Source organism: Pseudomonas sp. GW101-3H06 (genome assembly GCF_059424605.1).
The window spans coordinates 110844-225582 of record NZ_JBWKZO010000001.1 but is presented as its reverse complement, the minus strand read 5'-3'; the positions used below and the strand labels follow the sequence as shown (position 1 = coordinate 225582).

The following is a 114739-nucleotide window of genomic DNA, read 5'->3' as shown; positions in this document are numbered from 1 at the left end:
GCGATACGCAGGGCTTCGGCGCTCGGGTAGACCGGAACGAATTGCGAGAGAAACGCTACGGTTTCCGCCGGAACGCTCTCGAATTCGAAAGTCACCAGATCGACTTCATCGGCCAGCTGACGCAGGTGATCCTGATCGCCGTAATCGGCGCGCAAGTGCTCACCCAATGCAGCGGCGCAAGCGTCTGGCGCCGGGTCCAGGAAAGCGAAATTCATGCCCAGCGGAGTGCCCGCCAGCGCCAACATGCGACCCAACTGGCCGCCACCGATTACACCGATCTTCATCGTCAACAACCTCAGGCGATGCGTGGGTCTGGATTTTCCAGGACGCTGTCTGTCTGTTCAGCACGGAAGGTTTTCAGCACCTTGTGGAACTGCGGGTGCTTGGCGCCAAGGATACTCGCCGACAGCAGCGCTGCGTTGATCGCACCGGCCTTGCCGATGGCCAGGGTGGCGACCGGAATGCCGGCCGGCATCTGCACGATGGAGAGCAGCGAATCGACGCCCGAGAGCATCGCCGACTGTACCGGTACGCCCAGTACCGGCAGATGGGTCTTGGCCGCACACATGCCCGGCAAGTGGGCCGCGCCACCGGCACCGGCGATGATCACCTCGATGCCACGCGCCTCGGCTTCTTCAGCGTACTGGAACAGCAGGTCCGGGGTGCGGTGGGCAGAGACCACTTTCACCTCGTAAGGGATGCCGAGCTTTTCCAGCATATCGGCGGTGTGGCTAAGGGTGGACCAATCGGACTTGGAGCCCATGATCACGCCAACCAGTGCACTCATCGTCGTGCCTCTTCTCTCTGGGCGCCCGCGGGCGCGTCAAAAAACAACAAGCCACGCAATGTGCGTGGCTTGAATGTACGAATTATGGCCGGTCGTAACCGGCCGAAGGCCGCGCAGTATACCGCAATACGGCAGATAAACAGCCCCCGTCGCGACCATCTGTCATACGGCGCAAAGCACCGGTTTTATTGACCTGAAGGTCAATCAGATACACCGCAAAAACCCTGTGGGAGCGGGCTTGCTCGCGAATGCGGTCTGTCAGTGGGTAATTATGCTGGCTGACCTAACGCATTCGCGAGCAAACCCGCTCCCACATTTGATTTTTATTGGCCTCAGGAACCGGTTGTACCTTGAGCTGCCCCACCCTCAAGCTTGCGCCACAACAACCGCACGTTGGCTTTACGCACCAACGCGCAGCGGTACAGACGAATCTCCAGCGGCACATGCCATTGCGGACCGCCGCATACCACCAGTTCACCGCGAGCCAGTTCGGCGCGCACGCTGAGCTGCGGCACCCAGGCAATGCCCAGCCCTTCCAGCGCCATACTCTTGAGGCTATCAGCCATGGCGGTTTCGTAGATGGTGGTGAAGCGTAGCGCCCGTTGGCGCAGCAGCACATTGACCGAGCGCCCGAGAAACGCGCCAGCGCTGTAGGCCAGCAACGGCACGCTGGCCTCGCCCTCCAGATCGAACAGCGGCTTGCCGTTGGCGTCCGCGGCGCACACTGGCAGCATTTCGGTCTGGCCAAGGTGCAATGACGGGAAGATTTCCGGGTCCATCTGCATCGCCGCATCGGGGTCGTAGAACGCCAGCATCAGGTCACAACCTCCTTCACGCAGTGCATGCACCGCGTCGCCGACGTTGGTCGCCACCAACCGCGTGGCGATGTTCAAACCTTCGTTGCGCAGTTGGGCGATCCAGCGGGGGAAAAAGCCCAAGGCCAACGAGTGCGCGGCGGCGACTTGCATCACTTCGCCCTGCCCCCCTTCCAGATGATGAAGATGTCGCAGCACTTCGCCCAGCTGTTCGACCACAGTGCGTGCGGTGACCAGAAACAACTGCCCTGCGGCCGTCAGCTCGACGGGCGTTCGCGAGCGATTGACCAGTGTCAGACCCAGCGCGGCTTCGAGGCTGCGGATGCGCCGACTGAAGGCCGGCTGGGTCACGAAGCGCCGTTCCGCCGCTTGGGAGAAGCTGCGGGTGGCGGCCAGGGCACTGAAGTCCTCCAGCCATTTACTTTCCAGATTCATCACGTCCTCCCGGACACGCACCAATTTAGGTCGCACGCTCGTCGCGAACACGGCGTCACATATGCATTATGCCGAATATGCATAGGGCAGTGTTTAACAGCATTGGCCCAAAATTCTCTACAAGCCTAGCATTTGCAGTGTTCCGGCACAGACCGGGTCCATATCGAGATGATTTCTATCATGTCCTCCGCTGCATCATTCCGCACAGAAAAAGACCTGCTTGGCGTACTCGAAGTACCGGCTCAAGCGTATTACGGCATCCAGACCCTGCGAGCGGTGAATAACTTCCGTCTCTCCGGCGTTCCGATTTCGCATTACCCGAAGCTGGTAGTCGGCCTGGCGATGGTCAAACAAGCCGCCGCTGACGCCAACCGCGAGCTGGGTCACCTGAGTGAAGCCAAGCACGCTGCCATCAGCGAAGCCTGTGCCCGTCTGATCCGCGGCGATTACCACGAAGAGTTCGTGGTGGACATGATTCAAGGCGGCGCTGGCACTTCGACCAACATGAATGCCAACGAAGTCATCGCCAACATCGCGCTGGAGGCCATGGGTCACCAGAAGGGCGAATACCAGTACCTGCACCCGAACAACGACGTGAACATGGCGCAGTCGACCAACGACGCCTACCCGACGGCGATCCGCCTGGGTCTGCTGCTGGGTCACGACGCGCTGCTGGCCAGCCTCGACAGCCTGATCCAGTCGTTCGCCGCCAAAGGTGAAGAATTCAGCCACGTCCTGAAGATGGGTCGTACCCAGCTGCAAGACGCTGTGCCGATGACCCTGGGCCAGGAATTCCGCGCTTTCGCCACCACCCTGGGCGAAGACCTGGCACGCCTGAAGACATTGGCGCCAGAACTGCTGACCGAAGTGAACCTGGGCGGCACCGCGATCGGTACCGGCATCAACGCCGATCCGCGTTACCAGCACCTGGCCGTTCAGCGCCTGGCGACCATCAGCGGTCATCCGCTGGTACCGGCAGCCGACCTGATCGAAGCCACTTCCGACATGGGCGCCTTCGTGCTGTTCTCCGGCATGCTCAAACGCACGGCGGTCAAGCTGTCGAAGATCTGCAACGACCTGCGCCTGCTGTCCAGCGGCCCGCGCACCGGCATCAATGAAATCAACCTGCCGGCGCGTCAGCCGGGCAGCTCGATCATGCCCGGCAAGGTCAACCCGGTTATTCCGGAAGCCGTGAACCAGGTGGCGTTCCAGATCATCGGCAACGACCTGGCCCTGACCATCGCGGCCGAAGGCGGCCAGCTGCAACTGAACGTGATGGAGCCGCTGATCGCCTTCAAGATCTTCGACTCGATCCGCCTGCTGCAACGCGCCATGGACATGCTGCGCGAGCACTGCATCACCGGCATCACCGCCAACGAAGAACGTTGCCGTGAACTGGTCGAGCACTCGATCGGCCTGGTCACCGCGCTGAACCCGTACATCGGCTATGAAAACGCCACCCGCATTGCCCGTATCGCCCTCGAAAGCGGCCGCGGCGTGCTGGAACTGGTGCGAGAAGAAGGCCTGCTCGACGACGCCATGCTCGCCGACATCCTGCGCCCGGAAAACATGATTGCTCCGCGTCTGGTTCCGCTTAAAGCTTGAGCCGACGCGTTACCTGTAGCACCGCTCACCAGGTCGAGGGACTAGACACCTCTCACCTTTTGAGGGCTTGGAGATCACTCTCCAGGCCCTTTTTTTTAACCTTTTACAGGTAAACACAGACCCTGTGGGAGCAAGCCCGCTCCCACATAAAACCAGCCTCGTTTCACAGCACGCACCACAACCGTGCAGACGGACGGCACTGTCATCGGTATAGTGCCGCCCCTCTTCGCGTGAGCGGTCGTCGGTAGCGAGGCCACAACCCATGCGAAACCCGAACTAATAACAAACCCGCGATATGAAACCGGGACGAACATCGACCCGCCCGTTGTGCCGAGTGCCAACGGATGTAACTCGATGTGTCTATCCGGCCAGCATTTGCCTATACAAAAAACAGCGAGGAATAATCCATGCTCGAAGTCATTAACGACTTCCTCTCAGGGAAAGTACTGTTCGTGCTCATTGTCGGGCTCGGTAGCTACTTCACGATCCGCTCGCGTTTCGTTCAATTGCGCCACTTCTTCCACATGTTCGCGGTGTTCCGCGACAGTCTGCGCAGCAGCGCCGGTCAACTCAGTTCGTTCCAGGCCCTGATGCTCAGCCTCGCCGGCCGTGTCGGCGCGGGCAACATCGCCGGTGTCGGCATCGCTGTAACCCTTGGCGGGCCCGGCGCGGTGTTCTGGATGTGGGTGACCGCATTGGTCGGCATGTCCAGCAGCTTCTTCGAATGCTCCCTCGGCCAGCTCTACAAACGCGCTGACGCCGACGGTACCTATCGTGGCGGCCCGTCCTACTACATCCAGCACGGTCTGCAAAAACGCTGGCTGGGGATGATCATGGCGTTCCTGCTGTTGATCACCTTCGGCTTCGCCTTCAACGGCCTGCAATCCCATGCCGTGACCCACTCGCTGAACAACGCCTTCGGTCTCGACACGACTTACACCGGTATCGCTCTGGCGGTACTGCTGGGCCTGGTGTTCATCGGCGGGATCAAACGCATCGCCAAGGTCGCCGACCTGCTGGTGCCGGTGAAAACCCTGGCGTACATCGGCGTGACCCTCTACGTGATCGTGCTGCAGTTTGATCAGGTGCCGGGTATGTTAATGACCATCGTCAAAAGCGCCTTCGGTCTGGACCAGGCCTTCGGCGGGTTGATCGGCAGTGCAATAATCATGGGCGTCAAGCGTGGCGTGTTCGCCAACGAAGCGGGCTTGGGCAGTGCGCCGAACGTGGCCGCCGTTGCGTCGGTCGAGCATCCGGTGGCGCAAGGCGTTGTCCAGGCGTTCAGTGTGTTTCTGGACACCTTCGTGATCTGCACCTGCACCGCGCTGCTGATCCTGCTTTCGGGCTTCTACACCCCGGGTTTCGAAGGCGACGGCATTGCCCTGACCCAGAACTCCCTGGCCGCTGTGGTCGGTGACTGGGGCCGGATGTTCATCTCCGTGGCCCTGGCGTTGTTCGTCTTCACCTCGATCCTCTACAACTACTACCTGGGCGAGAGCAACCTGCGCTTTTTGATCGGTGAAAACCGCAAGGCGCTGATCGGCTACCGCGCGCTGGTATTGCTGCTGATTTTCTGGGGTGCCATTGAAAACCTCGGCACCGTGTTCGCTTTCGCCGACATCACCATGACCCTGCTCGCGCTCGTCAACCTGATCGCGCTGTTCCTGCTGTTCAAGGTCGGCATGCGCATCCTGCGTGACTACGATGACCAGCGCGCTGCCGGCATCGAGACACCCGTCTTTGATTCGAGCAAGTTCCCGGATCTGGACCTGGACCTCAAAGCCTGGCCGGCCAACCCACCGCCAGCCACCAAGGCTCAAGCTCAGCCGCAAGGCGTACCCGCGGCGCAACGCTGATTGGTAAACAACGGGCGCATCCCCTGCGCCCGTCAGTTAAAGTGCACACATTGTGGGAGCGAGCCTGCTCGCGAAAGGGCCATCACATTCAACATCTTCGTTGACTGAGACACCGCTTTCGCGAGCAGGCTCGTTCCCACAGTTATCTCTTGCGGAGACCTGCTCATGATTTCCAATACCTACCCTGCCGCGCAAAACGTCATGGTGCTCTACACCGGCGGCACCATTGGCATGCAGGCCAGCGCCAATGGCCTGGCCCCGGCGTCCGGCTTCGAAGCGCGGATGCGCGACTACCTGCACAGCCAGCCTGAACTTGTGGTGCCACAGTGGCGTTTCCGCGAAATGGCGCCGCTGATCGACAGCGCCAACATGACCCCATCGTACTGGCAGCAACTGCGTGAAGCGGTAGTCGATGCGGTTGATGTTCAGGGCTGCGACAGTGTGCTGATCCTGCACGGCACCGACACCCTGGCCTACAGCGCAGCAGCCATGAGTTTCCAACTGCTGGGCCTGCATGCCCGTGTGTGCTTTACCGGCTCGATGCTGCCGGCCGGCGTGACCGACAGCGATGCCTGGGAAAACCTCGGCGGTGCGCTGGTTGCCCTTGGCCAAGGCCTGGCGCCGGGCGTGCATTTGTATTTCCACGGTGAAGTGCTGGACCCGACCCGTTGCGCGAAGGTGCGCAGTTTCGGTCGCCATCCTTTCAAGCGCCTGGAACGTCAGGGCGGCGGTGTGAAGGCCGCTTCACTGCCCGCCGCGTTGAACTACAACCAGCGTAAACAACTGGCGAATATCGCGGTGCTGCCGCTGTTTCCCGGTATCCGCGCCGAGATCCTGGATGGCCTGCTGGATAGCGGCATTCAAGGTCTGGTGCTGGAGTGTTACGGCAGCGGCACCGGGCCGAGCGACAACCCTGAATTTCTCGCCAGCCTGGAACGGGCGCGGGACAAGGGCGTGGTGGTGGTTGCCGTTACCCAATGTCATGAAGGCGGGGTCGAGCTGGATGTGTACGAAGCCGGTAGCCGCTTGCGTGGCGTCGGTGTGCTGTCTGGCGGCGGGATGACCCGTGAGGCCGCGTTCGGGAAGTTGCATGGATTGATCGGTGCCGGACTTGAAACCAATCAAGTTCGGCGACTCGTCGAGCTCGACCTCTGCGGCGAACTCAGCTAACCCCTGTTCGTCGTGCGAGCGCTCATAACTCCGTAGGAGCCGACTTGCCGGAGATCAAGTCAACGCAGTGTATTAGTTACACTGCGTTATCGAACTTCGCCAGCAAACCGGCTCCTGGAATCGCCCATCCTGCCAGAACGGTTGGATTTAAGTTTTCACAGGAGATATGCAGAATTTTCCGTTCTCTAGCTTGGAGACCGGCGCTCCATTTCGTACCTTAACATTAAATTCCCCGGTGACCGGGGACGCATCAAAATAGACCGTAAGTGTCCCGCTTTCCGGACCATAGGCTTGAGAGTTGTGAATGCAGTTAACCAACGCGTATGGGTCTGGTAATATAATTTCCTTTCCGAGATCTTTCTCGAGAATTCTTATGAAGAGTCCCTCTGTTACCGGGTGCCCACCGGGATAACCAAAGAACATTAAAAAAGCACCATTGTTCCAATCTAAATACTGCGCGGGATAGATTTTACTCACGCCATCTACGTCTACCGTAGCCTCTCCAACTTCTTTTGGTGCATTTGCGGGTTTATTGTCCAGCCAGTCTTGAATATCCTTCATCTTCATTTCGTTCACCTTTTAAATTTAATGAACAGCATGATCTGTAACGATCGAAAACCTAGCTCACAGTTAATGCAGGGTCAAATTTAAATCCGCCAACAAACTATTATTTAACAACTTTACAAAAATCCGACGAAATACTAATTCCGCCCATCTAAACTGATATTAATGACAGTGGGCAAACTCGCTAAACATCTATAAATTTAAATGGCGAGCAGCCACATCTTTAATACTGTGCTACTTCAACCCGGCACAAAACTTGCCTTTCGTTACCTATATTCAGTAACCGGATGCTTGCATGCTCCACTCCCACCTCACCACCCTCAACGCCGTCTCCCTGATCCTCAGCACCTTCAAGGCAGAGGGCCTGTCGAGCGAAGCGCTGCTGGCCGGCAGTGGCATCAGTGCGGCAGACCTCAGCCGGGCCGACACGCGCATCACGACCAATCAGGAGATGCAGGTCTGCGCCAATGCCGTTGCCCTCAAACGTGACATCGGCCTGGAGCTGGGGCGGCGCATGCACGTTTCGTCCTACGGCATGCTCGGTTACGCATTACTCACCAGTGCCACCTTCGGTGACGCATTACGTTTGGCGATGCGTTATCCGGCACTCCTGGGAACACTGTTCGAACTGAGTCTGGAAGACGACGGCGAGCGCGTCTGGTTCGTCGCCGCCGATTACCGGGAGAACCCGGCGCTGGCGGTGTTCAATGCCGAGTTCTGCCTGGTCTCGCTGAAAGTCATCTGCGACGACTTGCTCGGTCACCCGCTGCCGCTGCTGGCCGCACGCTTTGAACATGCCGCACCCGATTATGAATCGACTTACGCCGAGCACTTTGATTGCCCGCTGCACTTCGGTGCGCGGGACAACGCCTTTGCCTTCGACCAACAGTGGCTGGACCAACCCTTGCCACTGGCGGATGTCATCACCCATCAAGCCATGGCTGAACGCTGCCGCAAGCAGAACACCGAGTTCACCGGGCGCCAGGCGTGGCTGGGGCGGATTCGCCAGCTGCTCAGTGCGCAATTGAATGCGGCACCGGGGCTCGAAGGCCTGGCCGAACAGATGAACTGTTCCGCGCGAACCTTACGCCGACATCTCAAGGACATGGGGTGCAGCTATCAGGAATTGCTCGACGAACTGCGTTTCGAACAGGCCAAGCAAATGCTTTGCGAAGATCAACTGCCGATCTACCGGATTGCCGAAGCACTGGGCTTCAGCGAAACCGCGAGTTTCCGTCATGCGTTTGTGCGCTGGAGCGGCGTGGCGCCCAGCCAGTTCCGCCCGCACTGATCTTCATGTGGGAGCGAGCCCGTTCGCGAAGGCGTCGATGGTTCCACCATAAATGCGACTGATACACCGCTTTCGCGAGCAGGCTCGCTCCCACAGGTTTTGCATTCCATACCCGGTTCGGGTGTTCAGCCGTGCCAACAAGGGGCGAATTTCGGTCAGATGTTTTGGCCACATTAATCCCCTTTTGGCCTTTCCTGCCGTTCTCCAAAACCGTCTGCACCGCAAGACTGTGTTCAACCGAATCAGCCTGCGGAGAACAAGAAATGCTGACGATCTACTCGGACGATCACCACCTGCACCACGGCCGTTGTGAATTGATCGACGGGCAACTCAAGCCCTGCTTCGAGATGCCTTCACGTGCCGACCATGTATTGGCACGGGTGCAAAACCAGAACCTCGGTCCGGTAGAAGGACCGAAGGATTTTGGCCTCGAACCGATCGCGCGCATCCACAGCCGCGACTACCTCGACTTCTTCAAAGGCGCCTGGGCCCGTTGGACCGAGTTCAACACCGACGGCGACCTGCTGCCCTATACCTGGCCGGCCCGCACCTTGCGCCGTATCAAGCCCGCCAGCCTGCACGGCGAACTCGGTTACTACAGCTTCGACGGCGGCGCCCCTATCACCGCCGGTACCTGGCAAGCAGCGTACAGCGCAGCGCAAGTAGCGCTCACCGCTCAAGCGCAAATCCAGCGCGGCGCCCACAGCGCCTTCGCCCTGTGCCGTCCGCCGGGACACCACGCCGCTGGCGATTTGATGGGAGGCTATTGCTACCTCAACAACGCCGCCATCGCGGCCCAGGCGTTCCTCGATCAGGGCCACAAGAAGGTCGCGATCCTCGACGTCGACTACCACCATGGCAACGGTACCCAATCGATTTTCTATGAGCGCAACGACGTGCTGTTCACCTCGATCCACGGCCACCCGGAAGCCGAATTTCCATTCTTCCTCGGCTATGAAGATGAGTTGGGCGAAGGTCCCGGCGAGGGTTTCAACTTCAACTACCCGCTGGCCGCAGGTTCGGGCTGGGACATCTGGAGCGCGGCGCTGGAACAGGCCTGCAAAGAGATCGAAAACTACGGTGCCGATATCATCGTCGTGTCCCTGGGCGTCGACACCTTCAAGGATGATCCGATCTCGCAATTCAAGCTCGATAGCCCGGATTACCTGGCCATGGGCAAGCGCATTGCCGGACTTGGCAAACCAACGCTGTTCGTGATGGAGGGTGGCTACGCCGTTGAGGAAATCGGCATCAATGCCGTGAACGTTCTCGAAGGTTTTGAAAGCGCCCAGGGGAAATAACGACAATGAACAGACTCAAGCGTTTTATCGCGCCAGCGTTATGCGCCACGGTACTCAGCGGCGCTGTGCATGCCCAAGAGCGAACGTTGCGCGTCTACAACTGGTTCGACTACATCACCCCCAAGGCCCTGGAAGATTTCAAGGCGCAGAACACCCAGACCAAACTGGTCTACGACATCTTCGATACCAACGAAGCCCTCGAAGCCAAGCTGCTGACCGGTAACTCCGGCTACGACGTGGTGGTGCCATCCAACGTGTTCCTCGCCAAGCAAATTGAAGCCGGTGTGTTCCAACCGCTGGATCGCAGCAAGTTGCCGAACTGGAACCACCTCGATCCCAAGCTGATGAAGCTGATCGAGGCCAATGATCCTGGCAACCAATTCGCCGTGCCTTACATGTACGGGACCATCCTGATCGGCTTCAATCCGGACAAGGTCAAGGCTGCGTTGGGTGCCGATGCTCCGGTGGACAGCTGGGATCTGATTTTCAAGGAAGAGAACATCAGCAAGCTCAAACAGTGCGGCGTCGCCCTGCTCGACTCGCCATCGGAGATCCTGCCCCTGGCCCTGCAACACCTGGGCCTGGACCCCAACAGCAAGAAACCTGCGGACTACGACAAGGCTGAAGCGCTGTTGATGAAAATCCGCCCGTACGTCACCTACTTCCACTCGTCCAAGTACATGGCCGATATCGCCAATGGCGACATCTGCGTCGCGGTCGGCTATTCCGGCAGCTTCTCCCAGGCCGCCAACCGCGCCAAGGAAGCCAAAAACGGCGTGACCGTCGACATGCGCCTGCCCAAGGAAGGCGCACCGATCTGGTTCGACATGCTGGCCATTCCGAAGGGCGCGAAGAACCCGGAGGACGCCTACACCTTCATCAACTATTTGCTGCAACCTCAGGTGATCGCCCCAGTCAGCGACTTTGTCGGCTACCCGAACCCGAACAAGGACGCCACCGAGCTGGTCGACCCGGCGATCCGCAACAACCCGAACCTGTACCCCACCGAAACGGCGATGAGTACGCTCTACACCTTGCAACCGCTGCCGCGCGATGCCGAACGTGCACGCACCCGGGCCTGGACCAAGATCAAATCAGGGACTTGATAACAAGCACTGTTGCACTGACGATCACCCCTTGTGGGAGCGAGCCTGCTCGCGAAAGGGTCGGTACATCCGCCAGATCCGCTGTGGTTGGAATACCGTCTTCGCGAGCAGGCTCGCCCCCCTCAGGAGTTACGCTTTAGTGAGCCCACGCCGAACGCAACCGCACCAATGCCGCCTGAATGTCGGCTTCCGGCACAGCCGCGAACCCCAACACCAGACCGGCACGCTCATCTGCTGGCCGGATCGAATCCGGTAGCCAATAGGTGCTCAACGCATTGATCTCAACCCCCACCGTCTCGGCTTGCGCCACCAACTCACGTTCGCGAGCCACGCTCTCGACCGAAACCGTCATATGCAGCCCGGCTGCCACACTGGGCAGACTGCCCACGCCGGGGATATCTTTTGGCCAATTCGCCAGAAGGGTATTGCGACGACTCAGAGCAGCCCGACGCATGCGGCGGATGTGCCGCTGAAAATGCCCTGAAGCCATGAACTCGGCCATCACCGCTTGCGTGCTGACTTCCGAGTGCCGGACCTCCACCGCGCGGCGTTGCGAAAACGCATCCACCAGTGGCGGCGGCAGCACCAGATAACCCAGGCGCAACGCTGGAAAAGCGACCTTGCCGAATGTCCCGACGTACAAAACCCGCCCCTGTCGATCGAGTGCCGCTAACGGCGCCAATGGCGCGCCGCTGTAGCGATACTCGCCATCGTAATCGTCCTCGACGATCCAACCTTGGGTGCGCTCGGCCCAGGCGAGCAATTCAAGGCGGCGCGCCAGGCTCATGACCACACCGGTTGGGTACTGGTGCGAAGGTGTGACATAAACCAGACGACAGTCATTGAGCGCTGACAATTCGGCGCAATCGATACCCTCGCTGTCCACCGACACGCCGTGCAGGTGCGCCCCGGCCACGGCGAAGGCATGACCGGCGGCTCGATACCCCGGATTTTCAATGGCCACCCCGTCGCCGGGCTCCACCAGCAACTGTGCACAAAGGCTGATTCCCTGTTGCGCGCCACTGGTGATCACAATTTGCTCAGCTGTGCACTGCATGCCGCGGGAACTGCGCAAGTAGGCCGCAATCATGCCCCGCAACCGCGCATCGCCGGCCGGGTCGCCATAACATAGCTGTTGTAAATCCGGTTTGCGCCAGAAAGCCGCGTTCAGCTTGGCCCACACCTCAAAAGGAAACAGATCGAACGCTGGAACACCTACCCGAAATGCGCGAGGCGGACCGCTCGGTGGCACTGGTAAGTGGTTCTTTTCAACACGTCGTAAAGCACCGCTGTGGATAACTTTACTGGATGAAACCACAGGCATATCCAGCCAATTTGTGGATAAGGTTGTGGGTAAGCCTGTTAACAACCCTGTGGATAGTTTTGTGGATAATTTTCCCCCGGGTATCGCGCTTTGCGGTAACTGCGCGACATAAGTCCCGTCACCCACCCGCCCCTCGATAAAGCCTTCGGCATACAGCTGATCGTAGGCGCGCACCACGCTATTACGCGAAATGGACAGTGCTGCCGCGAGATCCCGGCTGGCCGGCAAACGCGTGCCGCTGGCCAGTCGCCCGTCGAGCACGCGTAAACGCAATGCCTGATAGAGCTGACGGCTCAGGCCCTGGCGGCGATCAAGCTCGATGCCGGCCGGGTTGAACGACAGGGACAGCGGCTCGCTATTCATGTTAATGGACCTATGAAATTGGTCATTAATGGCTCTTACAACAGACCAATAGCGTGCCTAGGATGCAGGCATTCGCCAAGGAAAATTTCACCATGTACACGCCCCGCGCTTTTGCCATCGATGAGTTGTCCCAGCTGCACGAACTGATCCTGGCCACCCGCCTCGCCATATTGGTGACCCACGGCGAACACGGTTTGCAGGCCAGTCACGTGCCCGTGCTACTCCATCGTGAACAGGGCCCGAACGGCACGCTGTACGGGCATCTGGCCAAGGCCAATCCGCAGTGGAAAGACCTGCGCGACGGCGCCGAAGCCCTGCTGATTTTTCCCGGTGCCGATGCCTACGTCAGCCCGGGCTTTTATCCGAGCAAGGCCGAACACGGCAAAGTCGTCCCGACCTGGAACTACGTCGCCGTACACGCCTATGGCCGCGCCGAAACATTCAGCGATGGCGGACGGCTGCTCGACATCGTCAGCACCCTGACCGATCGCCATGAGATCGCCCGTGCCCAGCCCTGGAAAGTCGCCGATGCGCCCGCCGATTACATCGACGGCATGCTCAAGGCCATCGTCGGTTTCGCCGTGCCGATCGAACGCCTGGAGGGCAAGCGCAAGCTCAGTCAGAACCGTAGCACCGCAGACATCGCCGGTGTGCGCGAAGGGTTGGCCGCCAGCCCTGACGTGCACGATCAGGCCCTCGCCCACTTGATGCGTTAAGGAATGAACATGAGTCAGATCGAGATTCGCCCGGTCAGCGCCGACGACCACGGCGCCTGGCTGCCGCTGTGGCAAGCCTACCTGCGCTTTTACAACACCGAACTGCCCGAAGCCGTTACCCAAAGCACCTGGCAGCGCCTGCTCGACCCGAGCGAACCGACCCACGCCGCCCTCGCCTGGGCTGACGGCAAAGCGGTGGGCATGGTGCATTTCATCTACCATCGTTCGAACTGGAGCATCGAAAATTCCTGCTACCTGCAAGACCTGCTGGTAGAACCGCAAACCCGTGGCACCGGCGTTGGTCGCCTGCTGATCGAACACGTCTACGCTACCGCCAAGGCCGACGGTTGCTGCAAAGTGCATTGGCTGACTCACGAAACCAACGCCACGGCGATCCAGCTCTACGAGCGCATCGCCGAACGTCCAGGTTTCATTCAGTTTCGCAAAGCCATCTGAGGCTCAAGGAGAACAACATGTCGACTTCACTCGCCGATTGGAAAGGCGTTCCGGCACCTTCGGTGCAAACCATCGAAGGGCGCTTTATCCGCTTGGAAAAACTCGACCCGGCGCGCCACGGCGACGATTTGTTCAAAGCCCTGCAAGGCCCCGGTGCCGACCCCAAGCTCTGGGACTACTTGCCGTACGGTCCATTCCCGGAACGCAGCGCCTTCAATGACTGGCTGAACAACCACGCCGCCAACAGCGACCCGTATTTCTTCAGCGTGATCGACCGCGCCAGCGGCGAGGTGCAAGGCATCCTCAGCCTGATGTCCATCGTCCCGGCCCAGGGCCGCATCGAAATCGGCCACGTCACCTTCGGCGCCCCGATGCAGCGCTCGCCGAAAAGCACTGAGGCAGTGTATCTGCTGGCCAAGGAGTCCTTCGCCCTCGGCTACCGTCGCCTGGAATGGAAGTGCAACAACGGCAACACCCGATCCAAATACGCGGCTGAGCGTCTGGGCTTCAGTTTCGAAGGCGTGTTCCGCCAACATATGGTGGTCAAGGGTCAGAACCGGGATACGGCGTGGTATTCGATTCTGGACTCGGAATGGCCGGCGATTGCCGCGGGATTCGAACAGTGGTTGAGCGATGAAAACCAGACGGGTTCAGGGCAACTGAAAACGCTGACTGAGTGCCGTGGATAATCTTCAGCGCCTGGATGCAAGGCTTCACGGGCGGCGTTCCGACTTGCCCGCGAAGCTCTTAACACAGCCCGACATCAATCTGTAAAAACCATCCGCTATACAGGACGCCCCGCTTATAACGAAACGGACGTCCAAAATGCCCTTCTCGCCCCAGCGCCTGGCGCTCGTCATCGCTCTGTCGATCAGTACCGGCACCCTCGCGGCACCGTATAAAACCGTGCAGATCGATACCGCCACCACCACTGCGCAAACCCTGGGTGGCGCTGACACGTTGACGATTTCGGCGCCGGGCAGCATTACCAATGCCGGCAAAGCCGTCAGCCTCAAGGACGGTACTGCCGGCGCCGGGGTGGTGATTGATAACGCGGGGCAGATTGTTTCTACCGGTGGCCGGGCGATTGACAGCAGTGGCGACCTGACCCAGGCGCGCAACTACAGCATTTACAACCGCGCGGGCGGGCAGATTCTGGGGTTCAACGATGCGCTGCGTATCGACAGCAATTTCGTCAGCGGCAGTCTGTTGATCGATAACAGCGGCGTCATCCGCTCCACCACCGGCCAGGGCCTGGACCTGGATGCACTGCGCAGTGACGGGGTCACGACCACGATCATCAACCGCGCGGGCGGACTGATTCGCGGCGATGCCAGCGACGGCATGAAGACCGGTGCCAACGCGACGATCACCAACTACGGAGAGATCTCCACCGGCGATTCACACAATGCCGACGAGAAGTTCGACGGTGTCGATATCGACTCGGCAACCGGCGTGACAGTAATCAACTACGGCAACATTTCCGGTGGGCGCCACGGCATCACCACTGATCTGGGGGCGACCCTGACCAACTTTGGACACATCACCGGGCGCAACGGCTCCGGTTTCGGCTCCGATGGCGACGGCACGGTGATCAACCACGGCATCATTACCGGCGCCTATTCAGGATTGCAGCCAAATGGCGACGGCGATGGCGTAGACATCGACAAAATCGCCCATATCGAAAACTACGGCACCATTCAGGGCGTCGGTGCCGGTGGCGTGGACAAAGCTGGCTTCGCCAACGGCAGCGAAGGCATCGCACTCGGCGGCGGCTATATTCTCAACGCCAGCGGCGCGCTGATCAGCGGCGCCGACAGCGCGATTCTGGTGGATGACGGCAGCGGCGGCTCAGGGTTGGCGGCGACCACCCTGGAAAACGTCGGCACCATCCAGGGCCTCAATGGCTTCGGTGTGAAATTCGTCGGCGAGTTCGCTGACAGCGTGACCAACGGCGGCACCATCAGCGGTAGCAACGGCCTGGCGCTGGACCTCGGCGGCGGCAACGACAGCCTGACCCTGCGCAACGGCAGCCGCTTCATCGGCGCAGTGGATGGCGGCAGCGGTTACGACCGCGTGGTGATGGACGACGCGGCGGGAGGCAGTTTCGGCGGCAGCCGTAATTTCGAATGGCTGGAGGTCAAGCAAGGCGCCTGGACACTCACCGGCAAGGGCGACTTCAGCGACGGCGGTGCTGTGCGTAACGGGGCAACGCTGATCAACCAAGGCGCAATTGCCGGTAGTCTGACGGTGGATGCCGGCGGTGTGTATGCCGGGGGAGGTTCGGTGGGTAACCTCGACGTCAATGGCACCTTGCGAACCAACACCAGCCTTGGTACGGCGACCATCGTGCACGACCTGAGCATGGGCCGCGCATCGACCCTCGCCTATGGCGTCAATGCCGACGGCAGCAGCGCCCCGGTGCAGGTCGGCGGCACGGCCAACCTCAATGGCGCGACCCTGGCGGTCAATCCCGGCAGCGGTACCTATCCGTGGCAAAGCCACTACACCGTGCTGCAAGCCGCACGCATCAACGGCACGTTCGGCACGGTCACCAGTGACTACGCATTCCTCACACCAACGCTTGCCTACACGTCAACCCAGGTCGATCTGACCTATACCCGTAACGACGTGGCCTTCAATGAATTCGCCGTCACCGGCAACGGCAGCAACGCCGCCAACAGCCTGGCTTCACTGGGCAAGAACAACGCGCTGTATAACGCCTTGTTGAACACCACCAACGCTACGGCCGGCGCGGCGATTGAACAACTGAGCGGCGCCAGCAATGCCAATCTGACCAGTGCGACACTCGGCGCCAGCAGTCAGGTCGGCGCCAGCATGCTGTCGGCGATGCAGCAAATGGGCGGCAACCCAAGCTTGATGGTCGGCCTCGATCAACGCGACACGCCAGTCCTCGCCGCCAGTGGCGTACCGACCGAAGCCCGCCATTTGAACGACCCGAACGCTCGCGGCCGTCTCTGGCTGCAGGCCATTGGCGGCTACGGAAAACTCGACGATGAGCACGGCAGCGGCGGTCTGGAGCAACGCACCAAAGGCAGCGTGCTGGGTGCAGACTGGTCACTGAATCCACAATGGCGCCTGGGCGTGCTCGGCGGTTATTCGAAGACCGATCTGGATGCCACGGGCGTCGATGGCAACGTCGAGAGCTGGCACGCCGGTGTGTACGCGCAACATCAAAATGGCCCGTTGGCCCTGCGCTTCGGCGCGGCTTACAGCGGCCATCAGGGCGAGAGCAAACGCACCATCGCGTTCAACGGTTTCAGCGACCGCCCCAAAGGCGACTACGACGCTGACAGTCAGCAGGCTTTCGCTGAAATCGGTTACGCCATGGGCAATGGCCGTCTGAGCGCCGAGCCGTTTGCCAACCTGGGCTACCAGCGCTATCACCGCGACAGTTATCAGGAAAAAGGTGGGACCGCCGCCCTGCAAGTCGAGGGACAAACCCAGGACAACTTCAGCACCACCGTCGGTCTGCGCCTGGCCCACCTGAGCAGCCTGGAAAACGGCATGAGCCTGACCCCACGCATGACCGCCGGTTGGAAACACACCTACGGCGATGTCGGCAACTCGACGCGGCAGGCATTTGTGACGGGTGGCACGGCGTTCAGTGTCGATGGCGTTTCGCTGGATCGGGACAGCCTGGTGCTGGAGGCAGGGCTGGATGTGGGCATTTCGGCTCGTCATTCGCTGGGCATCGGATACAGCGGGGAAATCGGCAACAACAGCCGCAATCACGGTTTGATCGGGCAGTGGCAAATGAGTTTCTGATCAACCAGCCCGCTCCCACAATGGTATGCGGCGTTTTTGAGGACGGATTTGCAAGCAAAAAAAAGGGGAGCACATGCCCCCCCGAGGTTTAAAGCGTTGTACCGAGGTTGTTAATTCAACCTTCGATCTCGATCAGGATTTCGCCAGGGTTGACCCGATCGCCCTTGGCCACGTGAATGGCGGTGACTTTACCGGCGATGGCGGCCTGGACTTCGGTTTCCATCTTCATCGCTTCGGTGATCAGCACCGCTTGGCCCGCCTTGACGGTGTCGCCTTCCTTGACCAGCACATCGACGATGTTGCCGGGCATGGTGGTGCTGACGTGGCCCGGTGCAGTGGCTTGCTTGCGCTTGCTGCTGCCACCGCTGACGAATTCGTTGAGCGGTTCGAACACCACTTCTTCCGGCATGCCATCGATGGACAGGTAGAAGTGACGCTTGCCTTCAGCCTTGACGCCGACACCGGTGATGTCGACGCGATAGGTTTCACCATGAACGTCGATAACGAACTCGGTCGGAACGCCTTCACCGCCGGCCGAAGCGACGCCACCAGCTTCAGGAATTGGCAACAATACTTCCGGTGTCAGGGTGCCGGCGGCACGCTCTTCGAGGAACTTGCGGCCAATGTCCGGGAACATGGCAAAGGTCAGCACGTCTTCTTCAGACTTGGCCAATGCACCGATATCAGCACGCAGTTTGGCCATTTCCGGTTTGAGCAGATCAGCTGGGCGAACGTCGATCACCTCTTCGCTGCCGATGGCCTGACGACGCAGTTTCTCGTTCACGGCGCCCGGCGCCTTGCCGTAGCCGCCTTGCAAATACAGCTTCACTTCGTTGGTGATGGTCTTGTAGCGCTCGCCGGCCAGTACGTTGAAGAACGCCTGGGTGCCAACGATCTGCGAAGTCGGGGTCACCAGTGGCGGGAAGCCGAGGTCTTCACGAACACGCGGGATCTCTGCCAACACTTCGCTCATGCGATTAAGGGCGCCCTGCTCTTTGAGCTGGTTGGCCAGGTTGGAGATCATGCCGCCCGGAACCTGGTTGACCTGTACGCGGGTATCGACGGCGGTGAATTCGCTTTCGAACTGGTGGTACTTCTTGCGTACGGCGTAGAAATACAGGCCGATTTCCTGAATCAGTTCGAGATTCAGGCCGGTGTCGTACTCGGTGCCTTTGAGGGCGGCGACCATCGACTCGGTGCCTGGGTGGCTGGTGCCCGAAGCGAAGCTGGAGATCGCTGTGTCGATGTGGTCGGCACCGTTTTCGATGGCCTTGAGCTGGCACATCGTGGCCAGCCCAGCTGTGTCATGGGAGTGGATGAACACGGGCAGCGACTGCTCGGCTTTCAACGCCCTGACCAGTTCGCCAGTGGCGTATGGCGTCAGCAAACCGGCCATGTCCTTGATCGCCACCGAGTCGCAACCCATCGCTTCCATTTGCTTGGCTTGTGCCACAAATGCGTCGATGGTGTGCACCGGACTGGTGGTGTAGGCGATGGTGCCCTGGGCATGTTTGCCCGCCGCTTTCACCGCTTCGATGGCCACGCGCAGATTACGCACGTCGTTCATGGCGTCGAAGATACGGAATACGTCGATGCCGTTGACCGCAGCCTTGGCGACGAAGGCCTTGACCACGTCATCGCTGTAGTGGCGGTAGCCCAATAGGTTCTGGCCACGCAGGAGCATTTGCAAACGGGTATTAGGCAACGCCGCGCGCAGTTGACGCAGACGCTCCCACGGATCTTCTTTCAGGAAGCGAACGCAGGCGTCGAACGTCGCACCGCCCCAGCACTCCAGCGACCAGTAGCCGACTTTGTCGAGCTTGTCGCAGATCGGCAGCATGTCTTCAGTGCGCATGCGGGTCGCGAGCAGCGATTGGTGGGCGTCGCGCAGGATGGTGTCGGTTACATGAATCTTCTTGCTCATTGTTCTATTCCTCACAGGCCTGCGTGGGCAGCGATGGCGGCAGCGATGGCCAGGGCCAGCTCTTCGGGTTTGCGCTTGATCGAGTAGTTAGTCAATTCAGGGTGGCTTTCAACGAAGCTGGTGTTGAACTGGCCGCTGCGGAATTCCGGATTGCGCAGGATTTCCTGGTAGTAGGCGGCGGTGGTTTTGACCCCTTGCACACGCATGTCGTCGAGAGCTCGCAAGCCACGGTCCATTGCCTCTTCCCAGGTCAACGCCCACACCACCAGTTTGAGGCACATCGAATCGTAGAACGGCGGAATGGTGTAACCGGTGTAGATCGCCGTGTCGGTACGTACACCGGGACCGCCGGGTGCGTAGTAACGGGTGATCTTGCCGAAGCTCGGCAGGAAGTTGTTTTTCGGGTCTTCGGCATTGATCCGGAATTGCAGGGCGAATCCACGGTGATGAATGTCTTCCTGTTTCACCGAAAGCGGCAGCCCGGAAGCAATGCGGATCTGCTCGCGGACAATGTCGATACCCGTGATTTCTTCGGTGATGGTGTGTTCAACCTGCACCCGGGTGTTCATCTCCATGAAGTACACCTCGCCCTCGGCGAGCAGGAACTCCACGGTGCCGGCATTTTCGTAACCCACGGCTTTGGCCGCACGTACCGACAGGTCGCCAATGTAGGCGCGTTGCTCAGGGGTCAGTTGCGGGCTCGGAGCAATCTCGATCAGCTTCTGGTTGCGGCGCTGGATCGAGCAGTCACGCTCGAACAGATGCACCACGTTGCCAAAGCTGTCACCAAGGATCTGTGCTTCGATGTGTTTGGGGTTGACGATGCATTTTTCCAGGAACACTTCCGCGGAACCGAAGGCCTTGGTGGCTTCGGAGATGACCCGCGGGAAAGCCTGTTCGAGTTCTTCGCGGCTGTTGCAGCGACGGATACCGCGACCACCACCACCGGAAGTGGCCTTGAGCATCACCGGATAACCAATGCGATCGCCTTCGCTCAGGGCTTCTTCGATGCCCGAGACGTTGCCTTCGGTGCCTGGAGTGACCGGCACGCCCGCCTTGATCATGCTACGGCGAGCTTCGGTCTTGTCGCCCATGCGGCGAATGACTTCAGCCGATGGACCGATGAATTTGATACCGCGTTCGGCGCAGATATCCGCCAGCTCCGCGTTTTCCGAAAGGAAACCGTAGCCGGGGTGTAATGCATCACAACCGGTTTCCACAGCCAGGTTCACCAGCTTGCGCGGGTTGAGGTAACCCGCCAGAGGCTCGGCGCCAATGCTATGGGCCTCGTCTGCACGCTTCACATGCAGGGCATGGCGGTCGGCATCGGAATAGATCGCGACCGAGCGAATGCCCATTTCGGCGCAAGCACGCACAATTCGTACGGCAATCTCACCACGGTTGGCGATCAGGATCTTTGTTATCACTTGGAAATTCCCTTGAGCCGGTGGCACCCACGACCCGCTAGACCAGGTCGACGCGTGACCAAATGTTTCAATTTGGTCGCAGGCCCACACTAGCGCTCACAAGGGATTAACAAAAATGAATAATAATTGGGTCACGCATAAGTAAAGACTTATAGTTAGCTCATCAGCCTGCGGCGAGAAAATAAAAAATGCGTAAGTCCTTGATGCGTATGACGTTGCGTCAATTGCAGATCTTCAACGAAGTCTGTGACCTGAGGTCCTACAGCCGCGCAGCCGACGAAATGTCGCTCACACAACCGGCCGTCAGCCTACAGATTCGGCAACTCGAGGAGCTGATTGGCCAACCTTTGTTCGATTACGTCGGCAAAAAACTCTACATGACGGAAGCGGCCGAAGCGCTGCAACGCGCCAGCCGGGACATTTTCGGGCGTCTTGAAAACCTGGACATGCAGCTTTCCGACATGCAGGGCTCGTTACAGGGACAGCTGAAACTGGCGGTGGAGTCCAGTGCCAAATACTTCGTCCCCCACCTGTTTGCTGCGTTCAAGCGCCAGCATCCGGAAGTGAACCTGCAACTGACAGTGGTCAACCGCGGCCAGGTCATTCGACGCCTCTCCGATAACCGGGATGACCTGGTGATCATGTCCATGGTGCCGCAAGACATGGGCCTGGAGTTCCTGCCGTTCCTTAACAACCCCATCGTCGCTGTCGCACCGCCTGATCACCCGCTGTGCCACATGGGACCCTTGCGCCTGCAAGATCTTGAACCTTACACCCTGCTCCTGCGCGAAACCGGCTCCGGTACGCGTCTGGCTTGCGAAGAGTATTTCAAGGAAAAGCGCGTGCACTTCAACCAGACTCAGGAAGTCTCGTCAGCCGAAGCCCAGCGTGAATGTGTGTTGGCGGGATTGGGCGTTGCGCTGTTGACGCGCCACGCCCTGAACCTGGAGCTGGCGACCGGGGGTTTGATCGAGTTACCGGTCGAAGAACTGCCACTGTACCGAAGTTGGTGCCTGGTGCAGGCCAAGGCGAAGCGGCTGTCACCGGTGGCTCACGCATTCCTTGCGTTTGTGCGCAGCGAACGGGTGCAGATCAGCGGCCTGGTTGAGCGTTTCGACGGGAAGCTGTCGAGGCCGCCTGCCAGTAATTGAGTTCGAACTCTTCAGGAAAATCGCCAATTTCGGCGAGAAGCTGACGGCGTTCGCAACGATCCTCGATGGCGCGGCGAAACTCCATGCGGCGCTGGTCTTCCTGCTGACGACGGGTTTTGACGGCGCTGTTGCGTTCTTCGTAGGGCAAGGCCATTTTCAAGACTCCCAAGGCGAATACGGGAGTTTCAAGATAGGCACGGGGGATGACGGTTTGGCGGCTTGGGGGTTACAGGCTGATGAATGTTGTGGTGAATTCAATAACGCCTTTGCAATCAGGCTCGCCCCCACAGGTTATGTGGCGTGGGCAGATTCTATGCAGCACTGAAGATCCCCCGTGGAGCGAGCCTGCACGCGATATGAAGGCCGGAACGACCTTCCGCTTTTTTTGATGTTCAATCGTCCAGCGCCTTCACCGACTTCGGCGACAACCGCAGACTGCGAAGACTGCGCTTCACGCTCTTGAGGTGGTTGACCAGGCTCGGTCCACGCGCCATGGCCACGCCCATCGCCAGCACATCGATCACCACCAGGTGGGCGATTCGCGAGGTCAGCGGCGTATAGATTTCGGTGTCCTCATGCACGTCGATCGCCAGGTTGACGGTCGACAACTCGGCCAACGGTGTCTGGCTCGGGCACAGGGTGATCAACGAGGCCCCGCTTTCACGCACCAGGTTGGCGGTGATCAGCAGGTCCTTGGAACGCCCGGACTGGGAAATACAGATCGCCACATCGGTCGGTTTCAGGGTCACCGCCGACATCGCTTGCATGTGCGGGTCGGAATACGCTGCCGCTGTGAGCAGCAAACGGAAAAACTTGTGCTGCGCATCTGCCGCTACCGCACCCGAAGCACCGAAGCCGTAGAACTCCACGCGCTGAGCCTGGGACATCAGCGTCACCGCACGCTGCAACTCCACCGGATCGAGCTTCTCACGAACCTCCATCAGGGTATGCAGCGTGGTGTCGAAGATTTTCAGGCTGTAGTCGGCGACCGAATCATCTTCATGGATTGCAAACTGCCCGAAACTTGCGCCTGCCGCCAGGCTCTGGGCCAGCTTCAACTTCAGGTCCTGAAACCCGGAGCAGCCGATGGCGCGGCAAAAACGCACGATGGTCGGTTCGCTGATGCCAACACTATGGGCCAGGTCGGCCATCGAGCTGTGCATCACGGCCGCAGGGTCAAGCAGCACATGATCGGCGACCTTGAGCTCCGATTTGCGTAACAGGTGGCGAGACTGGGCGATGTGTTGCAGCAGATTCAAAGGGCTGGACTCTTTGTTATTGGCAGGTGCCGGGGATGTAGCACGCTTGTAGTTATACTACATGAATCAGCTTTTTGCCTGCTCAATGAGTAACCAGATCCCTCGATTTCAGGTGCTCGCGCCTCATGTAGCCATCGCGCGGGATGCTCAAGCACGTCACCACTGCACGACTTCAAAAGGCACTACGCCCATTTATCGTTCATATGAATTCAACGCCTGATTAATTTCCGACAACTTACCAAAACATACACGTTTACAAACCCAACCCTCAATTACTTCGCACACTCCATTTTGGATGGATATATTGACCCGGCAGGAAGCAACACAAATTAATTACAGGAGTTATTAAGCATGAGCATTAAAACCAATAACTGGACCGCACAAATCGACCGGATGCCCGGCAGCCCGTCCTTCCGCGTCTATGGCACGGTAACCGTGCCCCACAGCGGTGCCACACCCACATTGGAATACATGAAAGTACAGGACAAGTCATTCAATGTGCGCTTGGAACTAAAACTGGAAACATCCGATGAACCATCGCTGCAAGTTGAAACCGAAAAGTTTGTTGAATACAAAGTAATGGGCAACTCGAATGTCCCCAGCGTTAGCATCTTCTATAAAGGCGAGTTACTGCATCATATCGACAAAGTTCTGATCACCCACTAAGAAACACCTGCCTCAGGCAGCCCGTCGACCTTCGAAAAGCGGTCGACGGGATTGCCCCTTCAATCCATGCCCTGTTCACGTAGTAGCGCCGCCAATCCGTCCGCCTCTATCGGCCGGCTGATGAGATACCCCTGCACCTCATCACAGTGCTCGGTTTTGAGGAAATCCAACTGCTCCCGCCGCTCCACGCCTTCGGCCACTACCTTTAATGACAGCCCATGGGCCATGGCAATGATTGCCCGGGTGATCGCTGCATCCTCTGTACCCTCTCCCAACCCGCGAATAAACGCCTGATCGATCTTCACGTAATCCACTGGAATGCGCTTGAGGTAGCTCAAGGATGAATAACCGGTGCCGAAATCGTCGATCGCCAGCTTTACGCCCAGATCACGCAGCTGCTGGAAGGTCGCAATGATGTGCTCGACACTGTCCAGCAATTGGCTTTCAGTGAGTTCCAGTTCCAGGTAATGCGGTGCCAGTCCGGTCTCCTCCAGCACCTGCCGCACGAGGCTGACCAGTTTGCCCTGGCGCAACTGGTGCACCGACAAATTGACCGATACCCGAATCGGTTCAAGCCCCAACCGCTGCCACTCACAGGCTTGCCAGCACGCCTGGCGCAACACGAATTCGCCAATCGGGCCGATCAGCCCGGTTTCCTCGGCCAGGCCGATGAAGTCTCCCGGTGGCACGCGCCCCATGGTTGGATGATCCCAACGCACCAGCGCCTCGGCGGCATTCAGTTTGCCCGTAGCGAGGCACAGTTTCGGCTGGTAAAAAACCTTCAACTGCTTCTCTTCGACGGCTTTTCGCAACTGGTTTTCCAGCTGCAAGCGTTCCAGCGTGCTCGCTTGCAGGCTGTCAGTGTAAAACTGGAAGTTGTTGCCTCCCAAATGCTTGGCATGTTGCATGGCCATGTTCGACTGGCTGACCAACGCGGAAATTTCCCGGGCATTGTCCGGCAACAGACTGATGCCCATTGACGCGCTGACCACCAGTTCATGCCCCTCGACCGTCACCGGCAAACGCAACTTGTTCGCCAAACGTGTAGCCACCCGCGCCAGGCTCGACAGGTTCCCATAGGAGTTGAACAGCACCGCAAACTCATCGCCGGACAAACGCGCGATGGTGTCCGCCTCGGGCAGCGCATTGACCAGTCGCCGGGCCATTTTCTGCAACAACTGGTCGGCGACCTCATGACCCAAGCTGTCGTTGAGTTGTTTGAAGCGGTCCAGATTGATGTGTAGCAGCGCCAGGCTGCGATAGCCGCCCTGACGCACACGCTGATACGCCTCGCTGAGCCGCTCGCGGAACATCGAACGGTTGGCCAGGCCGGTGAGTTCGTCGTAATGGGTCAGGTAGCGCATCCGCTCTTCGGATTCTCGGCGAGCGGAGAGATCTGCGAAGAAGCCGACGATATGGCTAACCTTTCCCCGGTTATCGCGCACAGTATTCAACTGCAGCCATTGCGGATACATCTCGCCATTCTTGCGGGTTTCCACCAGTTCGCCCTGCCAGCTGCCGTGCTGATCCAGTGCCTGATGAATCGCTGCGTAATGACGGCGAGCGTCGCGGCTGCAGGGCAATTCGACGACATTGCGCCCAAGCATGTCTTCGATCTTATAACCGGTAACGCGGCTGAAGGCCTGATTGACGGCGATCAGGGCGTAGTTGGGGTCGAAAATCACAATGCCTTCGCTGGCTGCCTCGAAAACCGTCGCCGCCAATTGCTGCTGCTCTTCAAGTGCCTTGCTGACGCTGATGTCACGGCGAGTGCCCACCATGCGGACCACCCGGCCGTTTTCGGCCCGCTCGACCGCCCGCCCTCGATCTTCGATCCAGACCCAGTGACCGTCGCCATGACGCACGCGGTATTCGATCTGATAATCCTCGGTTCGGCCCTTCAAATGCTCGACCAACGCCTTTCTCAGTGTCGGAAGATCCTCGGGATGCAAACGGGGCTTGAGGTGGCGCAACATCGCCCTCACGTATTCCGGCTCCAGGCCGAACAATTCCTGAATGTGCGTGTGATGGACTTCGTCGGTCTGCAGGTTCCAGTCCCACAGTCCCAGCTCACTGGCCTTCAATGCCAGCGCCAGACGCGCTTCACTCTTGCTCAATGCCTGGTTGGCGGCGTCCAGTTCCAGGCTGCGCTGGGCCACGCGGGTTTCCAGGTCGACCTGGATTTCACGCAACTCGTCTTCGGCACGCCGACGTTGGTCGACTTCCCTGGCCAGCTCTTTGTTGAGCTGATCGCTGCAATTTTGCGCCCGCTGCAGATGCTCGATCAGCGCCTGATTCTGGAAGCGCCGCAACATGCCGCTATCGATCAGCCGATTGACCTGCCAGGCGACCACGCTCAATGCGCCGAGCAATATCAGTCCAAACCAGCCCCAGCCCTGCTCCTGCCCCCAAAACATGTAGGCGATGGCGGGCAATAAACAGGGCAAGGTGAACGACAGAAACGCTGGCAGGCTGACGGCGTAGGCAACGCTGGCTGAAAGGGCCGCCGCGCCAATCAGGCCGAAAACCCAGGCTTGCTGGATGAAATTGTCGGCGGGAACCAGGGCGATGCCCGCACCAGCCAGCGTCAGGCCGGTGAGCCCCGAACCCAGTAAAAACATGCGTCGCCAGATCGGATGGGCCTGGCGGTTGGGAATCGCCGAATCGAAGGCGGCCACCTGAATCACCCGCAACGCCACCAATGACAGCAACCACACCAGCCAGACCGAGACCAGGAAGTAGCGCTGCGGGCTCCAGAGCAAACCGGCGCAGACCAGACCATTAGTCAACATGAACAAAGTGGGCAGCAAAGAACCCTGATACAGCAGGCGCGTGCGCTCAACCGCCATTTCCATGGCGTATTGCTTTCGGATAACCCGGGGCTCCACAGAGGGGCCCGACAGATCGGAGCTGAGGGTCATAGGCAATGTTCTTGTTCTTATAATGATGAGCATGAGCCCGAAACATCGACGGAGCATACACAAGGCAGTGCCCGTACCAAACTGCTACAGATCAAAAAACAGACAAAAGCACCGACCGCCCGACACGCCCTCCAAGCCGCCAGCGTAGAGCGGCCAACGCTTGCAGGCGATGACTGACCGGTCGTCCCGCGCGCATCTTTTATCGGCTAAAGCAAAGCGGGGTTTGCCCGGTGTGTCGCCGCCCCCTAGAATGCCCCGATGCGCGATGATCTCTCCCTTCTGCTGAATTCCCTCAACGATGCCCAACGCCAGGCCGTAGCGGCCCCCGTGGGTCGTCAGTTGGTCCTGGCCGGTGCTGGTTCCGGTAAAACCCGAGTGCTGGTGCACCGTATCGCCTGGTTGATCCAGGTCGAAAACGCGTCGCCCCACTCCATCCTGTCGGTGACGTTCACCAACAAGGCTGCTGCCGAGATGCGCCAACGCATCGAGCAGCTGATGGGCATCAACCCGGCCGGCATGTGGGTCGGTACCTTTCACGGCCTTGCGCACCGGTTGCTGCGGGCGCACTGGCAGGAAGCCGGGCTGAGCCAGACCTTCCAGATTCTCGACAGCGACGACCAGCAACGGCTGGTCAAGCGGGTGATTCGCGAGCTCGGTCTGGATGAGCAACGCTGGCCGGCCCGCCAGGCCCAATGGTTCATCAACGGGCAGAAAGACGAAGGTCTGCGCCCGCAACACATTCAAGCCAGCGGCGACTTGTTCCTGGCGACCATGCGCAGCATCTACGAGGCCTATGAGGCCGCGTGCCTGCGCGCCGGTGTCATCGACTTCTCCGAACTGCTGCTGCGTGCCCTCGACCTGTGGCGCGATCACCCGGGGCTGCTGGCGCATTATCAGAAGCGTTTCCGGCACATTCTGGTGGACGAGTTCCAGGACACCAACGCCGTGCAATACGCGTGGTTGCGCCTACTGGCCAAGGGTGGCGACAGCCTGATGGTGGTTGGCGACGACGATCAGTCGATTTACGGCTGGCGCGGGGCAAAAATCGAGAACATCTACCAGTATTCCGAAGACTTCCCCGACGCCGTAACCATTCGACTGGAGCAGAACTATCGCTCCACCGCCGGCATCCTGAAAGCTGCCAATGCCCTGATCGCCAACAACACCGGTCGTCTGGGCAAGGAGCTATGGACCGATGGCGGCGAAGGCGAAGCGATCAACCTGTACGCCGCGTTCAACGAGCATGACGAAGCCCGCTACGTTGTCGAAACCATTGAAAGTGCGCTGAAAACCGGCCTGGCGCGTAGCGATATCGCGATTTTGTACCGCTCCAACGCCCAATCGCGCGTTTTGGAAGAAGCTTTATTGCGTGAGCGTATTCCGTATCGTATCTATGGCGGTCAGCGCTTCTTTGAGCGGGCTGAAATCAAGAACGCCATGGCTTATCTGCGCTTGCTCGAAGGCCGAGGCAACGATGCCGCGCTGGAGCGGGTGATCAACGTGCCGGCCCGTGGCATCGGCGAAAAAACCGTCGAAGCGATTCGCGACCATGCGCGCCACAGCGATGTGTCGATGTGGGAAGCGATGCGCCAACTGGTGGCCAACAAGGGCCTTACCGGTCGCGCCGCCAGCGCACTGGGTGCGTTTATCGAGCTGATCGAAAACCTCGCTGCCAAGTGCATGGACATGCCGCTGCACCTGATGACCCAGACCGTCATCGAGCAGTCGGGGCTTATCGCTTACCACGAAGCGGAAAAAGGTGAGAAAGGCCAGGCTCGAGTAGAAAACCTTGAGGAACTGGTCAGCGCCGCGCGCAACTTCGAAAACAGTGAAGAAGACGAGGATCTGACGCCACTGGCCGCGTTCCTCGGTCACGCTTCGCTGGAGGCCGGGGATACCCAGGCCGACGAGCACGAAGACAGCATTCAGCTGATGACCCTGCACAGCGCCAAGGGCCTGGAATTCCCCTATGTGTTCCTGGTGGGCATGGAAGAAGGGCTTTTCCCGCACAAGATGAGCCTGGAAGAACCCGGTCGCCTGGAGGAAGAACGTCGCCTGGCTTATGTCGGTGTCACCCGCGCCATGCATAACCTGGTGATGACCTATGCTGAAACGCGACGCCTGTATGGCAGCGAAACCTACAACAAGGTCTCGCGTTTCGTACGCGAAGTGCCGAAAGGTCTGATCCAGGAAGTACGGCTTTCCAACAGCGTCAGCCGTCCATTCGGCAGTGGTCAGCAGCAAAGTACCAGCAGTCTGTTCGGCGGCAGCGAAATCCCGCAGACCGGTTTCAGTCTCGGCCAGGCGGTACGACACTCGGTGTTCGGCGACGGTGTGATCCTGAACTTCGAAGGCGCCGGCGCACAGGCGCGGGTTCAGGTGAATTTCAGTGAAGGCAGCAAGTGGCTGATGCTGGGGTATGCCAAGCTGGAGGCGATCTAAAGATCGCTGAAGGACCAATGAGGGGCGGGCTTGCTCGCGAATGCGGTGGATCAGGCACCATCAATGTCGACTAGCCTGACGCTTTCGCGAGCAAGCCCGCTCCCACAGGGTTATGCATTGGCTGAACTGAAAGGAAAAGTCATGGGCTCAGGCTTCTTTTCTTCCTGGACATTCTGGGCCTTGTTATCGGCCGTCTTTGCGGCGTTGACCGCCATTTTCGCGAAGATCGGTGTCGAAAACGTCAACTCTGACTTCGCCACATTGTTGCGAACGGTCGTGGTCCTGGTCAGCCTGGCCTTGATTTTGTACGCCACGGGCCAATATCAAGCATTAGGATCGATATCTTCCAAAAGCTACCTGTTCCTGCTGTTGTCTGGCCTGGCTACCGGCGCATCGTGGATTTGCTACTTCCGCGCATTAAACGTCGGTCCTGTGTCCCTGGTCGCTCCAGTGGACAAACTCAGTGTGGTTCTGGTGGCCGTGCTCGGCGTGATCCTGCTGGGTGAAAAACTCGATCTGCGCCAATGGGGCGGAATCGGACTGATCACGGCAGGTGTTGTGATGTTGACGCTGCGACGCTAGGCATCTGTCCTACAGAACTTATCCACTCATCTTACAGACCAAAGTTAACAAGCTTATTGCGCTGACTGAAGCTGAACCGAACCTGTCAGGCAAAAGCCCGAAACACTCTGCCGCTAGCCAGTAACACTTCAGCTGTGCAACATGGCGCGCGTGCCTTCCACAAATGGGAATTCCCTTTATGAAACGTTTTCTTAGCATCGCCATGGCGTTGTGCATCGGCCTGACGATGAGTCTCGACGTCAATGCCGCCAAGCGCTTCGGTGGTGGCAAAAGCGCAGGCGCTGCGCCGACTCACCAGACCAGCCAAATGGCTCCTTCTTCTCCTGGCATGGGCGGCGCCGCGGCGACCGCTGGTGCTGCCGGTGCCGCTGGCGCTGCTGCCAAGGCCGGCGGCGCCTCGCGCTGGCTCGGTCCTCTGGCCGGCATCGCCGCCGGTGGCCTGTTGGCGTCCATGTTCATGGGCGACGGCTTCCAGGGCATGCAGATCCTCGACATCCTGATCATGGCGGTCATCGCGTTCCTGGTCTTCCGTTTCATCGCCGCCCGTCGCCGCAAGCAGCAGGAGCAGTTCGCTCCGGCTGGTCACGCGCCGATGCAGCGTGAAGCGTTCGAACAGAAGCCTGCTGGCGGTTCGATCTTCGGCGGCTCGGCTGCACCGGTTGCCGCACGTCCGGTCATCAATGCACCGGCCTGGTTCAATGAGAGGAGTTTCATTGAAGCAGCCCGCAACCACTTCCAGTCCCTGCAACAGCACTGGGATGCCAATGAAATGGACAAGATCGCCGAGTTCGTGACCCCGCAGATGCTGGAGTTCCTCAAGCGCGAACGTGCCGATCTGGGCGACGGCTTCCAGTCCACCTACATTGATAACCTCAATGTGCAACTGGACGGTGTGGATGACCGCGCCGACAAGACCATCGCCACCCTGACCTTCAGCGGCGTTTCGAAAACCTCGCGTTTCGACCAGGGCGAAGTGTTTAGCGAAAGCTGGAACATGGAACGCGCCCAGGGCGAAAACCAGCCTTGGCTGGTGGCAGGTATCCGCCAGAACGGCTGATCACCCTCCGCGCTTGATACGCTGTAATAAAAACCCCGGCTTGCCGGGGTTTTTCTATTTCGCGATTGCATCTATAGCGAGCTACTGTATAAACCGCCCCATATAAACCGCGCCATACAAGCAAGAGGATCCCGGACGTGGAAGAAATCATCGAACAACTGCGTGAAGCCAACGAACCGGTACCGGTCCCCTTGGAGTTGCCCGACGAAGATCTGCTGGTCGAAATCGAAGAACAACTGTTCATCGACATTCCATTTGTCTTCAGAGAGTTTTTGCTGACTGTCAGCGACGTGGTCTACGGCAGCCTGGAACCGGTCACCGTCACCGACCCGCAATCCCACACCTACCTGCCGGACGTTGCTGCCAACGCCTGGGATGCGGGCGTCGATCGCAGCCTGATCCCGATCTGCCAGGATGGCGATAACTACTACTGTGTCGAAGAAGACGGCACCGTGGTGTTGTGGCTGGGCGACGAAGAGCTGATCGCCGAAGAAACCTGGGAGTCGGTGTGGCACTGGGCGCGGGACGTCTGGCTGGAAAGCTGACTCAGCTGACGCCCCACCGGGTCAGTGCCCTGGCGAATCCTTGTGATTGTCCAGGGTTTCCAGCAAGGCCACTTGCATACGCGTGTGAACGCGGATGAACCAGCGCCACAGCAGCGCAGCCACGGCGGCGGCTACGATGGCGATCAGCACCAGCAACTTGTTGGTCGGCAGAATACTGGCCGACAAGGCTGCCAATAGCAGAAAAATCACCAACAGCGAAAGAATCGGGATCACTTCGGAGATCACCCGACGCACTCGTTGCGTGTGACGTCCGGCCATCTCCGGTTTCACACCCATTTCCGCCAGTAACATCGATAGCGCCTTGAGCTTGCGATACGCGGCAATCAGGAAGGGCAGCGAAAGCAGCAGCGCCCCACCCCAGATCAGCGCTTTCTGCCAGCTTGGGTCGCTGATCCAGTCTTGCAGGTAAGTAGACATTCGCTCAGCGAAGTAAGCGCCCGCGAAGAAGATTGCAATCACCAACGCCAGATTGACCCCCACCTGCAGCAGGATCCGCCGAATCATCGAGGCCAGCAACGCACCCTCTCCCTGCGGCTGAATGCTGCGCAACCATTCGCCATACATCCCCAAAACTCGAGCCAGCCGTTGCGGCATCACCGCGGCCAGCTTGATCGACAATGGGTCGGCCGCGCGGATCAAATAGGGCGTCATCAACGTGGTGAGCACCGAAACCGCCACGGCCACCGGATAAAGGAAGTTACTGGTGACCTGCAGGGTCATGCCCAGCGAGGCGATGATGAAGGAAAATTCGCCAATCTGCGAAAGCCCCATCCCCACTCGCAATGAGGTGCGTCCGTCATTGCCGGCGATAAAGGCACCCAGACCGCAGGACAACATCTTGCCGAGTACAACCGCCAACGTGATCACTGCGATTGGCCAGGCGTACTGCAGCAAAATCATCGGGTCTAGCATCAACCCGATCGCCACGAAGAAAATCGCGCTGAACAAGTCGCGAACCGGTTCTATCAGGCGCTCGATTTTCAGCAACTGCCGGGATTCGGCCATGATCGCGCCAATCAGGAATGCGCCGAGTACCATGCTGTATTCGAGTTTGACCACCAGCAGGCAGAAACCGAAACACAGGCCCAGCACGGTGATCAGCAGCATTTCGTTGCTTTCGAACTTAGCCACATAGGCCAGTAGTCGCGGAACCAGCAAGATGCCGATCACCAGCGCGACGATCATGAACAGCGAGAGTTTTCCAACGGTGGAAAATACCTCGCCCGAGCTGACCGTTCCGCTGACCGCGATACTCGAAAGCAAGGCGATGATGCCGATGCCCAGGATGTCTTCAACGATCAGCACACCGAAAATCAGCTGCGCAAAGCGCTCGTTTTTCATCTTCAGATCATTGAGTGCCTTGACGATGATGGTGGTCGAGGAAATGGCCAGGATCGCGCCGAGGAACAACGAATCCATAGTGTTCCAGTCGAACCAGCGACCGATCTCGTAGCCGATCCAGATCATCAGCACGATTTCCAGGAACGCCGCGATAAACGCCGTGGCGCCGACCTTGAACAGCTTGCGCAAGCTGAACTCCAGGCCCAGGCAAAACATCAGGAAAATCACCCCGAGTTCCGCCAGGGTCTTGATGGTGCCTTCGTCATGGATCAGGCTGAACGGCGGCGTGTGCGGACCAATGATGAAGCCGGCAACGATGTAGCCCAGCACCACCGGCTGTTTGAAGCGGTGGAACAGTACGGTCACCACACCTGCGACCAACATGATCACTGCCAGATCCTGAATAAAACTGATGGCATGCATGGTGTGGGGCTCCTTGTTTGTACAACGTTCAATCGCAGACGCGGGAAATGTCCGATTGAGCAAAAGTAGAAATTCGTTTTTGGTGTAGGAATTTGCCTTTTGGGGTGGGCTTTTGCAGGGTAACACCGCGACTTCCGGCAGAAATGCGGTGCAATATATGGAAACAGATCGATCCGGCGTGACGGCGGCTTACCGTCCGGCGTCCCGATAACTGTTGGTTCGAAAAAACCATGCAGGCACCCGCAGAGGTGCATCCCTCAAACCCTGCCTTGATCCGTGAGAACGCTATGGAACCCGGAAACGCCCAGCTGTCGATGACGGTATTGATGACCCCCGACATGGCCAACTTCTCTGGCAATGTTCACGGCGGTACCCTGCTCAAGTACCTCGACGAAGTCGCCTACGCCTGCGCCAGCCGCTATGCCGGCCGCTATGTGGTGACCCTGTCGGTGGACCAGGTGATATTTCGTGAGCCGATCCATGTCGGCGAACTGGTGACCTTCCTTGCTTCAGTCAACTACACCGGGAACACCTCGATGGAGGTAGGTATCAAGGTGGTGACCGAGAACATCCGCGAGCGCTCGGTACGCCATACCAATAGCTGCTTCTTCACCATGGTGGCGGTGGATGACCAGCGTAAACCCGCGCCAGTACCACCTCTGCAACCGGAAAACAGCGAAGACAAGCGCCGCTACATCCAGGCCCAGCAGCGTCGTCAGATTCGTCAGGAACTGGAAAAGCGGTATCAGGAAATCAAGGGTGATGCCTGAGGTGCATCAGGCCGATTGATGGCGCGCTTGAGATGGTCTTCGCGAGCAGGCTCGCTCCCACAGAGGATCTGTACATCCATGTGGGAGACGAGCCTGCTCACGAATGGGATCAACGCCGATCAGAGGCTGATCGGTGTCGCTTCGAACCGCACCCGGGGATGGGCGATCCGGTCCTGCGCCCGCACCAGTTCCAGCTCGTAGCTGGAGCAGGCCTGAGTTTCCAACAGCACCTCATGTACCGCCGACGCCGCGAATTCGAAAGCAGCTACCAGGCTATCGCCCAGCAGGACGCGCGCCAGAAACAATCCAGAAGTCAGGTCACCAACGCCTACCGGCTGACGCGGAAACGCCAGTAGCGGACGTTGCAGGTGCCAACTGCCTTCGGCCGTCACCAACAGCATTTCGAAGACGCCCGGCGTTTTACCCGGGTAGTCCAGATGCTTGACCAGCACCGCTTTCGGCCCACGCGCCAGCAGCGCCCGCGCCATCGCCAGACAGTCGAACAGCGACTGCGGCTTGCGCCCCGAGAAGCTGTCGAGTTCCAGTTGATTCGGGCACATGAAGTCGGCTACGGCGGCGGCCTCCTCCAGCAGGAAATCGCTGACTTCCGCCGGTACGCTGCAGCCTTTTTCCGGATGGCCCATCACCGGGTCGCACAGGTAGAGCGTCTTGGGATTCATCGACTTGATCCGCGCAACACCTGTAAGGATGGCCCGACCCTGCGCCGCGCTGCCGAGGTAACCCGACAACACCGCATCGCAATTGCCCAACTCGCCAATCGCCGCGATACCTTCTACCAGATCGGGGATCTGGTGCGGAGCCAGCACGTCGCCGGCCCATTGGCCGTACTGTGTATGGTTGGAGAACTGCACGGTGTTGAGCGGCCAGACATTCACCCCGACCCGCTGCATCGGAAAAACCGCGGCACTGTTGCCGGCGTGACCGAACACCACGTGGGACTGGATAGCGAGCAGATGGGGCGTACGTTTCATGCGGTGAGTTTCCGTAAAACGATTGAAATTCGAGCAGCGCAGTATGCGACTAAACGCAGCCTGTACGACAGACCGGCGACGCAGTTAAGCTGACACTATCTTGTTGGAGCGCCCTGTTGATGCTGACCCTTGGAAATATTTTCGTGCTGATGCTGCTTGCCACCGCGGGCGCCTGGCTGTGGCACAACCACGGTTTGCGCGAACGTGCACTGGAGCGGGTCAAGCAGCATTGCAGCAACGTCGGGATCGAATTGCTGGATGGTAACGTGGCGCTGAAAAAAATCGCGTTCATCAAGGATGCCAGCGGCCGGCGGCGCCTGGCCCGTGTGTATAACTTCGAATTCACCGTCACCGGCGAAAGTCGTCATAACGGCACGATCACCCAGTTCGGCCCCCACAGTGTGCAGATCGAACTGGCGCCCTACCCGATGCCGTTCGACGACACCCCGCCCGTCGCCGACGTGGTCAAGCCCAGCGCCCAGGTGATCGAACTGAGCCATTGGCGGCAGGAACATAACAAGTGGCGGCCTTGATGATTGATGTCGTCAGTTCGCGAGCAGGCTCGCTCCCACAGGGGAGCACATTCCCAAATGTGGGAGCGAGCCTGCTCGCGAATGGGCCATTAGCCGCAATACAGAAACCCGCTAGTTCTATTGAACCCTGCATTCCGCCAAACCTCTCTGCAGCCAATCAACCTCCTGCGACTCACTGAAAATCAATTCAACCCGCGAATCCTGCCGCCATTCACTCGGCTGCCATTCCCGTATCGAGTTATCCACTGCATTCGCCGACACCCAGCCTTGGCCACTGTGGATAACCAGCTTCGCCCTTCGCCAGGCAAGGCCTTCAAGCCACTGCTCGACAAGTGCCAAATCGAATGTCTGGTTCGGGTGCCAACGCCAGCCAACGCTCCAGCCGCCCTCCTGTTCCTGACTCAAACAAATCGGAAAGGCCGGATCAGTCCAGATCGCCGGAACCTGCGCCAGTCCCTTGGGCACAACAAAGTTATCCACACCCGCCACGGCCCTAGCCTCCAGGCCGGGCAGTTCGCTCAATGGCAGCATTCCTTGTTGCGTCCAGTACAACGGTCGAACCGGTAGCTGACTGGCGAGGCGCCGGCGATCAGCCTCATCAAGATTTTCCGATTTATTCATCAGCAGCAGCCCGGCATTGTTCAGCGCCTCCTGTTGCGCCTGCGGCAGCAACTTGCCGTCCGCAAGCGCCTGAGCGTCCAAAACCAGTACACAAGGCAGTACACTTAGTACACCTCGCCACGGCGTTTCATTCAGCTGAATGAGCAACTGCCCCGGATGGCCCAGACCAGATGGCTCGATAAACAGGCGGTCCGGCCGGGCCTTGCGCAGCAGCCGGCCGAGCCCAATCTGAAACGGTGCGCCGTTGACGCAACATAAACAGCCCCCGGCCACTTCGCCCAGTGCGATACCATCGGCATCGCGAGTCAGCAGCGCAGCGTCGAGGCCGATCTGGCCAAATTCGTTGATCAACACCGCCCAGCGCTCACCGTCAGGACGTTGCGCCAGCAGGTGCCTGATCAGGCTGGTCTTACCGGCCCCCAAGGGTCCGGCGATGACGTGGGTGGGAATGTTCTGCAACATGATCGAAGGTTCTGAGGAGGTAAGGATGCGGTGGATGGGATGGTCGCTACTGCTGTCGCTTGCTAGCGGCGAGGCGCTGGCCCAGGCCTGCGTAGTCCACAGCCAGGCGGAACGGCTCGACGTTAAAGTCTGCCAGCAAAACCGCAATATCCCGGAAAAACTGTTCGCCGGCGGATTCTGCCAGCCAAACCTGGCCGGGCAGAAAGTCGAGGTGCAGTACGTCGACCTGTGCCCCAGCGGGGCGTTCGGCGTATGCAGCAACGCCCAAGTCGCCAATATGCCTTACCGGCAGGATATTCACTATTACGGCGTTGCCACGGATGCGGCATATCTGAAGCCGTATTGTGAAACCAAGAGCCAGGGAACCTGGCTCAAGCCTTGAGCTCAGTCGTCGGTCAGGCGACCTCTTCAAACCAGGGACCAAACGGATCCGGCAGCTTCTGCCAGCCCTCTTCACCCATTGCCATTTCATCGTCGGTCAGCAAGCAATCATCGAGTTCGGCAATGAGCTTTGCGAAATCAATGTCCTGGCCGATGAACACCAGTTCCTGTCGGCAATCACCGGAGGCAGCGGCCCAGTTTTTCATGATGGCGGCGGTGCTTTCTGCATCCTGCGGCCATTGATTCTTCGGCACGAAACGCCACCAGCGTCCGGCATAACCATGGCGCATCAACCCACCTGCCTGCGACCAGCTGCCGGCGTCCATGGGTTTGCTCGCCAGCCAGAAAAAGCCCTTGGAACGCAGCAACTTGCCATTGGGCCACGGCCGGTCGATGAAGTTGAAAAAACGCTGTGGATGAAAGGGACGACGCGCACGATAAGCGTGAGAGGCGATGCCGTACTCCTCGGTTTCCGGTACATGTTCACCGCGCAGTTCCCGCAGCCAGCCCGGTGCCTGCGCGGCTTTCTCAAAGTTGAAGCGTCCGGTATTGAGGATCTTCTCCAGCGGCACTTCGCCCATGACCATCGGAATGATTTGCGCCTGTGCGTTGAGCCGTTCGAGGATCGCCATCAGCTCCAGGCGTTCGCGGCTACTGATCAGGTCGATCTTGCTGATCAGGATGACGTCAGCGAATTCGATCTGCTCGATCAACAGATCAGTAATCGCGCGCTCATCCTCTTCACCCAGGGTTTCGCCACGGGAAGCAAGGCTTTCGGCAGCCTGATAATCGAGCAGGAAATTCATGCCGTCGACCACAGTGACCATGGTGTCGAGTCGCGCGATGTCGGTGAGGCTCTGGCCGTTTTCGTCGCGGAACGTGAACGTCTCCGCAACAGGCAGCGGTTCGGAAATACCCGTGGATTCGATCAACAGATAATCGAAGCGACCGTCCCGTGCGAGTTTGCTTACCTCCTCCAGCAGATCCTCGCGCAGGGTGCAGCAAATGCAACCGTTGCTCATTTCCACGAGCTTTTCTTCTGCGCGATTGAGGCTGACATCGCGCTGGACTTCGCTGCCGTCAATGTTGATTTCACTCATATCGTTGACGATTACAGCAACCCGCAGATTATTACGATTACGTAGTACGTAATTAAGAAGTGTACTTTTTCCCGCCCCTAAAAAGCCCGACAGGACGGTGACAGGGAGACGATTGGGCATCAGATAATCCTCACAGGGTTACCCGGTCAATCGCCGGGCTTGATAGTGTTATGTTATAACTATATTGTTATACAGTAACACATCAAATCAACCCCCCATGATGGACCTTGCTCATGAATGCGCTGACTCTGCCGGATATCGCCGCGCAGGCCTCACGCCAAACCCTGCCACTGGAGTGGGTGGGTATGTGTGGCATTGCTCTTCCTGTTTTGATTGAAAACGCACGTGTGGCTGCAACGGTTGATGCCGGTGTGAGCCTCGACAATGGTGAGGCGCGCGGCATTCATATGTCGCGGCTCTATCTGGCATTGGAAAGGCTTGAGCACGAACCCCTTTCACCCGATTTGCTTCGGCGAGTCCTGTTAAGTTTCCTCACCAGTCATGAAGGTCTTTCGAACAACGCTTACCTGACCATTCACACGGACTTACTGTTGAAAAGACCGGCGCTGATCAGTCCTTTGGCCGGGTGGAAATCCTATCCGGCCAGCATCCGGGCACGTCTGAAAAACGCGATGTTCCACGTGGAACTAAAAATCGAGGTGCCTTATTCCTCTACGTGCCCCTGTTCAGCAGCGCTTTCCCGACAACTGATTCAACAACAATTCGTCGATGACTTCGCCAACAAGGCTCTGCACCACGCCGATGTGTTGGCTTGGCTCGGCTCCCCCAAGGGCATCGTTGCAACGCCGCATAGTCAACGCAGCTCTGCGCAGTTATGCCTGCGTCTGGACGACTATCTGGATGATCTGCCGCTGATTGCGTTGATCAATGATGCCGAAGCCGCGCTCGGTACCGCCGTGCAAACCGCCGTTAAGCGCGCTGACGAACAAGCCTTCGCACTGGCCAACGGTCAGAACCTGATGTTCTGCGAAGACGCCGCGCGACGCTTGAACATGGCCCTGAAACGCTCACCCGGTATCAACGGTTTTCGCATTCGAGTTGTTCACGCCGAGAGCCTCCACGCCCATGACGCCGTTGCCGAAAGTTTTTGGAACTGGGAGGCTGCATGATCCGTTTTCAAGCTTTGCGTTGGGGAGCGCCAGGGCAACCGCTGACGCCGCCTCTCGATATCGAGCTGTCAAAGGGAAGCATGACCGCCGTGATCGGTGCCAATGGCTGCGGCAAAAGCAGCTTGTTGAAAGTCATCGCCGGCCTGCAAAAACCGCTCGCGGGAAAGGTCTTGCTGGATGTTCCACGCAAAGGCTCCCTCTCGTTTCTGCCGCAGCAACAACATCTGGATCGCCAATTCCCCATCAACCTTCAGGAACTGGTCGCCGCCGGTTTCTGGGGTAGTAAGCAATCGCCTGCATGGCGTCGTGATCGTCTCGAATCGGTACTGGACGATTGGTGCCTGAGCGGCCTTGAGCGGCGCCCCTTGATGGCGCTTTCAGGGGGCGAGTTGCAGCGTGCGTTACTCGCACGCTTGAGCCTCATAGATGCGCCATTGTTGCTGCTTGATGAGCCCCATGCCGCCCTGGACGAACTCGGTCAGGCACTGCTGTGGAAACACCTCCACAGGTGGCATGCCGCGGATCGAACCCTGGTGGTTGTGTGTCATGACCTGGCCGCCGTTCGCCATCACATCCCACACACACTGCTGATCAGAAGCAGCGCAAACGTCTTCGGGCGGAGCATCGATCTTATTCGCCAACCACCTCAAGCACCGGTGGCCTGATGCTTATCGCCGCTCATCTTTGGCAACCCTTCAACGAATTCGTGTTCATGCGCCGCGCGCTGCTCGGCGGTCTTGTTCTGGCCTGCAGCACAGCGCCCCTGGGCGTATTTCTGATCCTGCGACGAATGAGCCTGATCGGTGACGCGGTGGCACACGGCATTCTGCCCGGCGCCGCATTGGGTTTCTGGTTCGCCGGTTTGAGCCTTCCCGCATTGACCCTCGGCGGCCTCGGTGCCGGCCTAGGCATGGCCGGGCTCGCCGCCTGGATCACCCGTCGCACGGGCTTGCGAGAGGACGCCAGTCTCGCGGCGATTTACCCGATTTCCCTGGCCAGCGGTGTGCTGATTCTTGGAATCGCCGGTAAACGCCTGGACCTGCTGCACCTGCTGTTCGGCTCGGCATTGGCAGTCGACGCCCCGACCCTGAACGGCATGCTCTGGGTCTGCGGGGTAAGTCTGATCGCCATGCTGGTGATCTATCGCCCCCTGCTGCTGGACACCCTCGACCCACTTTTCCTGCAATCCGTCAGCCGCCTCGGCCCCCTGGCCCATGGCGTCTTCCTGACACTGGTGGTGCTGAATCTGGTGATCGGCTTCCAGGCCATCGGCGCGTTGATGGTGGTCGGCCTGATGATGCTCCCCGCCGCGGCTTCACGGTTCTGGAGTCGGCGCTTGCCGGTGTTGATGGCCATTGCCGCGCTGTTCGGCAGTCTCTCGGTTTGGCTCGGGTTGTTGCTGTCCTTCCATTACTCGCTACCGAGCGGTCCGGCCATCGTCCTGGTGGCGGGCGGTGGGTATCTGCTGTCCGTCGTGTTCGGTCCTGTGCACGGTTTGCTGCGCCACCCGCCTTTGCTCACATCCCAATGAGGTATTACCCGATGCGCGCTTTATTCGTGCTGTTCAGTTTGATGCTGTCGATGTCGCTGTCTGCCGCAGAAAAACTCCAGGTAGTCACCAGTTTCAGCATCCTAGCCGACATGACGCAGCAGGTCGGCGGCGATCATATCCAAATCACCAACATGGTCGGTCCAGACGCTGATGCCCACACTTATGAGCCCACCCCGGACGACGGCCAGGCGCTGCTCAAAGCGAAGCTCATCATCAAGAACGGTTTGGGATTCGAGCCATGGCTCGATCGCCTGGTGATCAGTACCGAGACCAAGGCGCCGGTGATCAGCGCGAGCCAGGGTGTGATTCCGCGCGCTCTGGATGAAGACGGCCAGACCGTTCCCGACCCGCACGCCTGGCACAACCTGGCGAACGCCGAGCTGTACATCAGCAACATCACCAAGGCATTGATTGCCGCCGACCCGGCGAACAAGGCCGACTATCAGCGCAACAGCCAGGCTTACCTGAAGCACATCTACACCCTGCTTGCTCAAGCCAGAGCCAAGCTCGGTTCCCTGCCGCCGGGCAACCGCAAGATCGTGACGTCCCATGATGCATTCGGTTACTTGGGACAGGCCTACGGGATCGACTTCATGGCGCCCCAGGGCCTGTCCACCGAACGTGAACCTTCCGCCGCTGAAGTCGCTGCGCTGATCACCCAGATTCGTCAGGCCAAGGTCAAGGCGATGTTTATGGAGAACATCAAGGACGCGCGCCTGCTCAAGCAGATTGCCGACGAAAGCGGCGCTCGGATCGGTGGCACCCTGTACTCCGATGCGCTCGCTGCGAGCGGCCCGGCCAGTACGTTTACCGGTTTATTCGAATACAACCTCAACACCCTGTACGACGCGCTGAGCAAGCCATAATCGGTGTCCCGGAGTGTTCACAGACGTGGCTCGACAAACGTCTACATGACAACAGCAATCGTTTGCCAGTAATGTTGACGCGCTAGCGCGTGTGATCGAAGCATCCGAGAACAATAACCATGATCCAGATCACCCTGCCCGATGGTTCATTGCGTGAGTATGACCAACCGCTGTCCGTACATGAGGTTGCCGCGAGTATTGGCCCCGGGCTGGCCAACGCAGCGGTAGCGGGTCGGGTGGACGGTGTGTTGGTGGATTGCGAGTTCGTGATCAGGGCGAATGCCCGGGTCAACATCGTGACGGCGCAGGAACCCGATGGACTGGAAATCCTCCGTCGATCCTGTTCGTTGATGCTGGCGATGGCCGTCAGGCAACTGCACGCCCATGCGCAATTGCGAACGGGCTCGGAGCTGGGTGACGGTTTCTATTGCGAGTTTGCTGTCGAGCGCCCTTTAACGACAACGGACCTGCCACTCATCGAAGCGCGCATGCAATCACTGGCGGCGACCAATCATTCAATCCGCCGACGTCCGACGCCCTCTCCATCGACACCTTCCGAGCATCTGTCACTGTACCGCCTCGGTGATACCGAGTATCTGACAACCGGTCCGCACGTCCCTACCACCAAGGTGCTGCAGGCATTTGCCCTTGATCATATCAGTGGGACCTTGCAGCAACGCATCTACGGTACCTGCTGGTCCAGCCACCAGGAACTGCAGCAGTGGCGCTTGCCGCCCCATGTGGTAGTCGTCAGCATGGATGAACGCCAGACCCGCTATGCACACGCGGTCACCGAGCGCCTTCGCCGCGGTGGCGTGCGTGCTCTTGCGGACCTGCGTCACGAGAAAGTCCGCCACAAGATTCGTCATCACAGCCAAACGGTGCCGTACGTGGTGGTAGTCGGGGAGAAGGAAAAGGCCGGTGGGTTTGTCAGTGTACGCAGCCGCGACGGGCAGGATTTTGGCAGGATGGCGGTTGAGGCGGTGTGTGAATGGTTGGGACAGCCAGGGATCGCAGAGGGCTGAGCCGAGGCCTTCGCGGGCAAGCTCCGCTCCTACAGGTCAACGAGGTTCTGTAGGAGCGAAGCTTGCTCGTGAAGCTTTTAAGCTCTTGGCTTGACGGTGCCGCAATCCTGCCCCAACCACACGGCGCGACTTTCCAGGCTGCCCTTCTGTTGAAGGCCGGTGGCATTGAACGTTCCGTTTACCTTGGTAGTGAACTCACGGTCACTGAGGAAAGTCGCGACACCCGCACCCTGCGCTTTCGGGCAACTGAAGCGGAATTTCCACTGGTTACCGGTACGGTCGGTGATTTCCTGCTTGCAGCCCGATTGCGGGTCCGTCAGCGGGATGTCGTCGGTCTTGACCTGCTCCGGTGTCAGGCACGCGCGAATCCCCTTGCCGCCCATGGTGATGCCCTGTTTTTCCAGCTGCGCGCGCTGCTCGGGGGTCATCTGACTTTGAATCTGTCCGAGGATCAGTTGCAGATCTGGAAGGTTCTGGTCATCGACCTTCATGTTGCTGGTGGTCAATTCCCACAAACCTGGCTGCAGCATCTGCGCCTGAGCCGCCACAGGAAGCGCCAAACCCAGCGTAATGGCCAAACCCAGCAAACGAACGTTCATCATGTAACTCCTGATCAATGGTGGCCGTTAGACGTCAGCCACGGGCTTCGGTTCATGGGCCAATTAAATAGCGACATTCTGCCCGGAACATGGTCTGTTAAGCATTGAATCTTCAGGAGCAAGGCTGCCCCCCATGGATTATTTTGGACCCCATATTTTCGGTTACACCATCGCATTGCTGCACTCCCTGGGCACGATCGCAGCGATCCACGCCGTGTTGACCGTTCGAACCGCTCAAGGCTCGATCGCCTGGGCCTTGTCTCTGGTCTTCATGCCCTACCTGACGCTCATCCCCTATCTGGTATTCGGCCGCAGCACCTTCGACGGTTACATCAAAGCCCGGCGCCAGGCCAACGAAGAAATGCGCAAAGCCGTCTCCGAGCTCAATTGGCGGCCGTGGGTAGAAGAAGCGCTTACCGCTCGCGCCTCCAACGCTTATACGTCGCTCAGGGCGATGCCGAAGCTGGGGCGCATGCCGTGCCTGGCAAACAACGAAGTGAAACTGCTGATCAATGGCCGGGCCACCTTCGATGCGATTTTCACCGCCATCCGCCAGGCCAAAACAGCGGTGCTGATCCAGTTCTTCATCATTCATGACGACCGCCTCGGCCAGCGCCTGCATAACCTGCTGCTGGAGAAGGCGGCCGAAGGCGTCGCGGTCTATTTGCTGTATGACCGAATCGGCAGCCACTCCCTTCCCCACCGTTACGTACAGGCGTTGCGCGATGGAGGTGTCGAGGTCAAGGCATTCGCGACCCGCAGCGGTTGGCTGAACCGCTTCCAGGTCAACTTTCGCAACCACCGCAAGATCGTAGTGGTCGACGGCATCCTCGGTTTCGTCGGAGGGCACAACATCGGCGACGAATACATGGGGGAGAAACCGCCGCTGGCACCTTGGCGCGATACCCACATACAGGTACGCGGACCGGTGGTGGCCTGCATGCAGGAATCCTTCGCCGAAGACTGGTTCTGGGCGGCCCGTTCGTTGCCGCCGCTGATCCTGCCAGAGCAGTACCCAGACGACGGCGTCCTGTGCCAGATGCTCGCCAGCGGTCCGGCAGACCCTTACGAGACCTGTTCACTGTTCTTCGTCGAAGCCATTCACGCAGCGACCGAACGGGTGTGGATCACAAGCCCGTATTTCATACCCGACGAAGCCGTATTCGCCGCATTGCGCCTGGCGGTGCTGCGCGGGGTGGATGTAAGGATTCTGCTGCCGTCACGGCCCGATCATCGTATCGTCTACGCGGCCTCGAGTCTGTTTGCGTTCGAAGCGGTGCGTGCGGGCGTACGGGTATTCCGCTACGAACCCGGTTTCCTGCACCAGAAAGTGGTGTTAATCGACAGCGAAATCAGCGCCATTGGCAGCGCCAACATGGACAACCGTTCGTTCCGCTTGAACTTCGAAGTGATGTTGCTGACGGTCGACAGCGCGTTTGCCACCAAAGTGGAGCAGATGCTCAACGATGACTTCGCTCAGGCCCACGAAATCGCCAAAGGAGAGGGCCGAGAGACCGCACGCCTGCAACAGGTCGGCATGCGGATCGCCCGGCTTATTTCGCCGATTCTTTAGGGGTTGTAGATGTCGTCCCGGGTCCATGGCAGTTCATGGCTGCCATCGGGGTGCGCTTTCACTGCAAGGATCTGATGCAGATTGATCCAGCCTCTGGCGAATGCATAGGCGCAGCCCGCCAAGTAAAGACGCCAGATCCGCAACGCTTGCTCCGGCACCAGTTTCGCGGCGGCCTCGAGGTTGTCTTCCAGGCGTTCACTCCAGTGATCCAGGGTACGTGCGTAGTGCAGGCGCAGGCTTTCGACATCGACAATCTCAAGCCCTGCTTCGCTGATCTCGGCTGAAATCATCGACAGGTGCGGCAGCTCGCCGTTGGGGAACACATACTTCTCGATGAACTCACCGGCACCGCGTCCCACCGGACGGCCATCGGTGTGTTTGGCGGTGATCCCGTGGTTCATCACCAGGCCGCCCTCCTTCACCGCGCCGAACAGGGTTGTGCAGTACTCGGCCAGGTTCGCATGACCGACGTGTTCGAACATGCCGACGCTGACCACTTTGTCGAAGCGACCGTCCTGCGGCAGGTCGCGGTAGTCGAGCAACTGCAGCTCGATCATGTCCTCCAGACCTTCTTCTTTCACGCGTTCCCGGGCTAAACCCAGTTGCTCTTTACTGAGGGTAATACCAAATACTTTCGCGCCGAACTCACGGGCCGCATACCGTGCCAGGCCGCCCCAACCGCAGCCGACATCCAGCAAATACTCGCCCGGTTGCAGGCGCAGTTTGCGACACAAATGACGGAACTTTGCCTGCTGGGCCTGCTCCAGAGTCTCGCTGCCGGTCTCGAAATAAGCGCAGGAGTAAGCCATGTCGCTGTCGAGCCACAGCTGATAAAAAGCGTTGGAAAGGTCGTAGTGGTAGGAAATGGCCTTGGCGTCGGTTTCCTTGTCATGGGGGGTGCGGATCGTTTCCCCGCTTCCATCCTCAGTCAGTAATGCCTGGCTCAATTCATCACACACGCGAATCACATCACTGATTGAGCCTTCGAGCTCCAGCTTGCCCTCGACAAACGCTGCTCCGAGCGAGCTGAGGCTTGGATGGGTGAACTGGGTAACCATCTGTGGGTCCTTGACCACAATGGTGACGCTGGGCGTCGGCCCCAGATTGAATTCATGGCCATCCCAGAGTCGCAGGCGTAGCGGTAACTGCAGATTCTGTAAGGCCGGTGGAAGTTGCGCGAGCATGGAAAATCCCCCTTGTTTCAGACGTCTGCTGAGAGGTTAGACCATCCTGGAAAAATAGCTGCCTATCGATTTCATAGCGGACTTCTATGGAGCTGCTGCACCCGAAAATTCGTCGTGAATTCACAGAAATGATCGCTCTTACCCTAAATGACTACAAATTCGGCGCGCAGTTCTGTGAATCTCGACGCGCTCAAACTTCGTCCTTGAGCTTGAGCAACGGCTCCTGAAACCGCAGCAAACGCCCGGCATTACCCAACACCAGCAATGTGCTGAAGTTATGCAGCAACGCCGCGATCATTGCCCCCGCCGCACCGAGCCAGCCGAACGCAGCGAAGGCAACGATGGCCAGCGTCCAACCCAGACCGATGATCACGTTGACCTGCAAGGTTTGCCGGCACTGGCGACTCAAGCGCACGCAGGTCCCCAGACGACGCAAGTCACTGCCGATCAACACGATATCGGCCGACGCCAGGGCGATATCCGCGCCGCCAGCCCCCATGGCCACTCCGACCACGCCAGCCTTGAGGGCCAACGAATCATTGATGCCGTCACCCACCACCATAGGCCGAAAACCGTTACCAATTTCTTTCAACACACGGTTGAGTTTGTCCTCGGGCAACGCCTGCGCTTCGACATCACTGATACCCACATCCCGCGCCAGCGTATGCGCGACGCTTTTGCGGTCGCCGGTGAGCAACAACTGCCGTCCCAAGCCAAGGTCACGCAACTCGCTCAGGGCAAACCTGGCTTCGGGTTTCACGCTGTCGGCCAGCAGCAGCCAGGCGAGGAATTCCCCGTTGAGGGCCAGTCCGGCAATCGGGCCGTCGTGGTCCGGAACGGTTGAGGTGGGAATTTTCAACTGGGCGAACAGTTCAGGTCGCCCGAGCGCCGCCTCACCCTGCTCCGTCATGGCCACCACACCCAGGCCCTGGCGCTCATGAATATCCGTGAGCAGAAAAAAATGCTCCTGTGTCACCAGCCCGGCCAGCGCCCGGCTAACCGGGTGACTGCTGGCGGAACCGAGGCTGGCGGCGAGTTTCAGCACAGGGGTGCGATCCTCCAGCGGGCTGTCGATGGATTGCAGACGCAAGGTGCCGAAGGTCAGGGTGCCAGTCTTGTCGACCACCAGCGAGGTCAAGTCTGCCAGCTCTTCAAGAAACGCCGAGCTGCGTATCAAAATCCCATGTCGTGCCGCCACGGCTACGCCGGCAATTGCGGTAGCAGGCGCCGACAACACCAGTGCACAGGGGCAGGCCGCCACCAGTACCGCGAGCATGGCCTGGGCATCGTTGGTAATGAACCAGGTCACTGCGGCCAGCAACAACACCAGCACCATGTAGCTGCCAGCGTAACGCTCCAATAACCGCGTGATCGGCGGTTTCGAACGTTCGGCGTTTTGCATCAGCGCGATGACTTTACCGAGGGTCGACTCATGGCCGGTGCGGGTCACTTCGATGCGCAGCAGGCCATCGAGGTTGATCGCCCCCCCGAACACCGGCATGCCGACGCCCGCCTCAACCGGAACTGATTCACCGGTAATGGAGGCGGTGTCGAGACTCGCTTGACCGGAGAGTACCCGGCCATCCGCCGGAACCCGATCACCGGCGCGCACCTCCACCCGGTCGCCAGCCTTGAGCGTGCCGTTGTCGACTTCAACGATGGAGCCATCGGCCTGAATTTTCCGTGCATGACTGCGCGTCAGCTTGCCGAGGGCGTGAATGGCTTCCTGCGAACCAATCACGCTGCGCTCTTCCAGGACATGGCCGAAGATCATGATGATCGGCAGCAAGGCCGCCGTCAGCAGATCGCCGGTCGCCCAGGCACCGAGCATGGCCAATGCGATCAGCTGATCGGTAATGCCGTGCAGACTCGGATAACGCAGGCTGTACCAGGCCGAGCGCATGACCGGTACGGCCACCAGCACGGAAGCAAAACCCAGCAGGAGTTGGCTGACTCCGGTCTGCTCGGGCGACAACCAGCGCCAGACCAAACCGAGTATGAGCAAGCCGAGGGCAAGCATGGCCAGGGTCAATTGGCGAGCGGCGCTGCGTTGTTCGGCCGAGGACAACATGCTCGGTGCAGCGGCGGTTTGCGCAGTCATTGTGCAGCTCCCTGAATGATCAGGCGGGAATCGTCTTTCGGATCTACCGTGGTCACCGAACCCGCCTGCCCGAGAATTTTCGGCATCCGTTCGCGGTAAATCCGCAGCAACATCTGTGGGTCGGTGCCTTGCTGTTGCGCCTTCGCCAGGCTCATCACCGTGGCCGTATCGGCAGAGGCTTTGGCCAACCGTTCACTCGCCTGTGCGTGAGCGACTTGCAGCGTCCGGTCGGCTTGTTCGTTGGCGGCCTGAGTCAGTTTCTCGGCGTCAGTGCGCGCATTGGCCACGGCTTTGTCCGCTTGCTGGCCGGCTGTCAACACCGCGTTGAAAGCGTTCACCGCAGGCCCTGGCAAACTCGATTGCACATCGACCCGCACCACTTCGATCCCGAGTCCCTGACCGATCACCGTTAATTCGGTGAGGCGTTGATTGATGGCCTGCACCAAATCACCGCGCAAGCGCTCGCGTCTTTCAGCGGCCTTGCTATCGGCGCCGATCAACTCCGGTCGCGCCACCAGAATGGTGTCCAGATCACGCGCCGCCGTCAGCGCCAACGCGCTGCGAGTGACCAGGCGATCCAGTGCCGGTAGCACATGTTCACCTTGCAGCACGAAAGCATAGGGATCCGTCACCTTATAGAAGACCCGCACATCGAGTTGCACCACCCCGGCATCTCCGGTCAACAGGTAACCGGAGCCTGCCAGCGCATCGCTGATGGGTGTGGCGAAACTGGCGGCGCGATCGGCTTGTAAAGCCGCATCACTGCGCAGCAGATTTTCTACCCGGCGCTCGATCACCCGATCGGCTGCGGGCAACAAAATCACCTGCTCAAACGGCCGTGGCCAAGCCAATAGCAATCCCGCATTCTGGATGCGATCCAGCGCACCGAAATGCAGAACCACCGCGCGATTTTGCGGATCAATCTGCCGCACATTGGAAAACGCCCACGCCAAAGCGGCCAACACCGTCACTGCATACAACGCGAGAAATGCCAGTCGCCCGGCCTGAATCCAGGGACTGCTCAATTTATTTGTTCCACGTGGAACCACGCTCATGGTTGCGACCCGGACTTGTTATCGAGGCTTGGCGGACCGTCAACCAACACTCGGAATGGCGCAGCATCGGTGCGCAAAATCAGTTTTGTCCCTGGCGTGACCACCGTACCCAAGGTATCGAGTGAACGCAGCAGGTTGTACAGCTGTGGCGAACCGGCGTAGGCACGACCGTAAATTTGCGCGGCTTCAACGCGTGATTGCGCTTCGATGTCAGCGGCTTTCACCGTGGCATCGGCCTGCACGATCCGCGCATCACGTTCGGCTGCAGAACGAATTTGTGCCGCTTCACGCTTGCCGATGGCGGTACGTTCGGTAGCGATGGTTTCACGCTCGGCACGCATACGGTCGACCGTCGCGGTGAGGGTGACCGATGGCAGAGTCAGACGCTCGATACCGACCTGCAACACGCGCACGCCATACGTAGTGAGCAACTGCTGATCAATTTGCTGGCGCAACTGCGCCTCGAAATCGGCGATGTGCACCTGACTGGCGTCCGTGTTCACCAGGTTGGCCAGATCGAAACTGCTGGCGGTGGTTTCCAGCGCCGAGCCGACAAAGGTGCGAATCTGCCGCGCCGCTTCATCCGGCTGGTTTTGTACGGCACGCATGAAGCGCTGCACATTGTCCGGGTCGCCCTGCACCTGCCAGGCTACGTAAGCCTGGACAATGATGCGCAAGCCATCGCGCGTACCCACGTCCTGCAAACCGCTGGAGGTGGTACGCAGTCGCAGGTCAACCGGGATGGCCGCTTCGAACGGCGCCGGCCAGCGCCAGCCAAGACCCGGTTCAAGCAACACCCGCGACGGATTGCCGAAGCGCGTGATCACCGTGGCCTCCCCCGATCTCACCTGCACCAGGCTCGCCGCTGCAACCGCGAACGCCACCAACAACGCCGCCCAACCCATGCGCCGCCATGGAAACGGACCGGCTTCCTGTGGGTCGCCATGATGGTGATGATGACCGTGGTGGTGATGCCCGCCATGGCCATGATCGTGGGCGGCTTGGTCATCGTGACCCTGAGTGTGAGACTGGCTCAATTGGCAGCTCCTGGCTGAGCGGTTTTACGTGACGGCGCGGGATCAGCCGGTAATGTGAATGTACGCAGGTCGATGGTCGGCGCATTGTTGCTGCCGCCCAGACGATGATCGAGCACCAGCAACCTGGCATTGGCCAGGCCTTGGGACAGTTGACTGAGGTACTGCTCCAGCACAAAGGCCTGGCCGGCGCTGGCGTAAGCCTTTTGCTCGGCACTGAATTTGAGGTCGGCTGCTTGCGCACTCGCGTTGATTTCACGAGCGCTGGCCGTTGCTTGATCGCGGGCGATGCTGGCCTGCAGCTGCGCCTGGTGAGTGGCTTCGGCAGCCGCTCCGCGTTCTCGGGCGATCAGGGCCTGCGCACCGATCTGCGCCGCTTGCACGCTGTGATAAGCATTGGCGGCCCCGGCTGGCGGGTGAATCGCTTCGACCACCGTGGCGAGGATTTCCACGCCGCTGTCGAGTTTGTTCAGGTCCGCCTGCACCGCGCGACCGATCTCTTCGGCAAGCCCTACCCGGTCTTCTCCGAGCAATCCATCCAGGGTCCGGGAAGCGAAGTCGTGGACCAGAATCCTGCTGGCCGTACTACGGATCAGTGTCGGCACATCGGCGCTGTTGTACGTCGCCGCCAGTGCCGCCTGATCACTCAGGCCAATGCGATAGACGAAACGCACGTCCATGTTGACGATCTGAAAGCTCTGCTTGTCAGCACGGCTGCTGGCGATCACTTGAGATTTGTCGTTCACATGGCTCGCATCCCACAACCGATTAGCCGTGAGCGGCGCCGGCCCCTCAGCGGGGGTGGCCTGTATCGGTGCCGATGCTTCTCCTACGCTGGTGGCCAACTCGTGAACCACGCCATTTTCGACATTCAGCACCCGCCCCAGCGGCCAAGGTAACCCGGCATGCAAACCAGGGCCGAACACCGCCACCGGCTTGCCGAAACGCTCGTAAATGCCCCGCCCTTGCAGCGGTATTTCGTGAATGCCGGTGAGTGACCAACCGACGATAACAACAACGGCCAGCACCGGTAAGAACGCCCGGCGCATGTAAGTAAAAGCCCAGATTTGCCGCAGGTCGATACCGAAGCGGTTGTGCAGTTCGTGCTGCAGCGCCAGTAACGGTTGCGGTGGCCAGCGCAGCATGTCAGCAACAAAACTGCGCGCAAGCAACGAAGGTTCAAGTTGTTCACGGCGGGGACTGAACAACGACAGCACCGCGCGCAACAGCAATTCCACCGCAACCAGCCCTGGCAGCAGGCCGATCAGCACCGCCAGACGCACTGGCCACATCGAGGTTTCATTGCCGAACAACAGGCACAGTGCACCCAGCACCAGACTGATGATTGCCACCCGGGTCAGCTGCGCCAACGCTCCGGCTTCAGGCCACTGAGCCGGGGTTTCCTGAATCAGTTGACGTTCCAGGACCAGCAAACCGAACGCCAGCAACAACGCTAAGGCCGTGCCAACAGTGGCGGACAACCCCAGCGCGGCAGGTGGCAAGCCAAGGTTCCAGAACTGTTTGACGCAAAGCAGCGCCAACAATGCCCAACCACCGAGCCATAGCGTTGGCGCACCGATCTGTTTGAGGATGTGCAGCCAGCGCTGACCTATGCGATCCAGCAGTCGTTCGTACCAGCCAACCGGGGATTCGATTTCTTGCGCTTCGACCACCGGCACCACGGGATTCAACGCCCGAGCCCGCCATTGCGTCACCCACCAGGCCGATTGCAAACCGGCAACCAACACCAGCAACGCAGCGCTTTGATTGAACAACAGCGCCGGCCAAAGAGATTGCGAGGCAAATAGCCCGACAAAGAACCCCACCACCAACCCCATGGCCGCCAGCACGCCGAGGCCGATAGCGAGCTGCCGCAGTCGCCGCCCTTGAAAAACTGCCTGCTGAAAGCGCGATAGCTCCGCTACCTGCGCTTCCTCCACATCGAGATCGACTTGCATACCACCCCAGTGCTCAACTTTGCTCACATCGCAATTCGTTACGATATAACGAAAAGAGTGAAATTTCCGTACTCAATTGCGTTATCTAAAGGTGCGTAACCTGTCCCTCGCCTGAAGCCTTGACCGAAAGGCGCCATAACGCACATATTACGTTCGTAATTTTTTATTCGGGACTACTTTTACCCTCCCGATCCCCTTTCCATCCAGGAGTCGATCCATGAGCACTTATGACGTCGTGATACTGGGCGGTGGCCCCGGCGGTTACAACGCAGCGATCCGCGCTGGCCAATTGGGTTTGAAAGCGGCTTGCGTTGAAGGACGCGCCACCCTCGGCGGCACCTGCCTGAACGTCGGCTGCATGCCGTCCAAGGCGTTGTTGCACGCCTCCGAACTTTACGACGCGGCCATGGGCGTGGAGTTCGCCAATCTGGGCATTGAGGTCAAACCCACCCTTAATCTCGCCCAGATGATGAAACAGAAAGATGAAAGCGTGACCGGATTGACCAAGGGCATCGAGTTTCTCTTTCGCAAAAACAAGGTCGACTGGATCAAGGGCTGGGGCCACATCGACGGACCGGGCAAAGTCACGGCGACGGATAACGCGGGTGGCAAGACCGAACTGAGTGCCAAGGACATCATCATCGCCACCGGTTCCGAGCCCACTCCCCTGCCCGGTGTGGATATCGATAACAAGCGCATCCTCGATTCCACCGGCGCGCTTTCACTGGCGCAAGTGCCCAAGCATCTGGTGGTGATCGGCGCCGGCGTGATCGGCCTGGAGCTGGGCTCGGTGTGGCGGCGTCTGGGCGCGCAGGTGACCGTCGTCGAATTCCTCGATCGGATCTGCCCCGGCGTGGATGGCGAAGCAGGCAAAACCCTGCAGCGCTCGTTGAGCAAGCAAGGCATCAGCTTCAAGTTGAGTTCCAAAGTCACCCGCGCAACAACGTCAGACAGCGGCGTCCAGCTCAGCGTCGAACCCGCCGCAGGTGGCACCGCCGAAACGATTGAAGCCGATTACGTACTGGTGGCCATCGGGCGCCGACCTTATACACAGGGTCTGGGATTGGAAAATGTCGGCCTCGCCACGGACAAACGCGGCATGCTCGCCAACAAGGGTCATCGCACCGAAGCCGCCGGGGTTTGGGTGATCGGCGACGTGACCTCCGGACCGATGCTCGCACACAAGGCCGAAGACGAAGCCATGGCCTGCGTCGAGCAGATCGTCGGCAAGGCTGGCGAGGTCAATTATGAGCTGATTCCCAACGTGATCTACACCAAACCCGAACTGGCCAGCGTCGGCAGGACCGAAGAACAACTGAAGGCCGAAGGCCGGGCTTACAAGGTCGGCAAATTCCCCTTCACCGCCAACAGCCGGGCAAAGATCAATCACGAAACCGAAGGCTTCGCCAAGGTCCTGGCCGATGAGCGCACCGATGAAATCCTCGGCGTGCACCTTGTGGGGCCTAGCGTCAGTGAAATGATCGGCGAGTATTGTGTGGCCATGGAGTTCAGCGCTTCGGCCGAAGACATTGCCCTGACCTGCCATCCACACCCTACTCGCTCCGAGGCCTTGCGCCAGGCGGCGATGAATGTGGAGGGGATGGCGACACAGATGTAAGGCTGAAGAATTGTCGTGATTGCTCTACCGCTTTCGCGAGCAGGCTCGCTCCCACAGTGGCTCAATGACTCCCTGTGGGAGCGAGCCTGCTCGCGAAGGAGGCGACTCGGTTTAAAGCGGCAAATGCTCAAGCGGCAACGCCCCCGGCGCCTTCACCGTATGAATCGCAAAATTGCTGCGGATATCGCTTACACCCGGCAACTTGAGCAAACGCCCCGTAAGAAACCGGTCATAACCCCGCAAGTCCGGCACCACCACCTGCAACAGAAAATCCGATTCCCCGGACACCAGAAACGCCGAAATCACCTCGGGCAACGCCGTTACAGCCTGGCGAAAGGCTTCGGCCTGTTCGTCGTTATGGCGCTCGACCTTCACCCCGACGAACACCGTTAAACCGAGTCCGACTTCATCGCGATCCAGATTGGCCTGATAGCCACGAATCACCCCGGCGTCTTCCAGCATCCGCACCCGCCGCAAGCAGGGCGACGCGGACAGGCCGATCTCGTCAGCCAGTTGCACATTGCTCAGGCGACCGTCGCGTTGCAGCGCGGCGAGAATCTTGCGGTCGTAGGCATCGAGTTTCATGATTTGGCAGATCCTGAGAGTTTACTGAGCATTTAATGGCAGATTATGCCAAGCCAAGCTGTTTTAGAAGCAAACTACGCAAGCACCTGCCCTGCCCCTTCGCCCTAGACTGGCCGTACCGAATCGACAACGAATGGGGTGCAACATGGCGGGACTCTGGCTGTTTTTCATGGCGCTGGCGGTGGTGTACCTGCTGCCGGGACCGGACATGATCCTGCTGTTGCAAACCGGCGCCCGCCAGGGCAAAGGCGCGGCATTGGCTACTGCCATGGGTTTGGCCATTGCTCGGGGTTGTCATGTGGCATTGGCGGCACTGGGGCTGGCGGCACTGTTCAAGGCGGCGCCCTGGACCTTCGATGTGGTGCGCCTGGCCGGTGCCGCGTACTTGTTGTGGATCGGCATTCAGTGCCTGCGCACGACGATGCTCCCGAACCTGAACGGCCCGAATGCAACCGGTGAAAAACCGCGTTATCGGGAAGCGATCCAGCGTGGTTTGTTGACCAACCTGCTCAACCCCAAAGCTTTGCTGTTCTGCTCGGTGCTGCTGCCGCAGTTCATTGACCCCCACGCAGGATCGGTGCTTGCGCAATTCGCCACGCTGGGTGTGGTGCTGGTGGCCGTCGGTTTACTGTTCGACAGCGCTTATGCCCTGGTCGGCGCCGCCCTGGGCCGATGGTTGCAACGCAGTCCATCAGCCCAACGCCTGCAACAGTGGTTGTTCGGCAGCCTATTGATCGGTTTCGCCCTGCGGCTGACGTTTGTTCAACAGGCTTGAACCTCACCGTACCTTGCGGCGGCGAATGATCAGCATCAGCGCCGCCGCCGCAACGGCCAGCACGCCGCCCACCTGCAGTGCGCTCTTGTACGGTCGCAGCACTGACCTTGCCGCATCGGTAACCTGGGTGACATAGCGTTTGTCGGCGTTCTGGAAGTCGGGGTCCTGGCATTGATGGCCAAAATCACCGGCCCACACAACATACGGACCATTTTCGATGTAACGCCGATAGAACGCCCTCTGTTCTTGCAGATTTGTGCCCCAGTTCGACGCCTTGCACAGTACCGCTGCAAATGCCTGACTGCTGTGGGGTAAATAATCTGCTGCCTTGTTCGCCAAAGCAGTGGCGACAAATCGGTAATGGAAACGTTCGTCTGGCTGAGCGACTGTCGCTTGCTGTCGCTGGACTTCGCCCTCGGCAATCAGCGGCCCCACCTTGAGCTCTGGGGTTTCAAGACTGTAATTGCCCCCGAAGGTCGCATAATCCGGAGACATCTCGTAGCCCAGCAACTCCATTCCGTCGTAACGGGCCACCTGCGCGGCATGGAAATAAGCGAATGACCGTTTGGTCGGCCACCATTTCGATTCGGCATCGTCTCGCAACTGCCCGTACCAACGAGCCTTGTGTTGCAACTCGACACGGTCAAAATACGCCGGTGCTTCGTCATAGCGCTCTTCGCGCAATAATCGCCGCGCGAGCAAGTTGCGCAGTTTCGCCGCCACCGGTAACGGGACGTAGTTATCACGTTCCTGTTGAGTCAGCGCCGGTGGCGCCGGCACCTGGGTATCGACGTAATGCTTGAGTTCATCAACGGTCAGCACCCGCTCGGCGACCGTCGCCGCATCAAACCAGTAGATATCATTGCTGCGGTAAAGCTGATCGAACGCTTGCAGATAATCCCCGCGCTGCAAGGCAAGAATCGCGCTTTCACCTTCTACCCGACACTTGGGCTGCACGGACTCAAAAGCCCAGTCCGGCGTGCGCCGCTCGCCCCAGGATTCCTTCTGCGGGAAGGCCTGGGCCGCTTTCGCATAGGCCGCAGCCGCCGCATTTTTATCGCCTTCGCGCACCGCCAGCTTGGCCCGCAGCCACCAGGCCAGGCCGCCATCACCGGCATGCTTGAGGAAGGCCTTGGCACTGGCGTAATCGCCCTGTTGATAATTCACCGCTGCCAGTCGATCGGCATTGTCGAGATTGCCACGGGTGCTGCTTTTCAGCAGCTTGATCAACTTTTGTTCGTTCGGCGGCTGATCACCGAATGACCAGCCCAGGCGACTGATCAACGAGGCCGTGACCAACTGCTGCACCGGTTGATGCTTGAGCAATTCAGCCAGCTCCTCTTCTGGCATATTCGCCAGATCGGCCATCAACAATTTCAGCGAGGTGTAGCCCACAGTCGAACCGTGGCGGTTTTGTGTGGCATAGAGCTCGATGGCGCTGTTCCAGTCACCCATGGTGCGCGCCACGCGGGCCTCTTCACCGAGGCTGGCGACACCCAGCTCCAGCGGATCATTGAAGCCGTCGATGCTCAGTTGCCGGGTTTGCTCGAACGCCGTTCTCGACTGCGCCAGCAGGTCGGAGCCTGCGCCCGCTTGCGAACTCATGGTGAACAATGCGCGGCCCAACGAATACGCCGCCCAGGTACTGCGCAACGCCCGTTGATCAGCCGGTAACGCGAGCACCTTCTGAAAATAATCCGCCGCCAAACCATGGTCATCCGCAGCAAACGCCACGGCTCCAGCCAGATACAGCCTGAGTTCGGCTGGCAGACTCGCGCCTTGCGCCTCGACCTGGCGGGCATCGGTCAAACCACGCAGCTGCTTCACCAAGGCTTGTTGTTCGACGGTCAAACCGGTTTGCTCGGCCTGGCTGCGTTGTTGTGCGTAGTCGGTGGCGTCCATGCCATACGCAACTTCAGAGACGTCTTTCAATCCTCCGATCGCGTGACCAAGCCGATTGATCTCAAACCGGAAGTTGCCTTCCGGCAGCTCTGACAGAGACTGGCCACGGTTATCCAGCAGGCGCATGGGAAAGTCAGGCCCGCACGCCAGCGCCGTACCCAGCGGCAGGCTGAGACTCAGGCACAGCAGATGGCGCGGCCAGTTATGGGTGAACATTCGACTCTCCTTGATCAATTTTTGCGCAGCGTGCCCAACCGATGGCGCGCTGCCCGCCGGCCGCGATCCGACCGTCACGCAGGCGGGTGAAGGTAAGCAGATCCGGACCTTGTTGCAATGCATACCCGGCCAGCGCATCAGCCCCCTCGCAACCTTGCACCGCCAGTGTCAGACGCTCGGGCCAGGCGCTGTCGAGATTGCCCTCGTTGCGCACGCCGATGTCATAGAGGCCCTGTTGCGTCGAGAGGCTCAGCGCCAGCCGACTGTCGAGGGCATCACCACGCGCCACGGCACGCAAGGTGGTCAGGCTCCAGGCCCGACGGTCATTAGTCAGCGGCAGGCGAAACCAGATCAGGCCAGCCAGATGCGCCGGCGGGTCGGCACGCAGTTCGGTGGCAAGCTGGCTCACTTGCTGCGGATCGGCCAGCAGCTCCCGCCGTTGGCCACCCCGCTCGATGCTGACTTCACTCTCCACGATTGGCGCACCGCCGGCATCCGGCAACAGCGCCACGCCATAGGCCGGCAGCGCCAGATAGAACGGTTTCGCAGAGACGCGACTCCAGGCTTTCGCCCACTGCCATGCCTGATCCGGATCAAACAGTCCATGACGCGGATCGCGCACCGCATGCACCTGCAACACACTGCTGTCGACTGTGGATAACAACGATGGCAATTCGGGACTGTCGAGCCAGGCCGGCAGTGCAGTAATGCTCAGCGGCACAGAGGTCGGCAGTGCAGCGCGCAAGTGCGTCAGGAAAACGTGATAGGCCGGCAGCCGAGCGTTACCCGCGTCGTGGTCGATTTCCACGCCCGCGAGCGTCAGGCCCTGTGCCTGCCAATCACTGATCACCTGCTGAATCTGCGCCGTGACCTCGTCCTGATTCAGTGACTTGAGCTGCCCATCAAGGCGAATCACGGCAATCAGCGGCCGGCCATCCATCTTGAGCAACGCCGGATCGATCCGCGCCCGGTTCCAGCCCGCCCGGGGAAAGGCCTGCAACGCCAACACTCGAAGGGTGGAGAAATCTGCACGGCTGTCTCTCAGAGCCGCTTCATGAGCCGGTGTCCACTGCCTTTGCCAGACGTAGAGCTGCTGATCGAGTGGTGGCGCGTCCTGTCGTTCGCAGCCATTGAGCAGCGCCAGCGCCGTCAGCACGATCGTCCAGCGAGTGAAAAAAACCATGAAAGCGTCTGTCCCTGAAAATGCACAAAGGGCCGTTAACGGCCCTTTTTCGTTCTGCCCACTACCCTACTCAGCCATCGACCGCCGAGCAAATGTTCACCTCAGTTCATTCTTTACAGGTCCAGAACCAAAGGTTGCGCGCCCTGAGCCGGAATCGCACAGCAAATCAAAACCTGCCCTTCGTCCGGTACTTCCGCTGGCGGCAGTGGGTAATTCACCTGGCCACTGATCAGTCGCGTCTTGCAGGTACCGCAGGAACCGCCACGGCAACTGAATTCCGGGCGCAAGCCACGGCTTTCCGCAAGTTCCAATAGGCTGCCACCCTCCGGTTGCCAGCGTGCTTCTTTGCCTGATCGATGAAATACCACCGGCACCGACGTCGTCGCAGCTGGCGGCTGCTCGATGACCTCCGCATCGGGATCAAGTCGTCGACGCAACGTAGAAGGGCCAAAGGTTTCGGCGTGAATCCGTGCGTCACGAATGCCCAATTCCCGCAAGCTGTCGTACAGCCCTTGGGTAAAACTGCCGGGGCCGCACAGGACAAAATCCACCTGATCGTAATCCTCGACCTCAATCAGGGTTTTGATCAGTTCCACGTCGATCCGCCCGGTCAAATCAAAATCCTCACCCTCCCGCGCCTCCGGTTCCGGTTGACTAAGCAGGCGCACCACCCTGACCGCGTCACCGGCGTCATCGAGCAAGCGGTTCAGTTCAGGACGAAACACCTGATCGGCCAACGAGCGCGAACTCTGCAAGAACAAGGTCGGCCGGATACGGCGTGTACGCAGCCCTTGATAAACCACCTCACGCAGCATCGACAGCAACGGCGTGATGCCGACCCCGGCGGCCAGCAATACCAGTGGTCGACGCTCATGGGGTGCCACCGTGAAATGGCCTTGTGGCGCACGTGCCTCCAACAGGTCGCCAACGCGAACCTGCTCATGAAGGTGCGAAGACACTCGCCCGTCGCGCTTCACGCTGATGCGGAAAAAGTCGTCGGACGGAGCACTCGACAGGCTGTATGTGCGGATATGCACGTCGCCATCAATGTTGAATCGCAAGGGCAAATGCTGCCCGGCCTGAAATAGCGGCAGACCGGCGCCATCCGCTGGCTCCAGATAAATCGAACGGATGTTGTGGCTTTGCGCTTCGATCCGCACCACCCGCAGTGGCCGCCATTGATCGCCCAGGGCCTTTGCTTGCAGGCGCGCCTCGGCTTGCGCCCAGGTGCCGGTGAGTAAACTGGTGGGCGATACACCGTCGAAGCGCCAACGCAACGCCAGAGCAGCAGGACGACGCACGACATGTTCCACGTGGAACGTCCACAGACGTTCGGCACCTTGAAATGCCTCGACCTGCGGCCCTTCAAGGATGATTTCGGTGCGGCCACTCAGTTGCAGCAAATCACCTGAATTGAAATCGATGAACAACAAACCGGCCCGAGGATTGACCAGCAGGTTGCCCAGCGTGTTGAAAAACAGGTTGCCGGCGAAATCCGGAATGGTCAGCCGATTCCCTTCCACGTGTACGAAGCCAGCCTGTCCACCACGATGAGAAACGTCCACTGAACGCTCGCCATCGACGTCCACGTAACTGGCGACAAAGAAGGTGTCAGCCTCGGCAATCACGGCTTTAGTCGCGCCATCCAGTTCGTTGAGATGCTGGGCGATACGCGTCGCCGGGTCCGCCAGCGGCACGGTACGAAACTGGCGTAACTGGATGTACTGCGGGCAATTGCCGAAGGACTGTTGCACCGTCACCCCGAAGCCGTCCGTTGACACGCCGCCAACACGTCCGTTGATACGGTTGCGTCGCCGGGTATGCAGTTCGATCCCCAATAGACCGATGGCCGCCCCCTCACTCAATTGCGCCGGATCGTCAGCGGCCGGCAGGCTGCTGAATTGCAAAAGACCAGGTTCGGGCGAGTGAGCGAAACCCGGTTCGCCTTCCAGCACACTGGCCCACGGGTTGCCATCCGCATCGACTGCCCCATACAGCATGAAGGGCAATTGCTGGTAGAAGGTACGGTGCTGGTCGGGCATTTCGTTGCGAATCACCCTTCGGCCCAACGTCTCCATTCGCTCGACAACACCTACATGTGCCTGCAATTGTTGCTCGCCAGCATGCCACGGTGAACGGTCCATTACGGCTTCTCCCCTGCACCCAAGGCGCAGTGTGAAAGGCCCGGAAAAGCCGGGCCACCAGCATCAGGCGGTTTTTTGCAGGCCGGCGACGGTGCGTGGCATGCCGACAAAACCAGGTAAAGCTTCGACCCGGGCCAGCCAGGCGCGAATGTTAGCGTAGTCGTCCAGCGACACGTTGCCTTCCGGCGCGTGGGCGATATAGCTGTAGGCGGCCACGTCGGCAATCGTCGGCTCATCGCCCGCCAGATAAATCGAGTTCGCCAGTTCGTGGTCGATAACCTTGAGCACAGTGTGGGCGTACGGGATCACTTCATCAGCTCTGTACGGCGCACCGAACACCGTGATCAACCTTGCTCGGGCCGGACCGAATGCAATGGGACCGGCAGCGGCGGATAGCCAGCGCTGCACTTTCGCTGCGCCAACCGGATCGGTGGGCAGCCAACGACCGTTGCCATATTTTTGCGCCAGATAAACCAAAATTGCGTTGGAGTCGGCCAACACGACGCCTTGATCATCCAGCACCGGTACCTGACCAAATGAATTGAGTGCCAGGAATTCCGGTTTTTTGTGTTCGCCCTTGGCCAGGTCGACCAGGATCAGCTCGGTTGGAAGCTGCAGCAGCGATAGCATCAATTCCACACGGTGAGCGTGGCCGGAACGTGGGAAGTTATAGAGTTTGATGGCTTGCATGGTCGACTCCGCGGGTAAGTGGCACTGTTCGGAAACGATCAGCACCGATGGCAGCCATCTTCTATCAGTCACCAAAACAACAGAATAACCAGGAACCGCAATCCATTATTTCATCTAGTGAAATTATTCATGCAATGCCGTATGCGATCTGAGGCCATCCGCCATAAAGTCGACAAAACTACGCACCCGAGCCGGAGCCTTGCGACCGCCTTGATAAACCACATGGATAGGCAGTGGGGGCATTTCATAATCCGCCAGAATGATTTCCAGCTCCCCGGCAGCAATTTTGCTCGCCACCTGATATGACAGAACCCGAGTACACCCAAGCCCCAAAGCCGCCGCAGTAATGGCGGCCTGATTCGCCGTGACCACCAGACGCGGTTCGGCCCGGACGCTCAGCGGTTCACCTTGCTCAAGGAATGGCCAGTTTCTTGATTGACCAATGGCGGATGTCGCAATGATCGGTGTCTGCGTTAGTTCCTGCGGGTGCATTGGCCGACCATGACTGGCCAGAAACCGCGGCGAGGCAACGATCACCCGTCGAACCTCCCCTACCCGAATCGCATGCTGATTGCTGTCGGGCAGCTCACCGATGCGTACCGCTACATCGATCCCCTCCTCCACCACACTGACCACTCGATCAACCAGCAGCGCATTAATCGACACCTCCGGGAATTGCGTCAGAAAACTCACCATCAGCGGTGTAACGAACAAATCTCCAAACAAAACAGGCGCAGTAATCGTCAACTGCCCACGTGGTTGGGCATGGCTTCCTGCTGCCGAGTCCTCGGCCTCCTGCACCTCGGCAAGGATTCTTCGACAGTCTTCCAGATAACGCTGGCCCGCTTCAGTCAAATGCACGCTGCGCGTGGTACGCACAAGTAACGGTGTGCCGATTCGCCTTTCCAACGCCGCCACCGCCCGCGTGACACTGGCAGCCGACATGCCCAAACGCCGCGCCACCGCCGAAAAGCCCTGCTCCTGGGCAACAGCGGCAAAGACCTGCATTTCCTGGAAGCGATCCATGAGCGTGTCCTCGACTCAAATAAAAAAATCGCAACCGGAGGCTGCGATTTTTAAAGGTTCCATCAGTTGTGGATAACTTATTCCACAGTCACCGATTTTGCCAGGTTGCGCGGCTGGTCAACGTCAGTGCCCTTTAGCACGGCCACGTAGTACGACAGCAGTTGCAATGGGACGGTGTAGAGGATTGGCGACAGGATGTCGTGGATGTGTGGCATCTGCACCACGTGCGTGCCTTCACCGTTGGTCATGCCGGCCTTCTCGTCGGCGAAGACGATCAGCTCGCCACCACGGGCACGGACTTCCTGAAGGTTGGACTTCAGCTTCTCCAGCAACTCGTTGTTTGGCGCCACAGTCACCACGGGCATGTCGTTATCCACAAGCGCCAACGGACCATGTTTCAGCTCGCCGGCCGGGTAGGCTTCGGCGTGGATATAGGAGATTTCCTTGAGCTTGAGTGCGCCTTCCATCGCCACCGGGAATTGCGCGCCGCGGCCGAGGAACAGCGTGTGGTTCTTCTCGGCGAACAGCTCGGCGATTTTCTCCACCGTGCTGTCCATTGCCAGTGCCTCGCCCAAACGGGTTGGCAGGCGACGCAGTTCTTCGACCAACCTGGCTTCAACGCCGTCGGCCAAGGTACCGCGTACCTGACCCAGGGACAGGGTCAGCAACAACAAGCCTACCAGCTGGGTGGTGAACGCTTTGGTCGAAGCCACGCCGATTTCGCGGCCGGCCTGGGTTAGCAGCGTCAGATCGGACTCACGCACAAGGGAGCTGATACCGACGTTGCAGATGGCCAAGCTGGCGAGAAAGCCCAGTTCCTTGGCGTTACGCAGAGCAGCCAGGGTGTCGGCGGTTTCGCCGGACTGGGAAATGGTGACGAACAGGGTATCGGGTTGCACCACGACCTTGCGGTAGCGGAACTCGCTGGCGACTTCGACCTGGCAAGGGATACCGGCCAGTTCTTCGAGCCAGTAACGGGCGACCATGCCAGCGTGATAGCTGGTGCCGCAAGCGACGATCTGCACGTTGCGCACTTTGGCGAACAACTCTGCCGCCTGTGGGCCGAATGCCTGCACCAACACTTGATTCTGGCTGATGCGACCTTCCAGGGTGCGCTGCACCACGGACGGTTGTTCGTGGATCTCCTTGAGCATGAAATGGCGGAACTCGCCTTTCTCCGCTGCTTCGGCGCCATCGCGATATTGCACGGCTTCGCGCTCGACGGCCTGGCCGTTGACGTCCCAGATCTGCACGCTGTCGCGACGAATTTCCGCAATATCACCTTCTTCCAGGTACATGAAGCGGTCAGTAACCTGGCGCAGGGCCAACTGGTCGGAGGCCAGGAAGTTTTCACCCAGGCCCAGACCGATCACCAGTGGGCTACCGCTACGGGCTGCCACCAGGCGATCCGGTTGCCGGGCACTGATTACCGCCAGGCCATAAGCACCGTGCAGCTCTTTGACTGTCGCCTTGAGGGCAACGGAAAGATCACGCAGTTCGTTGAGTTTGTGGTTCAGCAAATGGGCGATGACTTCAGTGTCGGTATCCGACGTAAAGACATGGCCCAAGGCTTTGAGCTGCTCGCGCAGCGCTTCATGGTTCTCGATGATGCCGTTATGCACCACCGCCAGATCACCTGAAAAATGCGGATGCGCGTTTCGCTCGCTCGGAGCGCCGTGGGTTGCCCAGCGGGTATGGGCGATACCCAAGCGACCGGCCAGGGCTTCTTCATTCAAGGCTTGCTCCAACTCGCTGACCTTGCCCGGACGACGCAGGCGCTGGAGTTTTTCGTCATTGGTATAAACCGCCACACCGGCACTGTCATACCCGCGGTACTCAAGACGCTTGAGGCCTTCGACCAGGATGGCGGTGATGTTACGTTCTGCGACTGCGCCAACAATTCCACACATGTTATTTCTCCTGACTGATGGCCGCGCAAATCAGCGTGATGCCACGGGCCTGAATCTGATCCCGTGCCTCAAGCGGCAGGCGATCATCGGTAATTAGGGTATGGACACTGCTCCAGGGCAGTTCCAGGTTGGGAATCTTGCGGCCGATCTTGTCGGCTTCCACCATCACCACCACTTCGCGCGCCACTTCGGCCATGACCCGGCTCAATCCCAGCAACTCATTGAAAGTCGTCGTGCCACGCACCAGATCAATGCCATCGGCACCGATGAACAACTGGTCGAAGTCGTAAGAGCGTAGTACCTGCTCGGCAACCTGCCCTTGAAAGGACTCGGAGTGCGGGTCCCAGGTGCCGCCGGTCATCAGCAGCACTGGCTCATGCTCGAGCTCGCTCAGGGCATTGGCGACATGCAGGGAATTGGTCATCACCACCAGACCCGGTTGTTGGCCGAGTTCCGGGATCATCGCAGCGGTGGTGCTGCCACTGTCAATGATGATGCGCGCATGCTCGCGAATCCGCGTCACTGCAGCACGGGCGATCGCTTGCTTGTATTTGGAGACAGGCTGACTGAGATCGGCCACCAGTTCCTGGGGCATAGTGATCGCACCGCCATAACGACGCAGCAGCAAACCGTTGCTTTCAAGCGCTGCCAAATCCTTGCGAATCGTAACTTCGGAGGTTTCGAAGCGCTTGGCCAGTTCGTCCACACTGACTTCGCCTTGCTCGTTAAGCAAGGCCAGGATGTTGTGGCGGCGTTGAGGTGTGTTGCGCTTCGACATGGTTAAGTAAGTTTCGATTCGAAAGATAACGTAAGCAATCAAAACCTATCATTGAAACTTCGTCAAGCGCGAGGCGATAAAAAGTTCTGTGGATAAAAGCTTCGCGGGCAAGACCACTCCCCAAGGCATGTTGATAACCCTGTGGGAGCGGGCTTGCCCGCGAATACGATGGATCAGCCTGTGCGTAACTTCAGCTCAGTATCGATATGTGGATAACTCAGCTTTTCTTGACCTTCTCCGGCCGTTTCCAGCCATCGATGTTCTTCTGGCGTGCGCGCCCCACCGCCAACTGGGATTTATCCACAGTGGAGGTAATGGTTGAACCGGCTGCGGTCGTCGCACCGTCGAGGATATCCACAGGCGCTACCAACGAGTTGTTGGACCCGATGAAAACATCTTCGCCCAATACCGTTTTCCACTTGTTGGCGCCATCGTAGTTGCAAGTGATGGTGCCGGCGCCGATGTTGGTGCGTGCGCCAATTTCGGCATCGCCCAGATACGTCAGATGGCCAGCCTTGGCGCCTTCGCCCAAGTGCGCATTTTTCAGTTCGACAAAGTTACCCACATGCGCCCGTGCTTCCAGCACCGTACCGGGACGCAAACGCGCAAACGGCCCGGCATCGCTGCCTTCACCGAGAATTGCGCCTTCGATATGGCTGTTCGCCTTGATTACCACGCCTTTTCGCAGGGTGCTGTCCTTGATCACGCAGTTCGGGCCAATCACCACGTCATCTTCGATGACAACCTTGCCTTCAAGAATCACGTTGATATCGATCAGCACGTCACGGCCAACGGTTACTTCACCGCGAACGTCAAAACGTGCGGGGTCGCGCAGGGTTACGCCCTGGGCCATCAAGCGGCGACCGGCGCGCAACTGATAGTGACGCTCAAGCTCGGAAAGCTGCTTGCGGTCGTTGGCGCCCTGCACTTCCATGGCGTCGTGGGGTTGCTCGGTGGCCACCACCAGACCGTCGCTGACCGCCATGGCGATCACGTCGGTGAGGTAATACTCGCCTTGGGCATTATTGTTGGAGAGCCGGCTCATCCATCCGCCAAGACTTTCGAAAGGCAAGGCCAGAATACCGGTATTGCCTTCGGTGATCGCGCGCTCGGCTTCATTGGCATCTTTCTGCTCGACGATGGCAGTGACCTGTCCGTCGGCGCCTCGAACGATGCGGCCATAGCCGGTTGGGTCCTCCAGCTCGACCGTCAGCAGCCCCAGTTGCTGGGGCGCCACTTTCTTGAGCAGACGCTGCAGGGTGTCCACTTCAATCAGCGGAACATCCCCGTAAAGAATCAGCACGGTATCGGCTTTGATGAAGGGAACGGCCTGGGCGACAGCATGGCCAGTGCCCAACTGTTTGTCCTGAAGGACGAAATTCAAATCGTCGGCGGCCAGGCGTTCACGTACTGCCTCGGCACCATGACCGATCACCACATGGATGCGCTGTGGATCGAGTTGCCGAGCGCTGTGGATAACATGGCCGAGCATCGAGTTGCCGGCAATCGGGTGCAAGACTTTCGGCAAGGCCGAACGCATGCGCGTACCTTGGCCAGCAGCGAGAATAACGATTTCAAGAGACATGACTGGCTACCAATCCTGGGTGGTCAGCGGCTGCGACCATAGTGATGAAAGTCGGAAAAGAAAAAAGGGTAGCCGAGGCTACCCTTTTTTATCAATCACACAACAAGCTGGCCTTAATGGCCGAACTTCTTGCGGATCTGCTGGACGGTGCGCAGCTGAGCTGCAGCCTCGGCCAGACGTGCGGCAGCAGAACCGTAATCGAATTCCGCGCCCCGCTCATGCAAGGCCTTCTCGGCAGCCTTAACGGCTTCCTGAGCGGAGGCTTCGTCCAGGTCGGCAGCCCGTTGCACGGTGTCGGCAAGAACCTTGACCATGTTCGGCTGAACCTCGAGGAAACCACCGGAGATGTAATACACCTCCTCTTCCCCGCCCTGCTTGATCAGGCGGATCGGACCCGGCTTGAGATTGGTGATCAGCGGCGCGTGACCCAGGGCGATACCAAGATCACCCAGTGCACCGTGCGCAACCACCATCTCGACCAGACCGGAAAAGATTTCCCCTTCCGCGCTGACGATATCGCAATGGACTGTCATAGCCATCTGATTGCCTCAACCTAAATTAGCGCCCGTTGCCGGGCGCCGGGATTACAGTTTCTTGGCTTTCTCGATCGCTTCTTCGATGCCGCCAACCATGTAGAACGCTTGTTCTGGCAGGTGGTCGTAGTCACCGTTGAGGATGCCTTTGAAGCCAGCAATGGTGTCTTTCAGGGAAACGTATTTACCCGAAGCACCGGTGAAGACTTCAGCCACGAAGAACGGCTGCGACAAGAAACGCTGGATTTTACGAGCACGGTTTACCAACTGCTTGTCGGCTTCCGACAGCTCGTCCATACCCAGGATCGCAATGATGTCCTTCAGTTCTTTGTAACGTTGCAGCACGTACTGAACACCACGAGCAGTCTCGTAGTGGTCGTTGCCGATCACGTTAGGGTCCAGCTGACGCGAAGTCGAGTCCAGTGGGTCTACCGCTGGGTAGATACCCAGGGAAGCGATGTCACGGGACAGAACGACGGTGGCGTCCAAGTGGGCAAACGTGGTCGCTGGCGACGGGTCAGTCAAGTCGTCCGCTGGTACGTATACGGCCTGGATCGAAGTAATCGAACCTTGCTTGGTCGAAGTGATGCGCTCTTGCAGCACGCCCATCTCTTCAGCCAGGGTCGGCTGGTAACCTACTGCCGAAGGCATACGGCCCAGCAGTGCGGATACTTCGGTACCGGCCAGGGTGTAACGATAGATGTTGTCGACGAACAGCAGAACGTCGTTACCTTCGTCACGGAACTTCTCGGCCATGGTCAGGCCGGTCAGGGCTACGCGCAGACGGTTTCCCGGCGGCTCGTTCATCTGACCGTAAACCAGTGCCACTTTGTCCAGAACGTTGGAATCCTTCATCTCGTGGTAGAAGTCGTTACCCTCACGAGTACGCTCACCCACACCGGCGAACACGGAATAACCGCTGTGCTCGATGGCGATGTTACGGATCAGTTCCATCATGTTTACGGTCTTGCCTACACCGGCACCACCGAACAGACCGACTTTACCGCCCTTGGCGAACGGGCAAACCAGGTCGATAACCTTGATGCCTGTTTCCAGCAGCTCGTTGCCACCGGCTTGTTCTGCGAAGGAAGGTGCAGGACGGTGAATGCCCCAGCGCTCTTCTTCGCCGATCGGACCGGCTTCGTCAATCGGGTTGCCCAGTACGTCCATGATCCGGCCCAGGGTCGCTTTACCGACCGGTACGGAGATGGCTGCGCCAGTGTTGTTGACGTCCAGACCGCGCTTCAAGCCTTCGGTGGAGCCCATCGCAATGGTACGAACCACGCCGTCGCCCAGCTGCTGCTGAACTTCGAGAGTGGTTTCGGCGCCTTGAACTTTCAAGGCGTCGTAGATGCTCGGTACGCTGTCGCGTGGAAATTCCACGTCGATAACGGCGCCGATGATTTGAACGATACGTCCGCTACTCATAGCTGGATCCTCTGAATATTTGAACCGTTAAACCGCGGCAGCGCCGCCGACGATTTCCGAGATCTCTTGGGTGATCGCAGCCTGACGCGCCTTGTTGTAGACCAGCTGCAAATCGCTGATCAAATCACCGGCGTTGTCGGTAGCGTTCTTCATCGCGATCATCCGCGCAGCTTGTTCAGCCGCGTTGTTCTCGACCACCGCCTGGTACACCTGCGACTCCACGTAACGCACCATCAGGCCGTCAAGCAGCTCTTTGGCGTCCGGTTCGTAGAGATAGTCCCAGTGGTGCTTGAGTTCTTGATCCGGGGTTGCCACCAGCGGAACCAATTGTTCCACGGTAGGCTGTTGCGTCATGGTGTTGATGAACTTGTTGGACACTACGGACAAGCGGTCAATACGGCCGTCCAGATAAGCATCCAGCATCACCTTGACGCTGCCGATCAGATCATTGATCGACGGCTCTTCACCCAGGTGGCTGATAGCTGCAACGACGTTACCGCCGAAGTTGCGGAAGAAAGCCGCACCCTTGCTACCAATCACACACAGATCGATCTCGACGCCGTTTTCGCGGTTTACCGCCATGTCCTTGACCAGGGCCTTGAACAGGTTGGTGTTCAAGCCACCGCACAGACCACGGTCACTGCTCACCACAACATAACCAACGCGCTTGACTTCACGGTCGATCATGAACGGATGGCGGTATTCCGGGTTGGCGTTGGCCAGATGCCCAATTACCTGGCGGATACGCTCCGCATAAGGACGGCTAGCAGCCATGCGCATTTGTGCCTTGCGCATTTTGCTGACCGCCACTTTTTCCATGGCGCTGGTAATTTTTTGCGTGCTTTTGATGCTCGCAATCTTACTGCGAATCTCTTTTGCGCCTGCCATGTAACACCTATCAGGTTAGCAAGCGGGAGCCTTGCGGCTCCCGCTGCGGCTTACCAGGTTTGGGTGGCCTTGAACTTCTCGATACCGGCTTTCAGGCCGCCATCGATCTCGTCATTGAAGTCACCCTTCACGTTGATCTTGGCCATCAAATCGGCGTGATCGCGGTTGAAGTAAGCAATCAGCGCTTGCTCGAAGCTGCCGATCTTGGTGATTTCAACGTCAGTCAGGAACCCACGCTCAGCGGCATACAGCGACAGCGACATGTCGGCGATCGACATTGGCGCGTATTGCTTCTGCTTCATCAGCTCGGTAACGCGCTGACCATGCTCAAGTTGCTTACGGGTCGCTTCGTCCAGGTCAGAAGCGAACTGGGCGAATGCCGCCAGTTCACGGTACTGAGCCAGAGCGGTACGGATACCACCGGACAGCTTCTTGATGATCTTGGTCTGAGCGGCACCACCCACACGGGATACCGAAACACCGGCGTTCACTGCAGGGCGGATGCCCGAGTTGAACATGGCCGATTCCAGGAAGATCTGACCGTCGGTGATGGAAATCACGTTGGTCGGAACGAACGCGGAAACGTCGCCAGCCTGGGTTTCGATGATCGGCAGAGCGGTCAGGGAACCGGTTTTGCCGGTCACTGCGCCGTTGGTGAACTTCTCTACGTACTCTTCCGAAACGCGGGATGCGCGCTCCAGCAGACGGGAGTGGAGATAGAACACGTCGCCTGGGTAAGCTTCACGGCCCGGTGGACGGCGCAGCAGCAGGGAAATCTGGCGGTAAGCCACTGCTTGCTTGGACAGATCGTCATAAACGATCAGCGCGTCTTCACCGCGGTCACGGAAGTATTCGCCCATGGTGCAACCGGAGTACGGTGCCAGGAACTGCAGTGCAGCCGATTCGGAAGCACTGGCAGCAACGATGATGGTGTTAGCCAGTGCACCGTTTTCTTCCAGCTTGCGAACAACGTTGGCGATGGTCGATTGTTTCTGACCGATCGCTACGTAGACGCAGAAAATGCCGCTGTCTTTCTGGTTGATGATCGCGTCGATCGCCAGAGCGGTTTTACCGATCTGACGGTCACCGATGATCAGCTCGCGCTGGCCACGGCCGACAGGGATCATGGCATCGACAGCCTTGTAGCCAGTCTGTACAGGCTGGTCTACCGACTTACGCCAGATCACGCCTGGAGCAACTTTCTCGACCGCGTCGGTCTCGGTGTTGTTCAGCGGACCTTTGCCGTCAACTGGGTTACCCAGTGCGTCGACTACGCGACCCAGCAGTTCCTTACCAACCGGAACTTCCAGGATGCGGCCAGTGCACTTGGCGCTCATGCCTTCAGCCAGACTGGTGTATGCGCCCAGTACAACGGCACCTACGGAGTCTTGCTCCAGGTTGAGGGCCATACCGTAGACGCCGCCCGGAAACTCGATCATCTCGCCATACATTACGTCGGCCAGACCGTGAATCCGCACGATGCCGTCAGATACGCTGACGACAGTGCCTTCGTTACGGGCTTGGGAGGTCACATCGAGCTTGTCGATGCGGCCCTTGATAATTTCACTTATTTCGGAAGGATTGAGTTGCTGCATTGCTCTGCTGCCCCTTCAAACTCAAGATTTCAATGCTTCGGCAAGTTTCGCGATTTTGCCGCGAATCGAGCCATCGATAACCAGGTCGCCGGCGCGGATAACAACGCCCCCAATAAGGGACTTGTCTTCCTCGACTTGCAGGCGCACTTCCCGGTTGAGTCGTGCACTGAGAACCTTGGCGAGTTTGTCTTGCTGTTCTTGGTTCAATGCGAATGCACTGGTGACTTCAACGTCTACCGACTTCTCTTGCTCAGCCTTGTACAGGTCAAACAGAGCGGCGATCTCCGGCAACAGCAGGAGACGGTCGTTTTCGGCAACGACGTTAATGAAGTTCTGTGCCTTGGCATCAAACTTGTCGCCGCACACGTCAATGAACGTGGCGGCCTTTTCTGCGCTCGTCAGTCGCGGGGCCTTGAGCACGCGCTGCATGGTGTCGTCTTCCGACACCGCTGCTGCCAGGCCGAGCATGGCTGACCAATTGGCCAGTTGCTGGTGGGCCTGAGCGTGCTCGAAGGCCGCCTTAGCGTAAGGTCGGGCCAACGTGGTCAGTTCTGCCATGATCGCCCTCGCTTAGATTTCAGCAGCCAGTTGGTTAACCAGCTCTGCGTGCGCGTTTTGATCGATTGTGGCACCCAGGATCTTCGCGGCACCGCCAACGGCCAGGCTACCCACTTGGGCGCGCAGCGCGTCTTTGACGCTGTTCAGTTCCTGTTCGATCTCGGCCTGAGCCTGAGCCTTCACACGGTCAGCTTCGACGCGAGCCTGTTCACGGGCTTCGTCGACAATCTGAGAACCGCGTTTCTTGGCTTGCTCGATGATTTCAGCTGCCTGAGCTTTCGCTTCGCGCAGTTGATGACCCGCTTTCTCTTGGGCCAACTCCAGGTCGCGAGCTGCTCGGCTGGCAGCGTCCAGTCCATCCGCGATCTTCTTTTGACGTTCGTGCAGTGCCGTGATGACCGGAGGCCATACGAACTTCATGCAGAACAGTACAAAAATGAGGAACGCAACGGACTGGCCAATCAGGGTCGCATTAATGTTCACGCCAACACCTCGCAGTTACGTTGTCCATCACATCAAATCACTCGGAAGATCCGAGTAATTAGCCAGCGATCTGACCAACGAACGGGTTCGCAAAGGTGAAGAACAGAGCGATACCAACACCGATCATGGTTACGGCGTCGAGCAGACCGGCAACGATGAACATTTTAACTTGCAGCATTGGAACCATTTCTGGCTGACGCGCTGCGCCTTCCAGGAACTTGCCGCCCAGCAGGCCGAAACCAATTGCGGTACCCAGTGCGCCCAGGCCGATCAACAGTGCAACAGCGATAGCGGTTAGACCAACTACAGTTTCCATCTTTCCTCCCGACTTTTACGTCGTATGGTTTAGGTTTTTTAGATTAAAGCGGTAAAACAAATCGTTTCAGAGCCCCCAAGGACTCCCCTCCCGTTTGACCGGGAGGGACATCAGACTAGTCGAGACTGGCCTTAATGGTTTTCTTCGTGCGCCATCGACAGGTAGACGATGGTCAGCATCATGAAGATGAACGCCTGCAGGGTGATGATCAGGATGTGGAACACTGCCCACGCCCACTGCAGAACAACGCCCAGGCCGCTGAGCCAGAGCAGGCCGCTGCCGAACATCACAGCGATCAGGATGAACACCAGTTCGCCGGCATACATGTTGCCGAACAGACGCAGAGCCAGGGAAATCGGCTTGGCGATCAGGGTCACGAATTCCAGCAGGAAGTTCACCGGGATCAGCAGGGCCTGAACGAAGATGTTCTTGCTGCCGAACGGGTGCAGGGTCAGCTCGCCGATGAAACCGCCGAGGCCCTTGACCTTGATGCTATAGAAAATGATCAGTGCGAAAACCGAGAACGCCATGCCCAGGGTCGCGTTCGGGTCGGTGGTCGACACGGCACGGAACGGGATGTGTGCATCGCCGGAGATCATGATGGCCAGCTGAGGAATCCAGTCGACCGGTACCAGGTCGACGGCGTTCATCAGGAACACCCAGACGAAGATGGTCAGTGCCAGCGGTGCGATCACCGGGCTACGGCCATGGAAGCTGTCTTTCACGCTGCCATCGACGAATTCGACCAATACTTCAACGAAGTTCTGCAAAGCACCTGGCTGACCGGAAGTCGCCTTCTTTGCCGCCATGCGGAAAAGAAGAACGAAGATCAGACCCAATGCGACCGACCAGCCGAGGGTATCGACATGGAAAGCCCAAAAGCCCATTTCCTTGGCTTCTGCTGCGGTGTGGGCAAAGCCCCAGCCGCCGGTAGGGTGCTGACCGAAAGTCAGGTTCTGCAAGTGGTGCTGGATATAGCCCGAAGCGGTTGTTTCTGCCATGGTTGCCTCAAACGCCCTAAGGTCTCGAAAGTCTTGTTCTCATCAGCAGGGGAGCGAACCAGCTGACCGACTGAGTCAGCACGAAGGCACCGAATACTGCGATCGGCGCCAATGGCTTCACACCTGCAAACACCAGTGCAAACAGCACTGCCGTCAAAATCAGTTTGCCCGCCTCGCCGGCATAAAAAGACCGGACGATGGCTTGAGCTGCTCGGGCGCCGGAAAACCGAAATGCCCTGTGAGCGAAATAAACATTGGGAAGCAAGGCTATCAGGCCTCCGCAAAGTCCCGAGTACCCGGCAACGACTCCATACCATTGCCAGAGCGCCAGAGCGGCAATGAGCAAAATGACAAATTGAGCCATTAACACCGGGAAAACCGCGAGGCGATGGAACGGCAAGCGGTTTGGCGTGCGGGTTTCCATCACTATTGCTCTCCAATGGTCGGCTGCCGAAATGCAATAACTTGGCATAATTTGTGCCGACAAAATGCGCGCAGAGTATAGGGGCGGTTCTGCCCCTATTCAACTGTCAGGTAGTGATTTCCGACTGCGCGCTACATGAGGAAATGTTTCAGCGAATATGTGCGAGCACGCCTTGAAGCTCATCCAGGGAGTTGTAGCCAATCACCAACTGCCCTTTTCCCTTCTTCCCGTGGCGGATCTGCACCGCAGAGCCTAGGCGCTCGGCCAGACGCTGCTCCAATCGTGCGATATCCGGGTCTGGTTTTACGGGTTCGACGGGCTCGGGTTTGCCACTCAACCACTGACGAACCAGTGCCTCGGTTTGGCGCACGGTGAGTCCGCGTGCGACAACATGTCGCGCCCCTTCAACCTGTTGATTGTCCGGCAAACCGAGCAAAGCACGGGCATGACCCATTTCCAGATCGCCATGGGACAGCATGGTCTTTATGACTTCCGGTAACGAGATCAGGCGCAGCAGGTTGGCCACGGTCACCCGGGACTTACCGACGGCTTCGGCCACCTGTTGCTGGGTCAACTGAAACTCCTGCTGCAGACGCTGCAAGGCCATCGCCTCTTCAATCGGATTCAGGTCTTCGCGCTGGATGTTCTCGATCAGCGCGATGGCGATCGCGGTTTCATCGGGCACGTCGCGAACCATCGCAGGGATGGTTTCCTGCCCGGCTTGCTGGCTGGCACGCCAGCGGCGTTCGCCAGCAATGATTTCAAAACGGCCGCTGCCAATCGGGCGAACCACGATGGGCTGCATGACGCCCTGAGCCTTGATTGACTGCGCCAGTTCTTCCAGCGCCTGGGGATCCATGTCCCGACGTGGCTGGTATTTGCCGCGCTGTAGCAGGTCCAGTGGCAGATGTTGCAGCTCACGCTGATCGGCTTGTGCCGCTTGTTCTTCCAGCGAGCTGACAGTCGGACCACTCAGCAGTGCATCCAGTCCACGTCCGAGACCTCGTTTCTTGACGGCCATGGGGATTCCTTAAGTTGCCTGAGCTGCGGCGATGCGTGAGTTTTTACGCTGACGACGAACCATTTCGCCGGCCAGAGCCAGATAGGCTACAGCGCCGCGCGATGCTTTGTCGTACGCCAACGCCGGCATACCGTAGCTTGGGGCTTCGGCCAGTCGAATGTTGCGCGGAATGACCGTGTCGTAGAGCTGATCACCGAAGTGTTCCTTGAGCTGCGCCGACACATCGTTCATCAGGCTCAGGCGCGGGTCGTACATCGTCCGCAACAGGCCCTCGACCTTGAGGTTCGGGTTCAGCAACTCGGCGATGCGCTTAATGTTATCCACAAGGTCACTCAAGCCTTCGAGTGCAAAATACTCGCACTGCATGGGGATAATCACCCCGTCCGCGGCAACCAATGCGTTCAAGGTGAGCATCGAAAGCGACGGCGGGCAGTCGATCAGGATGTAATCGTAGTTTTCACGGATCGGCGCCAGTGCACTGCGCAGGCGGCTTTCCTTCATCTGCATTTCCAGCAAAACCACTTCGGCGGCCGTCAGGTCGCGGTTGGCCGGTAACAGCTGGTAACCACCGTGCTCCGAGTAATGCATGGCCTGGGCCAGATCGCACTCGCCGATCAGCAGGTCATAGACCGAGTTTTCCAGGCCGTGTTTATCCACACCGCTACCCATGGTGGCGTTGCCCTGTGGATCGAGATCGATCAACAACACCCGGCGCTTGGTTGCGACGAGAGATGCTGCGAGGTTGATGCAGGTGGTGGTCTTGCCCACACCACCCTTTTGGTTCGCTATCGCGAATACCTTAGCCATTCTTGCTTGTGTTCCCAATCATGCCGTGCGGCGCAGTATCAGCAGATGGCGTTGGCCTTGGCAACCGGGTACGGCCAGGGCGTGTTCGCTATCGAGGTGGAAGTCTGTCGGCAATGCTACCAGCTCATCGGCGGGATGAACGCCCTTCATTGCCAGCCAACGTGTATCGGTGTCCCCGAGGTGACGCGTCCAGTTGGTGAAGTTCTCCATGCTGCTGAACGCCCGGGAAATGATCCCGTTGAACGGCTGAGCTGGCTGGAAAGCTTCGACGCGACTGTGGATAACTTGCAGGTTATCCAGTTTGAGTTCGAGTTTGACCTGGGTCAGGAAGCGGGTTTTCTTGCCGTTGCTGTCCAGGCAGGTGACTTGAGACTGCGGAAACAGGATCGCCAGTGGAATACCCGGCATACCGCCGCCACTGCCAACGTCCAGCCAGCGGCCGTTTTCGATGAACGACATCACACTCAAGCTATCGAGCAAATGACGGGACACCATTTCGTCCGGATCGCGCACCGCGGTCAGGTTGTAAGCCTTGTTCCATTTGATCAACAGGGCCAGATAACCCAGCAATTGCGCGTGCTGGGTTTCTGTCAGCGTGACACCGAGCTGGCGAGCGCCTGTGGATAACTCTTCGGCATGTTGCGAGGTGACCAACGAACTCAAGCGCTTTGCTCCAACTGACGGCCCGCGCCGCGTTTTTTCAAATGAATCATCAACAGCGAAATCGCCGCTGGGGTAACGCCCGGAATACGCGACGCCTGGCCCAGGGTTTCCGGACGGGTCGCACCGAGCTTGCTCTGGATCTCTTTGGAGAGACCGGAAATGTTCGTGTAATCGATATCCACAGGCAATTTTGTGTCTTCGCTGGCGCGCAGACGGGCGATTTCATCCTGTTGACGATCGATGTAACCAGCATATTTGGTCTTGATTTCGACCTGTTCGGCGACCTGTGGATCTTCTGCGCCCTCACCGGTTACGGCGATCAGACCAGCGTAGTCGATTTCCGGACGGCTCAAGAGGTTGAGCAAGTTGTATTCGTGGGTCAGCGGCGTGCCGAATTTTTCGGCAATCGCGTCGCCCTGCGCAGTACCGGGGCGAACCCAGGTGCTTTTCAGTCGCTGTTCTTCCTGCGCGATGCTTTCGCGTTTTTTGCTGAACGCGGCCCAACGCTCGTCATCGACCAGACCCAGTTCCCGACCTTTTTCGGTCAAGCGCAGGTCGGCGTTGTCTTCACGCAGAATCAGGCGGTACTCGGCGCGGGATGTGAACATTCGGTATGGCTCTTGGGTGCCGAGCGTAATCAGGTCGTCAACCAACACCCCGATGTACGCCTCATCGCGACGTGGACACCAGGCGTCTTTGCCTTGTGCACGCAGCGCGGCGTTGGTTCCGGCCAACAAACCCTGGGCGCCGGCTTCTTCGTAACCGGTGGTGCCGTTGATCTGTCCGGCAAAGAACAGGCCGCCGATGACCTTGGTTTCCAGGCTGTACTTCAGATCACGTGGATCGAAGTAGTCATATTCGATGGCGTATCCTGGACGCACGATGTGCGCGTTTTCCATGCCGCGGATCGATTGCACGATCTGCAATTGCACATCGAACGGCAGGGATGTGGATATCCCGTTCGGATACAGCTCGTTTGTGGTCAGGCCTTCCGGCTCGATGAAGACCTGATGGCTTTGCTTGTCGGCAAAACGATGAATCTTGTCTTCGATCGACGGGCAATAACGCGGGCCGATGCCTTCGATCTCACCGGCAGCGGAATACATCGGCGAACGGTCGAGGTTCGCGGCAATGATTTCGTGAGTGCGTGCATTGGTGTGGGTAATCCAGCAGCTGACCTGTCGCGGATGCTGCTCTTTGGACCCCATGAACGACATCACCGGAATCGGCGTATCGCCTGCTTGCTCGGTCATCACGGAAAAATCCACAGACCGTGCGTCGATACGCGGCGGTGTTCCGGTTTTCAGGCGACCAACACGCAGTGGCAATTCCCGAAGACGTTGAGCTAGCGCAATCGATGGCGGATCACCAGCGCGACCGCCGGAGAAATTCTGCAAACCGATGTGGATAAGTCCACCAAGGAAGGTACCTGTGGTCAAAACCACCGAATCGGCGAGAAAACGCAGACCCATTTGAGTAACCACACCGCGTACTTGGTCCTGCTCGACGATCAGATCATCGGCGGCTTGTTGAAATATCCACAGGTTCGGCTGGTTTTCCAGGATTTCGCGGACAGCGGCTTTATACAGAACCCGGTCGGCCTGAGCGCGAGTTGCGCGCACGGCTGGACCTTTGCGGCTGTTCAATACGCGAAATTGAATGCCACCTTTATCGGTAGCCATGGCCATCGCGCCACCAAGGGCGTCGATTTCCTTGACCAGATGGCTTTTGCCGATTCCGCCAATGGCCGGGTTGCAACTCATGGCACCGAGGGTTTCCACGTTATGCGTCAGCAATAGGGTCTTGACCCCCATACGTGCTGAGGCCAGTGCTGCCTCGGTACCGGCATGACCGCCGCCGATGACGATCACTTCAAAACGGGAAGGGAAATCCACCACGCACCTCGTGCCTGCTTAAGTAGGTAATTCAGGAATAGTTTGAGCTCAGGTTTCTGGACCTGGTCGACAAGTATAGGGACTTCGCCCTTCCTAAAGAACCCTTTGCACAAAATTTAACCAGCTGTGGAAAAGTGGCGGTTATAGAAATTAAAAAGAGAGAAATTTATTAAATCTTTGTTTTTATGTTTATTTCTACTGACCGACCTTTCTGTGGATAGATTTCTACAGCCCACTAAATACGTTGTGTACAGAGATTCAAAACCCTGTGGTCATGTGCCAATGAGGCCCTTGGATAACCGGTTTAAGCCTGTGGATGAATGGGGTGCTTATCCACAGGGTCGGTTATCTTCAGTTTTGAGGCCCTGTTATCAACTGCCCTTAGCCGCGGTTATTAACAGGGCTTAATCCACAGAAAAGCGTCGATCGAAGGAAATTCGGGCAAGGAAAAACCGCTCAAGCAGAAAAATCTGCTCGGCACTGGAGGGGATGGTTTTGGAAATGGAGGGGGCAGACAGGCCAGGACGGCCTGCCTGTAGATAACAGAAAGACTATTTACCGATGCAAAAGCTGGAAAAAATTCGTCCCAACAGGTCATCTGAGCTGAATGCACCGGTGATTTCTCCCAGCGACTGCTGAGCCTGGCGCAAATCCTCGGCAAGTAATTCGCCGGCACCCGCCAGGGTCAATTGCGCGCGGCCGTGCTCAAGGGACGCACTGGCATGACGCAATGCTTCCAGGTGGCGCCTGCGAGCACTGAAGCTGCTTTCCGAGGTCTGTTCGTAGCCCATGCAAGCCTTCAGGTGGTCGCGCAGCAACTCCAGGCCAACACCTGCAGACTTGGCGCTGAGGCTAATGGTGACGTGCCCGTCATCGCTGACTTCCAGGGCCATGGCCTCGCCTGTAAGGTCGGCTTTGTTGCGGATCAACGTGACTTTCGCCGGATCGGGGCGGGTTTCAAGGAACTCAGGCCATAGTGCGAAAGGATCGAGCGCTTCCGGCGCGGTTGCATCGACAACGAGCAGCACCCGATCGGCCTCGCCGATGGCTTTCAATGCCCGCTCCACTCCAATTTTTTCCACATGGTCATCGGTATCGCGCAACCCGGCGGTATCCACCACGTGCAGCGGCATGCCATCGATGTGGATATGTTCGCGAAGGACGTCCCGCGTGGTGCCGGCGATCTCGGTGACGATGGCCGCTTCACGGCCGGCCAGCGCATTGAGCAGGCTGGACTTACCCGCATTCGGACGACCGGCGATGACCACGGTCATGCCGTCGCGCAGCAAGGCGCCCTGTCCGGCCTCCCGCATCACGGTGGATAACTCATCGCGCACTTTGTCGAGCATGCCCAGTACGTGGCCGTCGGCCAGGAAGTCGATTTCCTCTTCCGGAAAATCGATCGCCGCTTCGACATAAATACGCAACCCGATGAGTTGTTCCGTGAGGTTATGCACACGAGCCGAAAAGGCGCCTTGCAGGGAGCGCAATGCGTTGCGAGCCGCCTGTGCAGAACTGGCTTCGATCAGGTCGGCGATGGCTTCGGCCTGGGCCAGGTCGAGCTTGTCGTTCAGGAATGCACGTTCGCTGAATTCTCCCGGTCGAGCCAGACGACAGCCGAGTTCAAGACAGCGTTGAAGCAGCATATCCAGGACAACCGGGCCTCCGTGCCCCTGTAACTCCAATACATCTTCGCCAGTGAAAGAGTTCGGTCCTGGAAAATACAACGCGATGCCCTGATCGAGCACTTCGTCGTTTTCACCAAGAAACGGTCCATAGTGAGCGAATCGCGGTTTGAGTACACGACCGCTAAAGGCCGTGGCCGCAACGCTGGCCAACGGCCCGGAAATACGGACAATGCCTACGCCGCCACGACCTTGAGCAGTGGCGACCGCGGCAATGGTTTCACGAGGAGCGCTCATAAACCGGTATCCAGACAAAAGTGACAGATAGCAAAACGCCCCACTAGGGGGCGTTCTGAGTGGTTATCCACAGTGTAAGTCAGGCAGTCGCTTTGGCAGCTGCTTCAATCTTACGAGTGATGTACCACTGTTGGGCGATCGACAGGCAGTTGTTCACTACCCAGTACAGCACCAGACCGGCCGGGAACCACAGGAAGAAGAAGGTGAAGATGATTGGCATCATCTTCATCACCTTGGCCTGCATTGGATCCGGTGGAGTCGGGTTCAGCTGCTGCTGGATGAACATGGTGGCGCCCATGATGATCGGCAGAATGAAGAACGGATCCTTGATCGACAGGTCAGTGATCCAAAGCATGAACGGCGCTTGGCGCATTTCAACGCTTTCCAGCAGAACCCAGTACAACGAAAGGAAAACCGGCATCTGCACGAGGATTGGCAAGCAACCACCCAGCGGATTGATCTTCTCTTTCTTGTACAGCTCCATCATGGCTTGCGACATTTTCTGCCGGTCATCGCCATGTTGCTCTTTCAGCGCAGCCAGTTTCGGTGCCACTGCACGCATGCGCGCCATGGATTTGTAGCTGGCAGCCGACAACGGGAAGAAGATCCCTTTGATCAGCATGGTCAGGAAAATGATCGACCAGCCCCAGTTACCCACAATGGCGTGGATATGTTGCAGCAACCAGAAGATAGGTTGAGCGATGAACCACAGAATGCCGTAGTCGACGGTCAGTTCAAGGCCTGGGGACAACTCTTTCAGCACAGCCTGGCTTTTCGGACCGGCGTACAAAGTAGCGCTGGTTTCAGCCTTCGCGCCCGGCGCAACGGTCAGAGACGGACCGGTGTAACCGATGATGTAGTTGCCTTTGCTGTCTTTACGGGTCTGGACGATGTTGTTTTCGCCCTTGGCCGGAATCCACGCGGTCACGAAGTAGTGTTGCAACCAGGCAACCCAACCACCGGTGACGGTTTCTTTCAGCTGAGCCTTGTCCATGTCGCTCATCGACACTTTCTTGTATGGCTCGTTACTTGTCCACAGGGCGGCGCCCAGGTAAGTCGCGGTGCCGGTGGCAGTGCTGGAAGACGGATCGGAGCTGGCGTCACGCTTCAACTGCGCGAACATCGCCCCGGACCAGGGCTGAGCGCTCTGGTTGTCGATCAGGTACGAAACGGTTACGTCATACAGGCCACGCTTCAGAGTGAAACGCTTGATGTAATTGACGCCGTCCTTGCTGAACTTCAGGTCCACGACCAATTGGTCCTGGCCGTCAGCCAGTTGATAAATCTTCTTCTCCGAGGAGTAAACAGGACGACCGGCAGGACTTGCGTCCGGGCCGTTGCTACCGATCAGGCCGCTTTGTGCCAGATAAGTGCGTTCGTTACCGTTGTCGAACAGCTGGAATGGAATTTCCGGATGGTCCTGACGACGTGGATACAGCGGCAGTTTCAGCTGGGCAACATCACCACCTTGTGGATCGATAGCCAGATCGAGCACATCCGTTTTGATCTGGATGAGATCGGTGCTTGCAGCTACCGGAGTTTCGGCAGGTGCGCTGGTATCGTTTGCGGCGTGTGGAATGTCGTCACTGACGGACGCTTTATTGCCAGTTGCCGTATCCGGGAGACCCGGCGCGGTCGTACTGGAAGCAACATTCTGAGTCGGCAAGGCAGCCTGGCCATAGTCCTGGTTCCATTTAAGAACAAGAACGTAGGACACGATTGCCAGGGCGACGATCAGGATCGTGCGTTTGATATCCATGATTACTCGGCCATCGAAGAAGAACGGGAGGTAGGGATAGGTGGAACCGGGTCATAACCACCGGGATTCCACGGATGACAGCGACCTAAACGACGAAAGGTCAGCCAGCCACCGCGCAGAAGGCCATGATTTTCGATGGCTTCCAACGCGTAGCAGGAACAACTGGGGTAGAAACGACAGTGACTGGCCATCAGGGGACTAATGGCATAGCGGTAAAACTGGATCGGAACGAGGGCCAGTTTACGCATCTGGACTGTCTACCCCTACAGTTTCGGTTTTGACTGCTGGTACCGGCGTGCTACGTGCCAGACGCTTCCAGAGTTTGCCGAAATGCTGAATCAATTCGGGGTTTTCTACGTCACCCAAACCTTTGCGCGCGACGATAACAATGTCCCAGCCGACCAGTAAATCCTGGTTGAGGCGAAACGATTCGCGCATCAGACGTTTGAGGCGATTGCGCTCGACGGAGAGCTTTACGCTCTTTTTCCCGATTACCAGCCCGAGACGGGGGTGATCAAGATCGTTGTTGCGCGCAAGGAGCAGGAGATTTTTCCCCGGAACCTTGCCGGTAGGGGAGTCAAAGACTGCCTTGAAATGCCGGGGTGTAAGCAGACGCTTTTCCCGACTGAAGTCCTGACTCACCTCCAGTGCCGGATTATCAAACTGCCAGACGCGCACGACCTTTGGCGCGACGACGCGACAGGACGGCACGACCGTTCTTGGTAGCCATGCGAGCACGGAAACCGTGGGTACGAGCGCGTTTGATAGTGCTTGGTTGGAAAGTACGTTTCATTGTCGTGTTACCTGGTTCGTCCACAACGGGCCGGAATGGCCCCCGTTTTAAGAGACCGGGGATTCTAGAGAAAGCAAGCCTCTAGGTCAATTTCCAACCAACGTTTCCTTATAAATAGATCTCCAGAGCGTCTACCTGGACTCTGACCCTTTGCCAGATATAAAAATAAAGAAGGAAAGTATTTAAAGCTTTTCTGTAAAGCTTATAAAAGCTAGGGGCACATTCATCTGTGGATAACTGGCTTGAGCCCTTATGCCACGAGCTGTACAGGGAATGACAACTACGGTGGAAAACCGTGTTGAGCCTGTGCTGCACTGTCGGAAAACCTGTGTGTGAAAAGTCGTTTTATCCACAGGCGGGTTATCCACCGAGTTTCGCCCCCAGTTGTGCAATGCCCTCAAGCCGGGTTATCCACAGAGCTTATGCACAGACCATTGGTCGTCTTTTTTTCGTATAAACCGCTGATTCTTATTGGTCGATGCCCCACCTACGTGTGGATAAGTCGGCGTCTGATCGTTACAATGGCCGCTTGTTTTTGCCTCACCGGCTTTCAACTTAGGGGATATCCGTGTCAGTGGAACTTTGGCAGCAGTGCGTGGAGCTTTTGCGCGATGAGCTGCCTGCCCAACAATTCAACACTTGGATCCGTCCACTACAGGTCGAAGCCGAAGGCGACGAGTTGCGTGTCTACGCGCCCAATCGTTTTGTCCTGGACTGGGTCAACGAAAAGTACCTGGGTCGCGTCCTGGAATTGCTGGATGAGCATGGCAACGGGATGGCGCCAGCGCTTTCCTTATTAATAGGCAGCAAACGCAGCTCGGCACCGCGTGCCGCTCCGAATGCTCCACTGGCTGCCGCTGCCGCTGCTTCCCAAGTCCAGACAGCTTCGGCCCAGATCACTGCGCCGGCACCCGCACCGACAACGACTCAAACCAAGCGCGCAACGCAAAAAGTTGCCGAGGTAATTGAGGAAGAGCCGTCGCGGGACAGTTTCGACCCGATGGCAGGGGCCAGCTCGCAGCAGGCTCCGGTTCGGGCGGAACAACGTACTGTGCAGGTGGAAGGCGCGCTCAAGCACACCAGCTACCTGAACCGCACCTTCACCTTTGAAAACTTCGTTGAGGGTAAATCCAACCAACTGGCCCGGGCGGCGGCCTGGCAGGTCGCGGATAACCCCAAACATGGCTATAACCCACTCTTCCTTTATGGTGGCGTAGGTTTGGGTAAAACCCACTTGATGCATGCTGTGGGTAACCATCTATTAAAGAAGAATCCGAATGCCAAGGTTGTTTACCTGCATTCCGAGCGCTTCGTGGCGGACATGGTCAAGGCTTTGCAGCTGAATGCGATCAACGAATTCAAACGTTTCTACCGCTCGGTGGATGCTTTGCTTATCGACGACATTCAGTTCTTTGCTCGCAAGGAACGCTCTCAGGAAGAGTTTTTCCACACCTTCAATGCCCTGCTTGAAGGTGGCCAGCAAGTCATTCTCACCAGTGACCGCTACCCAAAAGAAATCGAAGGCCTTGAAGAACGCCTGAAATCCCGCTTCGGCTGGGGCCTGACGGTAGCTGTCGAGCCGCCTGAGCTGGAAACCCGCGTGGCAATCCTGATGAAAAAGGCAGACCAGGCCAAAGTCGAGCTGCCCCACGACGCCGCGTTTTTCATAGCCCAGCGCATTCGCTCCAACGTCCGTGAACTTGAAGGGGCGCTCAAACGTGTGATCGCTCATTCTCACTTCATGGGCCGCGACATCACCATCGAGTTGATTCGCGAATCCTTGAAGGATCTGTTGGCGCTGCAAGATAAACTGGTCTCTGTGGATAACATTCAGCGTACCGTCGCCGAGTACTACAAGATCAAGATCTCCGACTTGCTGTCCAAACGCCGTTCGCGTTCAGTCGCCCGTCCACGTCAGGTCGCCATGGCGTTGTCCAAGGAACTGACCAACCACAGCCTGCCGGAAATTGGTGACGTGTTTGGCGGACGTGACCACACGACGGTTTTGCACGCCTGTCGCAAGATCAACGAACTTAAGGAATCCGACGCGGACATCCGCGAGGACTACAAGAACCTGCTGCGTACACTGACCACTTGATGAACACCAGCGCAGCTAATTAAGGCAAGGGACTAGACCATGCATTTCACCATTCAACGCGAAGCCCTGTTGAAACCCCTGCAACTGGTCGCAGGCGTCGTTGAGCGCCGACAGACCTTGCCGGTGCTCTCAAACGTGCTGCTGGTTGTCGAAGGCCAGCAATTGTCGCTGACCGGTACTGACCTGGAAGTCGAGCTGGTCGGTCGTGTTCAACTCGAAGAGCCCGCAGAACCAGGTTCCATCACTGTGCCTGCGCGCAAGCTGATGGATATCTGCAAAAGCTTGCCGAACGATGCGCTGATCGACATCAAGGTCGACGAGCAAAAGCTTGTGGTGAAAGCCGGTCGTAGCCGTTTCACCTTGTCGACTCTCCCGGCCAATGATTTCCCGACGGTAGAAGAAGGCCCGGGCTCTCTGACCTGCAGCCTTGAGCAAAGCAAGCTGCGTCGCTTGATCGAGCGAACCAGCTTTGCCATGGCCCAACAGGATGTGCGCTACTACCTTAACGGCATGTTGCTGGAAGTCTCGGCCGGTGTGATTCGGGCCGTGGCCACCGACGGTCACCGCCTGGCCATGTGTTCGATGCAGGCTGATATCGGCCAACCGGATCGCCATCAGGTCATCGTGCCACGCAAAGGCATTCTGGAACTGGCGCGTCTGCTGACCGAACCGGACGGCAACGTCAGTATCGTTCTGGGCCAGCATCACATACGCGCTACCACCGGTGAATTTACGTTCACCTCGAAATTGGTCGACGGTAAGTTCCCGGATTACGAGCGCGTGCTGCCCAAGGGCGGTGACAAGCTGGTACTGGGTGATCGTCAGGCATTGCGCGAAGCTTTCAGCCGAACCGCGATTCTGTCCAACGAGAAATACCGGGGCATCCGTCTGCAACTGGCCAATGGTCAACTGAAGATCCAGGCGAACAACCCGGAGCAAGAGGAAGCGGAAGAAGAAGTGGGTGTGGAGTACAACGGTGGCTCCCTGGAGATCGGTTTCAACGTGAGCTACCTGCTCGACGTACTGGGCGTGATGACCACCGAGCAAGTTCGTCTGATCCTGTCCGACTCCAACAGCAGCGCGCTGGTGCAAGAGTCCGACAATGACGACTCGGCCTACGTAGTCATGCCGATGCGTCTGTAATCATGCTCAGCAGAAGCTAGATGTCCTTAAGTCGCGTCTCGGTCACCGCGGTGCGCAATTTGCACCCGGTGACCTTCTCCCCTTCTCCCAGAATCAATATTCTTTACGGCGCCAACGGCAGCGGCAAAACCAGTGTTCTGGAAGCCATCCACCTGCTGGGGCTTGCCCGTTCGTTCCGTAGCACCCGTCTGTTACCAGTCATTCAGTACGAGCAATTGGCATGCACAGTGTTCGGCCAAGTTGAGCTGGCTGAAGGTGGACATAGCGCACTCGGTATATCGCGTGACCGCCAGGGGGAGTTTCAAATCCGTATCGATGGGCAAAACGCTCGCAGTGCTGCGCAGCTGGCGGAAATCCTCCCCTTGCAGTTGATCAACCCCGACAGTTTTCGCCTGCTGGAAGGTGCACCAAAGATTCGCCGACAGTTCCTCGACTGGGGTGTGTTCCACGTGGAACCACGGTTCATGTCCACTTGGCAGCGTTTGCAGAAGGCCCTGCGCCAGAGAAACTCTTGGCTGCGGCATGGTACACTTGACGCCGTTTCACAAGCGGTTTGGGACAGGGAACTGTGCCAGGCCAGCGCTGAAATTGATGAATACCGCCGCGCTTATATCAAAGCCTTGAAGCCAGTCTTTGAACAGACCTTGAGCGAACTGGTTGAGCTCGAAGGCTTGACGCTCAGCTATTACCGAGGTTGGGACAAGGACCGTGAGCTGAGCGCTGTGCTCGCCGGTTCCCTTCAACGGGATCAGCAGATGGGGCATACCCAGGCCGGACCGCAACGCGCAGATTTGCGTCTCAGATTAGGCGCACACAATGCCGCGGACATCTTGTCTCGCGGACAGCAGAAGTTGGTGGTTTGCGCATTACGGATTGCTCAAGGGCATCTGGTCAGCCAGATTCGCCGCGGTCAGTGTATTTATCTGGTGGATGACTTGCCGTCCGAACTGGACGAGCACCACCGTCGCGCGCTTTGCCGCTTGTTGGAAGACTTACGCTGCCAGGTGTTTATCACCTGTGTAGATCACGAATTATTGAGGGAAGGCTGGCAGACGGAAACGCCAGTCGCTCTGTTCCACGTGGAACAGGGCCGTATCACCCAGACCCACGACCATCGGGAGTGAAGGCATTGAGCGAAGAAAATACGTACGACTCAACGAGCATTAAAGTGCTGAAAGGCCTGGATGCCGTACGCAAACGTCCCGGTATGTACATTGGCGACACCGATGATGGTAGCGGTCTGCACCACATGGTGTTCGAGGTGGTTGATAACTCGATCGACGAAGCGCTGGCCGGCCATTGCGACGACATCAGCATCATCATCCACCCGGATGAATCCATCACCGTCCGCGACAACGGCCGTGGTATCCCGGTAGACGTGCACAAAGAAGAAGGCGTATCGGCAGCCGAGGTCATCATGACCGTGCTGCACGCCGGCGGTAAGTTCGACGACAACTCCTACAAGGTTTCCGGTGGCCTGCACGGTGTAGGTGTTTCGGTGGTGAACGCCTTGTCTGAGGAACTGGTCCTGACCGTTCGCCGTAGCGGCAAGATCTGGGAACAGACCTACGTGCACGGTGTTCCGCAGGAGCCGATGAAAATTGTCGGCGACAGCGAAACCACCGGTACCCAAATTCACTTCAAGGCTTCCAGCGAAACCTTCAAGAACATCCACTTCAGCTGGGACATCCTGGCCAAGCGGATTCGTGAACTGTCCTTCCTCAACTCCGGTGTCGGCATCGTCCTCAAGGATGAGCGCAGCGGCAAGGAAGAACTGTTCAAATACGAAGGTGGCCTGCGTGCGTTCGTTGAATACCTGAACACCAACAAGACCCCGGTCAACCAGGTGTTCCACTTCAACATCCAGCGTGAAGACGGCATCGGCGTTGAAATCGCCCTGCAGTGGAACGACAGCTTCAACGAGAACCTGTTGTGCTTCACCAACAACATTCCTCAGCGCGATGGCGGTACTCACCTTGTGGGTTTCCGTTCCGCGCTGACGCGTAACCTGAACACCTACATCGAAGCCGAAGGTCTGGCGAAGAAGCACAAGGTCGCGACCACCGGTGACGATGCCCGTGAAGGCTTGACAGCAATCATTTCGGTGAAGGTGCCGGATCCGAAGTTCAGCTCCCAGACCAAAGACAAGCTGGTTTCTTCCGAAGTGAAGACCGCGGTCGAACAGGAAATGGGTAAGTACTTCTCCGACTTCCTGCTGGAAAACCCGAACGAAGCCAAGCTGGTCGTCGGCAAGATGATCGACGCTGCTCGTGCCCGTGAAGCGGCGCGCAAGGCACGTGAGATGACCCGCCGCAAAGGCGCCCTGGACATCGCCGGCCTGCCGGGCAAACTGGCTGACTGCCAGGAAAAGGACCCTGCCCTTTCCGAACTGTACCTCGTGGAAGGTGACTCTGCTGGTGGCTCCGCCAAGCAGGGCCGTAACCGTAAGACTCAGGCGATTCTGCCGCTCAAGGGTAAAATCCTGAACGTCGAGAAGGCGCGTTTTGACAAGATGATCTCTTCCCAGGAAGTGGGCACCTTGATCACTGCGCTGGGTTGCGGCATCGGTCGCGAAGAGTACAACATCGACAAGCTGCGTTATCACAACATCATCATCATGACCGATGCTGACGTCGACGGTTCGCACATCCGCACCCTGTTGCTGACCTTCTTCTTCCGTCAGCTGCCGGAGCTGATCGAGCGTGGCTACATCTATATCGCCCAGCCACCGCTGTACAAGGTCAAGAAAGGCAAGCAAGAGCAATACATCAAAGACGACGACGCCATGGAAGAGTACATGACGCAGTCGGCCCTGGAAGACGCAAGCCTGCACCTGAACGAAGATGCACCGGGTATTTCCGGCGAAGCGCTTGAGCGCCTGGTGAATGACTTCCGTCTGGTGATGAAGACCCTCAAGCGCCTGTCGCGCCTGTACCCGCAGGAACTGACCGAGCACTTCATCTACCTGCCGGCCGTCAGCCTGGAGCAACTGTCCGATCACGCAGCGATGCAGAATTGGCTGGCCCAGTACGAAGTGCGTCTGCGTACCGTCGAGAAGTCGGGCCTGGTGTACAAGGCCAGCCTGCGCGAAGACCGCGAACGTAATGTCTGGCTCCCGGAGGTTGAACTGATCTCCCACGGCCTATCGAACTACGTCACGTTCAACCGCGACTTCTTCGGCAGCAATGACTACAAAACTGTCGTTTCCCTTGGGGCTCAGTTGAGCACCTTGCTGGACGAAGGCGCGTACATCCAGCGTGGCGAGCGCAAGAAGGCGGTCACCGAGTTCAAGGAAGCCCTGGACTGGCTGATGGCTGAAAGCACCAAGCGTCACACCATCCAGCGATATAAAGGGCTGGGTGAGATGAACCCGGACCAGCTGTGGGAAACCACCATGGACCCAAGCGTTCGCCGGATGCTCAAAGTGACGATCGAAGACGCCATTGGCGCCGACCAGATCTTCAACACCCTGATGGGGGATGCGGTTGAACCTCGCCGTGACTTCATCGAAAGCAATGCCCTGGCGGTTTCCAACCTGGACTTCTGATTCAGCTCGCCCCGCCAAATAAAAAAGGCCAACGTTCAAGCGTTGGCCTTTTTTATGGTGTGCAAGTGCCGCAATTTGGTTTGCACTTCTCGATGGAAACGGTCAAAACACAGGTATAAAAAAACCGGCTATATCAGCCGGTTTTTTTGCGCCCGAAAAAAACTTATGCACGTTTTTCAGAAATTTATCTGTTTATAAAATATCTATAAAAATTAGTAGGTTAGGATCGTTCGACACCACTTTTCTCAAGAACGGTGCACAGGTTATCCACAAAAACTCAAACAGCCACCTGATCGTTGGAAACCGGAGCTTGCGGCGTCGGTGGCAGGGAGCCCATTTCCCGTTGCATCTGCTCATTCCAGGCTTGGACCCGGTCGTTCAAATCGGCAATGGCCCGCGGTCCGCTACCCTCGGCATACATCGGAGCGCCGATGATCACGGTAATCACACCCTGCTTCTTTGCCCAACCGGTCTTGGGCCAGAACTTGCCGGCATTGTGCGCGATGGGCAGCACCGGCAACTCTGCATTGACCGCCAGCGCGGTCCCGCCCCGGGAAAATTTACCGATGGTGCCATAAGGAACACGCGTGCCTTCGGGGAAGATCAGTACCCAGACGTTGTCCTTGAGCAGCTCGTCGCCCTTCTTCGCCACATGCTTGAGGGCGGCTTTTGGATTGTCACGGTCGATGGCGATCGGACGCAGCATGGCCATGGCCCAGCCAAAGAACGGCACATACAACAGCTCACGTTTGAGCACCTGGCTCAACGGTTCGAAATACGCCGAGAGAAAGAACGTTTCCCAAGTGCTCTGGTGGTTCGATTGAATCACGCAGGGCCGCTCAGGCACGTTTTCGGCGCCTTTCACTTCGTAGCGGATGCCGAGGAATACCTTGCTCAGCCACAAGGCGCAGCGGCACCAGTACACGTTGATGAAACGATAGCGCGCCTTGAACGGGAGAAAGGGCGCGATAAAAAAGCTCAGGCTGCACCACAGCAAAGAGCTGGTACCCAGCAGCAGGTAAAAGAGGAAGGTTCTGATGGCCTGCAGTATCGACATGGCGACGTTTACCGTTACGGGCACTGCCCGACTGTTCAAGCGCACTCCCGAACTGTCGAAAGCGCTCTAATTGTGGATAAGTTCTGCGGCAATCGCCGCCAGATCATCGAAAATCAATGTGCCTGCCGGTAGGGTCTTGCCCAAAGTCTTTTCGCCTTTCCCGGTCTTTACCAAAACTGGCTGAGAATCGACGGCTTTGGCGGCTTCCAGGTCACCGAGGCTATCGCCGACGAACCATAGATCAGTCAGCGACACGTTGTAATGTGCGGCGATGTTTTTCAACATCCCGGGTTTTGGCTTGCGGCAATCGCAACCGTCGTCCGGCCCGTGAGGGCAATAGACGATCAGCCCGACTTCACCACCCTGCTGCGCCACCAGCGAGCGCAGGCGCTCGTGCATGGCATCCAGGGTGGCAATGTCGTAATAGCCGCGAGCGATGCCCGACTGGTTGGTAGCGACCGCTACCGTCCAGCCGGCTTTGCTCAACTGCGCGATGGCTTCGATCGAACCGGGAAGTGGAATCCACTCCTCCACCGACTTGATGTAAGCGTCGGAGTCATAGTTGATTACCCCGTCCCGATCGAGAATCAGCAGTTTCAAACAGACTTACCCCAGCAACGAAATATCGGCGACGCCGAGGAACAAGCCACGCAGACGCGCCAGCAGCGCATAGCGGTTGGCGCGGACCTTGGCATCTTCAGCGTTGACCATCACCGCTTCGAAGAACGCATCCACCGGTTCACGCAGGGCGGCCAGACGTGCCAGCGATTCGCTGTACTGACGTGCCGCAGCCATTGGCTGAACGGCCTGGTCTGCCTGCTGAATCGCCGAGTACAGGGAGAACTCATTGGCATTGTCGAAGTACTTGGCTTCCACGACTGTCGGCACGGAGCCTTCGACCTTGCTCAGCAGGTTCGACACACGCTTGTTCACGGCGGCCAAGGCCGCGGCTTCCGGCAATTTGCGGAACGCTTCCACCGCTTGTACACGCTGGTCGAAGTCCAGGGCAGAACCCGGCTTAAGGGCGCGTACCGACAGGTAAGTCGCGACATCAACCCCTTCGTCTTCGTAACGCGCACGCAGGCGGTCGAAGATGAACTCCAGCACCGCGTCGTTGAGGCCTGCTGCCTTGACCTTGGCGCCAAATGCATTCACCGCGAAAGCCACGGCGTCGTTCAGATCCAGATCCAGTTGTTTCTCGATCAGGATGCGCAGCACACCAAGTGCGGCACGGCGCAGGGCGTACGGGTCTTTACTGCCGGTAGGCAGCATGCCGATGCCGAAGATGCCGACCAGTGTATCGAGCTTGTCGGCGATGGCCACGGCCGCACCGGTCAGGGTGGCCGGCAGTTCAGCGCCGGCACCGCGCGGCATGTACTGCTCGTTCAGGGCCAGTGCGACATCTTCCGGCTCGCCATCGTTGAGGGCGTAGTAGTAACCGGCGACACCTTGCATCTCCGGGAACTCGCCAACCATTTCGGTCGCCAGGTCGCACTTGGACAGCAAGCCCGCACGAGCGGCCCAGGAGGCGTTGCCGCCAATACGCGCAGCGATGTAAGCGGCGAGTTTGGAAACACGTTCGGCCTTGTCATAAACGCTGCCGAGTTTTTCCTGGAACACCACGTTTTGCAGGCGCTGGTTGAAGTCTTCGAGTTTCTGCTTCTTGTCTTGCTTGAAGAAGAACTCGGCGTCGGTCAGGCGTGGGCGAACCACTTTCTCGTTACCGGCGATGATCTGCTGCGGGTCCTTGCTCTCGATGTTGGCCACGGTAATGAAACGTGGCAGCAACTTGCCGTCGACATCCAGCAGACAGAAGTACTTCTGGTTGTCTTGCATGGTGGTGATCAGGGCTTCTTGGGGTACATCGAGGAAGCGTTCTTCGAATGAGCACACCAGCGGCACTGGCCACTCGACCAGCGCGGTCACTTCGTCGAGCAGGTCCGGTGGCACGATGGCGGTGCCTTCCTGGCGGGTTGCCAGCTCTTCGGTGCGCTTGCTGATGATCTCGCGACGCTCGTTGGCATCGGCCAACACGTAAGCGGCACGCAGATCGGCCAGGTAGCTGGACGGCGAACCGATACGCACGCTTTCCGGGTGGTGGAAGCGGTGACCACGGGAGTCGCGACCGGCCTTCTGGGCGAGGATGGTGCAATCGATGACCTGGTCACCGAGCAGCATCACCAGCCATTGGGTCGGGCGAACGAATTCTTCCTTGCGCGCGCCCCAGCGCATGCGCTTGGGAATCGGCAGGTCGTTCAGCGAATCTTCGACGATGGTCGGCAGCAGGCTCGCGGTCGGCTTGCCGGCGATGTTTTGGCTGTAGCGCAGTTTCGGGCCGCTCTGATCGATTTCGCTCAGGTCGACGCCGCACTTCTTGGCAAAGCCCAGTGCCGCTTGAGTCGGATTACCTTCGGCATCGAAGGCGGCCTGGCGTGGCGGGCCATCCAGGTTGATGCTCCGATCCGGCTGCTGGGTGGCCAGCGAGGTGATCAGCACGGCCAGGCGACGTGGCGCCGCGTAAACGGTTTTGGTCTCGTAGTTCAGGCCGGCGGCTTGCAGGCCCTTGTCGATACCGGCAAGGAACGCCTCGGCCAGGGTGTTCAGGGCTTTGGGTGGCAGTTCTTCAGTGCCCAGTTCAACCAGAAAATCCAGAGCACTCATTGTGCAGCCTCCAGCTTGGCCAGTACTTCGTCACGCAGGTCCGGGGTCGCCATCGGGAAGCCCAGCTTGGCGCGCGCCAGCAGGTAGGCTTGCGCAACGGAACGCGCCAGGGTGCGAACACGCAGGATGTATTGCTGACGCGCAGTCACGGAAATCGCCCGGCGCGCATCCAGCAGGTTGAAAGTATGGGAAGCCTTCAACACCATTTCGTAGCTCGGCAACGGCAGCGGCTGGTCGAGTTCGATCAGGCGCTTGGCTTCGCTTTCATAGAAATCGAACAGTTCGAACAGCTTCTCGACGTTGGCGTGCTCGAAGTTGTAGGTCGACTGCTCCACTTCGTTCTGGTGGAACACATCGCCGTAGGTCACTTTGCCGAATGGACCGTCAGCCCAGACCAGGTCGTAGACCGAGTCCACGCCTTGCAGGTACATGGCCAGGCGTTCCAGACCATAAGTGATCTCGCCGGTTACCGGATAGCACTCGATGCCGCCCGCTTGCTGGAAGTAAGTGAACTGTGTCACTTCCATGCCGTTGAGCCAGACTTCCCAGCCCAGACCCCAGGCACCGAGGGTCGGCGACTCCCAGTTGTCTTCGACGAAGCGGATGTCATGCACCAATGGGTCCAGGCCCACGTGCTTGAGGGAGCCCAGGTACAATTCCTGGAAGTTGTCCGGGTTCGGCTTCAGGACAACCTGGAACTGATAGTAGTGCTGCAGACGGTTCGGGTTTTCGCCGTAGCGGCCGTCAGTCGGGCGACGACTTGGCTGTACATAAGCGGCGTTCCAGGTTTCCGGGCCAATGGCGCGCAGGAATGTAGCGGTGTGGAAAGTGCCGGCGCCTACTTCCATATCGTAGGGCTGAAGTACCACACAACCTTGCTCGGCCCAGTATTGCTGGAGGGCGAGGATCAAGTCTTGGAAGGTACGCACGGCTGGCGTAGGCTGGCTCACGAAATTCACCTGTTTCTTGGGCTGCGATTTAAAGAGCGGGAGTATACCCGATTCATTGCTGCGCACGCCCCCTGGAGCCTTATGCCACGCTGCTTTTGGTGTTCCGAAGATCCGCTGTACATGGCTTATCACGATCAGGAGTGGGGCACGCCGCTACGCGATGCGCAGGGTTTGTTCGAGTTGCTTTTGCTTGAAGGGTTCCAGGCCGGCCTTTCCTGGATCACCGTGTTGCGCAAACGCGAGCACTATCGCCAGGTGATGTATGGCTTCGACGTGCAACGTGTGGCGCAGATGAGCGACGCTGAAATCGAAGAATTGATGCTCGATCCCGGCATCATCCGCAATCGCCTCAAGCTCAATGCTGCCCGGCGCAATGCCCAGGCCTGGCTGGTGCTGGAAGACCCGGTGGCGTTTCTCTGGTCCTTTGTCGGGGATGTACCGAAGATCAATCATTTCAAGGATCGCAGCGAAGTGCCGGCCGTCACACCCGAGGCGGTGGAGATGAGCAAAGGCTTGAAAAAAGCCGGCTTCACTTTTGTGGGTCCGACCATTTGTTATGCGTTGATGCAGGCTTCGGGCATGGTCATGGATCACACGCAGGATTGCGATCGCTACGCGATGCTGGCCAACGGCGGTTAGAATAGCCGCCTCGCGCACAGCACAAGATCAGGAGTGACCTGTGGATAAGTTTAAAGGCGCCTTGCTGGTAGGCGCTCTGCGGCTGTTTGCCCTGCTCCCTTGGCGGGCAGTGCAGGCTGTCGGCTCGGCGATTGGCTGGGTGATGTGGAAAACCCCCAACCGCTCCCGCGACGTGGTGCGGATCAACCTCTCCAAATGCTTTCCGGACATGGACCCCGCCGAACGCGAGCGTCTGGTCGGCCAGAGCCTGAAAGATATCGGCAAGTCCCTGACTGAAAGCGCCTGCGCCTGGATCTGGCCGGCCCAGCGTTCCATCGACCTGGTGCGCGAAGTCGAAGGTCTCGACGTGTTGAAGGACGCCCTCGCCTCAGGCAAAGGCGTCGTTGGCATCACCAGTCACCTGGGCAACTGGGAAGTGCTCAACCATTTCTATTGCAGCCAGTGCAAACCCATCATTTTCTATCGCCCGCCAAAATTGAAGGCGGTGGATGAATTGCTGCAAAAGCAGCGCGTACAACTGGGCAACAAGGTGGCTGCGTCCACCAAGGAAGGCATCCTCAGCGTCATCAAGGAAGTGCGCAAAGGTGGTGCAGTGGGCATTCCCGCTGACCCGGAACCGGCCGAATCCGCCGGGATCTTCGTGCCGTTCTTCGCCACTCAGGCGCTGACCAGTAAATTCGTACCGAACATGCTCGCCGGCGGCAAAGCGGTCGGTGTGTTCCTGCATGCGCTGCGGCTACCGGACGGTTCGGGGTACAAGGTGATACTGGAGGCTGCGCCAGAGGCCATGTACAGCACCGATACCGCAACGTCCTGTGCCGCGATGAGCCAGGTGGTAGAGCGCTATGTGCGGGCCTATCCGAGTCAATACATGTGGAGCATGAAGCGCTTCAAGAAGCGTCCTGCGGGTGAGGAGCGCTGGTACTGAGTCGGTTGGCATGATCTGTGGATAACCTCGGTGTCGGGGTTATCCACAACCGTTCATTCAAGGGCGCAGAAGATGTCCGAACAACGCAAATCATTTCGCATCAAGATTACTCACGAAAGCTTCGGCGAATGCCTGGGCCAGACGCGCAACCTGTCGACCACGGGGGTCTACGTCAAGCATCCGGCATTATCGACGCTGCCTAGAGGCGCAGTGGTTTACGGGCAAGTTCAGGACTTACCCACAGGTGCGCCGCGGGTGCGCATGGAAGTGGTACAAGTCGATGCCGAGGGTATTGGCCTGCGCTACCTCTGATCAGTGCGCTTGACGATCGAGCTTCTTCAAAAACACCGTCATTTCCTTCTCGGCCTGCTTGTCGCCATGGTTTCGAGCGGCTTCCAGGCCTTTCTCCCAGGCGTCACGCGCAGCGGCATAATCCGCCAGCGCCAGATGCGCCTTGCCCAATAGCTTCCAGGCGGCCGAATACTTCGGATCGATCTCGACGCAGCGCTGAAAATGTTCCACAGCCTTGGCGCTCTCCCCCAGATCCAGATAACCCTTGCCCAGGCCGAAGCGCAGCAATGCGTTATCCACACCCTTGGCGAGCATTTTTTCCAGGGATTCAATCATGGTGGATTCCTTATTCGGGTGTATCAGGAAAGGATCTGATTTCGGTGAGGCCGCCTTCGCGAGCAGGCTCGCCCCCACAGTTGATCTTCAGTGACCACAAATGTTGTGTACAGCCGAAAACCCTGTGGGAGCGAGCCTGCTCGCGAAGAGGCCAGCGCCGGCTCAGAAAAAGCTAAGCCCCACATGGAACAGCTTTTCCACATCGCGAATATGCTTTTTATCCACAAGGAACAGAATCACATGGTCACCCGCCGCGATCACCGTGTCATCGTGGGCGATGATCACTTCTTCGTCGCGGATGATCGCGCCGATGGTGGTGCCCGGCGGCAGGCCGATATTCTCGATGGACTTGCCGATGACCTTGCTCGATTTGGCATCGCCGTGGGCAATCGCCTCAATGGCTTCCGCCGCGCCCCGTCGCAGTGAGTGCACGCTGACGATATCGCCACGCCGCACGTGAGCCAGCAGAGTACCGATGGTTGCCAGTTGCGGGCTGATGGCGATGTCGATGTCACCGCCCTGGATCAGATCGACGTAGGCCGGGTTGTTGATGATGGTCATCACCTTCTTCGCGCCCAGGCGCTTGGCCAGCAGCGACGACATGATGTTGGCTTCGTCGTCGTTGGTCAGGGCCAGGAAGATATCGGCGTCGGCGATGTTCTCTTCCAGCAGCAGGTCGCGGTCCGAGGCACTGCCTTGAAGCACGACGGTGCTGTTGAGGTTGTCCGAGAGATGTCGGCAACGCGCCGGGTTCATCTCGATGATCTTCACCTGGTAACGGCTTTCGATGGCCTCGGCCAGGCGTTCACCGATCTGCCCGCCACCGGCGATGACGATGCGTTTGTAAGTCTCGTCGAGACGGCGCATTTCACTCATGACCGCGCGAATGTTCGCCCGGGCGGCGATGAAAAACACTTCGTCATCCGCCTCGATCACCGTATCGCCCTGGGGCAGGATCGGCCGGTCACGACGGAAAATCGCCGCGACGCGGGTTTCGACGTTCGGCATGTGTTCGCGCAGCTGCCGCAGTTGCTGGCCCACCAGCGGCCCGCCGTAGTAGGCCCGCACGGCGACGAGCTGTGCCTTGCCTTCTGCGAAGTCGATCACCTGCAAGGCGCCCGGATGCTGGATCAGGCGCTTGATGTAGTTGGTGACCACTTGCTCCGGGCTGATCAGCACGTCCACGGGGATGGCTTCGTTATCGAACAATTCGTCGCGGGTCAGGTACGCGGCTTCGCGGACCCGGGCGATCTTGGTGGGCGTGTGGAACAGGGTGTGGGCGACCTGGCAGGCCACCATGTTGGTTTCGTCACTGCTGGTCACGGCGACCAGCATGTCGGCATCGTCTGCCCCGGCCTGGCGCAGAATGGTCGGCAGCGAGCCGCGACCTTGTACCGTGCGGATGTCCAGGCGGTCGCCAAGGTCGCGCAGGCGTTCGCCGTCGGTGTCTACCACCGTGATGTCATTGGCTTCGCTGGCCAGGTGTTCTGCCAGCGAACCGCCGACTTGCCCCGCACCGAGGATGATGATTTTCATCCAGTCACTCCATTGAATCCGTTTAACCGCGCGCGGCGGCGATCTTGATCAGCTTGGCGTAATAGAACCCGTCATGCCCGCCTTCCCGGGCCAGCAACTGGCGACCATGGGGCTGCTTGATTCCCGCCGCGGTAGCCAGGTCCAGCTCGCGGGCACCGGGGGTGCGGTTGAGGAACGACTCAATGACTTCGGTGTTCTCGGTCGGCAATGTCGAGCATGTGGCGTAGAGCAGAATGCCGCCAACCTCCAGGGTTTTCCACATGGCGTCGAGCAGCTCGCCTTGCAGCATCGCCAGCGCGGCAATGTCATCCGGTTGGCGGGTCAGCTTGATGTCCGGGTGACGACGAATCACGCCGGTGGCCGAACACGGTGCATCCAGCAGGATGCGCTGGAATGGTTTGCCGTCCCACCAGGTTTGAGTGTCGCGGCCGTCGGCAGCGATCAGCTCGGCGCTCAAGCCCAGGCGTTCGAGGTTTTCCCGCACCCGAACCAGGCGCTTGGCTTCCAGGTCCACCGCCACCACGCCGGCCAGTGCCGGCTCGGCTTCGAGGATATGACAGGTCTTGCCGCCCGGTGCACAGCAGGCGTCCAACACCCGTTGGCCCGGGGCCAGATCAAGCAGATCGGCCGCCAATTGTGCCGCTTCATCCTGCACACTGATCCAGCCTTCGGCAAAACCCGGCAGGCTGCGCACGTCGGCGGCCGCGTCTAGGATGATGCCGTCCCGACTGTAAACGCAGGGGTTGGCGGCGATGCCGGCCTGGCTCAGCAATTCCAGATAGGCATCGCGTGTTTGATGGCGACGGTTGACCCGCAAAATCATCGGTGGGTGCGCGTTGTTCGCCGCGCAAATCGCTTCCCACTGCTCGGGCCAGAAGGCTTTCAGGGATTTCTGCAGCCAGCGCGGGTGGGCGGTGCGTACCACCGGATCATGCTCGAGCTCGGCCAGCAACGCTTCACTTTCCCTTTGAGCGCGGCGCAGTACGGCGTTGAGCAAGGCTTTGGCCCAGGGCTTTTTCAGCTTGTCGGCACAACCGACAGTTTCGCCGATGGCGGCGTGGGCCGGGACGCGGGTGTAGAGCAATTGGTAGAGGCCGACCAGCAGCAGCGCTTCGACATCGGCGTCGGCCGCCTTGAAGGGTTTCTGCAGCAGCTTGGCCGCCAGCGCCGACAAGCGTGGTTGCCAGCGCGCGGTGCCGAACGCCAGGTCCTGGGTGAAGCCGCGGTCGCGGTCCTCGACCTTGTCCATTTGTGTCGGCAGTGAACTGTTGAGTGAGGCTTTTCCGCTAAGAACAGCAGCCAGTGCCTTGGCGGCGGCCAGACGTGGATTCATTGAACGTCCGCCGTTTGACCCAGCACGGTACCAGTGGCGAATTTCTCGCGACGGCTGTTGAACAGGTCGCTGAAGCTCAGTGCCTTGCCGCCGGGCAATTGCAGACGGGTCAGGCACAAAGCCTGTTCACCGCAGGCGACGATCAGGCCGTCCTTACTGGCGCCAAGGATCTCCCCCGGAGCGCCCTTGCCTTCAGCCAGATTCGCGGCCAGGACTTTCAGGGCTTCGCCGTTCAGCGTGCTGTGAGTGATCGGCCACGGGTTGAAGGCCCGGACCAGACGCTCCAGCTCAACGGCCGGGCGGCTCCAGTCGATGCGGGCTTCGTCCTTGTTCAATTTGTGCGCGTAGGTGGCGAGGCTGTCGTCCTGCACTTCACCTTCCAGTGTTCCGGCGGCGAGACCGGCAATCGCTTGCACCACCGCTGGTGGACCCATTGCGGCCAGGCGGTCGTGGAGGCTGCCGCCGGTGTCTTCAGCGCTGATCGGCGTGGTGACTTTCAACAGCATCGGTCCGGTGTCCAGGCCAGCTTCCATGCGCATCACGGTTACGCCACTTTCGCGGTCACCCGCTTCGACGGCGCGCTGGATCGGCGCTGCACCGCGCCAGCGAGGCAGCAGGGAGGCATGGCTGTTGATGCAACCCAGGCGCGGAATATCCAGCACTGCTTGCGGCAGGATCAGGCCGTAGGCGACCACCACCATCAAGTCCGGTTTCAGCGCGGCCAATTCGGCCTGAGCGTCTTCGTTACGCAGTGTTGGCGGTTGCAGCACCGGGATGTTGTGCTCCAGCGCCAGCTGCTTGACCGGGCTCGGCATCAATTTCTGCCCACGACCTGCCGGGCGATCCGGTTGGGTGTAGACCGCGACGATCTCGTAAGGGCTGTCGAGCAGCGCCTTGAGGTGTTCGGCGGCGAATTCCGGGGTGCCGGCAAAGACAATGCGCAATGGCTCGGTCATGGGTGGCTCTCTATTGCAAAGCTTCTTGAAAAGAAAAAGGCTTGCCGCAGCAAGCCTTTGAAGATGGGCATCAGGCGTTCTGGCGATGAAGCTTTTCCAGTTTCTTCTTGATGCGGTCGCGTTTGAGCGTGGACAGGTAATCGACGAACAATTTGCCGTTGAGGTGGTCGCATTCATGCTGGATGCACACAGCGAGCAAGTCATCGGCGATCAGTTCGTAAGGCTTGCCGTCGCGGTCCAGCGCCTTGACCTTGACCCGTTGCGGACGATCGACGTTTTCGTAGAAGCCCGGTACCGAAAGGCAGCCTTCCTGGTACTGGCCCATCTCGTCGGTCAGAGGTTCGAGCTCGGGGTTGATGAACACTCGCGGCTCGGTGCGGTCTTCGGAAAGGTCCATCACGACGATACGTTTATGTACGTTGACCTGGGTCGCGGCGAGGCCGATGCCTGGTGCCTCATACATTGTTTCAAACATGTCATCGACCAACTGACGCACTTCGTCGTCCACTACGGCCACCGGTTTGGCGATGGTGCGCAGGCGCGAGTCAGGGAATTCGAGGATGTTCAAAATGGCCATAAGCTTGATGACTGCACGTGTGAAGTAAGGTCGGGTCGGTGGCCTGGTGAGTCCGAAGAGGCAGGCTACCTTTGTGAAACGTAGCTCCCTTCTCTTCATAAGCAAGCCGGGAGCGAGCCACTGACGGCTCTGGCGTTTCACGCGAACGTACATAATAAAGGGATTCACCGCATGAGGAAATCACTACTCGCCTTGCTGCTTCTGGTCGCTACCGGTCTGGCCCACGGGCAAGTGCAACTCAGGGAAGGTTTTCCACAGCAATACACCGTGGCATCGGGGGACACACTCTGGGACATCTCGGGAAAATTCCTTTGTGAGCCGTGGCAATGGCCGCAGCTGTGGCAAGCCAATCCGCAAATCGACAACCCCAACCTGATCTACCCCGGCGATACGCTTTCGCTGGTCTACGTCAACGGTCAACCACGCCTGACCCTCAATCGCGGGGCCTCCCGAGGCACCATCAAACTCTCGCCACGGGTGCGCAGCAGTCCGGTGGCTGACGCGATTCCGAGCATTCCTCTGAAATCGATCAACAGTTTTCTGTTGAGCAACCGCATCGTCGACAAGGTCGAGGATTTCGACAAGGCGCCGTACATCGTCGCCGGTGATGCCGAGCGCGTGCTCAGCGGCATTGGCGATCGTATCTTCGCCCGCGGCCACTTTGACCCGGCGCAACCGGTCTTCGGCATCTTCCGTCAGGGCAAGGTCTACACCGATCCGCAGACGCGGGAGTTTCTGGGGATCAACGCCGACGACATCGGCGGCGGCGAAATCATCGCCACCGAAGGTGACGTCGCCACGCTGGCGTTGCAGCGCACCACCCAGGAAGTGCGCCTCGGTGATCGTTTGTTCAGCGGTGAGGAGCGTTCGATCAATTCGACCTTCATGCCCAGCGCCCCCGGCACCGACATCAACGGCCTGATCATTGATGTGCCGCGCGGGGTCACCCAGATCGGCGCACTGGACGTGGTCACGCTGAACAAGGGCCGACGCGATGGCCTGGCCGAAGGCAATGTGTTGGTGGTGATGAAGACTGGGGAAACCGTGCGTGACCGGATCACTGGCCAGCCGCTGAAAATTCCGGATGAACGCGCCGGTCTGCTGATGGTTTTCCGTACCTACGACAAGCTCAGCTACGGGCTGGTACTCAACGCGTCGCGTTCCCTGGCGGTGATGGACAAGGTGCGAAATCCGTAAACTGGCTTCACAAGTTACCAACAGAGTTATCCACAGCTTATTCCCGCTTGGACGGGTGCTTATAACGATCAAGGATGATCCATGTCGCAGTCAGCTTTTACACCGGTTTCACCCGCGGAACTGGAAGCTCGTTTACGCCTGCATCGATTGCCGGAACTCGGTCCGGCGCGATTCAGGAAGTTGCTGGAGGCCTTCGGTTCAGCGTCAAAAGCCATCAGCGCTCCGGCCAGCGCCTGGCGTGCGCTGGGCTTGCCATCGGCCTGTTCCGAGGCTCGACGATGCTCGCAGGTCCGCGATGGCGCAAGCCATGCGCTGGCCTGGCTAGAGCGTCCGGCCCAGCATTTATTGATGTGGGACCAGCCTGACTACCCGGCGCTGCTGGCGCAAATCAGCGATGCACCGCCATTATTGTTCGTCGCAGGCGATCTCGACATTCTGGAAAAACCGCAACTGGCGATGGTGGGCAGTCGTCGCGCATCAAGGCCAGGCATGGACACGGCTGCTGCGTTCTCCCGCACTCTGGCCGGAGCTGGATTCGTCATCACCAGCGGTCTGGCCCTGGGCATCGACGCCGCTGCGCATCAGGCCGCACTGGACGTTGGCGGGCAAACCATCGGAGTGCTCGGCACCGGGCTGGAAAAGTTTTATCCACAGCGCAATCGGCGGCTGGCCGATGCGATGATCGCCTCGGGCAGCGCAGTACTTTCCGAGTTCCCGCTGGACGCGGGCCCGACGGCCAGCAATTTCCCACGACGCAATCGAATCATCAGCGGTTTGTCCCTCGGTGTGTTGGTGGTCGAGGCCAGCGTTGCCAGTGGTTCCTTGATCACCGCGAGGCTGGCGGCGGAACAAGGGCGCGAGGTCTATGCCATTCCAGGGTCGATCCACCATCCCGGCGCCAAGGGTTGTCACCAGTTGATCCGCGACGGCGCGGTGCTTGTGGAAACCGTCGAACATATCCTCGAAGCCTTGCGTGGCTGGCAACAGCTGCCGTTATCCAGAGACGAGCCGGCGAAAGCCATCCATCCTTTGCTGAAGTTACTCCACGCTGCGCCTTACACCAGTGAAGCGCTGGCCGACGCCATCGGTTGGACCTTGCCCAATGTGCTGGTGGCGCTGACTGAACTGGAAATGGAGGGCCGCGCAGTCTGCGAAAACGGGCGCTGGTTTGTGCGGGTGAGCTAGGTTTTATAAGGAAGATCGGTAAACTGCACAGAGCCTTATTCTGGAGCGTTTTTCATGGTCAACAGTTGGCGTGTGCAACAAGCCGCACGAGCCGTTCGCGCAGGGGCGGTAATTGCCTACCCAACCGAAGCCGTCTGGGGTCTGGGTTGCGACCCGTGGGACGAAGAGGCAGTGGACCGATTGTTGCTGATCAAGGGTCGGTCTGTGGATAAGGGCCTGATTCTGGTCGCGGATAACATTCGCCAGTTCGACTTCCTGTTCGAAGACTTCCCCGAATTGTGGATGGACCGCATGGCCAGCACCTGGCCGGGGCCGAACACTTGGCTGGTACCGCATCAGAATCTGTTGCCGCAGTGGATTACCGGCGTGCATGAAACGGTGGCCCTGCGGGTCAGCGATCACCCACAAGTACGGGATTTGTGTGCCCTCGTCGGGCCGTTGGTGTCGACCTCTGCCAACCCGCAGGGCCGGCCGGCGGCGCGCACGCGGATTCGCGTCGAGCAGTATTTCCGTGGGCAGGTTGATCTGGTGCTGGGCGGGAATCTGGGCGGGCGCAAGAACCCGAGCGTGATTCGTGATTTGGCAACCGGGCATGTTGTGCGCCCGGATTAATACCGAGGTGTGGCCATTCGCGAGCAGGCTCGCTCCCACAGTAGATCTTCAGGGAACACAGAATGGGTGTTCGACAACGATCAAATGTGGGAGCGAGCCTGCTCGCGAAAGCGTCCTTAAGGCAACAGAACCACCGATCCCGTCGTACGCCGCGCCGACAATTCAGCCTGCGCCTTCGCCGCTTCCGCCAGTGGATAACGTTGGCTGATGTCCACCTTCAGCTTGCCGCTGATGATCATCTCGAACAGCTCATCAGCCATACGCTGCAGGTTTTGCGCGTTATTGGCATAAGTCCCCAGGGTCGGCCGGGTGACGTACAGCGAACCTTTCGCCGCCAGAATTCCCAGATTCACACCATCCACCGCGCCCGAAGCGTTGCCGAAACTCACCACCAGCCCCCGTGGCGCGACGCTGTCCAGAGAGGTCAACCAAGTGTCCTTGCCGACGCCGTCATACACCACCGGGACTTTTTTGCCGTCAGTCAATTCCAGCACACGCTGCGCAACGTTTTCATGGCTGTAGTCGATGGTCGCCCAGGCACCATTGGCCTTGGCCAGCGCGGCTTTTTCCGCCGAACTCACCGTACCGATCAACTTCACGCCCAAGGCCTTGGCCCATTGACAGGCCAGGGAACCCACGCCGCCAGCCGCAGCGTGGAATAGAATGGTTTCGCCACCCTTGAGTTCATAGGTCTGACGCAACAGGTACTGCACCGTCAGGCCTTTGAGCATGACCCCGGCGGCCTGTTCGAAGCTGATGGCATCCGGAAGGTGGACCAGATTGGCCTCGGGCAAGACATGCACGTCGCTATAGGCGCCCAATGGGCCGCTACCGTAAGCCACGCGATCACCCACCTTGAACCGGGTAACTTCGCTGCCGACCGCTTCAACCACGCCCGCGCCTTCCGACCCCACACCTGATGGCAGGGACGGTGGCGGATAGAGACCGCTTCGGTAATAGGTGTCGATGAAGTTCAGGCCGATGGCCTTGTTGCTGACGCGGACCTGCTGAGGGCCGGGCTCGGTGGGTTGGTAATCCACATACTCGAGTACTTCGGGGCCGCCATGGGCACGGAACTGGATACGCTTTGCCATCTGCACTCTCCTGAGGTCGCTTTACCAAGCGCCCTATCGAACGCCTAAGCTTGATCTTCGTCAACTGCGACGAGCGCATTGGCGGTGGTATGCTACGCGCCCATTTGCGCAGGCCGGCTCCGATGGAGCGCCGCGTAGCTTTGCCCGATCCAAGGTGATGCCATGACTACCCGCACCGAGGCCGTAAAAGCCTATCTGCTCGATCTGCAAGACCGTATTTGTGCTGCCCTGGAAGCCGAAGACGGCGGCACGCGCTTCGTCGAAGACGCCTGGACCCGGCCTGCCGGCGGTGGCGGACGGACGCGGGTGATCGAAAACGGTACGGTCATCGAAAAGGGCGGCGTCAACTTTTCCCACGTCTTCGGCAGCGGTTTGCCACCGTCCGCCAGCGCCCATCGACCGGAACTGGCCGGGCGTGGCTTTGAAGCTCTGGGCGTGTCGCTGGTCATTCACCCGCACAACCCGCACGTACCGACTTCCCACGCCAATGTGCGTTTTTTCATCGCCGAAAAAGAAGGCGAAGAACCGGTCTGGTGGTTCGGTGGCGGTTTCGACTTGACGCCCTACTACGGCAACATCGATGACTGCGTGCACTGGCACCGTGTGGCCGAGCAGGCTTGCGCGCCGTTCGGCCCGGACGTCTACCCGCGTTACAAGGCCTGGTGCGACAGCTATTTCCACATCAAGCATCGTCATGAGCCGCGGGGCATCGGCGGTCTGTTTTTCGACGACCTGAACGAGTGGGATTTCGACACCAGTTTCGCCTTCATGCGTGCCATTGGTGATGCGTACATCGATGCATATCTGCCGATCGTGCAGCGCCGCAAGCATGATGCGTTCACCGCCGAGCAGCGGGAATTCCAGGAGTACCGTCGCGGGCGTTATGTCGAGTTCAATCTGGTTTACGACCGCGGCACCTTGTTTGGCCTGCAATCGGGCGGGCGTACCGAGTCGATCCTCATGTCGCTGCCACCGCAAGTACGTTGGGGTTACGATTGGAAAGCCGAGCCTGGCAGTGAAGAGGCGCGCCTGACCGAGTATTTCCTGCAAGACCGCGACTGGTTGGCCGAGGCCTGAACGAGGAATGTTGATGGACCGTTATGTCGTTTTCGGTAATCCGATTGGCCACAGCAAATCGCCACTGATTCATCGGTTGTTCGCCGAGCAGACCGCGCAGAAACTCGACTACAGCACCTCGCTGGCGCCCCTCGACGATTTTTCCGGCTGCGCCCGGGCATTTTTCCTCGAAGGTCGCGGAGCAAACGTAACGGTTCCGTTCAAGGAAGAAGCCTATCGCCTGGCCGACACCCTGACCGCGCGAGCGCAACGGGCCGGTGCGGTGAATACCCTGAGCAAATTGGACGACGGCAGTTTGCTGGGTGACAACACCGATGGCGCCGGCCTGGTTCGGGACCTGACGGTTAACGCCGGGTTCAGCCTCAAGGGCAAACGCATCCTGCTGCTCGGGGCTGGCGGCGCGGTGCGCGGTGCGCTGGAGCCCTTGCTGGCCGAGCAACCGGCGTCAGTGATCATCGCCAACCGGACGGTGGACAAGGCTGAGTTGCTGGCGGAACTGTTCTGCGACCTGGGACCGGTATCGGCCAGCGGTTACGACTGGTTGCAAGAACCGGTGGATCTGATCATCAATGCCACGTCCGCGAGCCTGACGGGCGATGTGCCGCCAATTGCCGCCAGCCTGATCGAACCGGGCAAAACGGTGTGCTACGACATGATGTACGGCAAGGAACCGACCTCGTTCTGCCGCTGGGCCAGCGAACACGGCGCGGCGGTGGCAATGGACGGTTTGGGCATGCTTGCTGAGCAAGCGGCGGAGGCGTTCTTCCTGTGGCGTGGCGTGCGCCCGGACACAGCGCCAGTATTGGCCGAACTTCGCCGACAACTGGCCCTATAAAAGCATCGCGGGCAAGCCAGCTCCCACAGGGACCACCTGTAACCTGTGGGAGCGACGGTGCGACGATTCGACTTACCCGCGATGAAGTTCGATCAGTCTTCAAACCGAATCGGGCATTTCTCCGGCCCTTCGAGCTTTCTCAACTCTTCCACCACCTGCGGCCGCGCCCGGCGCAGAGTCAGGCTGCGATCTTGCCGCAGTAGCCGTCGCGCTTCCTGATGCAGCATTTCCACCCCTGAATAATCGATGAAGTTGATCTGTTGCGCCTCGATTACCACGCGCGCACCGTGCATCCGTTGCAGGCGTACTTGCAAGTAATGGCTGGCGCCGAAAAAGATCGAACCGCCCACCCGCAGAATGTCCTCATCGCCGTCGCGCACATGTTGTACCCGCGGTTGCGAGGTGCGCTTGAGGTAAAAGAACAGCGACGCCAGCACCCCGGCATAGATCGCCGTCTGCAGTTCCAGCAGCAAGGTGGCGACACACGTCAGGGCCATGACCAGGAACTCGGCGCGGCTGACCCGCAACAAGGCACGAATGCCGCGATGGTCCACCAGGCCCCAGGCGATCAGCAGAATGCTGCCGGCCATGGCCGGGATCGGAATGTGCGCGATCAACTGCGCACCGAAGATTGCGAACAAGGCCACCCACAACGCCGAAAAAATACCTGCCAGGGGTGAGCAGGCGCCTGCTTCGTAGCTCAGGGCCGAACGGGTGAAGGAGCCGGCCGACAGCGATCCGGAAAAAAACGCACCGACAATGTTGGATAACCCTTGGGCGCGGACCTCCTGATTGGCGTCGAGCAATTGTTGCGAGCGCGCCGACAACGAACGGGCAATCGACAAGCTGGTGACCAGGCCGAGCATGCCCACGGCCACGGCGCTAGGTAGCAGGCGCAGGATCAGGTCGAGGTCCAGCGGCAACAGGCTCAAGGGCGGCAGCTTTCCGGTGAATGCGCTGACCCGTTCCACGTGGCCGAACATCGATGGCCAGAGCCAGACCGTGAGTGCGCCCAGCACCAGAGTGATCAACAGCGTCGGCCAGCGCGGCAACCACAGCTTGAGGATTACCCCCACCACCACGGTCGCCAGTCCCAGCGTCAGCGAGGGCTTATCCACTTCACCCAGGTGCTTGAATAACGTGATGAAGCTATCCAGTGCCGTGGCCTGGCTGGGCAAATCCAGCCCCAACAGGTTGGGCAACTGGCCGATGGCAATCACCACCGCCGCGCCGAGGGTGAAGCCGAGTACCACGGAATGAGAAATGAAATTTACCAGCGCGCCAAAGCGCAGCAAGCCCAGCAGCCACTGGAAAATCCCGGCCAGAAACGTCAGCAACAGGATCAAGGTGACGTAGTCCTGTGTCGCCGGAACGGCCAGAGGGCTGATGCTGGCGTACAGGACAATGGAAATGGCTGCCGTAGGACCGCAGATCAAATGCCACGAAGATCCCCATAGACAAGCGATCAAGACCGGGATGATCGCCGCGTACAAGCCGTATTCCGGTGGGAGACCGGCGATCAGGGCATAGGCAATGGATTGTGGCAACGCGAGAATCGCACCGCTGAGGCCGACGATCAGGTCCCGGCCGACGCTGGCGCGGGTCTGCCGGGGCAACCACGTGAGGAACGGGAAGAGTGAATGGCGGCTGGGAAGGGCCATGAAGCCTCTCGGTTGGGGTTTTCCACAGAATATCAGGAGGACACATGTGGGAGCGGGCTTGCTCGCGAAAGCGGTGGGTCAGGCAACACACTTGTCGACTGACCCACCGCTTTCGCGAGCAAGCCCGCTCTCACAGGTTTAGAGCTTGGCTTTCACTGCCGGCAATGCATCCTTGCCATCCACGGTTTTTACGCCATCGAGCCATTTATCCAGCACCGCCGGGTTGGCCTTGATCCACGCCTTGGCTGCATCGGCATTGCTGACTTTTTTGTTCACCACCTCGGCCATGATGCTGTTCTCCATCTCCTGAGTGAAACTCAGGTTGGTCAGCAGCTTGCCAACGTTCGGGCAGGCCTGTGCATAACCTTTGCGGGTCAAGGTGTGAACGGTGCCGGTGTCGCCGAAGTATTTCTCGCCGCCCTTGAGGTAATGCATTTTCAGCTGCACGTTCATCGGGTGCGGAGTCCAGCCCAGGAATGTCACGAATTTCTGCTTCTTCACGGCGCGGGACACCTCGGCCAGCATCGCCTGCTCACTGGATTCGACCAGTTTCCATTGCCCCATGTCGAAATCGTTTTTCTTGATGATCTCTTGAAGGGAAATGTTCGCTGGCGCACCGGAACCGATGCCGTAGATTTTCCTGTCGAACTTGTCCGCGTATTTGTTCAGATCGGCGAAGGTATGCACGCCCGCGTCCCAGACATAGTCCGGAACCGCGAGGGTGAATTCGGTACCGTCGAGGTTTTTCGCCAGTTGCGTGACATCGCCGGTGGCGACGAACTTGTCGTAGAAGCCCTGTTGCGCCGGCATCCAGTTACCCAGGAACACATCGACCTGACCGTCCTTGAGCCCGCCAAAGGTGATCGGCACCGCAAGGGTGTCGACCTTGGCCTTGTAGCCCATGCCGTCCAGCAGAAAACCGGTGATGGCGTTGGTCGCCGCGATGTCGCTCCAGCCAGGATCGGCCATCTTCACTGTCTCGCAACTCTGATCGGCATAGGCCGATGCGCTGCCCAGAGCCAGAAGCCCGACCGTCAGTACTTTGGATAACCTTTGCATGGACTTCCCCTTAACATTATTGGTTTTGGCAGGGTTGTGGATAACGTGCTTTACGCTCCAGATCATCAAGGTCGATATGGTTGCGCATGTATTGCTGACTGGCGTCCACCAGCGGCTGGTGATCCCAGCTCTTCAGCTTGCCGATGGTCAGGGCGTCGGCGACGAAACGCCGGCGACGCTGGCTCGCGAGCACCTGTTGGTGGATCGCCGGAATATTCCACTTAGCACGCGCTTCGGCGAGAAAATCGTCGAACAGTTGGCGATATTGCGGTGATTGGCTGAGTTCTTCCCGCTCATGTGGATCGTTGTGCACATCGAAGAGTAGGCAAGGGTCGTCTTCGCTGTAGATGAATTTATAGTTGCCCCGGCGGATCATCATCAATGGGCTGATGGTGCCTTCGGCCATGTATTCGCCGAACACTTCGTCATGACCGCCCTGCCCTTGCAGATGCGGAACCAGCGACCGACCGTCCAGCGGCAAGCCCGGCTCCAGTGACCCACCCGCCAGTTCAACGAAGGTGGGCAGCAGGTCGGCGGTGGACACCGAGGCGCTGACCCGCCCCGCCCCGAATTGCCCCGGCGCACTTATCAACAGAGGAACCCTTGCAGCCATTTCGTACCAGTGCATTTTGTACCAGAGGCCCCGCTCGCCCAGCATGTCGCCATGGTCGCCAGAGAAGACGATGATGGTGTCCTCGATCAAACCAGTATCTTCGAGCGTTTGCAGGAGTTTGCCGACGTTGCTGTCGATGTAGCTACAGGCGCCGAAATAGGCGCGGCGTGCGTCGCGGATCTTATCCACAGGCAGCGGCTTGTCCCACAGGTCATAAACCTTGAGCAACCGCTGGGAGTGCGGATCGAGATCGTGTGGGGCCGGCGTTGTGGGCAATGGGATGTCGGCGTCGTCGTACAGATCCCAGAAAGCCTTTGGGATGGTGTAAGGATCGTGTGGATGGGTCATCGAAACCGTCAGGCAGAATGGCTGATCGCCATCCTCGCGAATGTGATCGAACAGATACTGCTGGGCCTTGAATACAACTTCTTCATCGAAATCCAGCTGATTGGTACGCACGCAGGGTCCCGCTTGCAGCACCGACGACATGTTGTGGTACCAGGTCGGCCGCACGTCCGGCTCATCCCAATTCACCGCCCAACCGTAGTCGGCTGGGTAGATGTCGCTGGTCAGGCGTTCTTCATAGCCGTGCAACTGATCCGGGCCGCAGAAATGCATCTTGCCCGACAGCGCGGTGCGATAGCCGAGACGACGCAGGTAGTGGGCATAAGTGGGAACATCGGCAGGGAAATCCGCTGCGTTATCGTAAGCACCGATCTTGCTCGGCAGCTGACCGCTGACCAAGGTAAAACGCGACGGCGCGCACAACGGACTGTTGCAATACGCGGAATCGAACACCACGCCTTCAGCGGCGAGGCGGCTCAAATTAGGCAGTTTGATTGGCGAAGGGCCGTAGAACGGCAACATTGGCGCGGCCATTTGATCGGCCATGATGAAAAGAATGTTCTTGCGCTTCATGTGATCGCGGCATTCCATAGTGGATGTTTATGCGAGAGTGCTGTGATCGAGCATGAAACCCATACACTTTGTGGTAAAGCCCATGCGTGACAATGACTAGGATAAGCACAGCTTATGTATGACGCTCTTGGTGACCTGTCCCTGGATTTGCTCCGCGCCTTCGAAGCAGCGGCGCGCCAACGCAGCTTTACCGCTGCGGCAGTCGAACTTGGCACCACGCAACCGGCCATCAGCCAGCAAATCAAGCGCCTGGAGGAACGACTGGCGACACGGCTGTTCGACCGCATCTATCGCGGCATCGAATTGACCGAGTCTGGGATGATACTTTTCGAGCAAGTTCAGCTGGGTTTGCAGCAAATCGATGCTGGTTTAAACGCGATCAGCGCTCAGCAACAGCATGAGGTACTGCAAGTTGCCACCGATTTCGCCTTCGCCGCCTATTGGCTGATGCCGCGTTTGCATCGTTTTCACGCTGCCAATCCGCAGGTGGATGTCAGCCTGGTGACCAGTGAACGTAGTCACAACATGCTGCGCACCGATATCGATGTGGCGGTGTTATTCGGCGATGGTCGCTTCAAGCAGGGCGAAAGCCATTGGCTGTTCAGCGAAGAAGTGTTTCCGGTCTGTAGCCCGCAACTGTTGAATGAGCGTGCCCTGCCCTTGCCCGCTCAGGGATTGCTGGAGTTTCCACTATTGCACTTGCGCGGCGAGCACAGCAGCAACTGGTTTGACTGGAGCGGCGTGTTTCGCGAGTTGGGGATCACCTCGCCTCCCGCTCCAGGGCAATTGCGCTTCGACAATTACACGTTGCTGATCCAGGCGGCGATTGGTGGTCAGGGCGTCGCCATTGGTTGGCGCCACCTTGTGGATAACTTGTTGGCGCAGGGGTTGCTGTGTCGGCCGATTGCCGAGACAGTGATGTCGCGGTTGGGATACTACGTGGTACTGCCGCAGCGTAAACGGCGCGGAGCGTTGATTCAGCAGTTTGTCGATTGGTTGATGGCCGAGCAGGCCAGCAGTGCGCAATCACTCAATGGCCTGACGTTGCCCTCTATCGCCGTTTAGCTGTCAGTCGCAACGAAACTGACGTGCTCACCGACGTGCAGGTTCAAATGCAATTCATCGGTAATCCCGGTTGCCGTCCGGACCAGGCGCTCCAGCGGTTCAGCCAGCCCAGGTTCCAAGGTGCTGCTGACATGGCTGAAATGTTCGATGGTCAATCCGGGCACTCCACGCGGAGCATTCACCAACGTCCACTTCAAAGTGCTGCTTTGCAGGGCTTCGCGGATTTCCTCGGCGGCGTGACGCTGCAGTGGATCGAAGGTCTCGGGGTCGTCCAGGACCTCGAAGTCCCCCACCAGAAACAACCTCGCGATACCCGCCGCCTGCATGCCATCGATCAACGCGTCCGCCGCCAGTACTTGCTCGACCGGCCCCGGAACGATGTTTTTTTCCACGTGTTCACTGTTGAACGGTAACCCGGGTGCGTCCAGTAGGCAGATAACTGCCGAACTGCCCGCCACACTTTGCTTCACGCGTTCAGCCTCGAACAAATCGCCGGTCTTGGTGCGCAAACCCGGACGCGGCGCGAGCGCCGTCAGGTCATCGAGTATGGCGATCACTTCGTGCTGGCGGCGTAGCAATTCAGCCATCAGCGCACTGCCCAGGCTACTCATGGCACCATAAAGCACCACTTTCACGACCGGGGTTTCGGCATTCTTCATGGCTGCGCTCCCTGTTATTGACCTATATGGCGTGTGACCTGTGGTAAACACCAACGGTTCGAACCGATTCAGAGGGCTTCAGATGCCAACGATCAAGGGTTACCACGCCCATGTGTATTTCGACGCCAGCACCGTTGATCAAGCGCGGGCCTTGTGTGAGCAGGCGGCGCAACTGTTCCCGTTGAAAATGGGCCGGGTGCACGAACGCCCAGTCGGCCCGCACCCGGACTGGAGCTGTCAGCTGGCCTTCGGTCCGGAATTGATCGGTGACGTGCTGCCCTGGTTGGCGCTCAACCGCAAGGGGCTGGTGGTGTTCCTCCACCCGGACACCGGTGACGATCTGCGTGATCACAGCGAGCACGCGATCTGGATGGGCGCGATTCGCCCGCTGGACCTGTCTATTTTTCGATCAGGCTTAATTTAAGTTTATAGGGTTTCTTCCGGTTCGCCGGGCAAATGCTCGTCCAGGTGCAGCCATGGCAAGCGGCTGTCAGTCCAGATGTGCCGTTCGGCAGGAGCCTGTTCTGGATGGTCGAGGGTGGCGATGGTCACATCAATAGTCTTGGGGCTGAGGTGGGTGACCAGTGCCAGTTGCGCCCCGCAGTGGCCGCAGAAGTAACGCGCGCAGGTCGCTGAAGAGTCGTACCGCGCCGGTGATCCGCCCAGCCATTGAAATGCCGAAACGGGCACGGTGATCCAAGTGGTCACGATGCCGCCGCTGACCCTTCGGCAAATCGAGCAATGGCAGTGGGCGATGTCGCGCAGCGGCCCGCTGAATTGATAGCGCAGCTGGCCGCAGTGGCAGCCGCCTGTATGAATGTCGACCATATCGCCTCCTCCTGACTGACGCCTTCGCGAGCAGGCTTGACTCGGTTGCGCTCCCTGCCTCGTCCGACGACCGGTTGCACTTCAGGTCAACGCTTTCATGGCCGAAAGCTGGCTGAAAGCTTGCGCGATTAGGATCGCCCTCACTGCCGGCAACAGACCGGTTGGCCAATGCGAGTGTTCGATTGCTCGCCAGGTCCATTTAACAACAACAATGGTGATTCTGATGTCCTCTGTAACCCGCCTCCTCGCTGTCACTCCGCCCGTACGTCTCGTGCTTCCTGTTCTGCGCTGACCCGACCCGGTCTGCCCATTCCCTAGCCGCGCCACGCCTGGAGTATTCCCATGCTGACTTTCCTTGGCTTCGCCATGGTCATCACCTTCATGTTCCTGATCATGACCAAGCGCCTGTCCGCGCTGATCGCCCTGATCATCATCCCGATCGTCTTCGCCCTGTTCGGTGGTTTCGGCCCGAAAATCGGCCCGATGATGCTTGAAGGCATCACCAAGCTCGCGCCGACCGGCGTGATGCTGATGTTCGCCATTCTGTACTTTGCCCTGATGATCGACTCCGGCCTGTTCGACCCGGCCGTGCGCAAGATCCTCAAGATGGTCAAGGGTGACCCCCTGAAAGTATCGGTCGGCACCGCCGTACTGGCGCTCGTCGTTTCTCTCGATGGTGACGGCGCGACCACTTACATGATCTGCGTGGCCGCCATGCTGCCGCTTTACAGCCGTATCGGCATGAGCCCGCGGATCATGGCCGGTCTGATCATCCTTGCCGGTGGCGTGATGAACATGACCCCATGGGGTGGCCCGACCGCCCGCGCGGCCAGTGCGCTGCATGTGGACCCGTCGGCCATCTTCGTCCCAATGATTCCGGCGATGGCTGCCGGTGTCGTGGCTATCCTGGCCATCGCTTATTTCTACGGCAAACGTGAGCGTGCGCGCCTGGGTGAACTGCACTTGGTCGGCGATGAAATCGATCACAGCGAAATCAGCGTTTCGCAGTTCCCGGATGCCCGTCGTCCGAAGTTGATCTGGTTCAACGGCGCCCTGACCCTGGGCCTGATGTGCACCCTGATCGCCGGCCTGCTGCCGCTGCCGGTGCTGTTC

Annotated in this window: 104 protein-coding genes (2 of these 104 only partly in view); 42 read left to right on the top strand and 62 right to left on the bottom strand. The window is 58.9% G+C overall.

Annotated features, from left to right (window positions below; genetic code table 11):
* The 3 genes from AC07ZE_RS01075 to AC07ZE_RS01065 all read right to left on the bottom strand — a co-directional run.
* Positions 1–284: the start of a 5-(carboxyamino)imidazole ribonucleotide synthase gene (locus AC07ZE_RS01075; RefSeq protein ID WP_207260135.1), read on the bottom strand. 799 nt of this gene lie to the left of the window's left edge; 284 of the gene's 1083 nt are visible here — the first part of the coding sequence; the start codon lies at positions 282–284; the stop codon falls past the left edge of the window.
* 11 nt (positions 285–295) lie between these two features.
* Positions 296–787, bottom strand: a complete 492-nt coding sequence (purE, locus tag AC07ZE_RS01070; protein ID WP_095194600.1) for a 5-(carboxyamino)imidazole ribonucleotide mutase — start codon at positions 785–787, stop codon at positions 296–298.
* A 332-nt stretch (positions 788–1119) separates the two neighbouring features.
* Positions 1120–2037, bottom strand: a complete 918-nt coding sequence (locus AC07ZE_RS01065) for a LysR substrate-binding domain-containing protein (RefSeq protein ID WP_207260133.1) — start codon at positions 2035–2037, stop codon at positions 1120–1122.
* Between the two features lie 180 nt (positions 2038–2217).
* Here AC07ZE_RS01065 and aspA point away from each other — a divergent pair, with 180 nt between their 5' ends.
* The 3 genes from aspA (at position 2218) to AC07ZE_RS01050 (ending at position 6668) form a co-directional block, all read left to right on the top strand.
* On the top strand, positions 2218–3642 hold the full coding sequence (gene aspA, locus AC07ZE_RS01060; protein ID WP_207260131.1) for an aspartate ammonia-lyase: 1425 nt from the start codon (positions 2218–2220) through the stop codon (positions 3640–3642).
* A 407-nt stretch (positions 3643–4049) separates the two neighbouring features.
* Positions 4050–5498, top strand: a complete 1449-nt coding sequence (locus AC07ZE_RS01055) for an alanine/glycine:cation symporter family protein (RefSeq protein WP_207260129.1) — start codon at positions 4050–4052, stop codon at positions 5496–5498.
* A 165-nt stretch (positions 5499–5663) separates the two neighbouring features.
* Entirely contained in the window at positions 5664–6668 is a 1005-nt protein-coding gene (locus AC07ZE_RS01050; RefSeq protein ID WP_207260128.1) for an asparaginase, read from the top strand.
* 147 nt (positions 6669–6815) lie between these two features.
* Here the strand turns inward: AC07ZE_RS01050 and AC07ZE_RS01045 are convergent, their stop codons facing one another.
* Positions 6816–7235, bottom strand: a complete 420-nt coding sequence (locus tag AC07ZE_RS01045; protein WP_207260127.1) for a hypothetical protein — start codon at positions 7233–7235, stop codon at positions 6816–6818.
* A gap of 292 nt (positions 7236–7527) precedes the next feature.
* Here AC07ZE_RS01045 and AC07ZE_RS01040 point away from each other — a divergent pair, with 292 nt between their 5' ends.
* From AC07ZE_RS01040 to AC07ZE_RS01030, 3 genes are all read left to right on the top strand, one after another.
* Entirely contained in the window at positions 7528–8523 is a 996-nt protein-coding gene (locus tag AC07ZE_RS01040) for an AraC family transcriptional regulator (RefSeq protein WP_207260126.1), read from the top strand.
* Positions 8524–8786: 263 nt separating this feature from the next.
* Complete coding sequence (locus AC07ZE_RS01035; protein ID WP_207260125.1) at positions 8787–9824, top strand: histone deacetylase family protein; 1038 nt, start codon at positions 8787–8789, stop codon at positions 9822–9824.
* A gap of 5 nt (positions 9825–9829) precedes the next feature.
* Positions 9830–10930 carry a polyamine ABC transporter substrate-binding protein gene (locus tag AC07ZE_RS01030; protein WP_207260124.1) on the top strand — a complete coding sequence of 367 codons (1101 nt, stop codon included), beginning with the start codon at positions 9830–9832 and terminating at the stop codon, positions 10928–10930.
* 136 nt (positions 10931–11066) lie between these two features.
* Here AC07ZE_RS01030 and pdxR read toward each other — a convergent pair whose 3' ends face one another.
* Entirely contained in the window at positions 11067–12617 is a 1551-nt protein-coding gene (gene pdxR, locus AC07ZE_RS01025) for a MocR-like pyridoxine biosynthesis transcription factor PdxR (RefSeq protein WP_207260122.1), read from the bottom strand.
* Between the two features lie 92 nt (positions 12618–12709).
* On the opposite strand from pdxR, the gene AC07ZE_RS01020 reads away from it, so the two are divergent.
* The 4 genes from AC07ZE_RS01020 to AC07ZE_RS01005 all read left to right on the top strand — a co-directional run bounded on the left by AC07ZE_RS01020 (position 12710) and on the right by AC07ZE_RS01005 (position 17578).
* On the top strand, positions 12710–13333 hold the full coding sequence (locus tag AC07ZE_RS01020) for an FMN-binding negative transcriptional regulator (protein ID WP_207260121.1): 624 nt from the start codon (positions 12710–12712) through the stop codon (positions 13331–13333).
* Positions 13334–13342: 9 nt separating this feature from the next.
* The gene (locus AC07ZE_RS01015) at positions 13343–13789 is read left to right on the top strand and encodes a GNAT family N-acetyltransferase (protein WP_095194589.1); all 447 of its coding nucleotides are present in this window, start codon (positions 13343–13345) and stop codon (positions 13787–13789) included.
* A gap of 17 nt (positions 13790–13806) precedes the next feature.
* On the top strand, positions 13807–14478 hold the full coding sequence (locus tag AC07ZE_RS01010) for a GNAT family N-acetyltransferase (protein WP_207260120.1): 672 nt from the start codon (positions 13807–13809) through the stop codon (positions 14476–14478).
* Between the two features lie 136 nt (positions 14479–14614).
* Positions 14615–17578, top strand: coding sequence for an autotransporter outer membrane beta-barrel domain-containing protein (locus AC07ZE_RS01005; protein ID WP_207260117.1), 2964 nt, complete (start codon positions 14615–14617; stop codon positions 17576–17578).
* Between the two features lie 115 nt (positions 17579–17693).
* On the opposite strand, the gene oadA is transcribed toward AC07ZE_RS01005, so the two are convergent.
* Together oadA and AC07ZE_RS00995 are read right to left on the bottom strand one after the other, a co-directional pair.
* On the bottom strand, positions 17694–19502 hold the full coding sequence (gene oadA / locus AC07ZE_RS01000) for a sodium-extruding oxaloacetate decarboxylase subunit alpha (protein WP_207260114.1): 1809 nt from the start codon (positions 19500–19502) through the stop codon (positions 17694–17696).
* Between the two features lie 11 nt (positions 19503–19513).
* The gene (locus AC07ZE_RS00995) at positions 19514–20929 is read right to left on the bottom strand and encodes an acetyl-CoA carboxylase biotin carboxylase subunit (RefSeq protein WP_207260113.1); all 1416 of its coding nucleotides are present in this window, start codon (positions 20927–20929) and stop codon (positions 19514–19516) included.
* 188 nt (positions 20930–21117) lie between these two features.
* Here AC07ZE_RS00995 and AC07ZE_RS00990 point away from each other — a divergent pair, with 188 nt between their 5' ends.
* On the top strand, positions 21118–22080 hold the full coding sequence (locus AC07ZE_RS00990; protein ID WP_207260111.1) for a LysR family transcriptional regulator: 963 nt from the start codon (positions 21118–21120) through the stop codon (positions 22078–22080).
* On the opposite strand, the gene AC07ZE_RS00985 is transcribed toward AC07ZE_RS00990, so the two are convergent.
* Together AC07ZE_RS00985 and hexR are read right to left on the bottom strand one after the other, a co-directional pair.
* Positions 22022–22234 (bottom strand): PA3496 family putative envelope integrity protein, encoded by a 213-nt coding sequence (locus AC07ZE_RS00985; RefSeq protein ID WP_207260109.1) that lies wholly within the window; start codon positions 22232–22234, stop codon positions 22022–22024. The two genes, AC07ZE_RS00990 and AC07ZE_RS00985, sit on opposite strands and share 59 nt — an antisense overlap.
* Positions 22235–22472: 238 nt before the next feature.
* The gene (gene hexR, locus AC07ZE_RS00980) at positions 22473–23339 is read right to left on the bottom strand and encodes a transcriptional regulator HexR (protein WP_007927594.1); all 867 of its coding nucleotides are present in this window, start codon (positions 23337–23339) and stop codon (positions 22473–22475) included.
* Between the two features lie 351 nt (positions 23340–23690).
* Here hexR and AC07ZE_RS00975 point away from each other — a divergent pair, with 351 nt between their 5' ends.
* Positions 23691–24005 (top strand): hypothetical protein, encoded by a 315-nt coding sequence (locus AC07ZE_RS00975; RefSeq protein ID WP_207260107.1) that lies wholly within the window; start codon positions 23691–23693, stop codon positions 24003–24005.
* Between the two features lie 59 nt (positions 24006–24064).
* Here AC07ZE_RS00975 and AC07ZE_RS00970 read toward each other — a convergent pair whose 3' ends face one another.
* Positions 24065–26926 carry an EAL domain-containing protein gene (locus tag AC07ZE_RS00970; protein WP_207260106.1) on the bottom strand — a complete coding sequence of 954 codons (2862 nt, stop codon included), beginning with the start codon at positions 26924–26926 and terminating at the stop codon, positions 24065–24067.
* Positions 26927–27184: 258 nt separating this feature from the next.
* Here AC07ZE_RS00970 and uvrD point away from each other — a divergent pair, with 258 nt between their 5' ends.
* The 4 genes from uvrD (at position 27185) to AC07ZE_RS00950 (ending at position 31552) form a co-directional block, all read left to right on the top strand.
* Entirely contained in the window at positions 27185–29368 is a 2184-nt protein-coding gene (gene uvrD, locus AC07ZE_RS00965; protein ID WP_207260105.1) for a DNA helicase II, read from the top strand.
* A gap of 141 nt (positions 29369–29509) precedes the next feature.
* A complete protein-coding gene (locus AC07ZE_RS00960; RefSeq protein ID WP_207267739.1) occupies positions 29510–29950 on the top strand; it encodes an EamA family transporter in 441 nt (146 codons plus the stop codon).
* A gap of 178 nt (positions 29951–30128) precedes the next feature.
* Positions 30129–31007 carry a Tim44 domain-containing protein gene (locus AC07ZE_RS00955; RefSeq protein ID WP_207260103.1) on the top strand — a complete coding sequence of 293 codons (879 nt, stop codon included), beginning with the start codon at positions 30129–30131 and terminating at the stop codon, positions 31005–31007.
* Between the two features lie 137 nt (positions 31008–31144).
* Positions 31145–31552, top strand: a complete 408-nt coding sequence (locus tag AC07ZE_RS00950) for an SMI1/KNR4 family protein (protein WP_137806580.1) — start codon at positions 31145–31147, stop codon at positions 31550–31552.
* A 21-nt stretch (positions 31553–31573) separates the two neighbouring features.
* On the opposite strand, the gene AC07ZE_RS00945 is transcribed toward AC07ZE_RS00950, so the two are convergent.
* The gene (locus AC07ZE_RS00945) at positions 31574–33337 is read right to left on the bottom strand and encodes a cation:proton antiporter (protein ID WP_207260101.1); all 1764 of its coding nucleotides are present in this window, start codon (positions 33335–33337) and stop codon (positions 31574–31576) included.
* Positions 33338–33624: 287 nt separating this feature from the next.
* Between AC07ZE_RS00945 and AC07ZE_RS00940 the strand changes: the two genes are divergently transcribed.
* Positions 33625–34107 carry an acyl-CoA thioesterase gene (locus tag AC07ZE_RS00940; RefSeq protein ID WP_095194575.1) on the top strand — a complete coding sequence of 161 codons (483 nt, stop codon included), beginning with the start codon at positions 33625–33627 and terminating at the stop codon, positions 34105–34107.
* Positions 34108–34226: 119 nt separating this feature from the next.
* Here the strand turns inward: AC07ZE_RS00940 and pdxY are convergent, their stop codons facing one another.
* Positions 34227–35099 carry a pyridoxal kinase PdxY gene (pdxY, locus tag AC07ZE_RS00935; protein ID WP_207260100.1) on the bottom strand — a complete coding sequence of 291 codons (873 nt, stop codon included), beginning with the start codon at positions 35097–35099 and terminating at the stop codon, positions 34227–34229.
* A 119-nt stretch (positions 35100–35218) separates the two neighbouring features.
* On the opposite strand from pdxY, the gene AC07ZE_RS00930 reads away from it, so the two are divergent.
* Positions 35219–35632, top strand: a complete 414-nt coding sequence (locus AC07ZE_RS00930) for a DUF3301 domain-containing protein (protein WP_207260099.1) — start codon at positions 35219–35221, stop codon at positions 35630–35632.
* 117 nt (positions 35633–35749) lie between these two features.
* On the opposite strand, the gene AC07ZE_RS00925 is transcribed toward AC07ZE_RS00930, so the two are convergent.
* Complete coding sequence (locus AC07ZE_RS00925; RefSeq protein ID WP_207260098.1) at positions 35750–36715, bottom strand: CobW family GTP-binding protein; 966 nt, start codon at positions 36713–36715, stop codon at positions 35750–35752.
* Positions 36716–36740: 25 nt separating this feature from the next.
* Here AC07ZE_RS00925 and AC07ZE_RS00920 point away from each other — a divergent pair, with 25 nt between their 5' ends.
* Positions 36741–37097, top strand: coding sequence for an NADH:ubiquinone oxidoreductase (locus AC07ZE_RS00920; RefSeq protein ID WP_207260097.1), 357 nt, complete (start codon positions 36741–36743; stop codon positions 37095–37097).
* Positions 37098–37110: 13 nt separating this feature from the next.
* On the opposite strand, the gene zigA is transcribed toward AC07ZE_RS00920, so the two are convergent.
* Positions 37111–38316, bottom strand: a complete 1206-nt coding sequence (gene zigA / locus AC07ZE_RS00915) for a zinc metallochaperone GTPase ZigA (RefSeq protein ID WP_207260096.1) — start codon at positions 38314–38316, stop codon at positions 37111–37113.
* Between the two features lie 113 nt (positions 38317–38429).
* On the opposite strand from zigA, the gene folE2 reads away from it, so the two are divergent.
* From folE2 to AC07ZE_RS00890, 5 genes are all read left to right on the top strand, one after another.
* Complete coding sequence (gene folE2, locus AC07ZE_RS00910; protein WP_207260090.1) at positions 38430–39326, top strand: GTP cyclohydrolase FolE2; 897 nt, start codon at positions 38430–38432, stop codon at positions 39324–39326.
* Positions 39323–39991 (top strand): metal ABC transporter ATP-binding protein, encoded by a 669-nt coding sequence (locus tag AC07ZE_RS00905; protein WP_207260089.1) that lies wholly within the window; start codon positions 39323–39325, stop codon positions 39989–39991. The genes folE2 and AC07ZE_RS00905 overlap by 4 nt, the downstream gene beginning before the upstream one ends.
* Positions 39991–40857, top strand: a complete 867-nt coding sequence (locus AC07ZE_RS00900; RefSeq protein ID WP_207260088.1) for a metal ABC transporter permease — start codon at positions 39991–39993, stop codon at positions 40855–40857. Before AC07ZE_RS00905 ends, AC07ZE_RS00900 begins: the two co-directional genes overlap by 1 nt.
* An 11-nt stretch (positions 40858–40868) precedes the next feature.
* Positions 40869–41744 (top strand): metal ABC transporter substrate-binding protein, encoded by an 876-nt coding sequence (locus tag AC07ZE_RS00895; RefSeq protein ID WP_207260084.1) that lies wholly within the window; start codon positions 40869–40871, stop codon positions 41742–41744.
* A gap of 119 nt (positions 41745–41863) precedes the next feature.
* The gene (locus AC07ZE_RS00890; protein ID WP_207260083.1) at positions 41864–42769 is read left to right on the top strand and encodes a His/Gly/Thr/Pro-type tRNA ligase C-terminal domain-containing protein; all 906 of its coding nucleotides are present in this window, start codon (positions 41864–41866) and stop codon (positions 42767–42769) included.
* Between the two features lie 77 nt (positions 42770–42846).
* Here AC07ZE_RS00890 and AC07ZE_RS00885 read toward each other — a convergent pair whose 3' ends face one another.
* Entirely contained in the window at positions 42847–43368 is a 522-nt protein-coding gene (locus AC07ZE_RS00885; protein WP_095194566.1) for a DUF3617 domain-containing protein, read from the bottom strand.
* A 133-nt stretch (positions 43369–43501) separates the two neighbouring features.
* Here AC07ZE_RS00885 and cls point away from each other — a divergent pair, with 133 nt between their 5' ends.
* Positions 43502–44941, top strand: coding sequence for a cardiolipin synthase (gene cls, locus AC07ZE_RS00880; RefSeq protein ID WP_207260080.1), 1440 nt, complete (start codon positions 43502–43504; stop codon positions 44939–44941).
* Here the strand turns inward: cls and cfaB are convergent.
* The 5 genes from cfaB to hflK (AC07ZE_RS00855) all read right to left on the bottom strand — a co-directional run bounded on the left by cfaB (position 44938) and on the right by hflK (AC07ZE_RS00855) (position 52273).
* Positions 44938–46125: a C17 cyclopropane fatty acid synthase CfaB gene (gene cfaB, locus AC07ZE_RS00875; RefSeq protein ID WP_207260078.1), complete on the bottom strand. Its 1188-nt coding sequence runs from the start codon at positions 46123–46125 to the stop codon at positions 44938–44940. The two genes, cls and cfaB, sit on opposite strands and share 4 nt — an antisense overlap.
* 190 nt (positions 46126–46315) lie before the next feature.
* Positions 46316–48226, bottom strand: coding sequence for a cation-translocating P-type ATPase (locus AC07ZE_RS00870; protein WP_207260077.1), 1911 nt, complete (start codon positions 48224–48226; stop codon positions 46316–46318).
* Positions 48223–49281 (bottom strand): protease modulator HflK, encoded by a 1059-nt coding sequence (gene hflK, locus AC07ZE_RS00865; RefSeq protein WP_207260073.1) that lies wholly within the window; start codon positions 49279–49281, stop codon positions 48223–48225. Before hflK (AC07ZE_RS00865) ends, AC07ZE_RS00870 begins: the two co-directional genes overlap by 4 nt.
* Entirely contained in the window at positions 49278–50318 is a 1041-nt protein-coding gene (hflC, locus tag AC07ZE_RS00860; RefSeq protein WP_207260072.1) for a protease modulator HflC, read from the bottom strand. Before hflC ends, hflK (AC07ZE_RS00865) begins: the two co-directional genes overlap by 4 nt.
* Positions 50315–52273, bottom strand: coding sequence for a protease modulator HflK (gene hflK / locus AC07ZE_RS00855; RefSeq protein ID WP_207267738.1), 1959 nt, complete (start codon positions 52271–52273; stop codon positions 50315–50317). The genes hflC and hflK (AC07ZE_RS00855) overlap by 4 nt, the downstream gene beginning before the upstream one ends.
* Before the next feature lie 217 nt (positions 52274–52490).
* Between hflK (AC07ZE_RS00855) and lpdA the strand changes: the two genes are divergently transcribed.
* Positions 52491–53891 carry a dihydrolipoyl dehydrogenase gene (gene lpdA / locus AC07ZE_RS00850; RefSeq protein ID WP_207260071.1) on the top strand — a complete coding sequence of 467 codons (1401 nt, stop codon included), beginning with the start codon at positions 52491–52493 and terminating at the stop codon, positions 53889–53891.
* Between the two features lie 111 nt (positions 53892–54002).
* Here lpdA and AC07ZE_RS00845 read toward each other — a convergent pair whose 3' ends face one another.
* Positions 54003–54476 (bottom strand): Lrp/AsnC family transcriptional regulator, encoded by a 474-nt coding sequence (locus AC07ZE_RS00845; RefSeq protein ID WP_207260067.1) that lies wholly within the window; start codon positions 54474–54476, stop codon positions 54003–54005.
* Between the two features lie 145 nt (positions 54477–54621).
* Between AC07ZE_RS00845 and AC07ZE_RS00840 the strand changes: the two genes are divergently transcribed.
* Complete coding sequence (locus tag AC07ZE_RS00840) at positions 54622–55251, top strand: LysE family translocator (RefSeq protein WP_207260064.1); 630 nt, start codon at positions 54622–54624, stop codon at positions 55249–55251.
* 3 nt (positions 55252–55254) lie between these two features.
* Here AC07ZE_RS00840 and AC07ZE_RS00835 read toward each other — a convergent pair whose 3' ends face one another.
* The 26 genes from AC07ZE_RS00835 to rpmH form a co-directional block, all read right to left on the bottom strand.
* The gene (locus AC07ZE_RS00835) at positions 55255–57369 is read right to left on the bottom strand and encodes a hypothetical protein (RefSeq protein WP_207260062.1); all 2115 of its coding nucleotides are present in this window, start codon (positions 57367–57369) and stop codon (positions 55255–55257) included.
* Positions 57356–58552, bottom strand: coding sequence for a DUF3142 domain-containing protein (locus AC07ZE_RS00830; RefSeq protein ID WP_207260060.1), 1197 nt, complete (start codon positions 58550–58552; stop codon positions 57356–57358). The genes AC07ZE_RS00835 and AC07ZE_RS00830 overlap by 14 nt, the downstream gene beginning before the upstream one ends.
* A gap of 113 nt (positions 58553–58665) precedes the next feature.
* Entirely contained in the window at positions 58666–60696 is a 2031-nt protein-coding gene (locus AC07ZE_RS00825) for a 2Fe-2S iron-sulfur cluster-binding protein (RefSeq protein WP_207260058.1), read from the bottom strand.
* A 63-nt stretch (positions 60697–60759) separates the two neighbouring features.
* The gene (locus tag AC07ZE_RS00820) at positions 60760–61386 is read right to left on the bottom strand and encodes a glutathione S-transferase family protein (protein WP_207260057.1); all 627 of its coding nucleotides are present in this window, start codon (positions 61384–61386) and stop codon (positions 60760–60762) included.
* A 123-nt stretch (positions 61387–61509) separates the two neighbouring features.
* Positions 61510–62412: a LysR family transcriptional regulator gene (locus AC07ZE_RS00815; protein WP_207260055.1), complete on the bottom strand. Its 903-nt coding sequence runs from the start codon at positions 62410–62412 to the stop codon at positions 61510–61512.
* A 77-nt stretch (positions 62413–62489) separates the two neighbouring features.
* Positions 62490–64322 carry a glutamine--fructose-6-phosphate transaminase (isomerizing) gene (gene glmS / locus AC07ZE_RS00810; protein WP_207260053.1) on the bottom strand — a complete coding sequence of 611 codons (1833 nt, stop codon included), beginning with the start codon at positions 64320–64322 and terminating at the stop codon, positions 62490–62492.
* A gap of 1 nt (position 64323) precedes the next feature.
* Entirely contained in the window at positions 64324–65100 is a 777-nt protein-coding gene (locus AC07ZE_RS00805; protein WP_207260050.1) for a DeoR/GlpR family DNA-binding transcription regulator, read from the bottom strand.
* A gap of 217 nt (positions 65101–65317) precedes the next feature.
* On the bottom strand, positions 65318–66685 hold the full coding sequence (glmU, locus tag AC07ZE_RS00800) for a bifunctional UDP-N-acetylglucosamine diphosphorylase/glucosamine-1-phosphate N-acetyltransferase GlmU (RefSeq protein ID WP_207260049.1): 1368 nt from the start codon (positions 66683–66685) through the stop codon (positions 65318–65320).
* A gap of 113 nt (positions 66686–66798) precedes the next feature.
* Positions 66799–67224, bottom strand: a complete 426-nt coding sequence (locus AC07ZE_RS00795; protein WP_010465460.1) for a F0F1 ATP synthase subunit epsilon — start codon at positions 67222–67224, stop codon at positions 66799–66801.
* 45 nt (positions 67225–67269) lie between these two features.
* Positions 67270–68646: a F0F1 ATP synthase subunit beta gene (atpD, locus tag AC07ZE_RS00790; protein WP_137805870.1), complete on the bottom strand. Its 1377-nt coding sequence runs from the start codon at positions 68644–68646 to the stop codon at positions 67270–67272.
* A 27-nt stretch (positions 68647–68673) separates the two neighbouring features.
* Positions 68674–69534, bottom strand: a complete 861-nt coding sequence (atpG, locus tag AC07ZE_RS00785) for a F0F1 ATP synthase subunit gamma (protein ID WP_207260047.1) — start codon at positions 69532–69534, stop codon at positions 68674–68676.
* Between the two features lie 50 nt (positions 69535–69584).
* The gene (gene atpA, locus AC07ZE_RS00780; protein WP_093228332.1) at positions 69585–71129 is read right to left on the bottom strand and encodes a F0F1 ATP synthase subunit alpha; all 1545 of its coding nucleotides are present in this window, start codon (positions 71127–71129) and stop codon (positions 69585–69587) included.
* A gap of 21 nt (positions 71130–71150) precedes the next feature.
* Entirely contained in the window at positions 71151–71687 is a 537-nt protein-coding gene (locus AC07ZE_RS00775; RefSeq protein WP_137805868.1) for a F0F1 ATP synthase subunit delta, read from the bottom strand.
* Positions 71688–71699: 12 nt separating this feature from the next.
* Positions 71700–72170, bottom strand: a complete 471-nt coding sequence (locus AC07ZE_RS00770; protein WP_137805867.1) for a F0F1 ATP synthase subunit B — start codon at positions 72168–72170, stop codon at positions 71700–71702.
* A gap of 58 nt (positions 72171–72228) precedes the next feature.
* On the bottom strand, positions 72229–72486 hold the full coding sequence (atpE, locus tag AC07ZE_RS00765) for a F0F1 ATP synthase subunit C (RefSeq protein ID WP_003097235.1): 258 nt from the start codon (positions 72484–72486) through the stop codon (positions 72229–72231).
* A 131-nt stretch (positions 72487–72617) separates the two neighbouring features.
* Positions 72618–73487, bottom strand: coding sequence for a F0F1 ATP synthase subunit A (atpB, locus tag AC07ZE_RS00760; protein WP_095194534.1), 870 nt, complete (start codon positions 73485–73487; stop codon positions 72618–72620).
* 16 nt (positions 73488–73503) lie between these two features.
* Complete coding sequence (locus AC07ZE_RS00755) at positions 73504–73911, bottom strand: F0F1 ATP synthase subunit I (protein WP_095194533.1); 408 nt, start codon at positions 73909–73911, stop codon at positions 73504–73506.
* A gap of 148 nt (positions 73912–74059) precedes the next feature.
* Positions 74060–74932 carry a ParB/RepB/Spo0J family partition protein gene (locus AC07ZE_RS00750; RefSeq protein WP_095194532.1) on the bottom strand — a complete coding sequence of 291 codons (873 nt, stop codon included), beginning with the start codon at positions 74930–74932 and terminating at the stop codon, positions 74060–74062.
* Between the two features lie 9 nt (positions 74933–74941).
* Complete coding sequence (locus AC07ZE_RS00745) at positions 74942–75739, bottom strand: ParA family protein (RefSeq protein ID WP_095194531.1); 798 nt, start codon at positions 75737–75739, stop codon at positions 74942–74944.
* Positions 75740–75757: 18 nt separating this feature from the next.
* Positions 75758–76402, bottom strand: a complete 645-nt coding sequence (gene rsmG / locus AC07ZE_RS00740; RefSeq protein ID WP_095194530.1) for a 16S rRNA (guanine(527)-N(7))-methyltransferase RsmG — start codon at positions 76400–76402, stop codon at positions 75758–75760.
* On the bottom strand, positions 76399–78297 hold the full coding sequence (mnmG, locus tag AC07ZE_RS00735; protein ID WP_207260046.1) for a tRNA uridine-5-carboxymethylaminomethyl(34) synthesis enzyme MnmG: 1899 nt from the start codon (positions 78295–78297) through the stop codon (positions 76399–76401). Before mnmG ends, rsmG begins: the two co-directional genes overlap by 4 nt.
* Before the next feature lie 551 nt (positions 78298–78848).
* Positions 78849–80219, bottom strand: coding sequence for a tRNA uridine-5-carboxymethylaminomethyl(34) synthesis GTPase MnmE (mnmE, locus tag AC07ZE_RS00730; protein WP_207260043.1), 1371 nt, complete (start codon positions 80217–80219; stop codon positions 78849–78851).
* 79 nt (positions 80220–80298) lie between these two features.
* Positions 80299–81978 carry a membrane protein insertase YidC gene (yidC, locus tag AC07ZE_RS00725; RefSeq protein ID WP_137805861.1) on the bottom strand — a complete coding sequence of 560 codons (1680 nt, stop codon included), beginning with the start codon at positions 81976–81978 and terminating at the stop codon, positions 80299–80301.
* Between the two features lie 2 nt (positions 81979–81980).
* Complete coding sequence (gene yidD, locus AC07ZE_RS00720) at positions 81981–82226, bottom strand: membrane protein insertion efficiency factor YidD (RefSeq protein WP_010207715.1); 246 nt, start codon at positions 82224–82226, stop codon at positions 81981–81983.
* Positions 82219–82620, bottom strand: coding sequence for a ribonuclease P protein component (gene rnpA, locus AC07ZE_RS00715; protein WP_197677877.1), 402 nt, complete (start codon positions 82618–82620; stop codon positions 82219–82221). Before rnpA ends, yidD begins: the two co-directional genes overlap by 8 nt.
* Before the next feature lie 16 nt (positions 82621–82636).
* Positions 82637–82771 (bottom strand): 50S ribosomal protein L34, encoded by a 135-nt coding sequence (gene rpmH / locus AC07ZE_RS00710; RefSeq protein ID WP_003213577.1) that lies wholly within the window; start codon positions 82769–82771, stop codon positions 82637–82639.
* A 568-nt stretch (positions 82772–83339) separates the two neighbouring features.
* Between rpmH and dnaA the strand changes: the two genes are divergently transcribed.
* The 4 genes from dnaA to gyrB are packed head-to-tail and all read left to right on the top strand — an operon-like array spanning position 83340 to position 89559.
* Positions 83340–84869: a chromosomal replication initiator protein DnaA gene (dnaA, locus tag AC07ZE_RS00705; RefSeq protein WP_207260041.1), complete on the top strand. Its 1530-nt coding sequence runs from the start codon at positions 83340–83342 to the stop codon at positions 84867–84869.
* A gap of 39 nt (positions 84870–84908) precedes the next feature.
* Positions 84909–86012, top strand: a complete 1104-nt coding sequence (gene dnaN, locus AC07ZE_RS00700) for a DNA polymerase III subunit beta (protein WP_207260039.1) — start codon at positions 84909–84911, stop codon at positions 86010–86012.
* Positions 86013–86032: 20 nt separating this feature from the next.
* Positions 86033–87136, top strand: a complete 1104-nt coding sequence (recF, locus tag AC07ZE_RS00695) for a DNA replication/repair protein RecF (RefSeq protein ID WP_095194524.1) — start codon at positions 86033–86035, stop codon at positions 87134–87136.
* A gap of 5 nt (positions 87137–87141) precedes the next feature.
* Positions 87142–89559 (top strand): DNA topoisomerase (ATP-hydrolyzing) subunit B, encoded by a 2418-nt coding sequence (gene gyrB, locus AC07ZE_RS00690; RefSeq protein WP_207260037.1) that lies wholly within the window; start codon positions 87142–87144, stop codon positions 89557–89559.
* A gap of 277 nt (positions 89560–89836) precedes the next feature.
* Here gyrB and AC07ZE_RS00685 read toward each other — a convergent pair whose 3' ends face one another.
* The 4 genes from AC07ZE_RS00685 to glyQ form a co-directional block, all read right to left on the bottom strand.
* A complete protein-coding gene (locus AC07ZE_RS00685; RefSeq protein WP_207260035.1) occupies positions 89837–90616 on the bottom strand; it encodes a lysophospholipid acyltransferase family protein in 780 nt (259 codons plus the stop codon).
* A 66-nt stretch (positions 90617–90682) separates the two neighbouring features.
* Positions 90683–91216, bottom strand: a complete 534-nt coding sequence (gene gmhB / locus AC07ZE_RS00680) for a D-glycero-beta-D-manno-heptose 1,7-bisphosphate 7-phosphatase (protein ID WP_095194522.1) — start codon at positions 91214–91216, stop codon at positions 90683–90685.
* Positions 91217–91222: 6 nt separating this feature from the next.
* On the bottom strand, positions 91223–93277 hold the full coding sequence (glyS, locus tag AC07ZE_RS00675) for a glycine--tRNA ligase subunit beta (RefSeq protein ID WP_207260034.1): 2055 nt from the start codon (positions 93275–93277) through the stop codon (positions 91223–91225).
* The gene (gene glyQ / locus AC07ZE_RS00670) at positions 93274–94227 is read right to left on the bottom strand and encodes a glycine--tRNA ligase subunit alpha (RefSeq protein ID WP_003213601.1); all 954 of its coding nucleotides are present in this window, start codon (positions 94225–94227) and stop codon (positions 93274–93276) included. The genes glyS and glyQ overlap by 4 nt, the downstream gene beginning before the upstream one ends.
* Before the next feature lie 81 nt (positions 94228–94308).
* Between glyQ and tag the strand changes: the two genes are divergently transcribed.
* From tag to AC07ZE_RS00655, 3 genes are all read left to right on the top strand, one after another.
* Positions 94309–94866, top strand: a complete 558-nt coding sequence (tag, locus tag AC07ZE_RS00665; RefSeq protein WP_207260033.1) for a DNA-3-methyladenine glycosylase I — start codon at positions 94309–94311, stop codon at positions 94864–94866.
* Positions 94867–94906: 40 nt separating this feature from the next.
* Positions 94907–95794 carry a lysophospholipid acyltransferase gene (locus AC07ZE_RS00660; RefSeq protein ID WP_207260032.1) on the top strand — a complete coding sequence of 296 codons (888 nt, stop codon included), beginning with the start codon at positions 94907–94909 and terminating at the stop codon, positions 95792–95794.
* Between the two features lie 72 nt (positions 95795–95866).
* The gene (locus tag AC07ZE_RS00655; protein WP_207260031.1) at positions 95867–96106 is read left to right on the top strand and encodes a PilZ domain-containing protein; all 240 of its coding nucleotides are present in this window, start codon (positions 95867–95869) and stop codon (positions 96104–96106) included.
* On the opposite strand, the gene AC07ZE_RS00650 is transcribed toward AC07ZE_RS00655, so the two are convergent.
* From AC07ZE_RS00650 to def, 5 genes are all read right to left on the bottom strand, one after another.
* Complete coding sequence (locus AC07ZE_RS00650) at positions 96107–96421, bottom strand: tetratricopeptide repeat protein (RefSeq protein ID WP_207260030.1); 315 nt, start codon at positions 96419–96421, stop codon at positions 96107–96109.
* Between the two features lie 162 nt (positions 96422–96583).
* Entirely contained in the window at positions 96584–97957 is a 1374-nt protein-coding gene (gene trkA, locus AC07ZE_RS00645; protein WP_095194516.1) for a Trk system potassium transporter TrkA, read from the bottom strand.
* 22 nt (positions 97958–97979) lie between these two features.
* Positions 97980–99290, bottom strand: a complete 1311-nt coding sequence (gene rsmB, locus AC07ZE_RS00640; RefSeq protein WP_207260028.1) for a 16S rRNA (cytosine(967)-C(5))-methyltransferase RsmB — start codon at positions 99288–99290, stop codon at positions 97980–97982.
* On the bottom strand, positions 99287–100246 hold the full coding sequence (gene fmt, locus AC07ZE_RS00635; RefSeq protein WP_207260027.1) for a methionyl-tRNA formyltransferase: 960 nt from the start codon (positions 100244–100246) through the stop codon (positions 99287–99289). Before fmt ends, rsmB begins: the two co-directional genes overlap by 4 nt.
* 70 nt (positions 100247–100316) lie before the next feature.
* Positions 100317–100823, bottom strand: coding sequence for a peptide deformylase (gene def / locus AC07ZE_RS00630; RefSeq protein ID WP_207260025.1), 507 nt, complete (start codon positions 100821–100823; stop codon positions 100317–100319).
* 171 nt (positions 100824–100994) lie between these two features.
* Between def and AC07ZE_RS00625 the strand changes: the two genes are divergently transcribed.
* The 3 genes from AC07ZE_RS00625 to tsaC all read left to right on the top strand — a co-directional run bounded on the left by AC07ZE_RS00625 (position 100995) and on the right by tsaC (position 103817).
* A complete protein-coding gene (locus AC07ZE_RS00625; protein ID WP_207260023.1) occupies positions 100995–102020 on the top strand; it encodes a LysM peptidoglycan-binding domain-containing protein in 1026 nt (341 codons plus the stop codon).
* Positions 102021–102101: 81 nt separating this feature from the next.
* Positions 102102–103205 carry a DNA-processing protein DprA gene (dprA, locus tag AC07ZE_RS00620; RefSeq protein WP_207260021.1) on the top strand — a complete coding sequence of 368 codons (1104 nt, stop codon included), beginning with the start codon at positions 102102–102104 and terminating at the stop codon, positions 103203–103205.
* Positions 103206–103259: 54 nt separating this feature from the next.
* A complete protein-coding gene (tsaC, locus tag AC07ZE_RS00615; RefSeq protein ID WP_096514110.1) occupies positions 103260–103817 on the top strand; it encodes an L-threonylcarbamoyladenylate synthase type 1 TsaC in 558 nt (185 codons plus the stop codon).
* Between the two features lie 116 nt (positions 103818–103933).
* Here tsaC and AC07ZE_RS00610 read toward each other — a convergent pair whose 3' ends face one another.
* Positions 103934–104911, bottom strand: coding sequence for an NADPH:quinone reductase (locus AC07ZE_RS00610; protein ID WP_207260019.1), 978 nt, complete (start codon positions 104909–104911; stop codon positions 103934–103936).
* A 162-nt stretch (positions 104912–105073) separates the two neighbouring features.
* On the opposite strand from AC07ZE_RS00610, the gene hemF reads away from it, so the two are divergent.
* Together hemF and aroE are read left to right on the top strand one after the other, a co-directional pair.
* Positions 105074–105988: an oxygen-dependent coproporphyrinogen oxidase gene (gene hemF, locus AC07ZE_RS00605; RefSeq protein WP_095194508.1), complete on the top strand. Its 915-nt coding sequence runs from the start codon at positions 105074–105076 to the stop codon at positions 105986–105988.
* A gap of 13 nt (positions 105989–106001) precedes the next feature.
* Positions 106002–106823 (top strand): shikimate dehydrogenase, encoded by an 822-nt coding sequence (gene aroE, locus AC07ZE_RS00600; RefSeq protein WP_207260018.1) that lies wholly within the window; start codon positions 106002–106004, stop codon positions 106821–106823.
* A 92-nt stretch (positions 106824–106915) separates the two neighbouring features.
* On the opposite strand, the gene AC07ZE_RS00595 is transcribed toward aroE, so the two are convergent.
* From AC07ZE_RS00595 to betC, 3 genes are all read right to left on the bottom strand, one after another.
* On the bottom strand, positions 106916–108484 hold the full coding sequence (locus AC07ZE_RS00595; RefSeq protein ID WP_207260016.1) for a SulP family inorganic anion transporter: 1569 nt from the start codon (positions 108482–108484) through the stop codon (positions 106916–106918).
* 138 nt (positions 108485–108622) lie between these two features.
* A complete protein-coding gene (choX, locus tag AC07ZE_RS00590) occupies positions 108623–109543 on the bottom strand; it encodes a choline ABC transporter substrate-binding protein (RefSeq protein ID WP_207260014.1) in 921 nt (306 codons plus the stop codon).
* 16 nt (positions 109544–109559) lie between these two features.
* Entirely contained in the window at positions 109560–111074 is a 1515-nt protein-coding gene (gene betC / locus AC07ZE_RS00585; protein ID WP_207260012.1) for a choline-sulfatase, read from the bottom strand.
* A 114-nt stretch (positions 111075–111188) separates the two neighbouring features.
* Here betC and AC07ZE_RS00580 point away from each other — a divergent pair, with 114 nt between their 5' ends.
* Positions 111189–112139: a choline sulfate utilization transcriptional regulator gene (locus tag AC07ZE_RS00580; protein WP_207260010.1), complete on the top strand. Its 951-nt coding sequence runs from the start codon at positions 111189–111191 to the stop codon at positions 112137–112139.
* Here AC07ZE_RS00580 and AC07ZE_RS00575 read toward each other — a convergent pair.
* The gene (locus AC07ZE_RS00575) at positions 112136–112798 is read right to left on the bottom strand and encodes an NAD(P)-dependent oxidoreductase (protein WP_207260009.1); all 663 of its coding nucleotides are present in this window, start codon (positions 112796–112798) and stop codon (positions 112136–112138) included. The two genes, AC07ZE_RS00580 and AC07ZE_RS00575, sit on opposite strands and share 4 nt — an antisense overlap.
* A gap of 82 nt (positions 112799–112880) precedes the next feature.
* Between AC07ZE_RS00575 and AC07ZE_RS00570 the strand changes: the two genes are divergently transcribed.
* Positions 112881–113222, top strand: coding sequence for a DOPA 4,5-dioxygenase family protein (locus tag AC07ZE_RS00570; RefSeq protein WP_207260007.1), 342 nt, complete (start codon positions 112881–112883; stop codon positions 113220–113222).
* A gap of 2 nt (positions 113223–113224) precedes the next feature.
* On the opposite strand, the gene AC07ZE_RS00565 is transcribed toward AC07ZE_RS00570, so the two are convergent.
* A complete protein-coding gene (locus tag AC07ZE_RS00565; RefSeq protein ID WP_207260005.1) occupies positions 113225–113626 on the bottom strand; it encodes a GFA family protein in 402 nt (133 codons plus the stop codon).
* Positions 113627–113968: 342 nt separating this feature from the next.
* Between AC07ZE_RS00565 and AC07ZE_RS00560 the strand changes: the two genes are divergently transcribed.
* Positions 113969–114739, top strand: partial view of a CitMHS family transporter gene (locus AC07ZE_RS00560; protein ID WP_056854231.1) — the 5' portion only. It continues 537 nt past the right edge of the window; the window shows 771 of its 1308 coding nt (coding positions 1–771); it begins with the start codon at positions 113969–113971; the stop codon falls past the right edge of the window.

Excerpts from the sequence above, each read along its gene's own strand:
- purE (WP_095194600.1), bottom strand. The coding sequence starts at position 787 with ATGAGTGCACTGGTTGGCGTGATCATGGGCTCCAAGTCCGATTGGTCC.
- AC07ZE_RS01065 (WP_207260133.1), bottom strand. The coding sequence starts at position 2,037 with ATGAATCTGGAAAGTAAATGGCTGGAGGACTTCAGTGCCCTGGCCGCC.
- aspA (WP_207260131.1), top strand. The coding sequence starts at position 2,218 with ATGTCCTCCGCTGCATCATTCCGCACAGAAAAAGACCTGCTTGGCGTA.
- AC07ZE_RS01055 (WP_207260129.1), top strand. The coding sequence starts at position 4,050 with ATGCTCGAAGTCATTAACGACTTCCTCTCAGGGAAAGTACTGTTCGTG.
- AC07ZE_RS01050 (WP_207260128.1), top strand. The coding sequence starts at position 5,664 with ATGATTTCCAATACCTACCCTGCCGCGCAAAACGTCATGGTGCTCTAC.
- AC07ZE_RS01045 (WP_207260127.1), bottom strand. The coding sequence starts at position 7,235 with ATGAAGATGAAGGATATTCAAGACTGGCTGGACAATAAACCCGCAAAT.
- AC07ZE_RS01040 (WP_207260126.1), top strand. The coding sequence starts at position 7,528 with ATGCTCCACTCCCACCTCACCACCCTCAACGCCGTCTCCCTGATCCTC.
- AC07ZE_RS01035 (WP_207260125.1), top strand. The coding sequence starts at position 8,787 with ATGCTGACGATCTACTCGGACGATCACCACCTGCACCACGGCCGTTGT.
- AC07ZE_RS01030 (WP_207260124.1), top strand. The coding sequence starts at position 9,830 with ATGAACAGACTCAAGCGTTTTATCGCGCCAGCGTTATGCGCCACGGTA.
- pdxR (WP_207260122.1), bottom strand. The coding sequence starts at position 12,617 with ATGAATAGCGAGCCGCTGTCCCTGTCGTTCAACCCGGCCGGCATCGAG.
- AC07ZE_RS01020 (WP_207260121.1), top strand. The coding sequence starts at position 12,710 with ATGTACACGCCCCGCGCTTTTGCCATCGATGAGTTGTCCCAGCTGCAC.
- AC07ZE_RS01015 (WP_095194589.1), top strand. The coding sequence starts at position 13,343 with ATGAGTCAGATCGAGATTCGCCCGGTCAGCGCCGACGACCACGGCGCC.
- AC07ZE_RS01010 (WP_207260120.1), top strand. The coding sequence starts at position 13,807 with ATGTCGACTTCACTCGCCGATTGGAAAGGCGTTCCGGCACCTTCGGTG.
- AC07ZE_RS01005 (WP_207260117.1), top strand. The coding sequence starts at position 14,615 with ATGCCCTTCTCGCCCCAGCGCCTGGCGCTCGTCATCGCTCTGTCGATC.
- oadA (WP_207260114.1), bottom strand. The coding sequence starts at position 19,502 with ATGAGCAAGAAGATTCATGTAACCGACACCATCCTGCGCGACGCCCAC.
- AC07ZE_RS00990 (WP_207260111.1), top strand. The coding sequence starts at position 21,118 with ATGCGTAAGTCCTTGATGCGTATGACGTTGCGTCAATTGCAGATCTTC.
- AC07ZE_RS00985 (WP_207260109.1), bottom strand. The coding sequence starts at position 22,234 with ATGGCCTTGCCCTACGAAGAACGCAACAGCGCCGTCAAAACCCGTCGT.
- AC07ZE_RS00975 (WP_207260107.1), top strand. The coding sequence starts at position 23,691 with ATGAGCATTAAAACCAATAACTGGACCGCACAAATCGACCGGATGCCC.
- AC07ZE_RS00970 (WP_207260106.1), bottom strand. The coding sequence starts at position 26,926 with ATGACCCTCAGCTCCGATCTGTCGGGCCCCTCTGTGGAGCCCCGGGTT.
- uvrD (WP_207260105.1), top strand. The coding sequence starts at position 27,185 with ATGCGCGATGATCTCTCCCTTCTGCTGAATTCCCTCAACGATGCCCAA.
- AC07ZE_RS00960 (WP_207267739.1), top strand. The coding sequence starts at position 29,510 with ATGGGCTCAGGCTTCTTTTCTTCCTGGACATTCTGGGCCTTGTTATCG.
- AC07ZE_RS00955 (WP_207260103.1), top strand. The coding sequence starts at position 30,129 with ATGAAACGTTTTCTTAGCATCGCCATGGCGTTGTGCATCGGCCTGACG.
- AC07ZE_RS00945 (WP_207260101.1), bottom strand. The coding sequence starts at position 33,337 with ATGCATGCCATCAGTTTTATTCAGGATCTGGCAGTGATCATGTTGGTC.
- AC07ZE_RS00940 (WP_095194575.1), top strand. The coding sequence starts at position 33,625 with ATGGAACCCGGAAACGCCCAGCTGTCGATGACGGTATTGATGACCCCC.
- pdxY (WP_207260100.1), bottom strand. The coding sequence starts at position 35,099 with ATGAAACGTACGCCCCATCTGCTCGCTATCCAGTCCCACGTGGTGTTC.
- AC07ZE_RS00930 (WP_207260099.1), top strand. The coding sequence starts at position 35,219 with ATGCTGACCCTTGGAAATATTTTCGTGCTGATGCTGCTTGCCACCGCG.
- AC07ZE_RS00925 (WP_207260098.1), bottom strand. The coding sequence starts at position 36,715 with ATGTTGCAGAACATTCCCACCCACGTCATCGCCGGACCCTTGGGGGCC.
- AC07ZE_RS00920 (WP_207260097.1), top strand. The coding sequence starts at position 36,741 with ATGCGGTGGATGGGATGGTCGCTACTGCTGTCGCTTGCTAGCGGCGAG.
- zigA (WP_207260096.1), bottom strand. The coding sequence starts at position 38,316 with ATGCCCAATCGTCTCCCTGTCACCGTCCTGTCGGGCTTTTTAGGGGCG.
- folE2 (WP_207260090.1), top strand. The coding sequence starts at position 38,430 with ATGAATGCGCTGACTCTGCCGGATATCGCCGCGCAGGCCTCACGCCAA.
- AC07ZE_RS00905 (WP_207260089.1), top strand. The coding sequence starts at position 39,323 with ATGATCCGTTTTCAAGCTTTGCGTTGGGGAGCGCCAGGGCAACCGCTG.
- AC07ZE_RS00900 (WP_207260088.1), top strand. The coding sequence starts at position 39,991 with ATGCTTATCGCCGCTCATCTTTGGCAACCCTTCAACGAATTCGTGTTC.
- AC07ZE_RS00895 (WP_207260084.1), top strand. The coding sequence starts at position 40,869 with ATGCGCGCTTTATTCGTGCTGTTCAGTTTGATGCTGTCGATGTCGCTG.
- AC07ZE_RS00890 (WP_207260083.1), top strand. The coding sequence starts at position 41,864 with ATGATCCAGATCACCCTGCCCGATGGTTCATTGCGTGAGTATGACCAA.
- AC07ZE_RS00885 (WP_095194566.1), bottom strand. The coding sequence starts at position 43,368 with ATGAACGTTCGTTTGCTGGGTTTGGCCATTACGCTGGGTTTGGCGCTT.
- cls (WP_207260080.1), top strand. The coding sequence starts at position 43,502 with ATGGATTATTTTGGACCCCATATTTTCGGTTACACCATCGCATTGCTG.
- cfaB (WP_207260078.1), bottom strand. The coding sequence starts at position 46,125 with ATGCTCGCGCAACTTCCACCGGCCTTACAGAATCTGCAGTTACCGCTA.
- AC07ZE_RS00870 (WP_207260077.1), bottom strand. The coding sequence starts at position 48,226 with ATGACTGCGCAAACCGCCGCTGCACCGAGCATGTTGTCCTCGGCCGAA.
- hflK (WP_207260073.1), bottom strand. The coding sequence starts at position 49,281 with ATGAGCGTGGTTCCACGTGGAACAAATAAATTGAGCAGTCCCTGGATT.
- hflK (WP_207267738.1), bottom strand. The coding sequence starts at position 52,273 with ATGCAAGTCGATCTCGATGTGGAGGAAGCGCAGGTAGCGGAGCTATCG.
- lpdA (WP_207260071.1), top strand. The coding sequence starts at position 52,491 with ATGAGCACTTATGACGTCGTGATACTGGGCGGTGGCCCCGGCGGTTAC.
- AC07ZE_RS00845 (WP_207260067.1), bottom strand. The coding sequence starts at position 54,476 with ATGAAACTCGATGCCTACGACCGCAAGATTCTCGCCGCGCTGCAACGC.
- AC07ZE_RS00840 (WP_207260064.1), top strand. The coding sequence starts at position 54,622 with ATGGCGGGACTCTGGCTGTTTTTCATGGCGCTGGCGGTGGTGTACCTG.
- AC07ZE_RS00835 (WP_207260062.1), bottom strand. The coding sequence starts at position 57,369 with ATGTTCACCCATAACTGGCCGCGCCATCTGCTGTGCCTGAGTCTCAGC.
- AC07ZE_RS00830 (WP_207260060.1), bottom strand. The coding sequence starts at position 58,552 with ATGGTTTTTTTCACTCGCTGGACGATCGTGCTGACGGCGCTGGCGCTG.
- AC07ZE_RS00825 (WP_207260058.1), bottom strand. The coding sequence starts at position 60,696 with ATGGACCGTTCACCGTGGCATGCTGGCGAGCAACAATTGCAGGCACAT.
- AC07ZE_RS00820 (WP_207260057.1), bottom strand. The coding sequence starts at position 61,386 with ATGCAAGCCATCAAACTCTATAACTTCCCACGTTCCGGCCACGCTCAC.
- AC07ZE_RS00815 (WP_207260055.1), bottom strand. The coding sequence starts at position 62,412 with ATGGATCGCTTCCAGGAAATGCAGGTCTTTGCCGCTGTTGCCCAGGAG.
- glmS (WP_207260053.1), bottom strand. The coding sequence starts at position 64,322 with ATGTGTGGAATTGTTGGCGCAGTCGCAGAACGTAACATCACCGCCATC.
- AC07ZE_RS00805 (WP_207260050.1), bottom strand. The coding sequence starts at position 65,100 with ATGTCGAAGCGCAACACACCTCAACGCCGCCACAACATCCTGGCCTTG.
- glmU (WP_207260049.1), bottom strand. The coding sequence starts at position 66,685 with ATGTCTCTTGAAATCGTTATTCTCGCTGCTGGCCAAGGTACGCGCATG.
- AC07ZE_RS00795 (WP_010465460.1), bottom strand. The coding sequence starts at position 67,224 with ATGGCTATGACAGTCCATTGCGATATCGTCAGCGCGGAAGGGGAAATC.
- atpD (WP_137805870.1), bottom strand. The coding sequence starts at position 68,646 with ATGAGTAGCGGACGTATCGTTCAAATCATCGGCGCCGTTATCGACGTG.
- atpG (WP_207260047.1), bottom strand. The coding sequence starts at position 69,534 with ATGGCAGGCGCAAAAGAGATTCGCAGTAAGATTGCGAGCATCAAAAGC.
- atpA (WP_093228332.1), bottom strand. The coding sequence starts at position 71,129 with ATGCAGCAACTCAATCCTTCCGAAATAAGTGAAATTATCAAGGGCCGC.
- AC07ZE_RS00775 (WP_137805868.1), bottom strand. The coding sequence starts at position 71,687 with ATGGCAGAACTGACCACGTTGGCCCGACCTTACGCTAAGGCGGCCTTC.
- atpE (WP_003097235.1), bottom strand. The coding sequence starts at position 72,486 with ATGGAAACTGTAGTTGGTCTAACCGCTATCGCTGTTGCACTGTTGATC.
- atpB (WP_095194534.1), bottom strand. The coding sequence starts at position 73,487 with ATGGCAGAAACAACCGCTTCGGGCTATATCCAGCACCACTTGCAGAAC.
- AC07ZE_RS00755 (WP_095194533.1), bottom strand. The coding sequence starts at position 73,911 with ATGGAAACCCGCACGCCAAACCGCTTGCCGTTCCATCGCCTCGCGGTT.
- AC07ZE_RS00750 (WP_095194532.1), bottom strand. The coding sequence starts at position 74,932 with ATGGCCGTCAAGAAACGAGGTCTCGGACGTGGACTGGATGCACTGCTG.
- AC07ZE_RS00745 (WP_095194531.1), bottom strand. The coding sequence starts at position 75,739 with ATGGCTAAGGTATTCGCGATAGCGAACCAAAAGGGTGGTGTGGGCAAG.
- mnmE (WP_207260043.1), bottom strand. The coding sequence starts at position 80,219 with ATGAGCGCTCCTCGTGAAACCATTGCCGCGGTCGCCACTGCTCAAGGT.
- yidC (WP_137805861.1), bottom strand. The coding sequence starts at position 81,978 with ATGGATATCAAACGCACGATCCTGATCGTCGCCCTGGCAATCGTGTCC.
- yidD (WP_010207715.1), bottom strand. The coding sequence starts at position 82,226 with ATGCGTAAACTGGCCCTCGTTCCGATCCAGTTTTACCGCTATGCCATT.
- rpmH (WP_003213577.1), bottom strand. The coding sequence starts at position 82,771 with ATGAAACGTACTTTCCAACCAAGCACTATCAAACGCGCTCGTACCCAC.
- dnaN (WP_207260039.1), top strand. The coding sequence starts at position 84,909 with ATGCATTTCACCATTCAACGCGAAGCCCTGTTGAAACCCCTGCAACTG.
- recF (WP_095194524.1), top strand. The coding sequence starts at position 86,033 with ATGTCCTTAAGTCGCGTCTCGGTCACCGCGGTGCGCAATTTGCACCCG.
- AC07ZE_RS00685 (WP_207260035.1), bottom strand. The coding sequence starts at position 90,616 with ATGTCGATACTGCAGGCCATCAGAACCTTCCTCTTTTACCTGCTGCTG.
- glyS (WP_207260034.1), bottom strand. The coding sequence starts at position 93,277 with ATGAGTGCTCTGGATTTTCTGGTTGAACTGGGCACTGAAGAACTGCCA.
- tag (WP_207260033.1), top strand. The coding sequence starts at position 94,309 with ATGCCACGCTGCTTTTGGTGTTCCGAAGATCCGCTGTACATGGCTTAT.
- AC07ZE_RS00655 (WP_207260031.1), top strand. The coding sequence starts at position 95,867 with ATGTCCGAACAACGCAAATCATTTCGCATCAAGATTACTCACGAAAGC.
- AC07ZE_RS00650 (WP_207260030.1), bottom strand. The coding sequence starts at position 96,421 with ATGATTGAATCCCTGGAAAAAATGCTCGCCAAGGGTGTGGATAACGCA.
- trkA (WP_095194516.1), bottom strand. The coding sequence starts at position 97,957 with ATGAAAATCATCATCCTCGGTGCGGGGCAAGTCGGCGGTTCGCTGGCA.
- rsmB (WP_207260028.1), bottom strand. The coding sequence starts at position 99,290 with ATGAATCCACGTCTGGCCGCCGCCAAGGCACTGGCTGCTGTTCTTAGC.
- fmt (WP_207260027.1), bottom strand. The coding sequence starts at position 100,246 with ATGACCGAGCCATTGCGCATTGTCTTTGCCGGCACCCCGGAATTCGCC.
- def (WP_207260025.1), bottom strand. The coding sequence starts at position 100,823 with ATGGCCATTTTGAACATCCTCGAATTCCCTGACTCGCGCCTGCGCACC.
- AC07ZE_RS00625 (WP_207260023.1), top strand. The coding sequence starts at position 100,995 with ATGAGGAAATCACTACTCGCCTTGCTGCTTCTGGTCGCTACCGGTCTG.
- dprA (WP_207260021.1), top strand. The coding sequence starts at position 102,102 with ATGTCGCAGTCAGCTTTTACACCGGTTTCACCCGCGGAACTGGAAGCT.
- tsaC (WP_096514110.1), top strand. The coding sequence starts at position 103,260 with ATGGTCAACAGTTGGCGTGTGCAACAAGCCGCACGAGCCGTTCGCGCA.
- AC07ZE_RS00610 (WP_207260019.1), bottom strand. The coding sequence starts at position 104,911 with ATGGCAAAGCGTATCCAGTTCCGTGCCCATGGCGGCCCCGAAGTACTC.
- hemF (WP_095194508.1), top strand. The coding sequence starts at position 105,074 with ATGACTACCCGCACCGAGGCCGTAAAAGCCTATCTGCTCGATCTGCAA.
- aroE (WP_207260018.1), top strand. The coding sequence starts at position 106,002 with ATGGACCGTTATGTCGTTTTCGGTAATCCGATTGGCCACAGCAAATCG.
- AC07ZE_RS00595 (WP_207260016.1), bottom strand. The coding sequence starts at position 108,484 with ATGGCCCTTCCCAGCCGCCATTCACTCTTCCCGTTCCTCACGTGGTTG.
- choX (WP_207260014.1), bottom strand. The coding sequence starts at position 109,543 with ATGCAAAGGTTATCCAAAGTACTGACGGTCGGGCTTCTGGCTCTGGGC.
- betC (WP_207260012.1), bottom strand. The coding sequence starts at position 111,074 with ATGAAGCGCAAGAACATTCTTTTCATCATGGCCGATCAAATGGCCGCG.
- AC07ZE_RS00580 (WP_207260010.1), top strand. The coding sequence starts at position 111,189 with ATGTATGACGCTCTTGGTGACCTGTCCCTGGATTTGCTCCGCGCCTTC.
- AC07ZE_RS00575 (WP_207260009.1), bottom strand. The coding sequence starts at position 112,798 with ATGAAGAATGCCGAAACCCCGGTCGTGAAAGTGGTGCTTTATGGTGCC.
- AC07ZE_RS00570 (WP_207260007.1), top strand. The coding sequence starts at position 112,881 with ATGCCAACGATCAAGGGTTACCACGCCCATGTGTATTTCGACGCCAGC.
- AC07ZE_RS00565 (WP_207260005.1), bottom strand. The coding sequence starts at position 113,626 with ATGGTCGACATTCATACAGGCGGCTGCCACTGCGGCCAGCTGCGCTAT.